The following is a 115,343-nucleotide window of genomic DNA, read 5'->3' on the forward strand; positions in this document are numbered from 1 at the left end:
AGGAGGCCAATCAGGGGCACGATATTGGCCCAGCCTTCGGCCCAGACGGCCTTGAGCTGCGGCAGCTGCTCTTTGGCCAGGCCTTTCAGGTTCAGCTTGCGGGCCATCAGGTGCACCACGGCAAAGACGCCGACATAGTGCAGGATGGCCGGGAAGATCGCGGCAATCACGATGGTGGTGTAGGGAACCTCGAGGAACTCGGCCATGATGAAGGCAGCGGCCCCCATGATCGGCGGCGTGATTTGTCCACCCGCCGAAGACGCGGCCTCGACGCCGCCTGCAAAATGGCCGGGGTATCCAAGGCGCTTCATGTTGGGAATTGTCAGCGCGCCGGTCGAAACGGTGTTGGCCACCGAAGATCCCGAAATCGTGCCGAAGAAGGCCGAGGATACCACCGACACTTTTGCCGGACCGCCGGTATAGCGACCCGCCAAAATCGTAGCGTTATCAATGAAAAGCTGCCCCAATCCCGTGCGCTGCGCGATCACGCCGAACAACACGAAATGGAACACGATGGTGGAAACAACCCAAAGAGTGACGCCGTAAATGCCCTCCTGCGGGAAATACATCGACGATACGAAGGTTTTGAAGTTCACGCCGGGATGCCGCAGCAGTCCGGGGAAGTACGGCCCCAGCAGCGCGTATGAGATAAAGACACAGATGATCAGCGGCAGCACCCAGCCCAACGTACGGCGCGCGATATCCAGCACTAGCAGGATGATGATCACGCCCAAAATCACGTCGTACAAGTTGGGGTTACCCATGCGGAACGTCTGTTCCTCGATCCCCAGCAACGGAATGCCGCGCCAGGCGACGCCCACATACAGCGCCGCGACGATCCCCAGCGCCATGAAGACCAGATCGTAAAGAGGGATGTTGCCGATGCGGAATCGGCTGACCTTGAGTGCATAGAGGCTTTTGGCCCCGATAATCGGGATTGTCGCGTAGACCAGAATGAACAGCAGGGCCAGATAGATGCCCATGTGCCAGTGATCGGCCGGCAGACCAAAGCCGGCCGTGAAGAATTCATAGAATGCAAAGATCAGGGCAACGACACGCAGAACTTTACCGGTTGTCGGCGTAACGTGCCGGACGGCGGCTCCTTCGTCGAATTGTTCTTCGATGGCTGCCAGTTCTTCGGCTGTCAGCTCGTGGTCATCAAGTTTCTGTGTCTCGGACATGATGGCCCCCCTGATTACGCGTATTTCGAGAACCCGGTGCCCCATAGGGGACACCGGACGTTTAAGTTTCTTGATGCTGAATTACTGAAGAAGCCCGGCTTCTTTGTAGAACTTCTCAGCACCCGGATGCAGCGGAACACCCAGCGCCTCGACACCGTCCAGCGCCGTTTCGGCTGTGATCTGCCTGCCCTTGGCATGGCCGTTGTCCAGCAGCTTGCGGGTGTTGTCGTTCCACAAGGCTTTGGTCAGCTCATAGACCAGATCGTCCGACAGATCCGAGGACACAACCAGCATTGCGCTGACAGCAGGAGTCTTGGTCTCGGCATCGATACCTTCATAGACACCGCCCGGAATGGCCGAGGGGATATAGGCCGGGATGATCTCGTTGATCTTCGCCAGATCCTCGTCCGAGAAGGAATGCAGGTTCATGCCCTTAGTCGAGGACAGCTGAACCATCGCGGCAACCGGCCAGCCTGCAGCATAGAAGTAAGCGTCCAACTGACCGTCGGCCAGACGCTCGGCGCTCTGGCTGTTGTTCAGTTCGGCTTCGTCCATGTTGTCACGGTTGACGCCCCAGGCATCCAGCATCTGCAGAACGGCAACCTGCGTGCCCGAACCGGCCTGAGCAATGCCGACGCGCTTGCCTTCCAGATCACTCAGGTCGTTGATGGTCTGACCAGCGGGCAGAACCAGATGCAGGTCTTCGGGGAACAGATTGGCCACGATGCGCAGCTTGGGGTGGGGTTTGCCATCGAACTTGCCCTCACCCAGATACATCGAGCGGGTGACGTCTGCCGCGGCCAGACCGGCCTCCAACTCGCCATTTTGCACGGCAGCGTTGTTGAACACCGACGCAGTAGTGGACTGCGCAATCGCGATCAGACCCGGAACGCCGCACTGTCCGCCCTCTTCACATGGACGCGACCCCGGAGGGGCGGAGATACCGTTTGCGATAGTGCCGCCAATGGGGAAATAGGTTCCGCCAGCACCGCCGGTGCCGATGCGGAAAAACGTCGGGTCCTGGGCCAGCGCAGGCGCGGCCAGCGCGCCTGCCAAAGCCAATCCGGTCAAGCATTTCATAAATTTCATTCTCATCTCCCTTTTTAGATCGTCGGATTCGGTTTTCCCAAACTTCGATCCCGCAAGCGTAGAGGCAAATTTCATAAATACAAATTTGTTATATTTCACTAAACTAAAGTTTGGTTTATGTGCGGGGGATGAATCTCACACAGCTCACCGTGTTTCGCGAGGTGATGGAAACCGGATCCATCTCTCAAACTGCGAAAAAACTGAACCGTACGCAGCCGGCGATCAGCCTGGCGCTGAAGAACCTTGAAAAGTCCTTGGGTCTGACGTTGTTCGAACGCAAGGGCCGTCGTCTGGTTCCGGTGCCGGAAGCGCACTACCTTCTTGCGGAAACAACAGGTATCCTGGACCGTCTTTCAACGATTTCGGGCACGATGGAAGGTTTGATCAAAGGTCGATCCGGCAGTTTGAATATCGCCACCATGCCCGGTCCATCAGCTTTCTTGTTCCCCCGGTTCATCAGCCAGTCAGTGGGCGAGAACCCCGATATCCGAATTACGCTCTCTACACGCAGTTCGCCCCAGATCATGGAGCTTGCAGGGACACAGAATATCGATTTTGGCTTTGCAGATTTTGAACACTCGGTCGGAAGGGAGCGACAATATTCGACCGAGATCATTCGGGCGGACTGTTTTTGCGCAGTTGATCGCGCGCATCCTCTCGCATCTCGAGAGAGCATAACGATTTCAGATCTGGACGGGATTCCAATGGGGGGATTGCACGCCACTCATCCATTCCAGCGCAAGGTCCGATTAGAGTTTCAGGAAGAGTCTGCAAACTACAACCCGACCGTGACCTGCCAGTATTTTCTGCCGCTGGTACCCTTTGTAAGTTCAGGTCAGTGCTGCACGATTGTTGATCCATTGACGGTCGCGACCGAACGGGAACTCAATCTGTCTCAAGGGCAGGTTACCTTCGTGCCTTTCCAAAGCCCGCTCAGATACGAATATGCGATCCTGCAGCCCGACCACCGTCCGCCGTCTCAACTGGCTCTGAAGATCAAAGCAGGTTGGAAATCCGAAGTCTTGCAGATGCTAAAGGAAGTGAAGGCCAACCCACACGCAGTGCAGATTGATGAGGCGGACGACAAGCAGAGTTGAAGATTTTGATACTGTGATCCGAACAAAGGCTGCAATGGGGCGGTCGCGGCCTGTGTATGAAGGTTGAAATGCGTGTCAGGTCTGTTCATCGATTTGAGTGAGGTTGCTAAGAAGTGCCTGAACCAATGCAGCTTTGCGGCGGTTTTCGTGAGGGGGCGCGGCGTGTTTGGGTAAAATAGCGACAAAAGCATAAGGCAGGGGCAAGCCGGGCCATTCCGACTGAGGATAGGGCTCCGACCCGGATTGCGCAGAGATCACCATCTTGGGAACCAGAGCGACACCAGCACCCTGAGACGCAAGCGCAAAAGCGACAGCCGCACCGCCGACCCGCAAGCCTTTGCGAACATCCGGTGTTCTTGCAGTCCCCGCAGCCCGAAACCACGCTGACCAGGTCGGATACGAGGCATATTGCTCGCCCCAATCCGTGTGGATCAGCAGATTATCGGGTGCCTTGGTCAGATCTTCTTTGACAAGGTTCTGTTTTTGGAACTGCTCGGTGAAGTAGGGAAAAACGGAGTCGGTGAAGAGAGGCACTGATATGTGCTGCGGGTATAGGTGGCCTTCAGAAGTCACCCTGATATCGGTCTGAGTGCGCAAAAGATCCACCGGATCACTTTCGATGCGCAATTCCAGTCCAATGTCCGGATGGATTGATCGAAACCTCGATACCGCCGGCGCGACCCATTTTTCTGCCAAAGACTGGATTGTGCTGATTACGATTCGGGATCGCGCTTCGTTTTCAAGTAACTGGTCGGTGGCGACTGAAATACTCATTAAAGCATCAGAAATTGTCGGGTAGTAGTACCGCCCGGCATCGGTCAAATGTAGGCTGTTATTAGTGCGGCGAAACAGCGTTTTTCCCAAAAAATCCTCGGCCTTTTTAACTTGCATGCTGACTGCAGCGGGCGAAACGCCCAGTTCGGACGCGGCTGCGGTGAAGCCGCCCAGGCGAACGCTGGCTTCGAATGCCTTAAGTGAATTCAGCGGTGGAAGTCGCATTGCAGGGCATCCTTGCTGCATCAGATTTTCTTGGTCAAGATTCACATTTTTCGATCTGGAACGCCAGCACGCCTCCCCTAAGGATTGGAGAAAAGCAAAGGAAGCGTTCATGCCAAAGATCGAGATTGAATACCTGGGCCAGCCCGAAATCGATCAGGTGGCGCTTGGCAATGACGATATTCTGGATGCGATCGAGCAGGGGCTGATTGCTGCGGGCCAGGGTAAAACGGTTATTGAACCGCGTATGCACCTGACACCGGATCCTGCATTCAACGGTCATTTCAACGTGCTGCGCGGGTATGTTGAGCCGCTGGGTTATGCAGGGGTGAAAATCGTGGGCGATTATGTCGATAACTACAAGAGTGGTCTGCCGTCGGAGCTGGCGCTGCTGAATCTCTTCTGCCCCAGAACTGGTGCCCCGCGTGCTGTGATTGATGCGGCGGGAATTACCGATATGCGGACCGGTGCACTCACTGCGCTTGGCGCCAAATGGCTGGGGCCGCGAAATCCGCGAATTTTGGGGCATGTGGGCGCGCGCGGCACGTCCTACTGGAATGTCAGACTGTTGGATCACCTGTTCGATTTCGAAGAAATCCGGGTGCATTCGCGGCGTCCCGAAAGCCGGGATGCGTTTGGTGAAAGACTGAGCCGTGATCTGGGCAAAAAGGTGATCGTTACCGATGACTGGGAAAGTTGCCTGAAAGACGCGGACATCCTGGTCGAGGCAACGCGCCTGAAACGGCCAACGCCGATTTTTGACCGATCCTGGGTCAAGAAGGGCGCGTTTGTCGTGCCCTATGGCACCATGAGTGCCCTACCGCTGAATTTCACCGAAGGGTTCGATAAATTTGTCATGGATGATCTGGGGCAGATGCGAGCGGGCCATCTTGGTGCTCTGCGGCCGCATATAGATGCGGGCCTGGTCAGTGAAGACACGTTTTATGCGGAAATCGGCGAAATAGCGGCCGGATTGAAGCCGGGCCGCGAGGCGGATGACGAAACCATCCTGTTCTGGCACCGCGGAATGTCGACCGGAGATATCGCGTTGGGTGCGCGGATTTTGGAGCGGGCCCGCGAGCTTGGTATCGCCCAAAACCTGCTGTACCGGAACGTCTGATATGGAGACGCTCCGGCTTGACGGCAAATCGCTGACAGTTGCAGCGCTCAGTAGGGCCGCCAAGCAATCTCGGCAGATTGGGCTCGATCCTGCCGGGCTGGTGGCCATGGATCGATCACATGCGCTGGTTACACGGGCAATTCAGGATCAAATCCCGGTTTATGGCGTTACCACAGGTTTGGGTGCCCGGGCGACCGAGGTGCTGTCCGCAGAAGACTTGTCTGAGTTTTCAGTGCATACCCTGCGCGGACGCGCGCAAGCGATTGGTCCAGAGACCGCGCCAGAAGTGGTGCGGGCAGGGCTGGTCGTACGTTTGAACTCTATGCTCAAAGGGCACAGCGCCGCCCGACCCGAGGTGGCGCAGCACATAGCGTCCTGCCTGAACGCTGGCCTGACACCTGTCGTCGGCGATATCGGCTCGATCGGCGCGGCGGATCTTGTTTTGAATGCAACCGTCGGTCTGGCGTTGATCGGCGAAGGTCAAATGCGCGACGCGAGAGGGGCGATTGGGCCAAGCGACGAGGTCATGCGCGCCCATGGGATCGCACCGCTTTCGCTTGCGCCGCGTGACGGGCTAGCACTGATCAATCACGCTGGTGCCGTCAGCGGGGCAGCCGCGCTTGCAGTGACTGAAGCAGTCTGCGCATTCGAGGCGGCGCAATCTGCCGTGGCGCTGTCGATGGAAGGGTTTCGTGCGAACACCGGACCGTTGGAGTCGAGGGTGTTGCAGATCAAGCCCTATCCCGGTCAATTGAAGGCAGCCGAAGGACTGCGCAAGCGTTTGGCCGGAGGGCTGCTGTTTGATCCGGGGCAGGCCCGGCGCCTGCAGGACCCGCTGTCGTTCCGAAACGTGGCTCAGATCCACGGCACGGCGAGCGCGGCCCTGGATCGCGCGATTGAGTGTCTGAACCTCGAAATCAATAGTTCCAGCGACAATCCGATAGCATTGGTTGAACGTGATGAGATGATATCGTGCGGCGCCTACTTTACGTCCGAGATTACCAGCGCCGTCGAAACGCTCACGCGATCCATCGTGCCGCTGGCTATGGCACAGGTAGCGCGTATCGCGAAATTGCTGAACCCTGAATTCAGCGGGTTGCCGTGTTTTCTGGCTCAGCAGGACAGCGCCTCCAACGGGTTTGCGCCGGTGATGAAAGTGGCCGAGGCATTGGTGGCGGAAATTGCGCACGCAGCCCAACCAGTGTCGATCTGGCCCAGCTTGAACGCCAACGGAGTCGAGGATTGCTTTACCGGATCACCAACTGCCGTCAAAGCTCTGAGTGCGGTTGTCGGGCATTTGCGGCAGTTAACGGCAATTGAGCTTTTGGTAGCGTGCCAAGCGGTAGAGCTGCGTGGATTCCGTCGCTCCTTAGGTGAAGTTTTGAACAGACTCTGTGAAGATATTCGCGCGATTTCATCAACGCTTATCGAAGATCGCCCATTGGGTAGAGATATTGAAGCATTGGCTGCGGGTATCGCTCAAAACCGATTTGTCGGGATCGCCGACTAGCGTGGGATGCCTCGATGTCAATTCGGTTTCTTCGTTTTCCTCCCGTGTATCGGGCGGTAATTTCTGCAACTTCGGGACGTTGCCGCCCTATTTGGTTGAACCGTCCTTTTTGAGAGAGCGCGCCATGTCACTTAAAGCTCGGTATACGTTGCCTGCTTGGGGATGCCAGCGCGCAACATCGCGGCCCTGCGAGGCAACAACCTCTTCGTCTCCCCGCGCCGCCGGACCCGTAAGGGCGTCTTGCGGTCCCAGAGAAGTTATGTTCTCGACGGTGCTTTCCAAGAGTTTTGCGTTAAGTTGTGGAATGACATCATCGGCGACGCCTGCGTCTGCCCATGCTTCACATGCTATTGCCTGCAATACGACGGCAAAGTTATTCGAAATCACCGCCGCCGCGTGATAGAGGCTCTTTCCTTCGGAGCGGATCGAAAAACATTCCGCCCCCAAATTTACCATCAACGGTTGCAGAAATTCTAGAGCTTCAGGATCTCCTTCAAGGCCGCACAACGCGCCCCGGAACTGGTCTTTTGCCTTTTCGGGATCTGCGAAGGACAAAACTGGATGGACACTTGCCAAACGCCAATTCAAATCGCGCAGAGGTGCCATCTCGTCTGCTGGGAAAAACCCGCTGCAGTGAAAGGCAATTGGCGGCTGCGCAGTTGTGTCTGTTCTCGGAAGTGCGCTCGCAAGATCAGCAGCAACAGCTGATATCTGCGTGTCCGGAACCGCGATGATCCAAAGATCAGCGGGTCTCAGATCAGAGATGTTGTCCACGGCGCGACCTGCTCCGGTTCGCCGGACCGCTTTCTGCGCAGAGATGAGGCTTGCGCTGAGTACGTCCTGTATCTGGCAATTCGACAGTTCATTAAACAGTGTCAGGAGTGTTTGCCCGACCCGACCTGCACCGATCAGGTTTAGTTTGATCTGGTTCATTTTCGCATGGCCCCAAACGTGAACGCTTGACGGGTAGTGTGCCAGCCGACCGAGCCTCTTGCAAAGGTCGTGTCGCAAAACTGTTTTAAAGAACTGAACGCCAGCGAATAGGCCAAAGATTCACAACTTCTGCCAGAGGCCGTTAGTCATCAATCCTTGTCAGTTTCCCCGGTTTCGGGCTTCCAGCCGTTCCAGATTTACAACCGTTGAAAGCATCAAGCGATCGTGGCTCCAGTCTTGCGTTTGGCGGACGGATGCTGAGCCAATGGCAAGAACCGTGGCCAATGAGAGTGTCAGACCGAGAAACGCGACAGGTAGAGGTGAAGTCGACGCCGGTGCCTCGGTCAGCGCAATCACACGTTGACGCAATGCGTGCTTTGCTTTGGTCCCATTCACGAGAGACACGTGAAGTACACGCGGGTTGCTCAGAGCAACAGAACGCGTGCAGTAGTCCAACAGGCAAGTGGTATATTCTTTTGCGTTTATGCCTTTGCGGGAAACAACCGATTGATCACATGCCATTTCGCGGAGCCGGTCAAACTGATGCTTCATAGCCAGATAGGCCGGGTTCCAGAACAGCACCGGGCGCAGGAGTTCAAAGCCCAGCTCCCATTCTACATCCAGCGAACGAATGTGCTGGAACTCATGCGCCAAGGCAAACCGTAACTCTCGTGGCGTGTTCAGCAAGTGGCTGGGCAGCACGACATGGCGGCGGCGCAAACCGCGCACTGCGAAAGGGACGGTTACGCGGTCCGACAGGCGAATGTCGACTTTCGATGACTGGCGCCATAGGAAACTGGAATTCACAGCTTTTCGGATTGCCCAGGCGTCGCGCGCCACTCGAATGGCCAGTATTGCCGACACAAGGGTAAGTAAAACAAAAACGCTGGTCACAAAGAAACTGTTGCCTGACAGGATGTTATCGAGCCATCTCTGTCGTGTGTTCAGCAAAGATTCGAATTGTGCGGCAGGCATGGCGATGTCGCCGCGTAGGTAGGCCGCTACGGCAATGTCACCCAATGCCATTGCACGTCCTGGCCAAACCAGACTGGCAATTGCCGAGACACCCAGTGCAAGAACCGGGCTCAGCAAAACACAGAGACACAGAGTCTTGAGCGACCGAAGTTGGGCTACAAAGCTATATCGCATCGATGTGCGATCCAGCACGGCGCGAGCCGCCAGCCAGATCAACGCTGATAATCCAAGAACCACATTGAACTCGAGAAATGCGTCGAGAACCGGTTTAACCGCCGTCATTTTGCAGTCTCCTCTCTACCAGTGCCCGAATTTCCTCAAGATCGGATTCACTCAGCCCTGCATCATCGACAAGACGCGCGACCAGCGTCGCGGGGGTGTCGTCAAACAGGGTGCGAGACAGGTTTTGGAGCGACCGCGCCTGATACCTGTCCTTTTCCAGCAGCGGCCTGTAGATCAGTGTCTTGCCGTCCTTACGACTTTCGACGAAACCTTTCTCGTCAAGAATTCGCAGGATCGTCGCGCCTGATGTGTAAGCCAGATTGCGTTCCGATGGCAGGCGATCAAGTACATCCCGCACCGACCCTTGTCCGATCGCCCAGAGCTCGTTCATGAACTCCAGTTCAACTTCGGTCATCAAATTTGTCGTTTTTTTCTTACGCATCGGGTACTGTGTCGCCATTTTTAGTATGCCCGCCAGACAAGCATCCTTTTGTCGTTTCGCAAAGCCTAAACTTTCCAGAAAACAAAAACGCCCCACCCGATTGACAGGAACAGAGGTGTCCAGACCGGTTGGCCGACTAAACCAAGCCAGGCCAGGAAGATATAGGCCGAGCCCAACAGCGTGATGAACAAGCGATCACCCAACGTGGTGGTCAAGCCCAGCACGCCGCGCCGTTCGATACCGTCGCGATACTTGAACCCTTCCAGCACACCGATCAGGGCAATCGCCGAAAAGATGCCCACGAACAGAGCCAGCGTGGCCGGGGTCCAGGCCATCCAGAAATCGGGCCACAGCGGATCGGTCCAGGAAAAGCCCTTTTCTTCTTGCTGGCCAACATTACCCCACCCGGCCTGTTGGGCCACGGCCATGGAGGGAAGTAAAAAGAGGGAGAGAAGAAGTTTACGCATATCGAACCTCAAACACGACCCATCGCGAAACCGCGCGCGATGTAGTTGCGGACAAACCAGATGACGATGGCTCCGGGGATGATGGTCAGGGTGCCTGCAGCGGCCAGCAGGCCCAGCTCATAACCTGCGCTTGAGGCGGTTCGGGTCATCACGGCCGCGATGGGCTTGGCTTCGACCGCAGTCAGCGTCTTCGCCAGCAGCATTTCCACCCATGAGAACATGAAGCAGAAGAAGGCCGCAACGCCCACGCCCGCTTTGATGTTCGGCAGGAAGATGGTCACGAAAAACCGTGGGAACGAGTAGCCATCCACATAAGCGGTCTCATCCAGTTCCTTTGGGATTCCCCGCATGAAACCCTCCAAGATCCACACGGCCAGTGGCACATTGAACAGCGTGTGCGCCAGTGCAACGGCCAGATACGTATCGAACAGGCCGATTGAGGAATATAGCTGGAAGAAAGGCAATGCGAACACCGCAGCCGGGGCCATACGGTTGGTCAGCAGCCAGAAGAACAACTGCTTGTCGCCAAGGAACCGATAACGCGAGAACGCATACGCGGCGGGTAAGGCGACGCAGACGGACAGCACCGTGTTGATCGTCACGTAAGCGATCGAGTTGATATAACCCCAGTACCACGTCGGATCGGTGAATATGGTGACATAGTTCTCGAGCGTGAAGGTCTGCGGGAACAGGGAAAAGCCCGACAGGATCTCGTTCGTTGTCTTGAAGGACATCGCCACCAGCCAATAGATTGGCAGCATCAGGAACGCGATATAAAGGATCGGGATAAGGGACCGCTTCTTCATTGCGCGTCATCCTTTGTCATCAGAGTGTAGAAGACCCAACTGACCAGCAGCGTGATGGCGAAATAGATCAGGCTCATCGCCGCAGCCGGACCAAGGTCGAATTGTCCCAGCGCGATCTTCACAAGGTCGATCGACAGCAGGGTGGTTGAGTTGCCGGGGCCACCGCCGGTCAGAACGAAGGGCTCGGTATAGATGTTGAAACTGTCCATGAAGCGCAGAAGCACGGCGATTGTCAGGACCGTCTTCATCTTGGGCAACTGGATATAGCGGAACACCGACCATGGGCTGGCACCGTCGATCTTGGCTGCCTGATAATAGGCGTCAGGGATCGAAACGAGGCCCGCATAGCACAGCAGCACGACCAGCGATGTCCAATGCCAGACATCCATGACGATGACGGTGATCCACGCCGACAGGGGCTGTTGCGTCATGTCATAGTTGATGCCCAGCACGTCATTCAGGAAGTAACCCAAGAGGCCGATCTTGGGCAGGGTGAAGATGTTCCACATCGAACCAACCACGTTCCACGGGATCAGCATCGGCAGGGCCATCAGCACCAGACAAACGGGCACCCAAAAGCCTTTCCGGGGCATGGACAAAGCCACGATAATGCCCAGTGGAACCTCGATGATCAGGATCAGGAAGGTAAACAGGAATTGCCGCCCCAGCGCTGCTTGGAACCGGTCGGAACGCAAGATCTGTTCAAACCAGCCCAGACCCTCCCAGAAGAACTGGTTGTTGCCGAAAGTTTCCTGCACCGAGTAGTTGACTACCGTCATCATCGGCACCAGCGCGTTGAACGCGACCAGCGCCAGCACGGGCAAGACAAAGAACCATGCTTTTTGGTTTTCCGTTCTCATTGCGCCCGCTCCTCGGTAGCGATCCAGCCGTCGCGGTAGACGCGGGATTGTTCAGGTTTGAATTGCAGGAAGACCTGTGATCCGGGCTCGGGCACGCTGTGTTCGGTCACAGCCTTTAGCGCCGTGTTGCCGACCATCGCGCTGACCACGAAGTGGCGGCCAATGTCGGACACTTTGGTCACATGCGCCGGAATGCCGGTGTCGCCAAAGCCTACATATTCAGGGCGGATGCCCAGATCGGTGCGACCTCCGTCACCATGGGTCGGGCCTTCGAGCATCACTTCGTGACCTTCAAAGACGGCGCGGTCACCTTTCGCCTCACAGGGCAGGACGTTCATGCCGGGCGAACCGATAAAGTGACCGACAAACGTGTGCTGAGGGCGCTCGAACAATTCAACCGGCGTACCGATTTGGACCACCTCACCTTCTTGCATCACCACGACCTCGTCCGCAAAGGTCAGTGCCTCGGTCTGGTCGTGGGTCACGTAGATCATCGTGGCCTGCACACGCTGGTGCAGTTCTTTTAGCTTGGAGCGCAGCTTCCATTTCAAGTGCGGGTCGATCACGGTCAGCGGCTCGTCAAACATCACCGCGTTGACGTCGTCGCGGACCAGACCGCGACCCATCGAGATCTTCTGCTTGTTGTCCGGACTAAGACCCGAGGCGCGTGTGCCCAGCATATCCGTAACGTCCAGCATCTCGGCGATCTCATCCACGCGACGCTTGATCGCCGCTGGGTCAACACCCCGGTTTTTCAGCGGGAATGCAAGGTTTTCGCCCACGGTCATCGTGTCGTAGATCACCGGGAACTGGAAGACCTGCGCGATGTTGCGCTGGTCGGGGGGCAGGGCGGTCACGTCGCGGTCATCGAAAAGGATCTGTCCTTCGGACGGTGTCAAAAGGCCCGAGATAATGTTCAGCAAGGTGGACTTTCCGCAACCGGACGGGCCCAGCAGCGCATAGGCTCCACCATCGCGCCAGGTCACGTCGATTTCCTTCAGCGCATAGTCTTCCGGGCCTTTCGGCGTGGGCATATAGCTGTGCTTAAGGTTTGAAAGCTTGATCTGTGCCATGTCAGGCTACCCTTTTGCCGTCTTGGCCGAAATACCGGCAGTGGGCCGGGTTCATGTAGAAGCTGTGATCTTCGCCAACCTGATAGGGGTGCACACCTGTGGCGAGCGACACCCACGCGTCATCTCCATGTTGGAAATGCGCGCTGGAATCCGAACCCGACAGCTCGGTTACGATCACACGACCCGTGAGTTCCACATCATCATCGGAAGAGCGGAACGGAGTTACCCGATGGGGTCGTACGGCGACCATGTAGTCTCCGTCGGCAATGTCGGTGACAGCCCAGCCGCCTCCACCAGCCAATTGCGCCTGAGCGCCAGAAACGGTGATGCGGGCCACGTTGATTGGCGGGTCCGAGAAGACGCGCGCGGCCGCGATGTTCTCTGGGTTTCGGTAAATGTCAGCGGTTGGTCCGAACTGTGTGACGTTGCCGTCTTCCATCAAAGCCGTGTTACCACCCAGCAGCAGGGCTTCTTCCGGCTCCGAGGTGGCATAAACCACGACCGCGCCACGGCCTGCGAAGAGATCCGGCAACTGCTCACGCAGTTCCTCGCGCAATTTGTAATCAAGATTGGCCAGCGGTTCATCGAGGAAAACGGCGCGGCTTTCCTTCGCTATGGCGCGGGCCAGTGCCGTACGTTGTTGTTGTCCACCCGACAGTTCGTGCGGTCGGCGGAGAAGCATCGGGCGTAGTTGCAGTAGGTCGGCAGCCTCTTCGACGCGTCCTTCGATCTCAGACTTCTTCATACCAGCGACGCGCAGCGGCGAAGCAATGTTGTCGAAAACAGTCATGTGGGGGTAGTTCACGAAGAACTGGTGCACGAGGCTGATTTTTCGTTTTTGCGTATTCAGCCGTGTCACATCCTGTCCATCCATCAGAACCTTGCCCGAGGCGATCGGGTCCAACCCGGCCATCATCTTGATCAGAGAGGTCTTACCCGAGCCTGTCGCGCCCAGAAGCACGTTGAAGTGGCCGGTTTGAAGCGTCAGGTTCGTGGGTTTGATATGGATGACGTTTCCGACCCTTTTGGTCGCGTCTTGTAGTTCGATCATGTCCGTGGGTTCCGATCCCGCAGCGCATGGCACTGCCTTGGTCTTGAGGTGGGGATGCCTGGCACGGCATCCCCGGGTTCAATGGCTTACTGGGCCTGCCAGCGCTGAACCAGTTCGTCATAGTTGACGGTCTGGCCTTGCGGCTTTTCGTTCTCCAGCTTGGCTTTGGGCGAGCCCGCTTTTTCCAGCCAGAAGGCAGGGTCCTGCGGTTCGTTCAGGCGCGGGCCACAGCCACCGTAGACATTGGCAGCCTCATCCGCGGCCTGCATCCGGGCCATGGTGATGTCCATCTCTTCGGCCAGGCGGTCCATCGCCTCTTGCGGAGTAAACGCGCCCGAGTTCACGTCACCGATCTGCTGCCACCAGATCTGGGCCAGCTTCGGATAATCCGGAACGTTGATGCCGGTTGGCGACCATGCCACACGGTCAGGCGAGCGGTAGAACTCGACCAGACCACCCAGCTTGGGTGCGCGTTCGGTGAACGACTCGTGGTTGACTGAGCTGTCACGGGCAAAGGTCAGACCCACGTGGGACTTCTTCACGTCGACCGTTTTGGACGTCACGAACTGGGCATAGAGCCATGCCGCCTGAGCCCGATCAGAGGGGGTCGATTTCAGGAAGGTCCAGGAACCCACGTCCTGATAGCCAACCTTCTGGCCTTCTTCCCAGTAGGGGCCGTGCGGGCTGGGCGCCATCCGCCACAGCGGCGTGCCTTCGTCATCCACGGTGTTGTTGCCTTCGGACTTCGGCTTCACCATGTCGGCGGTGAAGGCGGTGTACCAGAAGATCTGTTGCGCCACGTTGCCCTGGCTGAGCGCCGGCAGCGACTGATAGAAGTCATAGGACGCAGCACCCGGAGGCGCATAGGCCCGCAGCCACTCATCCCATTTGCGGATCGCATAGACCGCAGCCGGACCGTTCGCCGCACCACCGCGCGACACCGAAGCGCCAACCGGATTACAGGTGCCCGCTTCCATGCGGATGCCCCATTCGTCGACCGGAACACCGTTCGGCTCGCCCTTGTCGCCTGCACCAGCCATTGATAGCCAGGCGTCGGTCATGCGCCAGCCAAGGTCAGGCGCGCGCTTGCCATAGTCCATGTGGCCGTAGATCGCCACGCCGTCGACTTCTTTCACATCATTGGTGAAGAATTCGGCGATGTCCTCATAGGCCGACCAGTTGACCGGAACGCCCAGATCATAACCGTATTTCTCTTTGAATGCGGCTTTGTTGGCCTCGTCATCAAACCAGTCCTTGCGGAACCAATAAAGGTTCGCGAACTGCTGATCGGGCAACTGATAGAGATTGCCATCAGGTCCGGTGGTGAACTGAATGCCCATAAAGTCATCCAGATCCAGCGTCGGCGAAGTCGTTGCCGACCAGTCACCGCCCATTTGCTCGGTCAGGTTATAGGCCAGCTGAAGACGCGAATGGGTGCCGATCAGGTCACTGTCGTTGACATAGCCATCATACAGGTTCCGGCCGGTCTGCATCTGGGTCTGCACAGCCTGTACAACCTCGCCTTCGCCAAGGATTTGGTGGTTGACCTTGATGCCGGTGATTTCCTCGAACGCCTTGGCCAGAACCTCGGATTCATAGGAATGCGTGGGGATGCTTTCCGACAGAACGTTCAGTTCCATTCCGGCATAGGGTTCAGCAGCTTTGATGAACCACTGCATTTCCGCCATCTGTTCGTCTTTTGACAAGCTGGATGGTTGGAACTCGTCATCGATCCAACGTTGTGCTGCGGCTTCGTCGGCCCAAACGGGACCGTGCCCCGCAATGACGGCAGCCGCCGCCACTGCGGAAAGTAGATGTCTCCGCATCTGTCTCCTCCCAAAATTTTTGCATAACCGGGTGTAACCGGATGGCGCTCAGCATCAGCGATTTCTTGCGCAGCTGTCAAACTAAATTTTTAGTAAATGGGTGAATCCTGTGCAATCGATTGAAAATAATTGTTTTCTGCATGCAGTACGGGAGAGGATTTCGCGTTGTTGTAGCGCGGCGGCAGCTTTTCGACAATTTAGCACGATTTCCCGGATAACTTGACGAGCCTCTTGGTGAACTTGCCACCAAGCACACCCTCGCGGCTCTTGCAACACCGGTTCGGTTCAGCATTTTCGCCAGCACCAAAAGACACGCCACAAGGATGACGACACTGTTGCCAAACCCCGACAGGCTTTCGCCGATTGTCGACGTGCCGCTAAGTGCAAGCGCAAGAACAACCATCAAGGCGACAAAGTCATGGCGAGCCCGATTGCTTTCCATCAAAACACTGGCGGCAACAACCAGAGCAAAGACAAAATCGGTCTAATTCGTTGTTTCAAAACACTCTTGAAACAAACGACTAGCCTCACATCCGCGCAAAACTCAGGCGACCGCGTCATGCATGTCGACACCTGCTTCACGCAGAAGATCAAATTTCACGGCCGTCGCGCTGACCTGTCGATAGAACGCAATCAACTGCCTCGTCGGTCCCTGAAGACGGGTCAAGCCAACTGTCGCAGCAACGACGGTGCCGACATCGGTATTGCCCTCAAGAACCTGCCATCCGCCTACGACAAGGACCCCCACAGTTCCGATCCCGTTAATCGCACTCAGAACGAACTTCGACGATAATTTCCAAACGAATATTCGAGACCGGGTTACGTAGATTTGGTCAAAGCCGGGCGTGATTTCCGCAGCCGACCGATCCGCATCAACGAGCATGTTTGTGGCATTGCGCAATGTATGAACCCGATCCGAGACCAGGGCGTTCACGCGGGTCTGAACGATTAGGACAATAAAGATCTGAGGCACGATCATGCCGATTGCGATCAACCCCAGAGATGGTTGATTGGCAGCAATGTACCCCACGACCACGACAAGAGTTCCGGCCTGAACAAGTGGTTCGGACAGGGCGCTTCCTGTGAATTTCCCGACTTGTTCGGCTTCAGCCGACACCATTGTCGCCTTGGTCCCATAGGCAATTCTCTCAGAGTCTTCAGGGCTTTCGCGCGACAGAACGCAGATGCGTTTGCGTAGCTTGCGGGTCATGTCCTCGCCCAGAACGCTTGCAAGATACCCTAGTACCCATTTCAGTGCGAGGCTCAGAAGTATGACACCACACATTGCCGCACCAAGCGCCAAAAGCTGGCCGGGGTCTATGTCTTTTTCGGTCAGCCCGTTCACAATATTCTTTTGATAATTCAGGGGAAAAGCGGCCAGCGCGGCAATTGAAAGCGACAGCAATATGTTCACCATTTGGTGGCGTCCGGTTGTTTTCCAGATCGCGTTGTAGAATTCAATCACGTCACTTTCCCCCAAAATACTTGCGCCACAATTGCTGAACGATGCGGGCCCCGTTGCCTTGGCACTGTAACACTCAATCCAATTCAGATAGAAAAATGTCTCTCCTCAGGCCCCGCATTGTTGGGTTTGGGGTTGGATACGTTAACTTGGTTTCGCGATCATGGCGGCAAGACTCCGGGACCATCGGTCGCCACAGGAGAACGTCGCGGAAAGCGCGGTATGATCACGCGCTTCGCTGGTTGCTTTGCCCGGAATTTGCGGTGGCTAGGCAGCTGGCTTCGTAAACTGCGTGAACAGGCGGAATTCAACACTGGACAGGTCCATTTGAATGGTAATTTCACTGATTTTGACAGGGTTGGCAGTAAAACTTGCGGCTGAGAACCCGAAGAGGCCTAGGTTACGTTAAAGTCTTGATATATACTTGGAATTGAGTTGCCACACCTATTTTTCAAGGGAATAAAGTATGTCCAAAGATGCCGTCCTGCCAGCCATGGAAGTCATGCAGCGCCACGTTGAGGCTTTGAACGCGCGAGACCCGAAAGCCATCGCCGAAACACTTCATTTCCCCCATTATCGTCTGGCTGGAGAGACGGTAAAAATCTGGGAGACGCCGGACAGCTATCTCAGCGATTTTCACGCTCGGGCAGGGGAGGATTGGGGGCACACAGAATGGGGTCATCTGAATGTGCTGCAGTCTGACGAAAACAAAGTTCATCTGGATGTTATGGTGGATCGGTTCGACAAGGCAGGCCAGCCGCTGGTCTCGTTCCGGTCGCTTTGGGTGGTCACCCGGATCAACGGCGTCTGGGCGGCACAGATGCGGTCGTCCTTTGCGCAGGATCCGCGCTGACCTGCAATCACATTTTCTTCTGCCGTTTGCCGGACTATAGTAGATTTGTCTTCTCTGCTTGCCCGGGTGTGTGATGAATATTCGTCAACTTCGCTACTTCATTTCGATTGTCGATCAGGGCAGCGTGTCCAGCGCAGCGCGGGTTTTGCATATCGCCCAACCTGCGCTGAGCCAGCACATCGCCAATCTGGAAGAGGAACTGACGACCGAATTGCTGGTGCGCTCATCGCGCGGGGTCAAACCGACCAAGGCGGGAGAGGTTTTGTATCACCATGCGCGCAAGATCGTAGCGCAGTTGAAACAGGCAACTGACGACGTACGGAAAGAGGCTGACACGCCTCGCGGTGAAGTCTCGATCGTCCTGCCACCGATGTTGGGCATCCACGTCGCGCCGCTTTTGCTGGAAAGAGTCGCCGAAAAGTACCCCGAGGTCGAACTTCGGATCATGGAAGAGTTGGCGCTTACTGTGAAAGAGATGATTGAAAACGGTCGCGTTGACCTTGGTATCCTGGCCACCCGTGAGAAAGCCACCAGGGCCGAATATCTGCATCTATATACCGAACCATTGTACTTGGTTTCGCGCCACCGCGCAGGTGAAAAACCGTGTTCGGGAACTGAAACGGTGGATGTTGAGGCCCTGTTCACAGTGCCGCTGGTGCTAAGCCAGCAGACACATGCCGTGCGAGAAATTGTTGAAGATGTCGCGGAAAAGAAGGGGCGTGCACTGAATCTGCGTGTGACCACCGAGTCCGCACGACTGAGGCTCAGTTACATTCGCAGTGGCGTGACGTCCGGAGTACTGCCGTGGCCATCCCTTGACGCACTTTGGCGTCGCGGAGAGATATCGGCAAAACGGCTGGTCAATCCCGATCTGATCCGAGACATCTATCTCGCCTGGCCGCGCAATCAGCCGCTGAACGCAGCTTCTCGAGCCGTTCGACAGGAGATGCTGGACATCTGCCATGAGCTGTTTGATCACGGCGTGATCCGTGGCACCTTCAGACATGTCCGGACCGACGATCAAAACCCATAAAGTCGGGCGGGATTGTCTGTCAGGATCGCCTTGAGAGCGGCCGCATCAAGGACCCAATCGGCCAAATGATCCACCAGATCACCGTCATTGGGCATTGCCACCGGAATGTGCGGGTGCGGCCAGTCGGTGCCATAGACCACTTGATCCGGGTTGGCCGCAATCAAGGCCTTTGCGATGGGTGTGACATCTTCATATGGCGGCACGGCCTGACCGGTGATCCGGTACGCACCGGACAGTTTGGTCCATGCCTTGCCCTCATGCATCAGGCCCAGCAGAGCCTGAAACCCCTCAGTTGCAATCCCTTTTGCCACAGGGAAATGGCCCATGTGATCAAAAACGGTCTGCACCGGAAGGGTCGAAAAATAGGCATATGGGTCGGGGAACGTGCTGATATCCAGCAGCACCTGCAGGTGCCATCCCAACGGAGCGATCCTGTCGGCAATGGTGCGAACTTCGGTCATGGCCTTTTCACCGCTGAACAGCAGGTTGGCCCGCACGCCGCGCGCGCCCTGATCGTGCATCCGCTGCAACTGGGCTTCGGAAGTTGAGCTGTCTATGACCACCACCGCGCGGTATCTGCTCAAATCCGTCTCTGCCGCCTGCAGAGTGGCCCGGTTGTCGGTGCCATAAATACTGGGTTGCACAATGACCGCGCGCTGAAATCCCAGTGTGGCCAGCAGATGTTTGTACGCGCCCAATGGTGCTTCGGGCGGCGTATAAAGCCGATCCGGCACCATTGGAAACTGCGCGTTCGGCCCGAACACATGCGCGTGACAGTCGCAGGCGAGTGGAGGCATGGTAAATCGCGGTGCTTTCGGCACCGGATCAGGCCCCGCACAGATCGGGATCTGCGCGTCGGTCCTGCTCATGTCGAAGCATCGTTCGAAGCGACGAAGTCTGCCTTCGCACCAGGCGCTGGCGTGGCGCCGAAACCGCCCCGTTCCAGGACCGCATTGACCCCGCCGTGTTTCGCGATGATCACTGCCTGATCGGCCTTTGCTTGACGGTCCACCGCATCAGGGTCGCAGACCTTGCGAAGCTCGGCATGCAAATCAGCGCGGATGGCCTCATAGTCGGGCGCGGTGCCCAGATCGTTGACCTCTTCGGGGTCGCTGTCGAGGTTGAACAGCTGTGGCGCAAGTCCGGTGTAGTAGATGTACTTCCACGGCCCCTTGCGGATCATGAATGCCCCCGACATCGCGCCTGCGGCGTGGTATTCTGAAAAAACAGCCCGGTTGGGACAATCATCTTCTGCAGCGATCTGGAACAGCGAGCGGCCGGGCAACTCGGGGTCATTGGCGCTCAGACCGGCGCATTCCAGAACCGTGGGGAAGACATCGGCCAGCGACACTGGCGTCTTGCTGACTTTTCCGCCCGGCACGTCAGGTCCGGCCATAATCATAGGAATGGCGGCGGCCTCTTCATACATGTTGGATTTGCCCCACATACCGCGCTCGCCCATATTGTCGCCGTGGTCGCTTACGTAGATGATGTTGGTCGTGCCGTTCAGACCTGCCGCCTCGATCGCGTCCAGAATGCGGCCCACATTGTGATCCATGAAACTGACCAGACCGAAGTAACCGGTTAGTGCGGCCTGCGTGCGTTCCTCATTGAAGTTGTCGTAGACAAAGCAGTGGCGCAATGCCTTGAGCCACGGGTGGTCATCGTCACGCGCGGATTTCGAGGGCTTGAGGTCCATATCCTTGTACAGGTCATAGAATTCCTGCGGCGCGGTCAGCGGGAAATGCGGCGCGACCATCGAGATGAACACGGTCCAAGGCTTATCGCCTGCCGGTTCGCGCCCGCGTTCCGCGATCCAGTCGCAGGCCGCATCGGTGATGTTGCGGTCATAAGTGGTGTACGACGTCTCGCCCGGGCCGGCGCTGTCGGCCAGATCGCGCGCTTTCCAGCGGCGCGGCATCGGTTCGCGCACGCAACCCAGAACGTCGCCAACGCCGTTGACCAAATGCATTGGGATCTGCTGGAAATCCAACCCGACCGGATCTGATGCGTTGCGATAATGCAGTTTACCGATTGACCCCACCGGGTTGCCGTTTTGCTGCAGGTAATGACCCCAGGATTTCGGCTCACCGGTATAAGGGGTGGCGTTGTCCCAATGGCCGGTCTGATGGCCATATTTTCCGGTGGCGAAGCTGGCTCGTGCGGGCACGCAGATGGGTGCATTGGTATAGGCGCTGTCGAACAGTGTGCCCCGCGCTGCCAGCCGATCCAGATTGGGGGTCTTGATGAACGGATGTCCGGCGCAACCCATGATGTTGGAAGCGTGTTCATCGGACATCAGGACGATCATGTTGTTGGCGGTCATGAGAGCCTCGTTTCTTCTTGAGGTTACGGTTCAAGCCGCGCCAGAAGCGCAGCGCAGGGATGTGCGGGTTTGGCCGAGCCAAATCGTCCGGCCTGAGATCGGCAGGAAAACCCGGTGGCCAGCGCGCCAGCGCCGGCCGTTTTCAAGGGTGCGCGCCATGACAAGTCAAATAGATCACTGGACATGTCGCGATGTTCGGCTTCGTGGCCGAACAGTCCCGCCATGCCGCAGCATCCAGTGTTGGCAATTTCCAGCGTCAGCCCGAAATGCCGGAACACCGCTTGCCACCGCCGGAGTGTTGCCGGGTCGGCTGTTTTTTCGGTGCAATGAGAGAACAGGGTAAAGCGCAAATCGCTGTCGGCGGGCAGTTGGGGCAACAAATTCAGATTATCTGACAGGAACCGGTCCAGCGACAGGATGGTGCGTGTGCCCAGATCATAGTCCTTGTTCAGCAAGTCGGTCACGGCAGGTTCAAGACTGATTAACGGTAGTGCATCCACCTTGATCCGCGACAACAGCGCGCCAGTCCGGTCGCGCTGTGCCTCAAACGCATCCAGCATGCCGCGTACTTGTCGTGCTTTGCCGCTGGCCATGGGTCGTGTGGCCCAGACGGTGAAGCCAAGGCGATCCAGCAAGGTCGCCGACTGAGAGATCACATTAGTGTCGAATGCGCCGGTGAAGCTGTCCAGAACCAGCACGACCGGGCGGTGACCCCAGTCCGATGGCGGATTGGCGGTGTCGATCAGGCGACCTCCGCCTTGATGTACGGCCTGCTCGGCGGTTAGCGGCGCGTAAGTCGGGATGTCGACCAGACCAAAGCCACGGCTCAGAACCGCGCGGGTTAACGGATTGCCAAGCGCCAGATTGGCCAGACGCGGCAGCTTACGCAGGGCCAGCGACAGGCCCTCCATATGTCGCAGCAGATGGTCACGGGCAGGGCGCGCCCGGGACTTGAAATACGCGTGCAGAAAGGCGGATTTCATCGCCGGTATATCCACCCGCACCGGGCATTGCCCCGTGCAGGACTTGCAGGACAGGCAGGTGTCCAAACTGGCTTTCAGCGCCTCTTCGACTGGCCCGACATCCTGATCGGTCGAACGCAGCCGCGCCCATTCGCGAAACAAGCTGGCGCGCCCTTTAGGGGCCTGAATCTTGTCGCGTGTCGCCTTGTAGGATGGACACATCGGATCGTTGAATGCCCAGTTGTGGCAGGCACCGTTTCCGTTGCATGCAATTGCGCGGTCAAAATCGGCATAGGCGGTTTCGTCAATCTGGGCATCGCGCGCGCCGCGCATCGGCGCGGCGTCCAGCTTCATCACAGCCAGATCGCTGCCATCCGCCGTCACCAGTTTGCCGGGGTTCAACCGATTATCTGGGTCGAAAGCGGCTTTGATCCGACGCATCACCGCATAGAGGTCGGGGCCCACATATGTTTCAACGTACTCGCCGCGCATTCCCTTGCCATGTTCGCCCCAGATAAGGCCACCGTGCTTTTGGCACAGCGCCGACACCGCGTCCGAGATCGGGCGGATCTGGTCCCGGTCCGCAGGGTCGCGCATGTTCAGCATCGGGCGCACGTGGACACAGCCCACATCTGCATGGCCGAACATGCCGTAGGTCAGGCCCCGAGAACCCAGCAACTGACCGAACTCGGAAACGAAGGCCGACAGGTTTTCCGGCGGCACAGCGGCATCTTCGACAAAGGGCAGGCCGATGCGGCTGGTTTCCACCGCAGCCAACAGACCCACAGAACGTTTGCGCATTTCCCACAGCGCCGACATTTCGGTTGGCTCGGCTGTGGTCACCTGAGCGGTGAGGGGGATGTGGCTCTGATCGAGAATATGCGCCAGACGGTCCTGACCCGCGCGCACTTCGTCATCGCTGTCGCCCGTAAATTCCACGAACAGAAAACCGCCAGCATCACCAATCTGACCCAGTACACTTTCCACCTCGCTCCACATCGGCGAGGCAGCAGCAAGGGCGAGGATTTTGTCGTCCAGAAACTCGATTGCCGCTGGTTCGGATTTAATCAGAAACGGAACATGATCCAGTGCCGCGACACAATTGTCATAGGCCAGTACCGTCAGGGCGCGGGTTTTTGGGATCGGCGTGATGCGCAGCGTCAGACCGGTGGTCACGGCCAGCGTGCCCTCGGACCCGGCCAACAGCTTGATAAAGTTGAGATCGCCCGCGTCTCCGCGCGCCTCGTCCAGGTTATAGCCGGTCAGGCCCCTGTTCATGACGGGAAACCGGCGGGCGATCTCTTGAGCGTGGGAGTCCAGGTCGTCGTGGATTGCAGTCGCAATGCGACCCAATTCTTCATCCAAACTTCCGTGAGTGGCGACTGAAACACCTCGCCCATTGGCCAGAATGATATCGGCGGTCAGGACATGGTCCGACATGCGGCCATAGATTCGACTGCCCTTGCCGCTGGCATCGGTGGCGAACATACCGCCCACCGTCGCCCGCGAAGATGTGGAAACCGCAGGCGCGAAGAAATAGCCGTGCGGCCTGAGATTTGCGTTGAGCTGATCCAGCACCACGCCGGGTTCGACCGTGACGGTGCCCGCATCCGTATCCAAAGATAGGATGTCAGTCATGTACCGCGACATGTCGATCACCACGCCGTCGTTCAGCGACTGGCCATTGGTGCCGGTCCCGCCGCCGCGGGCGGTTAACGCGATGCTGAACCGATCCGCAAGCGTGGCGGCGCACGCAACATCGGCTGTACCCCGGGGGAACAGGATTGCCTGTGGTGCGATGTGATAGATGCTGTTGTCGGTCGCCCCGACCAGCCGCGCGGCTTGGTCATCGGCGATATCGCCGCCAAAGCCATCAGCGCGCAGGGCGTTCAGATATTGCTGTAGATTAGAGGTGGTGTCGTCCAGCATATCCTCAGAATTCCTGTTGTTTTGCCCGAGCACTCTGTTGAGGCGCTCGGGCAGGGGTTTGTCAGGTCTGCAACTCGGCCGGAGCGGTCTTGCGGGCGCGCATCCTTCCGATGATGCGGATACCGATTGCGATCACGGGGATGGCAAAGAAGACCAACGCAACAGGACGGTGCAGGAATATACCGAACCCGTCGTCGGTCAGCAGCACCGACTGGCGCAGCGCCTGCTCGGCACCCGGTGCCAGCACAAATGCAATGATCGCGGCTGCGGGGCTGAAATTCAGCGTCCGCATGAAATACCCGATCAGACCGAAGATGCAGGCCACCAGCACGTCGAACATTGACGACCGCGCGGTATAGGCAGAAATCAGAGCCACCGCCAGAATGGTCGGGTAGATCAGCCGCTGCGGTACCTTGTCGATGACCCGGCCGATCAGCGGCCCCAGGAACCATCCGATCAGACCATAAAGCGCGATACCGATCAGACCGGCGGCAAATAGGCCATAGACGATGTCGCCCGAAGTCTCGAAGATCTTGGGGCCGACCTGAATACCGTGGATTAGGAAAACGCCCATCAGCATTGCCGCGATAGTCGAGCCGGGCACGCCAAGCGCCAGCAGTGGGATCATGGATGGTCCCGACACAGCGTTGTTGGCAGCCTCGGGCGCAGCCACGCCTTCGATGGCGCCTTTGCCCCATTCGTCCTTGTTCTTGGCTTTGGCCTTGGACGAGCCGTAAGCCACGAAGCAGGCCACAGCCGAGCCGACACCGGGGATCAAACCCACCAGCGCGCCGATTGCAGACCCACGGCCTATGAAGGGCAGGCAGCGAATAAATTCGACCCAGCTGAACTGATCATCTTCAGGCTTGCGGGCAGCGATCTCATCATGATGCGATTGTCCGGACCGGGCAGCCTGTACCTGCGCGAACACTTCAGAAATCACGAACATACCAATCAGCAAAGGTACCAGCGAGAACCCGTTATACAGTTCAACCATGCCAAAGCTGTAGCGCGGCTCGGATGTGATCGGGTCCAGCCCGATCATCGCCAGCGTTGCGCCGAACAGGGTTGAAGCGATGCCCTTGAGGACCGAGTCCGAGATTACCGAGCCGATGATCAGGAAGGCACAGACATAGATGGCAAAGTAATCCGGCGGCCCCAGTTCACGGGTCAGCTGCGCGATGGTCAGCGCGCCGAAAATCAGCATGAACTCACCAATATAGTCGCCGATGACCGAAGCAGTCGTGGCGGTCTTCAGGGCCTTGCCCGCCTGACCTTTCTTGGTCAGCGCGTGCCCATCGATGACCGTCGCAGCAGCGGCTGTCGTGCCGGGCGTATTGAAGAGAATAGCCGAGATGGACCCGCCAAACCGCCCGGCCTTGCCGATGACATAAAGGAACGCCAGCGCCGACAGAGGGTCAATGTAATAGGTGATGGGCACCAGCATCGCGATGGCGGCCGAGGCTGTCAGGCCGGGTACCGCACCCACGATCACACCCAGGATCGAGCCCAGAACCACGAACATCAGGGTCTCGGGGGTGGTGAAAATGGTGTAGAAACCGTTTAGGAGTTCCATGTGGCTTACCTCACTTCAGCCCAAGCAGGGACAGAGGGTTGAAGATTGTCGCGGCTGGTTCGAACACCGTCATCAGCTTGAAGAACAGCAGGTACAAAGTGATCGTACCGATCACCGGCAGTAGGATCAGCGCCGGCGGACGTACGGCGAACAGCAGTGATGCGACTAGCAGCAGTATGAAACAAGCAACGATGTAGCCGAAGGCACCGAACATCCAGACAAAGGCCAGACCCAGCAGGAACAGCGGCACGGCGTCTGAAAAGAAGCGTTTCGCGTCAAAACTGCTTTTGTCGGCCGGAGCGATTTGGCCCCTGATGCCGAACACTGCCAGGGTCACTCCGATCAGTCCAAGCGCCACGCAAATGGCCTGCGGGAAGAACCGCGGTCCTACACCTTCCTCGTCAACAAAATCCAGTGAGATGTTGAAGGATTTCCAGAAAAAGAAGGCGGCCAGCGCGGTCAGCGCCGCGCCTGCTGCGATGTTGTGGCGCGCTGTTTTGCGCGCCACGTCAATGTCTACGTTCTGGGTCATTCCAGACCTTCCAGCAGCTTGCCCCAATCCGCCTTCGATGCCTCGATATTGGCGGCGGTATCCGGGCCGTTGATGCTTGCGGTTGGCAAACCTGCAGTGGTCAGCGTTTCAAGGAAGGCTTCATCCTGAGTGATTGCCACGACAGCGTCCGACAGCTGTGCTACAACCTCATCAGACGTTCTTGCCGGAGCCATAACGATCATGGGCGAGGATACCGGAATGAATGCGACTCCCAGGTCCTTGGCCGTCGGTGCGTCGGGTGCTGCCGGATGGCGGGTGTTGGACAGAACCGCCAACAGGCGGACCTCATCCTCAAAACCACGGCCCAGATGCGCACCCATCACGCCAAAGTCGACCTCAGAGCTGGCCAGCGCGGCGCGGACGCCGGATCCACCCTTGAACGGTACGTCCTTGGCTTTGACGTCATTTGGCTTCAGCACGCCCAGGCCGGCCATGTGCCAGACATTGCCGCGACCGGTATGGCCCCAGCGCAATGCTGTGTCTGATGATTTACCGGTTTCGATCAGTTCGTCCAGCGATTGAATGGGCGAGCTGGCAGGTACGAAGATACCCGCGGTCAGTTCGCCGATGGTGCCGACCATTTTGAAGTCATCGGTCGAAACAACCTGCGGTTTGATCAGGTTCTTAAGGACCATCGAGCCCGCCGAGGCCAGGTACAGGGTGTAACCTGTGGGCGGCTGATCCGCTACAAAACGTCCACCAACCAGACCGCCGCCGCCGGGCTTGTTGACCACCACAACCGGCTGACCGCTGGTATGTGCCTCGGCTGCGCTGGCCAGCGCGCGTGCATAAGTGTCGGTTCCGCCGCCGGCCTTAAAGCCGACAATCATGTCGATCGGGCGCTCCGGGAAATCGGCGGCCTGCGCCAGTGTTCCGCTCAGAACCAGCGCCGCACCTGCGGCCAGGCTCTTCATCCATCCTAGATTTGTCATGGTTCTCCTCCCATCGAGTTCGTGGCAATGCGCCATTGCCTGAAAATCCATTTTCAAAGGCTATCGCCGCTTTAGGCCATTAGGGTAATATTATCTTTCGATTTTCGTTATAGGAAAATCATATGACGAAACCCATTTGTTCGCGCGTCATTGGCGGAACCTGTGCTCGTTGGCTTAAACCCGCTCCAACAAAAGCGAAATTCCCTGACCGACGCCGATGCACATTGTGCAGATCGCGCGGGTCGCCCCTGTTCGCTGCAGTTGATGTGTCGCAGTCAGTGCCAGTCTCGCGCCGGACATGCCTAAGGGATGGCCTAGTGCGATCGCGCCGCCGTTTGGATTCACCTGTGGCGAATCGTCGGGCAGGCCCAGGGCGCGGGTTACGGCCAAAGCTTGCGCGGCGAAGGCTTCATTCAATTCGATCACATCAATTTGGTCGATCTGCAGCCCTGTACGTGCCAGCAACTTCTGCGTGGCCGGTGCCGGGCCGAACCCCATGATCCGCGGGGCGACCCCAGCCGCCGCAGCACTGACGATGCGCGCGCGGGGTGTCAGGCCATAGCGTTTGGCGGCCCCTTCGCTGGCAATGATCAGCGCCGCCGAGCCGTCATTTACGCCCGAGGCATTGCCCGCCGTCACCGACCCGCCTTCGCGGAAAGGTGTGCGCAGCTTGGCCAGACCCGCCAGCGTGGTATCGGGACGGGGATGTTCGTCCGTGTCTATGACAAGCGGGTCGCCCTTTCGCTGGGGAATGGTCACAGGAGTGATTTCTTCAGCGAAAAACCCAGCAGCCTGCGCGTCAGCTGCGCGCTGTTGCGAGCGCAGGGCAAAGGCGTCCTGATCTTCACGGCTGATAGCGAAGTCCTCCGCCACGTTTTCGGCGGTCTCCGGCATCGAGTCGACACCGCATTGCGCTTTCATCAACGGGTTCACGAAGCGCCAGCCTATGGTAGTGTCATGTATCTCGGCCGCACGCGAAAAAGCAGACATTGCTTTGGGCATTACAAAGGGCGACCGGCTCATGCTTTCGACACCGCCTGCGATGATCAAGTCGGCATCCCCGGCCCGGATCGCGCGCGCGCCGTAACTGACCGCATCTAGTCCGGACCCGCACAGCCGGTTCAGCGTGGTCCCGGACACAGTGTCCGGCAGCCCGGCCAGCAAAGACGACATGCGTGCCACATTGCGGTTGTCCTCGCCCGCCTGATTGGCGCAGCCGAACAGAACGTCATCGACCGCTGCCCAGTCTATTTGTGGATTGCGTTCCATCAGTGCGCGCAGCGGGATTGCCCCGAGATCGTCAGCACGAACCGAAGACAGCCCTCCACCATAACGCCCGATAGGCGTGCGGATTGCATCGCAGATAAAAGCCTCGGTCATCAGATCACTCCTGCGTCGCGCATCGCCTGAATGGCGGCATCGTCATGGCCCAGCCCGCGAAGAATCTCGTCGGTATCCTGTCCTTTGCTGGGCGGGGCGCGGTTGAATTCGTTCAGACCGCCCGAGAACTTGGTCGGATAGCCAGCCTGAAAGCTCTTGTTTTCGCCTTCGCCCAGCTCTCCGAACATGCCGCGATCCTGCAGGTGTGGGTCGTCGAACAGGCGCATGTCCTGATAGACTACCGCCCAGGGCAGATCGGTGGGGCGGAACAACGATTCCCACTCGACCAGCGATTTCGAGGCGAACATCTCGGTCATCATCGTATGCACTTCGCGCTTGCGCTGGTTGCGCAGTTGGTTGGTAGCATATTCAGGTTGGCCAAGTTGCGGGAATTCGCTGTCCATCATTGTGGCCAGCTGCACCCAGAACTTGTTTTCGAACAAACCGATTGCAATATACCCGCCGTCACTGGTTTCAAAGATGTCATTGTCGGGCATGACAAAGGACATTTTGTCCGGGTCCCCTTCGCACAACTCATGTGCGATGCGCACCAGAGGCGCGGACCAGTTGACCATGGCGTCCGTAATCGCGACGTCCAGGTACTGGCCTTTACCACTCATTTTGGCCGATCCCATGGCCACCGCCAGTGAAAGCGCGCCATACATTGCACCGGCGTAGTCCGACAGACGAACCTTCGGGCGGGCCAGCTTGTCATTGACCTGACTGGGCACGGCGAAATAACCCGACAGCGCCAGAAAATCGATGTCATGCCCGGCGCGTTGGCGATAGGGGCCGGTCTGGCCGAAACCAGACAGCGAGCAATAGACGATTGCCGGGTTGAGCGCGCACACGTCCTCGTACCCGAAGCCCAGCCTTTCCATCACGCCGGGCCGGAAGCTTTCGATCACCGCATCCGCGCCTTTAAGCAGGTCGGTCAGAACCGCCTTGCCCTCATCGGATTTCAGATCCAGCGTCAGGGATTTCTTGTTGCGATTCAGACGCGCGAACATGTCTTTGCCCAGCCGACGCCCCGGATCTCCGTGCTTGGGTTCTTCGATCTTGATGACCTCGGCACCCAGATCGGCCAGGGTTTGTGTGGCAAAGGGCCCCGGCAAAAGACGCGACAGATCGACGATGCGCATCCCGTTCAGAAACGACCAGTCATTCGTCATTGTACAGCCTCCGGATTTGCCTTCTGCCACTCTTTCTGAATACCTTTGCCGATGGTATTGCGCTGAATTTCCGAGCTTCCGGTCAGAACGCGGAACATACGCAGGCGCCGGAATACCCATTCGACGGGGTGGTTCTTGGTCATGCCGGTCGCGCCGTGAATCTGGATCGCCTTGTCGGCCACCTGAAAGGCATTTTCGGCGACAAAAACCTTGCACATGGCGGCTTCGGTGCGGATGTTTTCGCCCCGGTCCGCTTTGGCGGCGGCCGCGTGGATCATGGAATGCGCCGCGAAATTGGCGGTTTTCATGTCGGCCAGCATGTGCTGGATCGCCTGAAAGTTGGCGATAGGTTGTTTGAACTGGACCCGACGGTTGGCATAATCGACCGCCTGTTCCAGCGCGAACTGCGCATGGCCCAACATGGTCGGGCATTGCAGCAAGCGGTTGATGTTGATCCGCTCCATGCCCAGTTTGAACCCGTTGCCCAAGCCCCCAAGGATATTTCGCGCGGGAACCCGGACGTTTTCCAGAATAATGTCGTTGTCGATATGCTGTCCGGACATCGGCAGGTAATGCCCCTCGACCCGATATCCGGGCGAAGCCGCATCAATGAGAAAGGCAGTCACCCCATTTGCGCCCGCCTCTGGGTCGGTGACACACATGACAATGGCAAAATCCGCCGTGCGAGATGCGGTGATATAGCGCTTGTGCCCGTTGATGATATAATCGTCACCGTCTTTCACGGCCGATGTTTCGATGCGCATGGCATCCGACCCCGCGTTGGGTTCGCTCAGCGCGAAACACCCGGCCCGTACGCCGCGCGCGGCGGGATAGAAAAACTCTTCATTCTGCTCATCCGTGGCGCGCGTGATGATATATCCAATCCGCATCGGGCCGCCGTTTTCGCCCAGAACACAACCGTAAAGCGCCGCGTTTGAACGTGTGCAATCGGCCTTGAGCGTACAAAGCTGATCGATCGAAAGACCAAGCCCGCCGAACTCTTCGGGCAGGTTGCAGCCATAAATTCCCAACTCGCGCGAGCGTTTCCACCATTCTTCCAGTTGCGCACGTTCGAACCGGGTTTCGTGGCTCAACCCGTTTTCGCGTTCGAACGGGATCATCTCATCATACAGAAGATCATGCACCTTCGTGCGCAAGGTGGCAAAAGCCCCGGTCTCAAGCCCGGATGTGGCGCGGTTCAATCCTTGAGTCATGGTCACACCTTCCGATCTGAGTTGGCCCAATATCCGTCGCGCACCTGCCTCCGCAGGATTTTGCCCGCGTCGTTTTTGGGCAGTTCATCGACAAAATCCACCGAATGAGGTTTTTTGAATTTCCCAAGCTTTTCAATGCAATGCTCAATCAGGGCGTTAGCGTCGACCGAAGCACCCTTTCGCGGAACGATCACGGCCTTCACGGCCTCGCCCAGGTCCGGGTCGGGCACCCCAACGACGCAGGCCTCATAAACTTCGGGGCGCTCAAACAGGGCGTGTTCGACCTCGTTGGGGTAAACATTGAACCCGCCGGTAACGATCATGTCCTTCTTTCGGTCGATAATGAAGATGTAACCGGTCTCGTCCACATAGGCGATGTCACCGGTGTGGTAATACCCGTTCTTCAGCACCGGCGCGGTCAGTTCGGGGGCGTTGTAATAGCCCTGCATGACGTCTTCGCCACGCACGACCAGTTCGCCTGCTTCTCCGACGGGCATTTCCGTGCCATTGTCGTCAACCACCTTGACCTCGGTATCGAACAATGCGCGACCGCAGGATTGGAACAGTTCGGGTCGGCTGTCGAGTGCCAGCTTATGGTCCGCCTCAGTCAGCAGCGTGACCGAGGAGCAAACCTCGCCGGCGCCATAACCCTGATTCAGGATCGGACCAAAGAACTCGACCGCCTCGCGCAAGCGAGTGGGAGAGATGGGTGCCGCACCGTACCGCAGCAGTTTGAGGGAGGAGAGGTCGTAAGCGCTCCGGTTCGGTGCGGCGAGGATGCGGTTGATCATGGTCGGGACCAGATAGGTCTGTGTCACCTTTTCACGCTCTAGCGTCGAAAGGTAATTGTCCACGTCAAACCGCGACAGGATGATATTGGTGTGCCCCTGCGAAAGCATGGGTAGCAATGCCATCCCCGACACATGGGTTATGGGCCCCACGTGAAGAAAGGTTTCAGGTTGATCGGGATACAGGCGCGACCGGAACGTGATTTTGCGCAGGATTGCGCGACGGTTGCGCACAGAATGCATCGCAGCCTTCAGAACCCCCGAGGACCCCGAGGTATAGTGGTGCACGACAATGTCGTCGGGGTTGGTTTCGACGCTGACCGGGCCGTTATCGGCCTGTGCAAGCGCGTCTTCGTAGCTGCCGCCTTCACCCATGACCAGCAGCGTCTGCAATTCGGGGTTTTCCGTCAGCGCGCGCTGGGCGGCGGGCAGATGCGCCTCATCCGTGATCAGTACGCGCACCTGGCTGTCGGCACAGACATGCACCACTTCATCCGCCGAAAGCCGCGCGTTGATCGGCACACGGGTAAAGCCACCTTTCAACAGCGCCACCTCGGCCTCAGCAATCTCGACCCGGTTCCAGGCCAGTACCGCAACCCGGTCACCTTTGACGACGCCCAGCCCTGCCAGCGCGGTGGCCAAGCGGTTCGTGCGGTCGTCCACCTGTGCGTAGCTCAGCGTGACGCGTTCGTCCTTGAGAGCAACCCGGTCTGCCCAGAAACGGGCGGCACGGGTCACGAGATATCCCAGATTTGTCATAATAACCTCGCAATTCCTGTTCCGGCCCAACCTGGTGCGGGGCCTTCTCTGATTGCCGGTCAGGGTAGAGAGCGTCTTGCGATAATAAAAATATCATTTTTAACTGCTGGGCATACGAAAAACATATAGATTGGATTTGCATACCCATAGGGTTTGCCTCTGGCAGGGATCGAAACTCTCTATACCCCGATCCATCGAAATTTCTGTACAGATACCCGCAACCCATCACACAAGCCGGAGGACAAGGCATGAGCGCCGTAAAAGTGACGCGAACGGAACAGGTTGGGCTGATCCGGGTGGATGCTCCGCCGGTCAACGCCATTTCGCAGGCCGTGCGGCAGGGCTTGTGGGATGCGTTTCAGGCCGTCTCGGCCGATCCCGAGGTCGCCGTGGTGGTGCTGATTTGTGCGGGTCGGACATTTATGGCGGGGGCAGATGCCTCGGAATTGGGCAAGCCGCCCGTGCCGCCGCACCTGAACGATCTGGTGCTGTTCATTGAATCCTGTCCCAAGCCGGTTGTCGCGGCGATCCACGGTCAGGCGCTTGGCGGTGGCTTGGAAATCGCGCTGGCCTGTTCGCATCGGATCGCGACGGCGGACGCGCGATTGGGCCTGCCCGAGGTCAACCTGGGCTTTGTCCCCGGCGCGGGTGGTACACAGCGGCTGCCGCGCCTGATCGGGGTCGAGCCCGCGTTGGAGATGGCGGTTGAGGGCAAACCAGTCAGCGCGCAAAAGGCTCTGGAAAGCGGGCTGATCAATGCAATTGCCGACGATCTCGAACCCGACGCGCTTTCTTTTGCGACAACGCTGGCGGGCGTGGACCCGACTCTTTTCAAGCTGAACCGGCCCATTGGTCCTGACAGCTTTGATCCCGATGTATTCGATCAATGGCGTGCAATGTGTGCCAAGCGCAAACGCGGGCTGGATGCGCCACTGGCGGTCATCAATGCGGTTCAGGCGGCCACGGGCTCTGACTTTCAGGCCGGGCTTGATGCCGAACGTGCGCTGTCGCTGGAGTTGCGCAAAAGCCCGCAATCCACCGCGCTGCGCCATATTTTCTTTGCCGAGCGTGCGACGCACAAAGTCGAAGGTCTGGACCTGTCGCAGGCCGCTGAAATCAATAGTGTGGCCGTCATTGGCGCGGGCACCATGGGGGCAGGGATCGCACAAGTCTTCGCATCGCAAAACATCCCGGTCACGTTGGTTGAAATATCGGACGAAGCCGCGCAGGCCGGGATCGAGCGTGTTCGCTCCAACCTTGAACAGGCCGTCAAACGTGGCAAGCTGGATTGCGCGCATGCCGAGGTCATTCTGGCAAAAGTCACCCCCACCACAGACTACCAAGACTTGGCACAAAGCGATCTGGTGATCGAAGCCGCAGTCGAAGACATGGCGATAAAAAAGAAGATCTTCGAAAAGCTGGATCAGGTCTGCCACCCGACTGCCATTCTGGCCACAAACACTTCGTATCTGGACATTGACGAGATCGCATCGGCCACGGCGCGCCCGGACCGGGTGGCGGGTCTGCATTTCTTCAGCCCGGCTCAGATCATGAAACTGGTCGAGGTCATTCGTACCGACCGCACAGCCCCCGAAGTCACGGCAACTTTAGCAGCAGTCATGAAAAAGCTGGGCAAAATTGGCGTCATCGCTGGGGTTTGCCACGGGTTCATCGGCAACCGCATGTATCAGGCCTATCAGCGCGAGGCGGGGCTTCTCATGCTGGAATGCGGCTCGCCCGAGACGGTGGACGCCGCACTGCGACGGTTTGGTATGGCCATGGGGCCTTTTCAGGTGCTGGACCTGTCGGGCATCGATATCGGCTATCTGATGCGCAAGTCGCTGCCGGATGGGACAGTGCATCCGAATGCGTTTCAGGTACATGACCAACTGGTCGAAATGGGGCGCAAAGGCCGTAAGACACAGGCCGGATTCTACCGCTACGACGGCGGCAACGCCACACTGGACGAGGACGTTAGATCGCTGATTCAAAGCGTCGCCGAAAAGGCCGGGATAGCGCGTCGGATGCTATCGGACCACGAAATTGCCGAGCGTTGTATACATGCCCTGCATCAGGAAGGCGCTAACATTTTGCGCGAAGGCATCGCCGAAAAACCCGGAGATATCGACGTGGTATTTGTCAATGGCTACGGCTTTCCGCGCTACAAAGGCGGTCCAATGCATCACTCTAGCGGCTAGTCATCGGGACCTGTGCTAAGTCTAAATGCATGACCCTGGTACCAAAACGGGAGAGGTCAGAAAATGAATGATGACATTGAAGCGGCTCTGGCGCGTGGATTGGACCTCGCGACTCATGGCAGGCAGCAAGACGAAGGCGTGCTGGTTATCCGCACTATTGCCATGCCGGCGGATACCAATCCTTCTGGCGACATCTTCGGCGGATGGCTTATGTCTCAAATGGATATGGCGGCGGGAAACATAGCTGGGCGTGTTTCGCAAGGGCGTGGTGCTACGGTGGCCGTCGAAGCCATGAAGTTTCTCAGGCCGGTCAAGGTCGGAGACGAAGTCACCCTTTACGCGACACTACGAGCGGTTGGGCGAACATCGATGCGGATTCACGTAGATGCTTGGGCAAGGCCAAGATACTCGGGAAAGGCCGAGAAGGTGACGGATGCGGACTTTGTATTTGTTGCACTGGACAAAAAAGGTTCGCCGCGACCGGTTTTTGACGATGAATAGACTTGGGTGCTCAACATGACCGGTCGGGATTGGGTTTAAGAGGTTCCCGCGCAAGATATCACCAGACATGACAGCCTCAGATGATAGAAACTCGCAGGGAAATTCTGGCGATTGACGATTTTTCGGTCGATCAACGAAGGGATCGCAATTTGCGATATCAAAGGTGCTGATTTTCGAACCCTTCTGATTCAGGAAGGCGTGCGCTTCTGGGGTGGGTAGCTTGCTCGGATGCCGCCCGCTCGAACCAGCGCAGCATCCGTCCGAGGACACCGTTATCGCTGCGAACTGGACGATGCTGCAGAAAGTAAGACACCTCCCGATCCGATACGGATGGCCCAAGGCGCAGCACTTCACCCTTGGCCAGCGACTGATCGACAAGACCGTTCCAACCAAGGGCGATGCCTTCTCCGCGACGGACGGATTGCAGCAGGAATGGATAAGCGTCAAAGGACGAGAACTGCCCAAAGGTCGGAGGCTCAAGGCCTGTTTGGGCAAACCACTTGTCCCAGGTCAGGAAACCCGACTCTCCGATATCGAAATGCAGAAACAGACTCGCGGCGAGGTTGGAAATACATTCTTTTGCTTCGGGGTGTGTCTCAAGAAATTCCGGGCTGCAGATCGGAAAAGTTTCAGATCGGATAAGCGGAAAACAGGGGCGTTCTGGCTGGCGCGTCGGATCCCACACCACAGCCGCATCCAATCGGCTGAGATCGATGTCCCCTAACTGGTCCGTCGTAACAACGCGGACCCGGCCGTCGCCCAGATGGTGGCGCAGGTCGGAAAATCGCGGCATCAGCCACTGGTCGGCAAAGCCGAAAGTGCAGGCCAGAGTCACCTCTTTCCGGTCTGGTGGGGCCAAGATATCGGTCCAGGCCTGATCTACATGGCCAAATCCCAGCGCTATGGCGTCGGCCAGCCTGACCGCGTTTTCAGTAGGCGTGATTTGATTGTTATTGCGCTTAAAAAGCGGCTGCCCGAGCCGGTCTTCCAGAGTCGTGATATGGCGCGATACTGCGGGTTGGCTCAACCCCAGTTCCCCGGCCGCGCGAGACAGGCTCGAATGGCGCACCGCCACTTCGAGAACCAACAGAGCATTCAGCGATCCGGCGGTGGGTCGTATCAGCTTTTCCATAACATAATATTAGGGTGAGCATCAGGTTTAGGCCAGTGTTCAATTTCTAAGGTTGTGCGTAGGTTTCACGAGAACGAAGCGCCCATTCAGAAAAATTAGTGCAGGTGTGACATGTCTGATCGTCCTCTTTCCCACATTCGAGTCCTTGATTTCGGGCAATACCTTGCCGCTCCGCTCGTTGGTATGATGCTGGCCGATATGGGGGCTGAGGTCATCCGTATCGACCGGCCCGGAGGCCCGGCCTTTGATGATCCGGCCTTCGACATGATCTCACGCGGGAAAAAAGTACTGACGTTGGACCTTAAGACGGATCTGGGGCGCGAGACAGCTATCGAACTGGCAAAACGCGCCGATGTAGTTCTTGAAAATTTCCGGCCCGGCGTCATGGATCGGTTGGGACTGGGGGCTAATGTTCTGCGCGCCGCAAATGATCAGCTAATTTACCTGTCGATGCCCGGCTTTGCCTCGACCGACCCCGAGCTTGCAGGCTTGCCAGCGTGGGAGGCAGTGATCGCTGCTTACACCGGTCAATTTACCGATATGGGACTAAACCGCCGACTGATGGGAATAAACCCGTCGTTTACACCGCTGACATTGGCCTCGGCCTACGGAGCCAGTTTCGGAGCCATGTCTGTGCTGTTTGCTCTGAACGCGCGTGACCGCAATGGGGGTGACCATATCGAAGTCCCATTGGCCTCGTCTTTGCTGGAGGGTTTGATCTACAATTGCGAACAGATCGAAGATTACCCAGAACGCTACAAATCCCCGCGCGAGGTGGAACTAGATCGTCGGGCCGCTGAGGGCTTGCCGATGAACTTGAAATTCGACGAGCTGTCGGAATACCTCGACCCGTTTTATCGCACCTACACTTGCGCGGATGGGCGCGGTTTTTATGTTGTGTCGGGATCGGTCGCCACGCACCCGCGTCGTGTTCTCGAGACGCTGGGACTTGGTGAGCTGGCGGACGAGTTACCGGACTTCTCGGCTTATCTGGACACCAAGGACTGGCCCGCCGAATGGTCGATGCGCAACTACCCGGTCGGACCTTCCGATAGGGCTCGCGTGTCGTCGGCTATGAAAGAGGCGTTTCTCACCCGTCCCGCCCATGAATGGGAAGAGCTGTTCGGCACTGCCAAGGCTCCGGCCACGGCGCAGCGGTTCAGCAAGGAATGGCTGGCCGATCCTCATGCGCTGGCCTCTGGACTGGTATTTCGGGTTGAGGACGCGCGCCATGGCGAGATGCGCCAGATGGGCAATGTTGCCTGGCTGTCGGGGGATGACGGTGCGTCCAAGAAAACCGGCCCGATTGCGGCTGATCTGAACGAGTTGCTGGCCGACAGGCCGCGTAGCGGAGGTGTCACCGGCAGCAGCGGCTGGCTTGACGGGCTGAAGGTTCTGGATCTGACAAATGTCATCGCGGGCCCGACCATCGGTTCTACTTTGGCACGGTTTGGCGCCGAAGTGACGCTGGTTCAACCGGTCGAGCCGTCTGTCGACCCGTGGAATACAGTCGTGTTCGGCATCCACGCACAGCGCGGCAAGAAGAGCATCCTTCTTAATCTTCGTAGCGATGAAGGGCAGGAGGCGCTGGGCAAACTCATCGCCGACGCGGATGTCATCACCATGAACGGGACCGATCAGCAGCGCGACAAGCTGGGCTTGTCGCCGGAACTTCTGGCTTCGATCAATCCGCGGCTAATCCTTGTGCAACTGGATGCCTTTGGCGGGCCGATGCGCGGACCCAAGTCCGATCATCTGGGATATGACGATCTGGCGCAGGCAGCCACCGGTGTCATGGTGCGGTTCGGCGGTGGTATGGAGACGCCCGAAGAACACGCGCATTTCGGAACCATTGACGTGCTGACCGGGTTCTGTGCCTGCGTTGCCCTTGGCGGCGCTTTGCTGAGGTTGCGCGAAACGGGGCAGGGGGGCGTTGCGCGGGCCTCGCTGGCAGGTGCGGGCAACCTCATTCAGGCGCAGTTCATGTACGACTATGACGGACGTGCGCCCTTTGATGAACCCTCGGGTCGCGGAGCTTTGGGTTGGGGGCCTTTCTATCATTGCTACGAGGCGGCGGATCAATGGATGTTTTTCGCAGCGCCCACTGAACGGCAAGCCGTTCTGGCAAAAGTACCGGACTTGGCCGATCTTGCCGACAAAGCCACGGATGATCTGCACGGTGATCTGGCAGAGCGCTTCCGGCTCAAACCACTATCCTACTGGCGGCAGGCTTTCGGGGGCGCAAGCACTGTTGTTCCACTGGCCTCGCTGCTCGAGACACGCGACAAGGCACTACAACTGGAAAGCGCGGGTGACGTCGACATTACTCAGGATACTTTCCGCGTCATCCGCCATGATGAGCACCCGATGGGACGCTGGTGTGATCTGGTCGCGCCGAACGCGGTGCGCCCCACCACGGGTCGGATTACCATTCCGGGTCCGAAGCCCAAATACGGAGCGCAGACGGCCGAGATTCTGGCGAAGCTTGGATACGACACGGCGCAAATCCAACGGATGATCGAGAGGGGTGCGGCCGGCACCGAATGGTCGGAGAAATATCTGCCCGAATAGTTCGGTTGCAATGGACTGGCACAGGAAGACCTGCCTTAATTTCGTCGTAACGGAGGACCTGAATGTCAGAGGAAAAACCCAGTGCCCATCTGGCGGCCTAGCCCGGTTTCTCTATCGTTCTGGGCTTGGCTTCGAAGGCGATGATCGCCATCTTGATTCTCACGCCCCTGAACGTGGAATTCACTGGTGGCATCTACCGCTCGATCTGATCCTGGCGAGTAAGCGGCCTGAGCTGGTGCTATATCTCGGTTGTTGCCGGAGTCATGCTGTTCTGCTTCTTCCTGATGTTTTCGAAATCCGGTTCTCCGCGATTGGCGGATGACGATTCCCGACCCGAGTTCAGCATTTCAGTTGGTTCGCGATGTGTTCTCGGCCGGGCTCGGTCTCGCGACCCTGTTTGCGTTGTGTCTGACGCCGACACCTACAGGATTGTTGCCCTTTGGGCGTACTTGCGAGCCCGTCAAAGTAGCATGCCCTGCCGGTTCGCCGCGTTCAGCCTTGATCCTCTCTAAACTATGATTTGATCGCCAACTGCGGGCTGTAGTTTCCTGGGAACGAAACGCATCATTGGGGATTGACGGGTTTTCAATGCGATCATGCTGGAGCTCGGAAGTAAGCTATTAATTGAAAACAAAGCTTTGGACCTTAATTTTCATCAACTAAAAGTCCAAGAAAACGCAACGCAACCCTTTCCCAATGCTACGAAATGGGTCAGTACACTGTCAGGTGTGACAAGCGTGCGTGTTCTGGCAATGGCGCGAATTTCAGGAATGATCGGGAACTAAATGGCAGACTTCAGCATCGCAGACGGTGATCCCGTTGAGTTCATCGATACGAGCCCCGGGGGTGGTCTCGTTATCAATTTTGATAAGTTGGACAATAGCTTCAACCTTCAAATCAACGGAGTTCAATTGTTTGTTGGCGGTCCCGCGGGGGCTGCGAATGAACTTCAGTTCCAGGTACCCGGAACAAGTGGTCAAACGGTCCGGTTCGCGGATGGTGACAGGTATGAGTTTGATACACCCGAAGTCTGGCGGCTAGGGAATACGAATATGCAACCCGTTGTCCGCCTGGAGATAAATCCAGACGGAACTATCGCGTTGTATGGTGTGAAGACGAATAATGGACCGCTGGAACCGCTGGAGCTTTTCAACGGGTTAACGGTAAATACCGCAGCGATAGCAGCCGCCTGGAACGACAACGGTTCAAACACCATCTTATTGGACCAGTCAGAAACCGGTCCGACAAATGCCATGGGCAAGTTTGTGGATGTGCTGTGCTTCGCATCGGGAACATTGATCGAAACACTGCAGGGGCTGGTGCGGGTCGAGGATCTGCAGGTTTCAGATCAAGTGCTAACCTATGACAACGGCTACAAACCAATTCGTTGGATCGGCTCGCGGGGCCTGAGCAGCGCTGAGCTTGACGCTCAACCAAGGTTAAAGCCGATCCTGATCCGTGCGAACACGTTAGGGGAGGGTTACCCCAACCAGGACCTGATTGTTTCGCCTCAGCACCGCATCCTCGTGTCTTCGGCGATCGCCATGCGTATGTTTGACTGTAAAGATGTCTTGATCCCAGCGAACAAACTTCTTTCGTTGGAGGGCGTTGATGTCATGCAGGACGCGCCCGAGGGTGTCGTGTATTTCCATCTCTTGTTCGACACACACGAAATCATTTGGTCCAATGGCACACCGACAGAAAGCCTTTTTACCGGTCCCGAAGCGCTTAAGTCGGTTTCAACCGAGGCTCAGCAAGAGATCAAAGATTTGTTTCCGGAATGCTGCGATCCCCAGTTTCAAGCGCATTCCGCGCGGTATATTCCGGAAAAGGGCAAGCTTATGCGAAAGCTCATTCAGCGCCATCAGGCCAACCGAAAACCTCTGCTCGACGGGTTCGAAGGGTCGAACCTCTCTGTTTGATTTCAATCCACTCGGCACGACATCAGGCGCTGGGACAGCAATTCTTGTCCAAAGATTGCGGGAAGGCGCACCCGGCGATTCAGCGAAGCCACCCCATGATTTGGCGGCGGCACCCGACGTTTGTGGCGCGCGCAGGTCTGAACACTTGGGTCGAGAACGGTCGCCCTCCGTGTTTGAACGGGCTTTCAGGTGATTTCGGTAACTATGGCACCGGGGTGTTGAATAACCTGCGCCGCCAGTTCGTGTCCCGCGCGCACGGCCTCAAGACTGCTCTCGCCCCTCGCAAGCGCGGCAAGGTATCCTGCGTTGAAACTGTCTCCGGCGGCGGTACTGTCCACAACTTTTGCAACTGGCTCAGTCTGAAACAGAGTGTCGCCGGAAAACAGGTCCATCGGTCCATCGGCGCCCTGTTTCAAAGCGCCGCGCGTGACACCGGCGGTTCGGAGCCGATTTACCACCTCCTCAGCGCTGGCCTCGCCATATAATGACATTTCATCATCTGCAGATGGCAGCGCGATATCCGCACGCGCCCACATTGCATCATTGATCTGACGCGCAGCGTGGACCGACTCCCATAAGCGCGGGCGATAGTTGCTGTCGTAGGCAATCGTGCCCCCGTTTTCGCGGAATACGTCCACCCATCCGATGATCTGATCCCGAACGGTTTGAGGCAAAATTGCCATCGAGATCCCAGACAAATTAACAAGATCGAATCGGTGCAGGCTCTCCAGTGTCACCTTGCACGGGCTTTGGAAAAGACTACGAGCAGCCGCAGCAGACCGCCAGTAGTGAAAGCTGCGCTCGCCCTCAGCATCGGTTTCTATCGCATAAAGGCCTGGCATCTGATTTTCACGCCGTTCGACAAAACTCGCGTCGATACCATGAGATCGCATTTCTGAAACGATGCGGTCTGAATAGGGGTCGCTTCCCAATGCGGTGACATACGAGATTTCATGTGCACTGTCTCGCAGGCATCGCGACAGATAAACGGCAGTATTGTATGTATCTCCGGCAACACCCAAGGACGCTGTATTATCCGGCCCGGCAATCAGTTCGATCATCACTTCGCCCAGGCAGGCAATGCGGTGAAGCGGACGCTTTGGCAGGGGCATAGAAGTTTCCTCGAAAGTGGAAGTGGTCTGGACAAACGCGTGTTGTGCGATCCGTTCCCCATTGATGTCAGCAGTCAAGTTCCGGTGGTATCGAGCCCCTTCAAAGCGGCGGCGGCACCCCGCAATTCCGCGAGGCCGCGCAGACGCCCGATCGCCGGATAGCCGGGTGTGGACTGGTGTTCCTGATCGTGCAGAATTTGGTGCCCATGGTCGGGGCGCATGGGAATTTGCCTGCCCGTCCGCCGCTCGAGCGCCAACAGAGCCCGGATGATCGCAACAAGGTCGGTGTCACCCGCCAGATGGCAATCCTCGTGAAAGCTGCGGGGGTCGGCCTCGCGCTTCACGGTACGGAGATGGGCAAAGTGAATCCTTTCCCCAAAGCTCTCGATTATTTCCAACATGTCATTGTCGGCGCGGACACCCAGCGAACCGGCGCACAGGGTTACTCCGTTCGCAGGTGACGGGTTATGCGCTATGATCCAATCCAAGTCGTCCTTGGTGGAAACGATGCGTGGCAGGCCAAAAAGATCGCGGGGCGGATCATCTGGATGGATCGAAAGCCGGACGCCTTCTTCTTCGGCTATGGGCAGGACGATGTCCAGGAATGCCCCAAGCCGGGCGCGCGAACCCGCGTGATCCATGTCGCCATAGGCTGCGATGCGGGCGCGCAATGTGTCGAGCGTATAGCTCTCTTCTGATCCGGGTAGTCCGGCGATTATGGTTCTGGTCAGCCGTTCCTGCTGCGCTGAGTCCGACTGCGCAAACCAGTGCTCGGCCAGTTCCAGATCATCCGGCGCGTAATCCCGATCTGCGTTTTCGCGCTGCAGAATGAACAAGTCAAAGGCGGCATATGCCGTAAAGTCAAAGCGCAGGGCCAGCGCACCGTCGGGCATGGGATAGTTCAGTTCGGTTCGGGTCCAGTCCAGCACCGGCATGAAGTTATAGCAGACATTGCGTATGCCCTGCCGAGCCAGCCGCCGAAGGTTTTCGGCCCAGATATGCGCGTAACGTTCCCAGCCGGGTGCTCCGCATTTGATGTCCTCGTGAACCGGAATGCTCTCGACCACAATCCAGTCAAGACCGGCTTCTCGGATCATGTCGCGACGGCGGGCAATGGCATCCTCGGGCCATTCGGCACCGTTGGGGATTTCGTGCAGCGCAGTCACCACACCCGTCGCACCAGCCTGCCTGACATAGCTTAAGGGAACAGGGTCCGTCGGCCCGAACCAGCGCCAGCTTTCCAGCATGCGTGCCCCCCTTAACCTGACTTTACGGTTGAATAGAGATAGCCGTCGAAATCCGGATCGTCGACATCGGAGAGTTCCAGCAGTGTCAGCCGGACGTTTTCAAGATGCTGCCACATAGCGTGACGAGCACCATCTGCATTACGATGGCGCAACGCATCGAGGATGGCCGCGTGATCATCCAGCCATTTGCTGCGATAACCCAGATCAAAAATCCGGTCGTGCAACTGGGCCCACATTGGGCTGGCCTGGCGCTTGCGCCACAGATCGTCAATCTGATCGACCAGCACAGAATTCTGTGTAGCCTCGGCGATCTGCAGATGAAACTGCCAGTCGGCGCTATAGTCGACTTCACCGCCTTCGATCGACCGGCGTTCCAGCTCCAGGGTTTCGCGCAAACGAAGGATATCCGCCTTGGTCACGGTGGTCGCGGCAAAGGAGGCTACGCTGCTTTCGAGCAGCTGCCGCGCTTGTAACAGCTCGAATGGTCCGAAATCAGCCTGTGTGCTTTCGATTTCGCGCGGCGTGCGTTCCATTACATAGCTGCCTGACCCCTTGCGGACGTCCAAATAGCCTTCGATTTCCAGCATGATGAAGGCTTCGCGCACAAGTGATCGGCTTATGCCCATCTCGGTCGATATCTGGCGTTCGGTCGGGAATTTGTCGCCGGGCTTATAGCCTTCGCGCGCAATTCGTTCGACGAGTGATGCGGCGACCTGCTGATAGGGGCGTTTGGGGGCATCAGTCATAGCGTCGCCTCCGTCTGCGCAAGCTGAGAGTAAAAGTCTGCCAGAATGTGAAAAGCCTCTTTCTTGGTGGCCTTGTCAGCGGCGATCAGGCCTTTGTGGTTATAGCCGTTCTGGAACTTGTTCTGTCGCCGTTCGACCCGGAAATCATAAAGAATCCACGGAGACATGCCTTTGATATAGTCTAGTTCACGCAGCGTTTTGATTTGGCGGCGATAAACCTCTGCCATGTAGTCCTCGCTGAAAAGGCCGGTTTTGGGGCCTTTCGGGCCAATCACCCCATCTGCGCCGGTTTCCGAGATCACCACTGGCTTGCCAGGGGCCGAATTGGCACCGATACGGGCGAGGTCGTCAAAGTCTTCTTCATACCAACCGTAATACTCGTTCAGGCCGATCACGTCGATGTGGTCGGCCAATCTGTCCTCGATCCGGTTCAGGCTGTGATTGACGAGACACGCGGCCGATGTCAGGCGGGTCGGGTCGAGATCTTTGGCAGTGTGTGCCAGTCGGCGCATAAAGTCGAGCCGGGCATCGGTGTCGGGGTTTTCGTTCCCGACGGACCAGATGATCACCGAGGCGCGGTTGCGATCCCGCAGGATCAGCTCGCGCAGCTGGTTTTCTGCGTCGCGGTACGTAGAGGGATTGGTGAAGTCAATGGCCCAATAGACCGGGATTTCTTCCCAAAGCAAAAACCCCAACTCATCGGCCAGTTCGGCCGCGCGTTCATGGTGGGGATAGTGGGCAAGGCGCAGAAAGTTGCAGCCCAACTCCTGTGCGTGTGCGAACCGGCGGCGCAGGTCAGCGTCATTGGTAACCTTGCCGAGTGCCGCGTCATCCTCGTGCACTGAAATACCGCGCAGGAAAATCGGTGCGCCATTCAGCAGGATGTCGGTTCCACGCCGCTCGATCTGGCGAAAGCCTACGCGGTCAGTGACAGTGTCGGCGCCCAGCGTGACGCGCACATCATAGAGTTTCGGCACCTCCGGCGACCACAGATCCGGTCGCGCATCGATAAGAGAACTGCCCTTGCAATCGGTTATTGGGACCTGCTGAGAAACACCAAGCTCGGGTATGTCGATTTGGGCAGGACCTGCATCCGGGCCGGTGCTTTCGATCTCGACCCTCAGTTTTGAATAGGTGCCATCCGGCACAAGATGCAGAGCGAACCGTTGGATTGCGGTGCGTGGCGTCTCAAACAATGCGACTTCGCGATAAATCCCGCCGTAGTTGAACCAATCCGTGTTGCGCATGGGCACTCGGTCGCGGGTGCGGGTGTTGTTCACGCAGGCCATCAGCCAATTGCGGCCTGCACGCAGTTGGTTGGTCAGTTCGACACAAAACGGTGTCGATGCACCGTAATGGTTGCCGAGGAATTCACCGTTCAGAAACAATTTGCAATCATAAGCCGCCGCCCCGATCCGCAGGAAATAGCGCTTGTCCGGTTCCACTCGGGACATATCCAGCGGACGCGTGTACCAGGCGCTGCCTTCGAAAAAATACCACTTTTCTTTCAGCATCGCCCAATTCGAGGGCACAGGCGCTGTGTCACCGTCATAGGGGTCATAGTCCCAGGGTTCGGTGCGGTCTTCCGGGGATGCCGGCTGCATCGCGAACCACTTCTGGCGCAGTCCGGTGTCCAGCAGATCGACGCAGAAATGCCAGTCGCCGTCCAGCGACCGCGATGCCCGCCCGCCTGTAAACAGCAGCGTGTCGGCGTTCAGGTTCTGCTTATTGAACGGGAGGTCATACTCCTCGTCATGCAGGGCCTGCAGCGCGTTATCCGCCATGTCTGAGCGTTCGAGCATCGGGTCTTGTCCAGCTTAGTTCGCTTTGGCCTTGATGCGCTCGATCAGATCGGCAACGACGGGCGACTTCGATGCGGCCTCTTCATGCATAGGCAAAACCGCTTCGATGAACGGACCTTTTTCGACCTCGATGAATGTCACACCCAGTTCACTTTTTGCCTGTTCGACAGCAGCGTTGCTCATCTCGTTCCACTGATCGCGATGGAAGACCATCGACTCTTTGGCGGCCGTACGCAGGGCGTCCTGCTGTTCCGGCGTCAGGTCATCCCAGCTTTGGGTCGAGATCATCACCACCGAGGGGATCATCGTGTGGCCGTCATTGGAATAGACCTTCGAGACCTCGCCATGCCGTGCGCTGGTCAGGGCCATCGGGTTGTTTTCGGCCCCGTCCACCACGCCCTGCTGCAAGGCGCTGTAGAGCTCGCCCCAGGCGATCGGGGTCGGGTTGCCGCCCAAAAGCTCGACCATGCGGATGGCCGAGGGGCTGGGTTGCACGCGGATCTTCATGCCTTCCAGATCGGCGGGTGAGTTGATTTCCTTGTTCGCGTAGAACGACCGCGCGCCTTCGACATAGTATGTCAGACCGATAAAGCCATTTTCTGCGGAAGCGGCCAGAATATCGTCGCCAATATCGCTGCTAAGCACGTCGAAATAGTGGTCATCGCTGGTGAAGATATAGGGCAGGTTCAGAGCGCCATAGGATTCTTCGAACGCTTCCAATTCGCTGGCGTTGGAACGCGCCATATCCAGCGAACCATTCTGCATCAGCTCCATCGATTCGCGCTGAGTGCCAAGCTGCGCGTTGGCAAAAATCCGGATCTTCAGGTCACCATCGGTCAGCTCGTCCACACGGTCCGCCATGAATTCCATGGATTTGTGCAGCGGGTGATCTTCCGGGTTGTTGTGGTTCAGGCGAAGGGTTTTTGCGTCCACAGTGGACGAAAGCGCCAGGACACTTATCGCCGCCGTCGCGGCCAGTGCAGTGAATTTCGACATTGATACCTCCCATATGCGCGGACGCATGGCCGGGGCCAACATGTGTGATTGCGAACCCGCCCGCAGATCCGCATCTGGCTATTTGATGGACCAATTCGGATAATAAATCAACCAATTTTCCCATATTGGTTGACCAATTTGTAAAATTCGGGCATGAGCAAAGGCGGAAACCGGGTATGGTCGGCACCACAACCGGTACAGAGGAGGGCTGAGATGAAGCAAATGACGGCATTGGTGGACACCGTCTTGCGCGCCATTATTATCGTTGCGTTTGCGGTATTGGTCGCCTGTGTGATCTGGCAAGTGTTCTCGCGCTACGTGCTGGGCACGCCCAGCACGGTGACGGACGAAATGGCCCGGTTTCTGTTCATCTGGGTGGCACTGTTGGGTGGAGCCTATACGCTGGGGCAGCGGCGGCACTTGGCCATCGATCTTCTGCCCAACATAACCCACGGCCGACTGCGTTTTCTGGTGAATGCAGCAATTATCCTGGCCGTGGCGCTGTTTGCTGCGGTGGTGATGATCTATGGCGGGGCCAGCCTGGTCTCGCGCACGCTGGAAACCGGGCAGGTGTCGCCGGCGCTGAGATTGCCGATGGGTGCTGTCTATGTAGCAATCCCGGTCGCAGGGGCGGGCATTCTGTTCTATACGGGCGGATTTCTGCTGGACCTGATCCGAACCGGGCAGGGGCCGAATGAACGATCCTGTCCGGCCACCCCCGGCGGACCGTTGAGCTGAGGCGATCATGGATATTCAGTCAGTCGCCACGCTTTTCGGAACATTCGCGATACTTATGGTGCTGGGCGTCCCGATCGCCTTTTCGATTGGCCTGTCCGCGCTTGCCACGTTTCTTCTGTTCATGTCCTTCGATCAGTCGGTTTATATCGTGGCGCAGCAAGTCGCCTCGGGGTTGGACAGTTTTACGCTGCTGGCAATCCCGTTTTTCATTCTGGCAGGCAATATCATGAACCGGGGTGGTATTGCCCTGCGACTGATCGAGTTTGCTAAGGTTCTGGGCGGGCGGCTGCCTGGTTCGCTGGCCCATTGCAATGTGATCGCCAACATGATGTTCGGCTCGATCTCGGGCTCGGCGGTGGCCTCGGCGGCGGCTGTGGGTGGGGTTATGTCGCCGCTGCAGCGGAAAGAAGGATATGATCCTGCTTACTCGGCAGCGGTCAATGTCGCCTCCTGCCCGACGGGTCTGTTGATCCCGCCCAGTTCCACCTTCATCGTCTATTCGCTGATCACCAACGGTACGTCGGTCGCCGCCCTGTTCGTTGCGGGTTACATTCCCGGCATTCTCATGGGCGTTTGCCTGATGCTTGTGGCTGGTGTCATTGCCAAACGGCGGGGGTATCCGGTTGCAGAACGTCCGCCCCTGCGGGAAATGGCTGAAAAAGCACTGAATGCAATGTTGCCGCTGGGCCTAATCTTTATCGTCATGGGCGGGATTGTGGGGGGTGTCTTTACTGCCACCGAAGCCTCAGCGGTTGCCGTGGTCTACACGTTGTTTCTGGCACTGATCTGGTATCGCGAGATATCTTTGCGCGACTTGCCGGGGATCATTCTGGAAAGTGCGGTGACAACTTCGATCGTGTTGCTGATGATCGGCTGTTCGATTGCCATGTCCAAGGCGATGGCCTTTGCCGATATTCCCTATTCGATCTCGGATGCGTTGCTTGGCTTGTCGGAAAACCCTCTGGTGCTGCTGTTGATCATCAACGTTGCCTTGCTGGTGGTTGGGACGTTCATGGATATGACGCCGGCGCTGTTGATTTTCACTCCGATCTTTTTGCCGGTGGTCAGTGATCTGGGGATGGACCCGGTGCATTTTGGTGTCGTCATGACCTTCAACCTCTGCATCGGTATCTGTACGCCGCCGGTGGGGTCGGCGCTGTTTGTCGGCTGTTCTGTGGGCGATGTGAAGATCGGGCAGGTGATCAAGCCGATGCTGCCATTCTATGCAGTGCTTGTGGGCTTGCTTCTGGTCGTCACATACGTCCCGTCGCTCAGCCTGTTCCTGCCAAAGCTTTTGCTGGGATATTGAGGGGTTGCTATGAAAACCCTGCGCGACTGGCAGTTTGAAGGGCAAGGCCCCAACGGGTTTTCGCTCAGGGTCGAGGGCAACCACCTTCTGCGCATTGAGGCGCTGGACCACGATCTGGTGAGGGTCCGACTGCTGCGGGATGGCACTTGGCGGCTGGATCGCAGCTGGTCCGTTGCACCCAAAGGCGACGTTCCGTGGCAAGGGCGCGCGCGCGATGATCTGAGCGGGTTTGCATGCCCAGAGGTTCTGGTCGATGGCGTGCTGTTGGAAACGGACCATCTGCGGGTGACGGTTATGTCGCCCTTGGCATTGCGGTGGGAATGCCGGGCAGATCGGGATACGCCGTGGCAGCCTTTGGCCGAAGATCGCACCACCGGGGCCTATATGCTGGGGCGGCGGGACAACCGTATCGCCCATTTCATGCACCGTGTCCCGGGTGAACGCTATTTCGGGTTGGGGGAAAAGGCTGGGCCGCTTGAACGTGGCGGACGGCGCTATGAAATGCGTAATCTGGACGCGATGGGGTATGACGCTCGCACCACCGATCCGCTTTACAAGCATATCCCGTTCACGATCACCGAACGGCCCTGCGCAGGCGCGATGGGATTGTTTTATGACAACCTGTCGACGAGTTGGTTTGATCTGGGCATGGAGCTGGACAACTATCACGCCGCCTACCGTAGCTGGCGGGCCGCAGATGGGGATCTGGACGTTTACCTGAGCTGGGCGCCAGATCTACGTGATGTCGTCAGGCGGCAGGCTTGGTTGACCGGCGGCGCCGCCTTTATGCCACGTTGGGGGCTGGGGTATTCGGCGTCCTCGATGGCCTATACAGATGCGCCGGACGCGCAGCACCAGATGCGCGGGTTTCTTGAACGTCTGCGTATTGAGGATATCCCCTGCGACAGTTTTCAGATGTCGTCCGGCTATACTTCGATCGAAGGAAAGCGCTATGTCTTCAACTGGAACACTGACAAGTTCCCCGACATGGCGGGCCTCGCGGATGAGTTCCGTGCCGAGGGTGTCGAACTGATCGCCAATATCAAACCGGTCATGCTGGATGATCACCCCAAATACGCGGAAGCTGTAGAACAGGGCCTGTTTGTGAATGACAGCGAGACCGGGCGGCCCGAGATCTCGGCCTTTTGGGATGGGCAGGGCAGCCATCTGGATTTCACCAATACTGACACTGTTCGCTGGTGGCAGGATAAGGTCACGACGACGTTGCTGGAGCAGGGCATCGGAAACACCTGGAACGACAACAACGAATACGAGGTTTGGGATGACGCCGCGCCCGCCGCAGGGTTCGGGAAGCCTGTCGAGATTGGCCAAATCCGGCCTCTGATGAGCCTGCTGATGACGCGCGCATCGCATGAGGCGCAACTGGCCCATGCCCCCGACAAGCGCCCCTATCTGATCTCGCGCTGTGCCGCACCCGGCACGCAACGCTATGCCCAGACCTGGACCGGCGACAACCGCACCGACTGGAATACGCTGCGCTGGAACATCCCGATGGGGTTGGGGCTGAGCTTGTCGGGATTTTACAATATTGGCCACGATGTCGGCGGATTTGCCGGACCGAAACCCGAGCCGGAACTGTTCCTGCGCTGGGTCCAGAACGGTATTTTTCACCCGCGCTTCACCATCCATTCCTGGAACGATGACGGCAGCGTCAACGAGCCATGGATGTACCCCGAGATGACCGATCTGGTGCGCGACGCCATTCGGCTGCGCTATCGGTTATTGCCTTACTTATATACCCAGCTGTATCGTGCCGTGACCGAGTACGAGCCTATCCTGCGGCCCCTGTTTTTGGATTTTCCCTATGATCCCGGCTGCCGCGAGGCGCAGTTTGAATTTCTGCTGGGGCCAGACCTTCTTATCGCATCGGTGATCGAAAGGGGCGCTGCGACCCGACGGGTCTATCTGCCCGACTGGCCCGGAGGGTGGTGGCAGTTTGACAGTGGGGCGTGGCATGCTGGCGGTCAGACGCTGGACCTGCCGGTGACGCCGGGCAGCATCCCGGTATTTGTTCGCGGCGGTGCGGTTGTGCCTCTGTCCGAGAATACCGTGCGCGCCACGCCCGACCGGGAAGGATCGCGAGTGCTGCTGGTCTGCCCGGCGCGGGGTGCCGGGGGCACGATGACCTCGAGGATTTATGATGATGATGGCGTGGCGCAGGATGCGCTGTCCGGCAATCACTGCCTGGCCACCGTCTCGCTGGCGAGTGGCGGCGATCTGCCAGCGCTGGACTGGGCCCTGACTGGTGACTACGTGCCCGGCTTTGACGAGGTCGAGGTAAGAAGTATCGATGCAGAGCCGCTGCTGGTCCGTGGCCAGCCCTGTGCCTCGGGCCAGACGCATCCCTACAATGGCGCTGAGGAGGGTATCCGGTGACGGCACGGAGTAGTCAAATTTTGGTGCAACCCGCATACGACCGCCAGGCGTTGAAAACGCGTATATTGCATTTAGGGTTCGGAGCGTTCGCACGAGCACATCCGATCCTCCATACAGATCTAGCCAATGAGGTAACGGGCGGAGATTGGGGCGTCGCCGTGGCGCGGCTGAATTCCGGCGAGGCACTTCTGTCCGAACTGGATACCGCAGGGCGTTTCTACACAGTGGCGGAAACCGACGACGCGGGGCTGATGGCCCGCCGCGTTGCGTGCGTTACCCAGACGCTGCATCCGCGACGCGACGGCCCTGATGCAATCCCCGACCTGATTGCTGCTGCTGACCTGCGTATCATTTCGCTGACGGTTACGGAAAAGGGTTATTGCCTGGCCGGAGACACGCTTGATCTGAAACACCCCCAGATCCAGTGTGATCTGGCGGCGCAGACGACACCTAAAACCGCAATCGGAACAATTGTAGAAGGACTGCGCCGACGCCGTGTCGCAAGGCAGGGCGGTTTGACGGTGCTGAGCTGTGACAACCTGCCGGCAAATGGCAACATGTGCAGAAATGCAGTGCTCGGCCTGGCCCACGCACGTGATCGGGAGTTGGCGGAGTGGATTGCCGCAAACTGCCGTTTCCCATCAACCATGGTCGACCGGATCGTGCCTGCGCTGGATGATGATGCCCGCGCGACGTTGCACGAGGTTTTGGGTCGTGACGATCCCAATGGCATTCTTTGCGAGCCGTTTCGGCAATGGGTGATCGAAGATGACATTGCCAACGGCTGTCCGGATTGGGCGGCGGCGGGGGCCGAGCTGGTGCGGGATGTGGCACCCTACGAGGAAATGAAACTGCGTATGCTGAATGGCGCACATTCTGCGCTGGCCTATCTGGGGGCCTTGCACGGACATGCAACCATCGCCGACTGCATGGCGGATGACGTATTTCGAGATGCCGCATATCGTTTGATGCTGACCGAACAGGCGCCGACCCTGTCGATGCCTGATACAGTCGATCTTGCCGGGTATGCCAGCCAGTTGATCAACCGGTTCAGCAACTCCAGACTGCACCACAAGACCACTCAGATCGCCATGGACGGCAGCCAAAAACTACCGCAGCGGTTGCTTTCGTCCTGTGCGGACAATCTCGAACAAGGCCGAGACTGGCCACTGACGGCTTTGGCAGTTGCGGCCTGGATGCGCTACATCCGGGGTGTGGATGAGAATGGTGTCGCAGTACCGGTTCAGGACCCGATGGCCGGAGATTTTGCGAGGCTTGCAAGTGCTGGGGATGGGGTACAGTACGTCGAGTCTCTGTTGGACCTTGATCAAGTGTTCCCGCCGACGCTTGCGGAGCAATCGGGTTTTCGCGCGGCGATCTTGCGCGCTTACAGTCGGGTTGAGGCCATGGGTGCGCGCGGTGCGATATTGGAAAGCCTTACACAAGGGGAAGGCGGGACATGACGGGATTTCTTGGCGAAAACTTCCTGCTCGATACGCCTCAGGCTGAACGTCTATACCACGACACGGCCGCGAGACTGCCCATCATCGATTATCATAATCACCTTGATCCGCGGGCTATTCTGGAAGATCGCTCATGGTCTTCCATTGGAGAAATCTGGCTAGAGGGCGATCACTATAAATGGCGCGCCATGCGCTGGAACGGAATCGACGAAGACCGCATCACCGGCGCGGCGGGGTTTCGAGACAAATTCCTGGCTTTCGCTGAAACCATGCCGCATTGCATCGGCAATCCGCTGTATCACTGGAGCCATCTGGAACTGCGCCGCTATTTTGACTGGGGCGGCGTGTTCGGGCCCAAGACTGCCGATGAAGTCTGGGAGGCCGCCAACGAAAAGCTGGCCCAACCGAGTCATTCGGCCCGAGGCCTTCTGAGGCAATTGAACGTGCGCTTTGTGGGTACCACCGATGATCCCTGTGACGACCTTGCTGCGCATCGGGCCTTGTCACAGGACGCCGATATGGGCTTTGCCGTCGCTCCCAGTTTCCGCCCGGATGCAGCCTTCAAAATCGCCAACAACGGTTTCGGGGCCTATATCGAGCGACTTTCGGACATCTCCGGCGTCGAGGTGACCGGTTTCGACACGTTGATCGAAGCGCTGTTACAAAGACTGGACCACTTTGTGGCCAACGGCTGCAAAGCGAGTGATCACGGGCTTGATACGCTTGCCTCGTTTGTGGTCCGACCGGCTGGCGAACTTGATCAATTGCTTGACCGTGCGCGCAATGGTGCGATTGTAACCCTGCAAGATGCCGCCGACTTTCAGGGCGCAGTCCTCATCCAGTTGGGTCGCGCTTATGCGGCACGTGATCTGGTCATGCAATTCCACATCGGTGCGCTGCGCAACAGCAATTCCCGGCTTTATGGCGAACTTGGCCCGGATATCGGATGCGACTCGATTTCGGACGCGCCAATAGCGACGCCACTCAACGCCCTGCTGGACGCGATCCAGCAAAGCGGTGGGTTGCCGAGAACGATCCTGTACGGGCTCGACCCTTCCCGCAACGAAGTCATTGTGACCACGGCAGGGAACTTTCAGGATGGCAGCGTACCTGGAAAGGTGCAGGCGGGCACCGCTTGGTGGTTCAATGACCAGCTTGACGGGATGGAACGGCAAATGACACAGCTCGCTCAGATGGGGCTGCTTTCCTGCTTTTTGGGTATGCTGACGGATTCCCGGTCCTTTCTGTCCTTCCCGCGGCACGAATACTTCAGACGGCTGCTTTGTCGCATGATTGGTCGATGGATGTCAGAGGGGCATATTCCGGATGACCTTCAACTGACAACGAGTTTGGTCCGGCGGGTCTGCCACGATAATGCACACTCGTGGTTTATGGACGCATCCCGGTAGCAAAGGTTTCCACCCCAATTGAATCGAAGGCAGTTAGGTGTCGTCGGGCACGCTCTGCTGATCAGGCTTCCATGGAAGGCCGCAGACTGGTAGGATAAAAGCCGTCATCCGCTCTACCTCGAACACTGTCCTCAAACTTCTGTCAGGAGGCGGATCGCAGAGCAACCCTTGCCAATTTTTCTACAAGAAAGTCAGCCACGAGAGCCATATGCGCCTCGCATGAAACTGACTGATGAACGGAAATTACGACCTCAGGCAATGGCGGAAACCCTGCTTGTCCGTCTATGATCCTGAGGCCGGAGGGTATGACCGACGCCTCCATCACGGACACCGCAGCACCGTCCTGAAGGGCGTTTTCCATCAATCCTATACTGCGGGTGGAGTACGCAATACGCCACGGGCGGTCGATGCGTTTCAATGCGTCCAAAGCGATTTCTCTGCAAACACAACCTGCCGGGAACAACACAAGTGAGAGCGGTTCATCAGGATCGTCCACAAAATCGGATGAGGCGACCCAATGAAGCGGTTCATGTCGTGCAACCTGCCCGCCAACTGAATCTGGACGGTGTGTGGCGACAACCACATCAAGGTGTCCCTGTTTCATCAATGGTAGCAGGTCGCTGGCATTGTCGCATGTCACTTCGAACTGCAACCGAGGGTGTTCTTTTCTTAAGGCGGACAGAAGAGGAGGCAGCAGGAAAGTTGCATAGTCATCAGGAGCCCCGATCCTGACCAGTCCTTCGGCTTCCGGGCGCTTGAGATGCGACAATGCCTCATCATTTGCCGCAAGAATTCGGTTTGCGTAAACCAGCAATGCTTCGCCGGTTTGGGTGATGGTAACGGACTGGCGGTTACGTTCAAAAAGGCGTTTCTCAACGATGTTTTCGAGTCTTTTGATCTGAAGGCTAACCGCCGATTGTGTGCGCCCAATAGCCTGTGCCGCGTGGGTAAAATTACGGTGTTTAGCGACAGAGACGAAGGATCGCAGCAGGTCAATTTCGAGATCGCGCTTCATGATCCATGATTTTCATAACTCATCACGGTTAGCAATATAATTCGTTTCCGAAATTACGATCCTGAAACTACGGTCACTGTAGGAGGGTCACGAAATGCTTAGTTTATTCGCTCAATCGATCTTCGTGGCAACACGTGTAGCGCCATTGTCCAACTCAGCCGCAGGGCGCGATTGGCGCTCACCATCAGGTCCAACGCGAGGTCAAAACACGGAAGAAATCAGAGGATCGACATGGAAAGCACCGACATCAGCAACCTCAAAACACGAACAGGCACAGTCGAACGTGTCTGGCAGATCGAAATTCAGGCGGCGCCGGAAGATGTAGACAAGATTATCGACAAGGTGATGGAGGTCGACCCGCTGATCTACGGCCGGTACAAGCGCAACGCCTTTGTGAGTGCCATCGGCAGTGAAACCTACCTGCCTGAAGAAAACTCGACCAGTGCCGTGCATCTGGGGGCCGCAAACAAAGTGCAGACTTTCCCATGCGCCCTGATCATCATTTCAATTCGACAAAACCCTGAAACGCTAGAATGTGTCCTGGATGTGATACGTGACGTTCACCATTACGAAGAGCCGCTTATCTTCATCAAAGACTGTTGGGCCAGTCGCGCCAGTTATGACCCGCACAGCTCTAATCCCAATCGTTGGTGGAACCGCAAAAAGACTGGTGTGGGCAACTGATGCTCAAGTGAGTTTACCGGACCGCATCAAGTATCTTAAAAGCGCTGTGCTCCAATCCAATTCTGCCTATCCTCGACGGTATCGCGTCGGTTTGGCTAGGGCACTTTAGGTATTTTCTGAGGCCTGCACGGGCTGGCTTGTTCAACCCAAATTGGTCCATTTTGGTCTTTGAAGGTTTCGCGCATGCGGCTGGTGGTGAATGGAGCGAAGGCGGATTTTGCTGCCATACTCTCTCCTTGCCCTTAAGCCTTACCTGTTGCAAACTTGTAAGCGGAGGAGGGATGTCAGTTTCACTGCTGGGTCTGTTAACAAGCGGACCAGCTCGGTGTCATGCTTTTGGAGGAGTATGTTATGACATCCAAGACCACAGGATCCACACCACCGGAAAATCTAACATCGCAGCAGGGGGCTGTACCCAAGGTCAACAAGGTGACTGCAGATGATATTACCGCGTCGCTGAAGGCCGGGTTTTCTGACTTTCTGGCTCGCCCCTTCATGAGCGGCTTTTTCGGCCTGTTCTATGCGGTTTTCGGACTCCTGTTTGTTTGGAGCCTGATCTGGCTCGGCAAGATCTGGATGATCGTTCCCGCCGTTGTCGGCTTTCCTTTGGTCGCACCTTTCGCCGCCGCAGGGCTTTATGAAATGTCCCGCAGATTGCAGAAGGGAGAGAGTTTCGGCTGGTCTGAAATCTTAACCGTCATGGCCAATCAGCGAAAACGCGAAATGGGGTGGATGGCCTTTGTCACGCTGTTCATTTTCTGGGTGTGGATTTACCAGATTCGGCTGTGGCTGGCGATCATCCTGCAGAATGCATCTTTCTCGGACTTTGACGGTTTCCTGAACACCGTGTTGTTCACACCGCAGGGTTGGACATTCCTTGCTGTTGGCACCTGCGTCGGCGCATTTCTGTCGGCCGTCCTGTTCTCGGTGACCGTTGTCGCCATGCCCATGCTGCTCGACCGGGAAACCAACTTCGTATCCGCCATGTTAACGTCCATTCGCGTCGTCACGGAAAACCCGGTGGTCATGCTCGGCTGGGCGGCGATCATTTCGGTCACCATGCTGTTGTCGATGGTTCCAGCGTTTCTGGGCTTGATCTTCACCCTACCGATACTTGGCCATACCACATGGCATCTCTATCAGAGAGCCGTGCCACCAGCCGAGGCGTAATCCGTCCAACCATCACCCGCAGCAGCTACGTATAGCGCTTTTATGTTGCGTCGTGATCCGCTAACGAATTACGTGCGGATCATTGCGAGCGTTTGATCTGCGACTTCTTTGCAGCTCACTTCGTTCGTCATCGAATGGTTCTTACTGGCCGCATGCCTGATCTGCATTACTCTGTTTGCATGGCAATCGAACCCAGACTGGACATCATCGGGGCGGCGCTCGCCGATCCCAGCCGATCCCGCATCCTGTGCGAACTGATGGACGGGCGCGCATTCACCAACAAAGAGCTGGCCTGCGCGGCAAACGTCAGCCCACAAACGGCGAGTGTGCATCTCAAGCAACTCGAACTGGCCGGTCTGACATCCTCGCTGCGCAGCGGGCGGCACGTTTATCATCGTGTTGCGAGTGCCGATGTTGCCGAGGTATTGGAACGGCTGGCAACGCTATCGCCCACCGACCACCTGTCCCGACCAGGGCAGATCGCAACAGACACGCAACGGGCGCGCAGTTGCTACAATCATATTGCAGGCCGGCTTGGTGTGTTGATGTCAGAGCGTCTTGTTGCCCTTGACGTGCTGACCCTTCGCGAAAATGCCATGACGTTCGGCTCACGCTATCAAGCCTTTGTTGACGATATCGGGATCGAAGTCCCGCCTGTTTCTTCTGGAAAACCTCCTGCAAAGCTCTGCCTGGATTGGACAGAGCGGCGGCACCACATTTCCGGGCCGTTGGCCACGGCGTTCATGCAAAAGGCATTGGCCGTGAAGTGGTTGCAGCGCAGGACTGGAAGCCGAGCCCTGACCGTCACTGTCGACGGGTATGATGCGCTTGAACGCTGGTTTGGACTGACCAAAAAAACAGTGGACGGCACCGATTGCACCTGACCGTTCGACCGACAACGAACCGTCCTTTTCCCCAGCATCACCGATACGAGCTATCCTTGCAGGCAAAATGTTGGAGATAACCATGACAATGCCCAAGCTCGATAACGACAGGTTCGTTCCAGAAAATGGTCTGCGGATTACCGTACAGGTGCCTGTCACACACGTGCAAAGGATCGTGGACGCGGTTCTGGTCGATGACGCATTGAAGTATGGCGACTATGACAGCGTCACCTATCGGACCGCGCCGGGTATCCAGCAATTCAGATCATTGGGGAGTGGACGCAACGCAGCAACCCCAAAGGCGGTCGAGGTGTCCTGTAGTGAGTTGTCGTTCTTTCTGGCCTGCGACGACGGCCAAGCCATCCAGATCCTCAGAAACATCTATTCATCGCACCCCTATGAAGAGCCAGTGATCTTTGTGGAGCCATGCGTGCGAACCCTTGATACCCGGGGTGTGGACGAAGACAATCCCAACAGGTTCTGGAACAACGATGCCGAGGATTGGGTGCCTGTAGAGCATCGATAGCAAGTGTAGAACGGGCATTCGCTGCACCGTTGTGAGTAGCGAGGGTCTATGCCCCGGTTTCTCTACTGGTGGTCTGAAAGCTGACTGGTCCACCGGCATCAGGAGGGACTTTAATAGCTGTGCATGCGTTCAATGGGGCGAAGTTGACATTGCCTCTGATGTCGAAAGCTATGCGAGTTGCAATGAGTACACGTTGTTCAGGTATCCCTGGCCATCGATAAAGAATTGGGTTTCTCCAAAGTACTCAAATCCCTGCGCAAGGTAGAAGGCAATAGCTGGATGGTTCTCTGCGTTGGTGGCAAGCCAAACCGACTTGGCGTCTTCCTGACGACAATATTGGAGCGCGGCGGCTAACAAGCGTCTGCCGATACCTTTCCCATGATGACGCGGTTGGACGTAGAAGGTTGAGATTTCCAGCTCTGAACAACCGGGCACTGGTGCGTTGCTCGCGGAAGACACCCGAATGAAGCCGTCAATCCCTTCGTCGTTTTCGGAAACAAGGATGAGTTGGTCAGGATCGCGGATGAGATTTTCTATTTTGGACCGGGTAAATTCCTTTAACGCGTAGTCGGCAAATGTGGCATTCACACCGCGTTTGATATAGGTGCCGATCCACACCTCAATCGAGATCGCGGCAATGCTGGATGCATCTGAAACCGTCGGCTTGCGTATGGTCATGGCCGATAGATGTCAGCGTGCTGGCAAAGGTCAATGCAAAAGTACTCAGTCGGTTATTTGATCGTCTCGCATCAACCTGGGTATTAAGTTTGTGAAGGCTCAGCGTTTTTTGCTTCCGGAACGCCCAGACGCGTTCCGAAACTGAACTGATTGACCCGACTTGATTGAATGCCTAGCCGAGTTGAACAAAAACCTGACCGCCTTCAATCTTGACCGGATAGGTCCGCAGATCTTCGGTGCACGGCGCCGATAGGGCCTTGCCTGTGCAAATGTCAAACCGGCCCCCGTGCAGAGGGCATTCGATGACACAGTCAATGACCAGTCCGTCTTCCAAGTGCTGCTCCTCATGGGTGCAGTGGCCGTCAGTGGCAAAAAACCCCTTCTCCGTGTTGTAGATTGCGTAGGTCTGATCGCCGTGGTTCCAGCGGATCAGGTCTTCTTCGTCGATGTCATCCGTGCTGCACGCCTGTATCCAGTTGCTCATGTGCCTAGACCTCTTTTGTCATCAGTTCTTCTTCAAAGGGATATCGCGACAGGGTGATCGGGCCGCTTTCCGTGACCAGCACCATGTCTTCCAGTTTGACACCCTCGACGCCACCGATCTCGCCGATGTAGCTTTCGACGCAAATCACCATTCCGGGCTCTAGCTGGCCATCATAGAATTCCGGGTGATCCGGAGAATGCAGGATTACGGGCCATTCGTCCGCCATACCCAATCCGTGCATCATGCAAGGGTAGGGCTGGTCGCCAAAGCCCCTTGGTGGCAAATGGCGGCTGAGGGCAATTTCGGAAAACGCGGCCCCGTTTTTAACCAGCTTTGTGTTCTCCATTACCTCGGTATGGGCCATGGTATACAGGCTTTTCTGATAGTCAGATGGCCGTCCAGGCCCGCAGCGGAACGCGCGCGAGATGTCGGCGCCATAGCTGAACGGCCCGACCATGCCGCAGTCGAAAACGACCAGATCACCAGCGCGGATCATGCGGGATGAGGCCTCTTGCTGCCACGGGTTCGTCCGTTCGCCTGAGGCCAGCAGGCGATAGTCCAGCCATTCGCCGCCGCCCTCGATCAGGGCCGACCACATATGTGCCCATAGCTCTTGCTCCATCACGCCGTTGCGCAGGTTGTCGCGCATGCGGGTCATGCCATCCTCGGCCACTGCGATCGTCAGGTTCATGGCAAGGACTTCTTCGGGGGATTTTATCTTGCGGGCATGGGCCAGCACCGGCGCGACATCCGATACCAAATGTCCCTTTTCCACCAAGGCTTGCTCGGCATGGAACCCGGCGCGTTCAATTGCGATCTTCCTGGCACCTTGCCCGCAATACTGTTGGATCAGGTCGTCCATCTGATCGGCCCACTTCCGCGTCCATTCATCATGACGCGGACCGGCGAACATATAGGACAGCGGCAGCAGGTCGTCCCGGGTTTCGTCGATGGTTTCCAGCGTGCTGCCGGTATTTCGCCCGGGTTCCGAGTCGAAATAAACCACCGGGCCTTCAGCAGGCATGAACAAGTATCCTGCCTGAATATGCATCTGGAACAAGGTGCAGTTGCGCACGCCTGTCGCATAACGGATCGACAGCGGCTCGACCAGAATGATCGCGTCGAGGCCCTGCGCCCGGATTTGTTCACGCAGCCGGTTTTGGCGATACCGGCGCATTCGCGGTACGTCGATCATCCCTTCGGTATCAACAGCCTGCATCGGTGGGGTGATCCATGCTGCCTGTTCAAGCGTCAACGGCTGGGGCTTGGCGGCAAAGGCCCGGCTATAGTCGGTTGCGTCGTTCATTGGTGCGTCGGCGTCCATTTGTCGAGGGCTTCGAGGAACTTTTCCCGCTCGCCTGCATTCATTGAGATATTGGTCTGCGGGTAGGGGAAGTTGCCCGCAGCGACTTCGCGGTGGAACTCACCCAGGGCGGCGACACGTTCGTCGTGAATTTGTTTGTGCAACCGGCCAACCTGTCCAAAGGCATGAGCGTGTTTCGGCGGCTTTTCCTCTTCGCTGGCCTCGCCGCAGATATCGGCCAGAAACGAGAATATGGCATCCCCTGCCATCCCCGACCCCAACGAGAATGTGACGACCGAGGTCTTGTGGTTTACGGCTTCCAGAACTTCTTCGGCGATGCACTCAGCTTCAACCGCAAAAACGCCGACATCTTCCATTTGCTTCAGCGTGGTCCATATCGCCATCGCTTCGTCGGCCTTGCGGCCAAAAGCGCGCAACCCACCGCAATGGTGGCTGAACGTGGGGATCAGCCCGATATGGCTTTGCACTGGAATACCTTCACGGGCCATACGCTCCATCACGTCAAAGGATCGCAACGTATAGTACATGTCGGCGCCGCGTCGCATCGCGTCAAAGGCATCCGCGACAATCTCGTCATCCGAACCAAATTGCGCCCAGGTCGAGCCCACTCCGGTGAAATGCGCCGGTGCCAGCCTGCGGATGTCTTCGATCTGGTTGGAGCCGACAACGAACAGGTCGATCCCGGCCTCGACACAGGCGCGGATTTGGTCGTTGTCGGCAGGGTTGGCCATCGACAGCTTTTTGCCTGATCCCTTGAGCGCCTTCAGGTCGGCCACCGTATAGTTACGGACCGCCGGATTGCGGCTAAAATCATAGATGCGCTTCATATCACATCGTCCTTTCTGCAATTCGTTCCACCGGCCCGCCGCTGGTGACCATGTGGGGAGCTTGCCGGATCGAATGGGCCTTGGTCGACAGACCCAGCGTGCGCCGCAACGTGATGACAAAAACTTCCCAATTGGTGCGCAGGAACCCAGGGTCAGGCTTTGGCACCTGATCATGAACGGCCTTTGCCAGATCGGGCAGGGCGTGGAACGGCACCTGCGGATACAGGTGGTGTTCGACATGGTTGTTCATGTTCATGTACAGGAAGTTCGCCAGCCAATGCCCGCGGAACGAGCGGGTGCTGTCCAGGATTGAAGGCGAGTTCTCCTGCAGCTCGACATGCTGGATCAAGGTAAACAACAGCATGACCGGCGCGCCCATGATGCGCGGGATCACGATGAGCCAGACAGGCCACCAGATGCCGGCAAAGGGCGCAAGGGCAATCAGCGCATAGATCGCCAGCATGATCCGCGCGTTACGGGTCATCTTCGCGAACTCGTTTTCGGGTGTCACCATTTTCATGGTGTCGGTGTAGTGACCGATCGCCAGATGCCAGAATACTTGCATGTGAAAGCGCAACAGACCAAAGCCTGTGATCTCGGTCAGCCAACCGCCGAAACCCATGGGCGTGTCAAAGGGCATCTGGCTGTCCTTGCCCACGTGCCAAGTATGCGTGTGGTGGTTGGTGTGGGTGTAACGTCGATGCAGCGGCTCTTCCATGTACAGAAGTGACGTGATCCACAGCGCAGCTTCGTTCAGCCAGCGTGTGCGAAAGGCCGTGCCATGGGCGGTTTCATGGCTGAAAGAATAGGCGGGCACCGTCAGCACGACGCCATGCACAAACATCGCTGGCCACAACCACAAAGTATTAAGGCTTAGCCAAACCAGTGTGCTGGTCAGGCACAGGGCACAGACCCATTTGGCCAAATAGACCAAACCCGGGCGATCGGATCGGGCCGCGATGGATTTCAGTGTCTTCTTATCCAGTTTCACACCGGAAGAAGCAGCATTCGTCGGGACATAGTCTGGCATGGTCTCAGCTCGCATAGTCGTCGGTTTTGTGATCGGGAACGGCCTTCAGCTCAGCCAATTGGACGTCAGTTCGATCCGGTTGGCATTGAATTCTCGCGCGGTTTTCTCGTCGGCCTCATCCCATTCAACCGCTCTGTTCGTTCCAAAACGGGGACCAAATCATTTCCTTCCGACCGAATTGTTTGGCTTTTGGAACGCGCAGTTTGTGGCAATTTGCATCTCCTCCCGAGCTGAAAAAGAGATGCCTTACGATCTGCTTCGATGACAAATGATGAATCTTGGGTTATCCCATTAAGAAAATTAATGGAGGTATCGTGCATGATCAATCCGACATCGGGCTTGCCCCCTCTGACCTGGCTGCGTGCATTCGACGAAAGCGCGCGCCATCTGAGTTTCACGCGTGCTGCGACCGAGCTGAACCTGACGCAATCGGCAGTCAGCCAACATGTGCGCAGCCTTGAGGCGTTTCTTGGTCGGGATCTGTTCGTCCGCAAAACCCGGATGTTGGAGTTGACCGAGGATGGGGCGAACTATCTGCCCGGCATACGTGAGGCCTTTGCACTGATAGCCAACAGCACGCGCGCGTTTACCGGATCGCGTGAGGGTGAAATCGTCCGCGTACAATGCAACATGGCTTTCTCGGTATTTTGGCTTACTCCGCGCCTGCATCGGCTGTACGCCCGGCACCCCTGGCTGGTACTCGATATCATAACGCCGATTTGGGACCCGGAACGACATGCTTCGCAAGCCGCGTTGGAAATTAGGTTTGGTCGCCCCGATGAGATGTCCGAGCCGGCTGAAAGGTTGACGGCAGATCGCTTTTTTCCGGTTTGTGCACCCGAATATCAAGGCGGAGAAATCGATCTGGAAACAGCGGTTTTGTTTGACTGTGCCGGTACCACAGGTACTTGGGAGTCTTGGTGTCAGGCCAGTGGGATTGCCTTCGAAAGATCAGGACAGGTTAATCTGACTTCGACATACGTCATTGCCATCAATGCGGCACTGAACAATGCCGGAATTACTATGGCCCATGACACTCTGGTGTCTGACCTGTTGGCAAAAGGACAGCTTACCCGCCCGTTTGCGGATTCAGCGGACCTTGTCGAAGGGTACTATCTTCTGCCTCCTTCGCCCCATTCACTGACACCTGCACGCGAAGCCTTTCTCACTTGGCTGCGAGAGGAAGCTGAACTGACGGCGCTTTAGCCGCGAATCTGGGTTTCAGTTACGCGGTTTCCGGTTCGGAACTACAAATGTCCTGCACAAACAGCTCTACCGCCCGGCGATGCGCCCGCGTCGCTCGGGTTGCGAGATAGAATGTCGACGTCCAGTTCAACATGTTGGGTGCAAGCTCTCGCAGCTTGTCGCGGCGCGCCCAGTTTTCGACGAAGTGAACCGGCAACATGCCCAGATAGTGCCCGGTTTCGATCATTGTCGCCATTGCTTCCATGTTGGCCACAACGGCCTTTGGATGCCTGGCCTGAAGTTCAGGCGAAACCAGCATGTCGTAGTTTCTTTGGCACATTTCATAGCCCGAGATAACGTCGAGATCGATCTGATCGTTGGGTAATTTGAAAAGCGGGTGATCGCGGCCACAGTACAAGTGGTGCACTTCGTGACACAGTTCGGTGTAGACCAGATCAGCTACCTTGTTTCGGAACGGCGCAATAGCGACGTGCAGGTCGCCGGTGATCAGGCGTTGGGTAAGTTCGGTTGGTGAGGCTACCACGATTTCCAGTCGAACTTCGTTGGGCCGGTCCAGAAATCGCTTAAGCGACTTTGCAAGCTTGAGATCCGCCAGCGTGTTGACTGCATCGACGAGTCCGATACGCAGATCACCGGTTATGGTGTCGCGCAGTTCCAGCAGTTCTGCATCAAAGTCACGGGCGCTGCGCAGGATGTCACCGGCTTTGCGATAGGCGATCTCACCCCGCTCAGTCAGGCGGAATCCGCCGCGACCACGTTCACAGATCCGGTAGCCCAGCGCGGCTTCAAGGTCGCGGATTCGGATGCTGATTGCCGATTGGGTTATGCCCAACGCGTATTGCGCGTCGGTAAATCCGCCGCATTCGACCACGGTCACGAATGTCTCTAACAGAGTATTTCTGAGCAGTTTCAACGGGTATCCGCCCCATAGGAGTTATTACGCAAATTACATGAAAAATTCTTATGTGAACATAATCAATATAATATTTTTTCGTGTAAATTTCTGTGTTGTCCTGCCTCTCGATCTCCAAACCGCAAAAGATCAATGGGAGGAAACCTGCATGACATTTACCCTACGGCACGTCAGAAACACCGCTGCAGTAGCACTGCTTAGCCTGACGCCACTCACCGCTTTGGCCGAGGACTGGAAATTCGCCATCGAAGAGATTCCAGGCTCGATCATGGACGCCTATGCGCAAGAGTTTAAATCGCGCATTGAAGCCGCCACCAACGGCGAAGTCACCGTTACAGTTTACCCGATGGGCACTTTGGGTACGCCGACCGAAACCGTTGAGCAAGCTGCTGATGGCATCATCCAGTTTACCAACGTTTCGATCGGTAATCTTGGAACCATCGTTCCCGAAAGCCAGGTGTTTCTGCTGCCTTACCTGCTACCTTCTGATCCAGCCGCGATTTCGGACATCCTCAGCAGCTCGGAAACCATCTACGGTCCGCTGAACGACGATTTCCGCCAGCGTGGTCTGGAAGTGATGACAATGTATTCCGAAGGCCCTCAGGTCTGGACCACCAATCGTGAAATCCGCACGCCTGATGACTTTGAGAACTTCAAGATGCGGGTGATGGTGTCGCCGATCCTGCTGGAGACCTACAAGAACATGGGTGCCAGCCCCACGCCGCTTCCGTTTGGCGAAGTGTTCGGCGCGCTGCAGCTTGGTGCGGTTGACGGTCAGGTGAACCCGATCCCGACCATCGAAGAGATGAAGTTCTACGAAGTCACCAGCCACCTGATCTGGGCCGGTGAACAGGAACTTGTCACCACCGTTGTCGCTGGGTCGGACTGGTTCGAAACCCTCAGCCCGGACCGCCAGCAGTTGGTACGCGATACCATGGCCGACATGACCGGGTTCATTGACGGCGTTGTAACCGACTTCAACCAAAAACGTCTGGACATCATCAAAGAAGCCAAGCCTGACATCGGTCTGGTCGTCCTGACCGAAGAAGAGCGTGATGCCTTTCGTGAGCGCAGCACCGGCACCTCGGCGGCCTATGTCGACACCGTTGGCGGTCGCGGTCAGGAATTGCTGGACGCGCTGCAAGCGGAACTGGCGGGCAACTGATCTCCACCCAAACCACTCACTCAACACTACCTCACGCGCCGCGCGCGTGAGGGCTTTCAAAGGGAGGACACCATGCAAAGCCGCACTGCCACTCCCTTCGGCTTTTTGGGAAAGATCGACGCCGTCATTGGACGGATCGAAGTCTGGATCCTGGGCTGGGGGATCATCCTGATGGCCACGAATACAATCGCCAACGTCTTTGGCCGGTATGTGTTCAACCAGTCCATCTATTTTTCCGAGGAACTGAACGAGTTCCTCATCGTCATCGTCACCTTCATGGGGCTGGGCTATGCCACCCGCAAAGGTATCCACATCCGCATGTCGGCCATCTATGACGCGCTGCCGATCAAGATGCGTAAAGGTCTGATGGTCGTTATCACAGCCACCACGGCGGTCGTTATGGCAGTTCTGGCGTGGTACGCGCTGGAGTATGTGCAGAAGGTCGCCTCTCGCGGGCGGATCACCCCGGCGCTGCAATTGCCACTGTACCTGACATACGTCTGGGTGGTGGTTGGGCTGACACTTGCCGCGTTCCAGTATCTTTTGACCGCGATCCGTAATCTGAATTTCGCCGAGGAAGACGTCTACGTCTCGTACCTCGAAGTCGACAGCTACGAAGATCCCGAAACCGCAGCTGCAATCCAACGCTACGAAGAATCCACGGAGGCAGACAAATGACCGAGTTGATGCTGGTCGTGATGATCGTCCTGTTGCTTGCAGGCTTCCCAATGAAAATGCCGCTGATCTCGGCGGCGGTACTGGGCTTCCTTGTCTATTTCCCTGACATGAGCATGCAGATCCTGATCCAGCAGATGATCGGGGGTGTGAAGCCTGCCGCACTGATCGCGGTGCCCATGTTCATTCTGGCCGCGGATATCATCACGCGGGGACATTCCGCCAACCGCCTGATCGATTTGGTGATGAGTTTCATGGGCCACATCAAAGGTGGGCTGGCCATCTCGGTCACGTCTGCCTGCGCGCTGTTTGGAGCGGTCTGTGGCTCGACACAGGCGACCGTCGTCGCCATTGGCGGAGCGATGCGGCCCCGGATGCTGAAATCGGGCTATAGCGACAGTTTCTCGATTGGGCTGATCGTGAACGCTGCTGACCTTGCCTATCTGATCCCGCCGTCGATTGGTATGATCATCTATGGCGTGGTGTCAGGTACATCGATCTCGCAACTGTTCATTGCTGGTATCCTGCCGGGCCTGCTGATCGTGATGCTGTTTTCGGCATACTGCATGTACTACGCCTATCGCCACGACATCCCCGTCTTGCCGCGCGAAGGCTGGGGGCAGCGCTTTACCGCCCTGCGCAAAGCGCTGTGGCCGATGGGATTCCCCGCCATCATCGTGGGCGGCATTTATGGTGGCATCTTTTCTCCGACCGAGGCGGCCGCGATCTGTGTGCTCTATGCGGTCGTGCTCGAGGTGGTGATCTTCCGCTCAATCAAGATTGGAGATCTGTTTGATATCGCACTGTCCACGGGCGCCATTACGTCGGTGGTATTCATCCTGATTGCCGCAGGTGCCGCGTTCAGCTGGACGCTTAGCTTTGCGCAGGTGCCACAGACCATCATTGCCGCGCTGGGGCTTGAACAAGCCGGACCGCTGATGGTGTTGCTTGCGATCAACGTCGCCTTCTTTGTCGGCTGTATGTTCGTGGACTCGATCGTTGTGATCCTGATCCTGGTCCCGATCTTTGCACCCATGATCAAAGCCAGCGGTCTTGACCCGGTGCTGGTCGGTGTCCTGATCACGTTGCAAGTCGCCATTGGCGCCGCCACGCCCCCATTCGGCTGTAACCTGTTCACAGCTATCGCCGTGTTCCGTCGACCCTTCGTCGAGGTCGTGCGCGGAGTGCCCCCCTTCCTGATCATTCTGTTGATTGTGACCGGCTTACTGATAGCCTTCCCTCAAATTGCCCTGTTCCTGCCGGAACTGGCCTATCGCTAAACCATAAGAAACGGAGAAAATCATGTCGGGACATGGGTATGAATCTGGTCGTCTGAACCTGCCTTTTGTCGGCATCGCGACCTTTGGCAAGAAACCCTATGTCGAGAACTGGGACGCCATCGACGCTGATGTGGCGATCCTGGGTGCGCCGTTTGACTTTGGCTGTCAGTTCCGCTCGGGTGCTCGTTTCGGCCCCCGTTCGGTGCGCGAGGCATCCACGCTGTTCAGCTTTGGTCATGCCGGTGCATATGACCACGAGGATGACGCCACCTATCTGGGCAGCGATGTACGCATCGTCGATCTGGGGGATGCAGATATCATCCACACCAAGACCGAAGAAAGCCACGCTAACATCGAATACGGGGTGAAAAAGATCCTCGATGCCGCGGCGCTGCCGGTCACAATAGGTGGTGATCATTCGATCAATATTCCCTGCATTCGCGCCTTCGAGGAAGACTGCGCCAAGAACGGACCCATCCATGTGATCCAGATCGATGCGCATCTGGATTTCGTCGATGAACGCCGGGGCGTGACTGAGGGCCACGGGAATCCGATGCGCCGCGCAATCGAGAAAGACTATGTTTCAGGCATGACTCAGCTTGGTATCCGCAACGTGTCTTCGACCGCGAAAGAGGGCTATGAAGACGCCCGCGCTCGCGGCTCGGACATTCTGTCTGTGCGACAGGTGCGGAAGCTGGGAACCGAAGCAGTTCTGGATCGCATTCCCGACGGCGCGCGCTATTACGTCACCATCGACATCGATGCGTTTTGTCCCTCGATCGCACCCGGCACGGGTACGCCCAGCCACGGTGGATTTCAGTATTACGACGTGCTTGAAATTCTTCAGGGGCTGAGCAAACGCGGCGACGTCGTGGGCATCGATCTGGTCGAAGTGGCCCCGGCCTACGACCCGTCGGAAAGCACTCAAATCCTGGCGGCGCAATTGTTGTTGAACTTCGTTGGGTTCATCTTCCACAACAAGAAATAAGCTCCCTCCCCATGGCATTCTTCATGAGAGATTGCCAATCCCTGCCAGCTTGCGGTCAATCTGCGAGCTGGCCCTTTTGCATAGTTTTCAAACAATTGCAGTGTCCGGTTTTTGCGACACAACTCTGGTGGTGCGGCGCATTCCAACCAAGTCACCAACTTTCGTGGCTTTGAACGCGAATACCGGTTTCAGAGGTTCCGGGATACCAAAGCCGCACGGTTCAACCAGCCCAAACTGTCGCAGCAGATTTGGACCGAGCCGGGTTGAGATTTGATCTTCGGATGCGTTTAGTACCGAAATGACGAAATCTCAGGCTTCCTCGCCCAGCTATACCAAACGCGCGTACTCTGTCGCTTTTGGCATTGGTGTCGCCCTCGTCGTTATTTTGTCGGTGTTTCTGTACATTTCGCGGGAGACGGGAAATCGCATCGGCGACATGCACGAGGCGTGGCGGGACTACTCGGCTGAAACCACGCCGCGGGGCTACTTGATTTCGGACATTCGCGCGTACTTTGGCTATGGTGGCCTGATCCATAACTTCAAAAACTACGTACTGCGCCACAGCCCAGAATATGGACCCAGACTCAGGCAGCAATCGCGCAATCTACTGGCCACGATAGACGCCTACCGTGGCACCACGCCTTCAACAGCCGAACTGCAAGCGCTGCGACAGATCGAAGAGGTCGCGCTCGAATACACTAACAACATCCCCCGCATTGAGGTCGGCATCGCCGCTGGATTGAGCGCGGAAGAAATCGACGCCCTTGTGCGCGTCGATGACAGGGACGCGTTGACCGCGCTGGCCGAGCTTGAAGCACTGTGGATAGCGGAGCGGGACCAAAGCCTGGTGGGCATGGTTCAAGCGTTCTCAGAAGGCGAACGTTTTGTCCGCCACTTCTCGGTTCTGCTGGTCGGCCTGATCATCGTGATCGGTGTAATTGCCATTCTGACGACGCTATTGATTTCCAACATCCTGCGCACAAACCAACGTTTGAAATCCGAGCTTGCCCTGCGTGAACAGGTCGAATTGGCCGAACGCAAACTGGCCCGCGCGGTCGAGCAAAGCCCGGCGTCAATCATCATCACCGATACAGACCTCAAGATCGAATACGCAAACCGCAAGTTCTTTGAACTCAGCGGTTATGAGCCGGATGAAGTCTACGGACATACGCCAAAAATATTGCAGTCCGGGCATTCGGGGCAGCGTGTTTACAACGAGCTGCAAAATAGCCTTGAAAAAGGTCAAAGCTGGTATGGTGTGTTTCGGAATTTGCGCAAGGATGGTAGCCACTACTGGGTGTCCAATGCGATTTTTCCGCTGGTTGATCAGAACGGGGCGATTACGCACTACATCGGAATTGGCGAAGACCTGACCGAAAGCCGCCGCACCAATGAACAATTCGCGCAGGTCCAGAAGATGGAGGCCGTCGGCATTCTGGCCGGCTCAGTTGCGCATGACTTCAACAATGTTTTGATGAGCGTGACCGGCAATGCCGATCTGATCGAACTGGATGCCGACGGAAATGAAGACATACAAACGTCGGTCGACCATATCCGCATCGCGGCTCGCCGTGCGCAGGCGCTGGTGCGTAAAATGCTGACCTTCGCCCGACAGCGCCCGCGGAACCCCCAGCGCGGGGACATGGTGAAGGCGGCCAAAGAGGCGTTGGAACTCATCCGGGTCTCTGCGCCGCCCAACGTGGAAACCCGTTTTGAAATCAATGTCGATACCGCCTTCTCGGACTTTGACGGCACACTTTTCTTTCAGACATTGCTGAATCTCTGCCACAACGCGTTTGAAGCGATGAGCGATAAACCGGGTGAGGTTGTTTTGCGCATCGGCCTTGCGAACAAGAACGTTTTGGATGATCTGCCGGATGACGCAATCGGCGTTATCCGACTGGACATCCGCGACACCGGGCCGGGCATGTCCAAAGAGCTGCAGGACAAGGTGTTTCAGCCCTTCTTTTCTACCAAACCAGTAGGGAAAGGCACGGGGCTGGGCCTGACCATCGTTCACAACAGCGTTGAAGAGTGCAGGGGGCGTGTAGACCTGCATTCTGAACCCGGAAAAGGCACCCGTTTCAGCCTGTACTATCCATTGATGCCCGCGCTAAGCCCGGAGGAGCAGGCAGACGTCGAGGCTGTCGCGGGCGACGAACATATCCTGTTGGTCGACGATGATGAGAACGTGCTGTACGTCACGCGCCGCCTCCTGACGCGCTTTGGCTATCGTGTCGAGGCTTATTCTGACCCTGTGCGTGCCATCGAGGCCTTCGGGGCCAATCCGGATGCCTTTGATGTGATCGTGACGGACCTCATGATGCCCGGGCTAATCGGCACGGAACTGATCGAGTCCGCCCGTGCGGTCAGAACCGATATTCCGGCCTTGTTGATCAGCAGCTATTTTGAAAACGCGCAGGTTTTGAATGCTGATGACGCTCCGGTCATGGTGCAAAAGCCGGTTGAGGTACGAAACCTTGCACGGATCATCCGATCACTGCTTGGCTGAGTCTTCGTTACAAAATTTAACATCACTTCACAGACCTTAATCTGGATCATATCACCACGAAACAACTGCCCTCTACAGTTCGAACAGCCGGTCCCCGGCCACCCGGAGAGACCGGTCCAGCGACAAAGGGGCATTTAGATGATGACCAAAGCCAGAACATGGTTCTCGGCGCTATCGACAGTTTCGCTGCTGACGATCTGTGCTGCATTACCGGTTCACCAGGTCCAGGCGGAAGAACCGGGCCCGGTAGAAGCAATTGAATTTGACCCAGCCAAGGCAGCCCTTGGGAAAAGATTATTCTTTGATCCACGCCTGTCCGGCGATACCGAGCTGTCCTGTGCCAGCTGCCACCAGCCGGAATACGGTTTCACCGACGGGCAGGCTCTGTCGGACGCCTATGCAGGAAACCTGCACTTCCGCAACGTGCCGACGTTGATTAACAGTGCCAAGCGCGCGGCGTGGTTCCATGACGGACGCATCGGCACCAATCTCAACGACGTGACCCGCGAAAGCATCACCGAGACATACTCGATGAACATGGACATGCGTCTGATGCAGGAACGCATCAAACAGGACCCGGTCTATGTCGAAATGTTCGAAGCTGCCGGATTTGGCGAGCCGTCAAACGGAGGTGTCCGCAACGCAATCCCGGAGTATCTGAAAATTCTGATATCGCGTGGCGCCCCGTTTGACACCGGCGAGATGTCGGAAGAGGCCAAGGCGGGCTATGAACTGTTCAACGCCAGCGGCTGTAACTCGTGCCACTCGGGCGAGCGGTTCACTGATGACCTGCCGCATAACATTGGCGTTCCGGATAATCCGGACATTTGGGCAACGCCGGAGCGTCACATCACCTTCGTGACCATGATGAAATTCCTCGGTGTCGCGAATTACATGAACCTGCGCGCCGACCCGGGCGCTTACATCCGCACCCATACCGCCGACATGTTCGGTACTTTCATGACCGCCACGCTGCGCGAACTGACCTATACCGCGCCGTATATGCATAACGGCACGCTGGCGACGCTCGAAGATGTGGTGGCCTTCTACAACGCCGGTGGCGGTGACGATGAAAACAAGGACCCGCGCATCAAGCCGCTGAACCTGAATGAGACCGAGCAAGCACAGCTGGTAGCCTTCCTTCGGGCGCTGTCCGGCGAGCCGTTGACCGGTCCCGAATTCGTCGCCGAGGACATCGATACGGACTATGCGCCGATCGAGAACTGGCAAAACGCGACAAACTGAGGAGTGGACCCATGAAAGACCTTTCGTCTTACTTCAAAGGCACAATTGCCACCGCTGCCCTGTTTGCCGTTCTTGGTTCGCAGGCCTTTGCGGAAACCGGTATGAAGATTGAGGCTGGTATCGGTGGGGCGGACCCTGATCCGGACGCGCCACTGATGGCGTTGGGCCAACCGCCCGTCCCGCTGGACAACCCGCAAACCGAGGCCAAGATCGAACTGGGCAAAATGCTGTTCTTCGATCCGCGTCTGGGTGGCAACCCGTCGACACCGTGCTCGGCCTGTCACATGCCGGATATCGGTTGGGATGTCGAAGCTCCGATTTCATTCGGGTATCCCGGTACGACCCACTGGAGGAACAGCCAGACCATCGTGAACTCGGCTTATTACGGTAAGCTGTTCTGGGCGGGTTCAAGCAAAAGCCTTGAAAGCCAGGCCAAATCCGCTGCAGGTGGCGCGGTCGCTGGTAACGGCGAGGCCGACATGATGGAGGCTCGTCTGGCATTTGTCCCCGAATATGTCGAGCGGTTCAACGATGTTTTCGGCGATCAGTGGCCGCGGATATCCAATGCATGGCGGGCCATCGCCGCGTTCGAACGGACCATCGTTCAGACCGACACTCCCTTCGACAACTATCTGCGCGGGGATGATGCGGCGCTGACCGAGGAACAGAAGCGTGGGCTGGAACTGTTCACCGGCAAGGCGCAATGTTCCGAATGCCACAACGGCGCGCTGCTGTCGGATGAAAAGTACTACAACACCGGCGTGCCGCCCTATGACGGTTGGCAGGATGACGGTCTGGCACAAGTCACCTTCCGGTACGAGCTTTATGCAAAGGGCACGACCGAAGAGATGTATCGCCACACCAAGGACGACCCCGGCTTCTATTTCCGCACCAAGGAAAAGACCGACAAGGGCAAGTTCCGCACACCGTCCCTGCGCTACACCCTCTATACCGAACCCTACATGCACAACGGCATGTTGGAGACGCTTGAGGATGTGGTCGAATTCTACAACCAGGGCGGTGGCGAGAATGAGTTCGCAGCCAATAAGTCCCAGCTGATCCAACCCCTTGGCCTGAATGATCAGGAAAAGGCGGATCTGGTGGCCTTCCTGAAATCCCTGTCCGGCGAGGAAATCCTGATCGAGGAACCCGACCTGCCGGATTACCAGCCGCTTCCCGCGGTTGCAGCAGAGGAGTAAGCGCTATGACAGATCATAACGCAACCGGATGCAGCTGTTCGGGTGAGGCCAAGAAGGCCTGCACCGTGAACCGCCGACAGTTCCTGTTCGCCTCGGGTGCCACGACCTTTGCCGTGATGGTGGCGATGCCCACCCGCCACGGTCAGGCCGAACAGGTCCCCGCCCTTGTGTCCACCTATCCGCGCAAGCTGATCGGTACACTGTCCGAGCTGGAACAGGATGTCCCGGTCGAGTTCTACTACCCGGATGAGGGCGACTATTCGGACTCGATCCTGGTCAAGACCGGCGTGGAAAGCGGTGGTGGCATCGGCCCGCAACGGGACGTTGTGGCATTTAACCTCACCTGCACCCATCAGGGCGGGTCGATGCATGACAGCTACAAGCCCGAACATAAGGTGCTGGGCCCATGCCCGCTGCACCTGTCCACCTATGACGTGACACGGCATGGCATCCTCGTCTCGGGGCAGGCCTACCAGTCGCTGCCGCAGGTCCTTTTGGAACTGGATGGCGATGACATCTACGCCGTTGGTATGTTCGGCCTGATCTACGGCCGTTACGACAATCTCATTGCATAAGGGGAGGGGAGACACAGATGGCAACCCCGTATTACGTACCCGAAACCAACGTCCCGCTGCCGCCCAAAGGCGCTGAGGTCATCTCGACCGCCTGCGACTATTGCATCGTGGCCTGTGGTTACAAAGTCTATCGCTGGCCCGTGACAGCCAAATCGGGCGGTCCCGGAGCGGATGAAAACGCATTTGGCGAGGACTTTCCCGTGGCACCCCTAGGTGCATGGGTGGCCCCAAACCAGCACAATATCGTGCTGCACAAAGGCCAGCCGCACCATGTGGTGATTATCCCCGACAAGGATAACCAGACCGTCAATACCGACGGCGACAGCTCCTTGCGGGGCGGATGTATCGCGCAGAAATGCTATAACCCACAGACGCCTACACGCGACCGGCTGAAAACGCCGCTGATGCGGATCTATGGCACGCTAATGCCGGTTCCTTGGGATCTGGCGCTGGATGTGGCGGCAGAGGTGGGCAATCACGTGATCGCCAAACACGGCACCAACGCCTATGGCGTGAAGACTTTCAGCTATCAGTATATCGAGAACACTTATGCGATCTCGAAATACGCGCTGCGCCATATCAACACCGCGAACTTCACCTTCCACGACACGCCATCCGATGTGACCTCGACCCCCGGTTTCCGGGATGCGGGCTTTGACAACTTTGGCCCCTCCTACGAGGACTGGCGGGATGCGGAAACCCTTCTGGTCTGCGGCACTGATCCGTATGAGACCAAAACCATTCTCTATACGCAATGGATGATGAAGGGGATGCAGAACGGTCAGAAAGAGATCTACCTGATCCCGCGTCGCTCCGCCGGTGTGGCCCATGCCGAGAAGATGGGCGGTCTGCATATCGACGTTCTGCCCGGAACCGACCTGCTGGTCGTCAACGCCATTGCCCGCGTCATCGTGGAAAATGGCTGGGAAGACAGCGACTGGATCCAGAAATGGGTCAACAACAAGTGGGAAAGTTCGTCCGGCTTCGGTCAGGGCACCCGCAACACGCCATGGCAGTGGCGGACGACCTGGGGCAAGTTCCAGACCAAGGGTTTCGAGGACTGGAAAGAGTGGCTGCTGTCGCAGGACGATTTCGCGCCTGAGACTGCCGCGGCCATGGCCGAGATTGACGTCCAGAAAATTTACACGGCTGCCGAATGGCTCGCTAAACCCAAGGAGGATGGCTCGCGCCCGAAAACCTCGATCATGATCGAGAAAGGGTTCTATTGGTCGAACAATACCGGCAACACGCAGGCAATCTCTGCGCTGGGCATCATCTGTGGATGCGGTGGACGTCCGGGTCAGGTCATTGGCCGGGCCGGTGGTCACCAGCGGGGCGGTGTGAAAGGCGGGAAATATCCGCGCAACAAATCGCCTGAGAAACTGCCGGGTCGCCGCCGCCGCGCCATGGATACCGACCGGTATCTGATCGCAGGTCATACCCGTATGGCCCATGTGATCGGCACCACCTGGATCCAGTCCATGTGCGGTTCGCAACAATTGGCAGACAAGTTCGAGGAACTGACCGTCCGCAACCCGCACCAGATCGCCACCTTTGACAAGCAGGAGATGATCGACACGCTGAAGGCCCGCGCCGACAGCGGTGGTATGGTGGTGATCAATCAGGACATCTATCTGCAGGACCCGATCGGCAACCGCTACGCCGACATCGTGTTTCCCGCGGCGACCTGGGGTGAAGAGGACTTCCTACGGGCAAACGGCGAACGCCGCCTGCGTCTCTATCAGAAGTTCTATGACGCCCCCGGTGCGGCCAAGCCAGATTGGTGGATCATCGCGCAACTGGCACAGCGGATGGGCTTTGACGGTTTCGACTGGCAGAACTCAAACGAGGTCGCCGAAGAGGCCGTGCGCTTTACCCGCGGGTCGCGCAAGGACTTCCACGCGGTCTATCGTCTGGCTAAGAAGGAAGGCAAAGGCCTGCATCAGAAGGTCCGTGAATTCGGCACCGATGGTGTCCAATGCCCGGTGATTCTGGATACCGATGGGGTCACGCTGATTGAAACCAAGCGTCTGCACGACACAACCCGCACGCTGCCCGACACCGGTGCAGCCGGGAAGGACGTGTTCAACAAGAAGCTGACGCATTTCAACAGCCAGACCGGCAAGTGCAATATCCAGAAATCGCCCTGGGGCCTGTTCTCGGACTATTGGGAATGGCTGAAGCCTAACAAGGACGAAGGCGAGCTGTGGGCGACCTCCGGTCGGATCAACGAACGCTGGCAGTCTGGTTTCGACGACCGCCGCCGCCCGTATATCGTGCAGCGCTGGCCGGAAAACTGGGTCGAAATCCACCCCGACGATGCGGCCGAACGTGGCATCGAAAGCGGCGACTATGTGATGGTCTATTCGGATCGCGTTCCGGGCAACAAGACCACGCTGTTGGGCGTGGAAGGCGATGACTTTCAGTTCTCGAAACTGATGGAGAACGGGCATATCGAGCTGACCAAAGCGGCGATCACCGCGGTGGCCATGGTGACGCCCGCCATCAAGAAGAGCGTTGTCTACATGGACTTCCTGCACATGCAGCAGCCCGCCAACGCGCTTGAGGGCCGGATCGTCGACTGGATCAGCGGCAATTACAACTACAAGATGGGCGTTGCCAAGGTCCGCAAACTGGGCCCGAGCCCCTACAAGACCTCGTTCCGGACGATGTCCTTTGCACCGCGCGACATCGCCTGATGACAGCTTTCCGGGGGGCGGATGCCATGCCGCCCTTCGGGTCTGGTCCCACTGCAGAAGGGACCTTGGGCCGGGCGTCCCCGGTTCACTGGAAGGCAGGTATCGGTTGGGAAACCTGCCTTTCACCCAACCCGCCCAACCGCAACATGGCAGCTTGATATGAACATGCATTCCGATACCGCCCTGCGCGATGAGGCCACGGGCCTGTTTTCCGACTACGCAAAATCCGAATTTGACGTGATCCGCCTGCGCGCCATTCAGGCGTTGACCGCGATTGGTGCCAAGAACAGCCCGGCTTTGGTCGAAGCGCTGCTGGATGATGATGAAGACGTCCGTCAGGACGCCGCTCAGGCGCTGGGCGCACTGGGTGTACAGGAAGCCGCTCCACAATTGCTTGAGAACCTGATCCATGACCCCTGTGGTGAGGTGAAACTGGCCTGCGTGACGGCGTTGGCGGAACTGCAATCCGAGGACGCCTCGCCTTTCCTTCGCACCCTTGTGACCGGACGCGGGGATGAGATCACGTGGGACGAAGACGAGTTGCACCAGGATGAATGGGACGATTGGCTCGACACCCAGATTGCTGCGATCAAGGCATTGGGTCGGATGGGAGATCCAGCCGCGATAGAACCCATCGTTGTAGCTCTGATGGATGAAGACGGGCAGGAATTGGGCGACGTCGCCTGCGAAGCGTTGGGCCGGATCGGCCAACCTGCGGTGCCGACGCTCGGCGTGTTCGCACAATCCTCGAACCGCCGCCTGCGCCACCGTGCCCTGAAAGCGTTGGCTGCTGTTGGCGGTGCCGAAGCCGGAGGCATTCTGCGCAAGGTTCTGGGCGACAAAGACGGCGCAGTTCGGCTGATCGCCTATGAGGCGCTGATGCCCAACGATACGGCGTTGGTCGAGCAAGCCCTGACCGACGCGGTCGAAGACATCCGCATCGCCGCGCTGAACCTGTCGGGTTTTTCCGAAGCGGAACTGCTGGATCGCATGATGCGCGACCCCGGCGCAAAAGTTCAGTTGGCGCTGATCGAACGGCTGGACCGCAGTGCTCCGATCGCTGACAGGGACGACCTGCGCTGGCAGGTTCTGGATTTCCTGGCGACTGGACAGCAGCCCGAAGTGTCAGCACAGGCGCTGGGCTTGTTGGCGTCGCTGGCCCCTGGATTCGTGGCGGATCGCCTGAACGCGCTGTTCTCGGTAGACGCAAGTGACCTCAAGGCCGAGCGTATGCAATGGGCCATCGTTGATGCGCTGGCGACCTCTCCCTTGCGCGAGGCGGCAGAGTGGTTGCAGCGCGCCTGTCGTTCGCCGTTCCGATCCGTACGGCTAAAGGCTTTGGCGTCGCTGGCGACAATCGTTACCGACGACACCCGCCCGCATGTGAACCAGCAGCAGGGGCGCGAGATGCTATTGTCTTTTGCTCTGGCCCCAATGCCGCATGTTGTGGAACAAGACCCCGAAGAGGAAGCACCTCAGACCGACATTGCCGCGCTGGAAGAGGCCGGGTTGGACGTGTCGGAAGGCGGTGACAATGGCACGACTTCTAGCCTCGGCGCGATCCTCGGCCACGATGCAATTGCTGCCGAGATGCAGCAAGAGGCGGAAGTGGACGACGTGCAGCCGCTGACCCCGCGCGAGCAGGCCTTACTGTCCAAGGCCACACGCCATCCGAAACGCCGCCGCGTTGCACTGGACGACGATGCCGAGGCTTTGGCGCGTGAAACCCGCATGTCTGCCATTCGGCTGCTGGGCGAGGTAAAAGGCATGCAGGTCATGCTGGCGCAGATTGCGCAGGAATCCGACACTGAAATTGCACAGCAGGCTTTTTCGGCACTGGGTGTGTCTGTTGCTCGTCATGGGGCGGAGCTGAGCGATGAGCAGGTAGTCGAGCTGATTTCACAGGGCCTCTCGCACACGGATTCGAACCTGTCGTTGCAGGCGCTCAAACTCCTGCAATTGGCTGACCTGCCGCCGCAAGACGCGTTGCGTGGTAAGTTGCGGGCAATGCTGAAAACGGGTGACACTCCGTTTCGCATCGACGCCATGCAGATCCTGACCAAATGGAATGGCACAGCAGACGTCGCATGCAGTCTCCTCAACGATCCGTCTGCTCCGGTTCGGCAGGCCGCAATGCGCCTGATTTCCGAGGTCGCTCCGGATCGGGCGAGCGCCGAGATCGTGCCCTTCCTCCTTGCCAACCCCGAGCAGCGCATTCTGACCTATGTCAATGACAACTCTGCGGCAGTGGTATCCATTGGCCGCAAATTATTGGCCGAGCTGCGCGACCAGAATCGTCGCGGTCAATGGCCGGTAATGATCACTGCATTGGCCGATTTGCTGGGAGAGCCCCCGCGCACGGTCTGAACCCGGAGGAATGGATGCTCTCGTCGTGCAAGACAATCGCGATCATGCTGGTCGCGGCAACGGTCGGACTGGCTTCGATGGCGCAGGCTGACGATGTGCCTGAAGTGGCCGTCGTCCATCAGATCATTGACCTGAATGCGGACACACCGGCGCATGCCTTTCGGTTCGAACCCAAACTTCTGCACGTTCCTGCCGGGTCGACCGTCCGGTTCAAAGGCTCGACGGGACGCCACACCGTATCGGCAATCCTTCGTATGATCCCCGTTGGTGCGCGCAGTTTCGAAATCCGGGGCAAGCCCAGTATGGACCTGACTTTTGAGAAAGAGGGCGTCTACGGCATTCGTTGCCGCGTTCACGGCCGCCACGGAATGGTCATGCTGTTGGTGGTCGGTGATCCTGGCGTGAATCTGGAAGGGGCAAAGGCTTATTTGCCGAAACTCGGCGAAGCGGAACGCCAGGGCTTTGAAGAGCTATTTGCAGAACTGGAGGGACGAAATGGCTGATGGATGTGCCTGCGACAGGCATGCTCACATGTATGTCTCGGTAGAACAGGCCTTGCAGCGTGGGTTGGAAGTGGCCCCCTGCATTGCGGAGACTGAAACCCTGCCTTTGATCGATGCCATTGGTCGGGTTCTGGCGGAAGATTGCTTCAGCAAAGTCGACTTGCCTGCCTTTGATAACTCGGCAATGGACGGATACGCGGTTCGATCGGGTGAATTGATCGACGGCGATGTGCATCATCTGACCATCGCTGGTCGCGTTGCAGCTGGCGATAGCGGCGCGCATGAGGCACCAGCGGGCAGTGCCCTGCGTATTCTGACAGGCGCACCGGTGCCTAAAGGATTTGATGCCGTTGTGATGCAAGAAGACTGCCAGATCACTGATGGCGCAATCCGTTTTTCTCGCACACCGAAACCCGGGCAGCATATTCGCCGCGCGGGCGAAGACCTTAGCGCTGATGCGCCTCTGCTGGCCAAGGGCTGTGAAATCGGCCCTCGCGAGGTCGCTGCTTTGGCGGCGGCGGGGTACGGCACGGTCACTGTCCGCCGCAAGTTAAAGGTCACAATGTTCTCGACCGGCAGCGAACTTCGTGAAGCCGGCGAGGAGCTTGGCCCGGGCCAGATCTACAACTCCAACCGCTATATGCTGCGCGCGATGCTGGACAAGCCCTGGATCGAACTTACGGATGCCGGACCTGTTAAGGATGATCCCGAGATTCTTGAGCAAGTTCTACGCAATGCCTGCGACACATCCGACCTGATAATCACGACCGGTGGCGTTTCGGTCGGCGACGAAGATCACATGCCGCGCCTGTTTGAAGAAATCGGTGGCGAGATCGATGTGATGAAAGTGGCGATGAAACCCGGCAAGCCGATCTTGTTCGGCCGTCGCGGCAACGCGCTTTATGTCGGCCTGCCAGGAAATCCGGTGTCCGCTTACGTCACCTGGCAGGTTATCGGATCGCAGATCATGGCATCCCGCGCGGGCCTGGAACGAAAAAGGCCGGCTCCGGAACAGGCCGTTTTGGCGGAACCTTTACAGCGGCATAAGGGACGTCAGGAGTATCGCCCCGTTCGGGTTGATGGGGTGTCGCCGGACGGTCGACCAAAATTGAGGCTGATGGCCGAGTCCTACAGCGGACGGGTCGCGATGCTGGCGCAGGCTGATGGATTGGCGGTTCTACCGGCGGAGTTGGAAAGCATGCCAGCGGGTCAAGCCCTGGAGTTCCTGCGCCTTTGACCACACGCACTAACCCCACGTAACGCAAAGCGTCATCCTTGCGTGCGCCAGGGCGCTGCGGATAGAAGTATTACGAGCCAGCTTAAACGCCTGCCAGGAACGCTTTATGGCCAATGATCACATCCTTATTGTTGACGACGATCCGCAAATCACATCGTTTCTAAAACGCTACCTCGAAAAGCAGGGGTGCGATGTCAGCTGCGCAGGCGATGGAACAGCCATGGACTCGATCCTTGCGCAAACTGCTGTGGATTTGATTCTGCTGGATATCGGTTTGCCGGGGCGAAACGGATTCGACATTACCAGAGAGCTGCGGGTCAACTCGAACATCCCGATCATCGTACTGTCCGGCCGGGACGAGATTTTCGACCGGGTCGTGGGGCTGGAATTCGGGGCCGATGACTATATTACCAAGCCTTTTGAGGCGCGCGAAGTACTTGCGCGTATTCGTACCGTTCTGCGACGAACAAGATCTGATCACAATCCACCGGACCAGGAAGGCTCGGGTATGCCGCTGATCAAATTTGGGGACTGGGTTCTGAATCTGAACGAGCGCACTCTGACCACAAAGGGCGCGCACCATTCAACACCATTGACGACGACAGAATTTGAGGTGTTGCAAGCCTTTGTGAGTAACCCGCACATGGTGTTTTCACGCGATCAGCTTCTGGATAAGGCCCGGGGGCGGGAAACGATTGTCGGGGACCGAACGATCGACGTTCACGTCATGCGGTTGCGCAAGAAAATTGAACCCGACCCCTCCGCGCCAACTTACATCAAGACAATACATGGTATCGGATATTGTTTTGCGTCCAATGTCAGCAAAACCGGCTCTAGACCGGCTTAGGGTGCCTTAGCCCATTCCTGATGAAGATGATCCTATTGGGCTGATACATCCACCTGTTCAGGAACAATGGCAGGTGTGCCTTTGGCTCTAAAATTGAGCGCGAAGTGTCGACTCAACTCATTGTTTCAAAACGGAATTCGTACTTGTCCTGTCAACCGATGCCGCTAAACACAGCTAGGATCATCACCAACGCAAAATCGATGCCCAAGAGCACAAACAGAAACTTTGCGGCCACGAGAAGCTTGTGCCAGACCGTCGTTGCCCCGAGATAACCCGCCTGCGGCTTCCAAATGTGGTAGAACGCAAAAACCGCCAGCGGGACGCCGATATATGGTAGCACCTGCAGGAAGAATGCAAAGAACGACATAATCCACTTGGCCCAGGAGGATTGGCCGCTTGGGCTGGTTCCGGACGCCTGCCCTCCCCACGCTCGGTTCGAGCGGGACAAAGCAGCCCGCGACCGCGCGTCCGCTCCGGGCCTTTCGATCTGAGCACGGCGCAGTTGGCGTTCGCCCGCCTTGGGGATCGAGGTTTGGACATCCCGCGTTTCCTGGTCCTTTCTGTCATAGGCAGGCAGCGGGATTGGTTCGAACGGCGGTGGTTCGGCGGGTTGCCACCAATCCGGCGTAGGCAGGCGCCCTTCGGCGCTGGCTGTGCGGAATGCCTGTGCCTGTTCTATGTTTTCGCTACTGGCTCCGGTTTGTCGGCCAAGCAGCAACCAGGCGCGTTCAGCCAATGCCAGACCTTCGGTGCCACCAACCATATACAGAAAAGACGCGTACCCTTGCCCAGTTGTCACCGGATTGCCGGTGCGGAAGGGGCGCTGTGGCGTGCCGCTTTGTTCGGCCTGATGCAACCACGCCCGGAATTTACGTCGCTCTGCCCGAGGGACTGAAACTTTGTCATTCACAGTCAGGCCCGTCACCTCTTGCCGCCCGCCGCGTCGCATAAAGCGTGTCTTGTCGCGGTGGAGCGTGAACCCTTCTTCGGTCGTGATCGCCCGCACCGCAGCATGGAAGATCTTGAGGCCCTGATCGCCGGGGAAAGGGCCAGAGAACGTCATGTCATCCGCGTAGCGCGTATAAGAAAAGCCGAACCGGCGTGCGAGGCCCAAAAGCCGTCGGTCCAATTTCCTAGCTACCAGATTTGCGATGGCCGGACTGGTGGGAGCACCTTGCGGAGTTGCACGCGGTCCGGTTGCTACATGCCAGACGGTGCCATCCACGTTGATCGTGTCGCGTGGTGCTTCGGTCGCGATCAGCGCGAGCACGGCGGCATCCGCCTCGGCATAGCCCATGGCCGCAAACAACCCCTTCACGCGCCCGTAGGTGATCGTCGGAAAGAAGTCCTGAAGGTCCATGTTGATGACCAGCTCTTGCCCCACATGCGGCGCTGCATTGGTCAGGATCGAGCGGCCCGTACGAAAGCCATGGGCGGCGTCATGGGGTTCAATGCATGCCAGAATGTTGTCCAGCACCCAGTATTGCGCCCGTTTCATCCGTGGCTTAGGGGCGGAAATGACACGCACGCCGCCCGTTTTCTTGGGGATCTCGAAGCTTTGGTAATGCGTGACGCGGGCGACCTTCCGGTCATGGGCGAGAAACTTGAGCTCAGGAAGCCCGATGCCCATGGCTTCGGACAGCGCAATCGCGCCTTCGATCACTGGCAGCCCTTGTGCCGTGAGCCTGTCGTTGTTTGCTTCGCGCGATTGCAGAGGGGCCGAAGACACATCGCCGAGCGAAATCACCTCTGCACGCTTACGCGCATCAAATGCAGCGGCACGGGCATTTCGGGCTTCGATGGCCTTGCGCTTGGTTTCCACCCGCTTGAGACGCGCCCGACGCATCCGCTCTTTCATCACCGCCTGTAACGCCTTGTCAGGATCGGAAAGCCGACGGTCCCGCGCAAGTATATCGGCTATTTCAGCCTGCAGTGCAGCACGGCGTTCAAAGAATTCGGCAGGCATCTCGCCCACTTCGGCATCCCGACCCCAAAAGCCATGGCGGATCATTTCCTCCAGCACCACCTGGTCCAGAGAGCTGTCGGAAATACGAGAGCGGAGGTTGGAAACGCTGCTCATTGTGCAGCACCCGATGAGGGGCAGAAGGAAAGCAAGAGGACTGGTGCCTTCGAACAGCTCTCAGGGCTGGATCGATCAACTCCCAGCGACCCCGCCACCCCTATGCGCCTTGAGTTCTGCGAACTCAAACGGCAAGCGCATAGGGGTGGCTGGGGTCGCGTTGTGAAGATTGAGCCAGCGACGCATGTACAGTCGGTTGGCGCGGACGGCGAAACACCGCCCAAGATGCAAGGCTCCCAGCCTCTTGCTTTGGAGGGCAGGCTAGGCGGGTTGAATTCCGCGCGCAAGCCTGAATTGGGTTTGGAGAGGCCGAGGTTCATGTCAGACCTCTTGGAAATTGGACAAGCTTGGCGCTGTATTTTCGCGCTTCTGCCGCCCGTCTTAGTGCAATCATGTGCGCGCAGGGTCCTTTGCGCAGCGCGTTTTGACGGATATGCCAACACGTACAGGTTCCGCCGGTTATCCGCTCATCCGCGTTTAATGTCAGAGACACGTCATGCGACCGCCCGTCTTCGGTAACGCGGCCGGTGATGTGGTCAGGGGTAAGCGTGTCCAACTCGACCAGATCGGCGGCAAAAAGCCTGTCCGCCAGCCTTTCCGTGTCATCAGTAAAACGTAAATCCGAGATCGACAGCGGGTCTTGTGTCAGTTCACGCAGGCGCCAGAATCCCTTGTCCAGATCGAACATAACCCGGCCCGCTTGCGCCAGCGCAGTCAGTGACGAGGCGGTGTCGCTCCGGTCCGCACCAATGGCGCGCGCGATTTCATCGCCTGTCCCGATCCAGTTGCCGCGCAGGTGGTCCAGGATGTTGCGCCCGAGGTCGGACGGCACCCGTCGGCGCGGAGCGAGCAGATCGAAATGTCCTGCCTGCGCCCAATCGTTCGAAGTCCAACCCGAAAGGCCAAGCGTAAACCGCATGGGCCCCAGATCGGCGATGACAAAGCTCGGCATACCTGAGCCGAACAGATACAGATCGAAATGACGCGCAACCGGAACCATACGCTCCAAGATGCGCAGGCGACGGCGGCCCCAAAGACGGATCTCGTCTTCCTGCTCTATGTGGCAGATGGAGCGTGGGCAGGCCAACACCTCGTTCCAGGGCTCAAACACCACTTCAACAGGGGCGCCGGGGCGCAGGCGAAACCGCAATGAGCGGGGTCCGTGAGTTTCCTTCCGTGCCCGAAGGCGAACACAGATGTTGTGCATGTCCATCGGGTGCAATCGCACCTTGGACATCGGCAATGTCATCGCGGCGCTGACCTGCAGAAAACCCCGCATCCAGCTGTCCGGCAGGTCGATCTTGGCTTCGAAAATCTCTTGCCCGGCTTCGACATCCGCAGTGAACCCTTCGGGGTTCACGCGCAGTTCGGCCCGATTGTGGCTGCGCATTTGCTGGAAGGCGTCATAAAGGCGCTGGCTGTAATCGATATTGGTCACGCCGACCTGGAATTCCGAGATATCCTGGAACATCTCTAGATCCACGCCCAGGCGTCCATAAACGCTCTCATCCGCCGAGAAGCACTCAAAGGACAGCTCGTCAGGATGAACGGCGATTACCGGGTCGAGTATATACCACGCAGCGCGGTCGACTTTGTAAAGCCAGTCAAAGTACTTCTGCTCGGCCTTCCGATACGTGCCGAGAACCTCTTTTTCCTGCTTGCGCAGTTCGGACAGTTCCGAGCGAAGCTCGGTCAGGCGTGCGCTGTCCCTTTCCCGCTGCGTATTGGCCTCGGCCAAAAGTTCAGCGCGTTGCCCTTCTAGCCAGCGGAAATAGCTTTCCTTGTTGGTCGGTTTCGGTCGCAAGTCATGGGTGACCACGTGATGCAGAACCGAGATTGCCTCGCGGAAGGCGACGGTATTGCCCAACGTGCCGACGAAATAGGTCGGGTCACGGCTGAGGTCGGGCGCGAAGCTGAGTGTGCCGTCGGCAGCCGAGGACTGGCCGGCATAGCGGTGTGTGACTTTCATGATGTCGTCTCCGCAAGGCCATGGCTGCGCAATCGCAGCAGGGCGGCAATTGCCCGATCGCGATCGGCACGAACCACCGAGGCCGCCATGTCAGAGACAAGCGGCGTCAGGGCGGTGCGGGTGGCGTCGGTTCCGTGGTCGATCCGTTCTTCGATAAATCGCCAAATCTGTTCCTTGGCGGCCCGGCTGGCATGCACTCGTTGCAGCATTCGCCGCATCGCGGGGATCAAAGTCCGTAAGCGGTTTGGGTCGTCGCCTGCGTATTCTCGAATGAGTCGAGCGATGGTCAGCCGAAACACCGGTGCGGGATGTTCCGCAAGGCGCATTAGAAAGCCTGGCGCGGCCACTGCCGTCATACGCTGGGCCAAGAGTTCCCGCCCGAAACCCTGCGCAGCGATTGTCGTACAATCGCATAGGGCCAGAACTGCCTCGTCGGGCCATCTTTCGGCACCGGTCTCGCGGATCAGGGCGTAAGTTGCGTCGCGGCTATCGGACCAATCTCCGTCAAGCAGCGCGAAGGTCTCCTGTGGGGCACGCGCGACCTCGTCGACGCGTGTACGTAGGGCGTTGACGGCCCAGTCCCGCGCAATCTTCTGGTCCGAGCATCCGATGCGGGCGATCTTGCGTAGCGAAAAGGCCATCGGCGAGAACTCTGACACCACCTCGGCTCCGAGGCGCCGTGCCAGACCCGCGCGGGCACGGATGAGGCTCCAGATAACAGTCGGGCCCATATCGCTGACCCCTTGGCGCAGCGCCTTGGCTGACGGCGTGTCGGCCTCACCGGCGGTCAGACCCCAGAGTTCTGCCAGAACATCATACACCCCTTCGTGCGGCTCATCGTGATAGGTGGCATCGAGCAGCACTGCGAGAAGCGCGGGGCGCCCTTCGTTGTCTGCCGCCAAACGCTGGACGGCGGAAATCGCTTCGCGACGCGCGGCGGGGTTTGGCCCCAGAAGCAAAGCGCAAATCAAATCGACGGTGTCGATCAGAACCTCTCGACTGGCCCCAACTATGAGTGCCGCTGCGCTGGCTTGCAGGTCGCTGTCGTCCGACCCGGCCATGGTTTGGGCGTCAAACAGTGTGGCGCCGTCAGGACGCAAGGCCGCCAACCGGATGGCCATAAGCCGGTGCAAAGGGTCCGCGTGATCGGCCAGAGCGGCAAAAGTATGCGGCGGCACTTGCGCGATGCCGTCTTGCAAAGTGGTGCGCAGCGTTGCAGGCAATTCCATCGCCTGCTCTCGCGTCAGGCGAACCGGTGGGGCAGTTTGCTGCAATCTGTCCAAAAGCGCCTTAGCAGTGCCTTCAGCATCAAGAGGTGCGCCCGGCAGGAATGTCTCAAGCCAGCGGTAGTGGTCGGGATGCAAGGCCAACAAAAGCCGGGCGGCGTCGTTTGGATCACGCAGCCATGTTTCGGGTGCGAGGTTCAGCGTTGTGCGCACCATGGTTTGTGCAGCCTCCAGCGGTTGTGCCGCCAGAACACACAGCAGATCAATGTCCATCAGACCGGCTGCGGCGCGGTGCTCGGCCACCCAAAGCGCGAGTTCTTTCGCCTGGGCCACCGGATGCGCGAAGAGTTCCGCCAGAACAGGCAGGCGGATGCGCGCAGCATATTCGGCGTTTTCCCGCAGCTTCCGCGCTGCAAACCGGACCGTATGCTGGTGATGGCTAAACCGGATGATTTCAAGCAGATGGCCTGGTGCGACGGCCCAGAGTTCCGCGAACCGCGTCTCTCCATTGGACAACAGCATGTCGCGGGCCGGAAAGGATGCGTTGTGCAAAGGCAGGCCATACCGCTGATCCATTAGGCAAGCGGACGCCATATCCACAAAGTTCGTGCGATCAAAGCCGCCAAGACTGCGCAGATGCCGCGCCACGCGCCGGTTTAGGTAACTTTTGGTCGCGCCTGTGAAGACCAGACTTCTACCATAGTATGAGGGGGGCGTAGGCTCGGCCGCAAACCGCTGGGCGAGAAGGCCAAATACGGATGAGTCATCAAACGCTTCTGCCGCCTTGAAAATCCGCCGTATCGTACGAAAACTGTCCCTCTCGAACGGAAGCACTCTCAGTACGTCCAGACAGAGCGCGGCGGCCTCGGGGTCGTGACGACCGGTGGCATATAGGGCCAGCGTTTGCTCGTGAAAAAGGTCTTTGTCCTGAGTTCGCAGCGCGATCCATTCGTCAGCCGACGGCGCGCCCGGATTGACGCGCGCGGCCGGTTCAAGAGTGAGGGATGGCGTGCCGAGAAATTCCCCCAAAACCAGTTGCGCAGCCTCCGACGTGGTCTTGTCCGGCGAACTGGCGAGGAGTATCAGCGTGTCCGTGCTGTCGCTGTCCCACTGCGGATCGCGCAACCGCCAGATCACGTAGGGCAACAGACGGCAAGTCGCCGGGTGATGACGGGCCTGATAACTGCCAGCGGCGTCAAGCACGCGCGGTAGCGCTTCTTGCAGACGACGCAACGCCAAAGACCACAACAGCTTTGCCGCGTGCGCATCGTCCAGACCCGGCAAACGCTGCAGGCGGGACAATAAGGCTAGGTCGTAGGGGTTTCGTGCGTCAGTCTCTACCGGGACTGGCGCGGCCGGAGGCGCCTTCGATCCGGTGCTGCCCTGTTCGAAATACCCGCGTTCCGTGCAAGATAGGACAAGGCTTTTGAGGATCCGGTCCGCCTCCTCCCGTGACACGGGATCCGGAGTGCGTGTGCCATCCTCCAGCGCCAAACCTTCCCAGCCATAGCGGTAATTGACCAGATAGAGCCCTCCTGTTTCGACGAGTTCGATTTCGTAAATCCGGTTTCGCCCAGCAGGTTTGATCAGGTTTTTTTTGAGAACAAGGTTCATAAATGTGGAGGTCTTAAGGGGATGGATTGCTCAACTAATGCGGACTGTCTCGATCTTATCGCTCAACGTCAAGTGTGTATTGGTCGCGCGTGAGTGGAAACTTAATTATTTGCTCTTGCTTGACAAATCCGGGTCAACAACTTCGCGCAAAGATGATGTAAGCAAAATGAAAGCGCGCATGCGAAATTGGCTAAATAACCGCGATGGCAGCTATCAATAATGTCGTGCGCATGCGTCAAAGGGACGGCACGTGGTCTTTATCGCCGTGAAGCGCCCTTTCGAAAGACAGGAACTCAAAATACCCGCACCTTTCGCCATGGGGGTAGGCGCGGCAGGCTTTGGGCCTCGCGTCATAAACAGTACAGTTTCGCTGCTCGCCGTCAAAGAACGTACAGATTTTGCTGAAATGGCGATCCGATTTATGCTTCAACATTAACGGATAACGGCTGCGGCCCTGAAACATGCCGAGTTTTGTGTATTTTGTGATCAGCTTCTCTTCGGAAATGCCAAGGTGAGAACACAGCCGGTCCACGTCTTGGGGTGTCAAATCAATCTGGTCGTATGTGCAGCAGAACCCAGGACACTTTGCGCAATCGAATTGGTTGTCAGCCACCATTTTGTCCCTTTTCGGAAAACTGTTTGCTTGTGTGCAAATTCATATCGGCCAGTTGCATCTTGTTCACTGTAATTCCCTGCTGATGCCCGGACCGATTTCTTGCAGAGTATTCGAAAGGCTTGACCGATGGGAAGTTCAGGGTCATTCTCCCAAAAAACGAGGGAAATATTATGAGCGATCTGACAGTATTTGTACAAGAAGCCAATTTGAATGATTTGTCCATTCAGCAACTAAACAAGATTGAGGAAATTCTTTTGCGCTCGCAGGACAGCGCTGTGCAGGAACTTGAAAGCATAACGACTGCAGTGAAAATGCTGAACGAAGTACGCCAAAGACGCGACGGCGACGGTCGCGTAAAGAAAAGCCCGAAAAAGGATTGAGTTTTTCACTGGCTTTTCAGCCAGTGGGATCACGTTTTCTTTCCAGCTTTGCGCAGGGCTTCTGCCGCGCGCGCAAAGCTGGTTCGGGCTTTGACTATTCCCATAACGTCAGGATCAGACCAGTTGATATGATCCAGTGCGACGGAAATGGCATCGGTTCCAAAATCGCGCTGTTTTTCTTGGTCAGCCTGTAGCACTTTCATCAATTCAGCCGATCCAAATTCAAGCAACTTGTCTGCATGCTGCCCTTTTGGGCCGTCGGCCACGGGGTCCCAAAGCGATCCGTGTGTCATCCAGCGCCGCGCGGTATGCAGCAGATTGCTGAACCCGACATAAAAACTGCCAACGCCAATGTAGTTTTCCAGCGTATAGACCCGGTGCGTGAACTTGCCGGGGAGAAAAATGGTTTCGCCCGGTTGAACGATAAACCAACATGCGCTTTTCAACGAAAGGAAGGCTTCGGGATCGAAACGGGCTTTTGCATTCAAATCAACGCGTTCGACATCTTCCAGCCCTGCATCAAGCCCTTCATAGGTCTCCCACGCCAGCCAGAGTTTGCTGCCCACGCAGCAATGATTGCAGACCGCCATGTCATCGGAATGAGAGTCGGTCAACTTGCCTGCGGTGCTGAAAACGGCTGTCAGCATTTCCAGCTCGCGGATTTCGTCGGATGCGTTGGGCATCAGGTTCCAGGGCTTAAGGAAATCAACATCAAAATACTCGGCCAACGGGCCATTTCGAACTGGAAGGTCGGTGACCCCCATAACCACACCGGACTGCCGCCAGCGTTGCAGTATTTCAGCAATGGTAAGGTGTCGTTTTTCGTCGCCGGTTCCCAGCCGCACCCGATACGTGTCGGGTGCGGTGCACCGTGCCAACTGAGCCGCCAATTGGTCGGGCGCGCAGACATGGCCCCCATCGGAACCGCGAGCCAATGGTCGCGGAAAGTCGCTGTAAAGAACGGGCTGTTGTCTGGCGATGCATTCAAAAAGATGGCTTTTGTTGAAAGGAAACGGTTTCAGCTCCAGATCCTGAAGCCTTTGTCCCGAGCCTTCGGGGAATTGCAAGTTACGGTCAATCCGGCGGAGGCTATGAAAAAATGACAAGACCGCCTCGTCAGAGTCGGGCTTGTTTGCCTCGAATTTTCTATGCAACATCTGGTGAATTCCCATTAAACTGCTCAAGGTATTTGCCGGCTTTTGTTAGATCGAAAGAACTGCTGGAAAGATCAACGCCTGCAATGGCCTTTTTCAGATACTCAACGGCCGGACCGTTCGGACCGAGTGCCGGTGCGTTTTCCGCAATGCTGAGCGCAATTTTTAGCATAAAGCTTGCCGCGCCCTGTTGCTCGGCCAGAGAAAAAGCATCCAGAAAGCAGCGGTGGGCGGCGTCGCTGTCGCTATCTGACCCAAGCAACAAAAGTTCACCCTTGACCCGCTGTGCTTCTGGGGCAAGCCATGGTTGCTTGGAAATGACCTCGTCAATCAAGCCGAGTCCCAGGTCTTTGTCACCGGTTTCCAAATAGACCTTCGCGTGCAGCATGGTTGTGAAACCCTGTCGCCACGTATTCGCCAACAGGTCTGCTCCTTCGTCGTGCTCACCTTTTTTGGTAAGAGCCCAGCCTTTCAGGTTGCGACCCCACTCCACAAAGAAGGGATAGTTATGGACTTTTGACTGGCTGATAATTTCCTCTGACACTTCAATGAGTTCGTCATACTCTGAGCTAAAATGCAGCAGCACGCCGCGCATTGCCAATGAATAAACCAAGGACTGCTTATAGGCGATTTCCTTTGCCAGTCTTAGTGAATTGTCAGCAAACTCAAGCGCGGCCTTCGGTTGTCCCATGAACCATTTGTTAAGCGAACTATAAGACAGGCTTTCGACACCGGGATCTTCGCCGGTTCTGATCGCAAGCGACTGGAAGCGGGAAGGGTCATAGATTTCCACCGATTTCGAAAGGTGCAATTCAGCCCGCTTGTGATGGCCCCTTAGCGTGGATGTCACTCCGCCAAGGTTATGAGCAACAAGCTTGGTTACTTCGTCGTCTTGCTCTTCGGCAAAGTCGAGACAGACATCCGCGAGTTCCTGCGCGCGAACATAATCCGAGCCGACCTGCGCAGAGTTCCACATCCCGTAGAGAATCTCGTGAAAGCAGGTCTTGTCGGCTCCGGAATTGGACAACCGCCACGCGTCTTCATAGGCGCGCACGGTCTCTGGTGCAGTATAGCCTTTTACGCTTGTCAACGCGGCACCATAAGTCGTCTGGAGCGTGATTTTCCGTCGTACCGTCTCTTGTTCGACGGGCTTTTCGTCAATGACGGATAGCGCTTTCTCAATATGGGTAAGCGCTTCCATTGTCGCCGAATGTTCCATTGCCAGGCGGCCTGCGGCCTCCCAGTATTGGAGGGCCTTTGCTTTGTTATTCGCCAAATCGAAGTGTTGTGCCAGAATCTCTGGTGACTTCTTGACAGTGTCCGAACTGGAGTTTTCAAGAACGAAAGCAATACGTGAATGCAGCTCGCGCCGGGCTTTGCGTGTCAATCCGTCATAGATGGTATCTTGCACCAAAGCGTGTTTGAACTGGAAAACGCCGTCTTTTTTGCCCGGATCATCAATCAACAGGCCCGCATCGATGAGTACGGACAGTATTCGCCGCGTCTCGTCCCGCTTGACCCTTGAAATCCGGGACAGAAGGATCTCGGAAAACTCCCGACCGATCACTGCAGCACAACCCACCAGCTTGCGAGCTTCGGGGGATCTGTCCAAACGTGACAGCAGCGAGTCATAGAGGGTCGCCGGGATGGTCACATATGTTTCCGGCGGCACATTATCCCGTTTTGCGCGGGTGTCGGAGGCCATGTTGGCGCGTACGGTTTTTGTCAGCTCTTCCAGAAAAAACGGGATGCCGTCCGCTTTGCTCAGGATCTGTGTCTCAAGGCCTTCTGACAAAACGACGCCAGGCGACCAGTTGCGGATCACCTGCGCCGCTTGAGGCCGAGACAATCTGCTCAGTCGAAGGCTGGAAACGTTAGGTTGGCTTTTCACCAGCCTGGTCTCATCTTCTCTGGTTGTGATGATCAAAAGAACGTTCCGAGTTCGAATCTCACTGACCAGAGCTTGCAGTAGCTCTAGCGACGTCGGGTCAGCCCAATGCGTGTCTTCGAAGAGAATGATCTTTGGCCGCGAGTCCGCCGAGTTCAGAAGCAGTTTGACGATGCATTTTATTGTCTCTGCCTTCTGTCTCTCTGACGACATCGAGAGATATTCGTCAGAGCCGGTTTCGAAAAACAGCATGTTTGCGATCGTGGCGTGATCGTTGGTGTTGTGAATGCCTTTGAGATTCAGGAAAGCATGCAGCTTTTCGAGCTTTTGCTCGGGTGTGTCACCATCGGCTATCTGCGCTTTGGTGCTCACATAATCAATTACGGGATGCAGATAGCTGTTGGAATAGTAGGATCGACATTCAAGCTTCAGGGTCTCGGCTTCCATAGGTTTGACCTGTTTCAGCAACTCGTCCGAAATAGCAGATTTTCCGATCCCGGCTTCGCCCGATAATACAATTACCTGCCCGTCACCCTGTGTTGCGGCTGTCCACCGGTCATTCAGTATTCCAATTTCATGATCGCGGCCGATTATTTCGCTGCGCACCTGGCCAATCTGGTGCTTTGGGCTTTCGCTGCTTCCAACTTTACGCAGCACTTCGTATATGCACAGAGGGCCTTCTATCCCCCTCAGATTTACGCCGTCATGTGCCAGAAAGTGGAACCTTTGCCATGCCATTGATGCAGTGGTCGAACTGACGACGACAGAATTGGGGCTTGCTGCACCCTGCAGCCGAGCGGCAAAGTTCGGCGTGAAGCCGAGAACATCGATTTCTTCCGACTCCGCCGTCGATTTCTTGTTCAGAAGAACCTTTCCGGTTGCGATACCTACCCGAACCGCAAGCCTGCGCGCAATCTCGGACGCGGATTCATCGCGAACTTCCCTGACCGATTTCACAATGTCGAGGCCCGCAAGAATTGCGCGTTCAGCATTGTCTTCGTAGGCCTGCGGGTGGCCGAAAAAGGCCATCATCCCATCCCCAAGCCGGAATGCGACGAACCCGTCATAACGTTCGATGGCTTTTGTCCACCGCGCGCGGCAGTCGGAAATAACTTCACTAAGGTCTTCCGAGTCGAATTCGGTTGAAAGAGCCGTCCAGCCGACAATATCGCTGAAAAGAACTGTTATCTGCCGGTGCTCAGTCGTCGTTTCCGAAATTGAAGACGTTCTGGAGCCGAAGGTGTCTCTTGGTTGCGCAGCCAGCGATGCCTGAAAATGGCGGCGCAGGCGTAGGCGATCACCAATCGGGATTCCCAGCTCGATAAAATCGGCCTCGGTAAGTTCGCCGATCATATCAATATCAATCGCAGCCCTCCGCAGAACGTCAGCGTATTTCCCCAATCCGGCTTCTTCCAGCCAACTAGAGAGAGAAGAAACACTCTGTGCCATGTAAGGATCGATCCTGGAATTCTTATTCGGTCAGTGTATTTATCGCTGCGTTGCTTGCGCCGTGCATTAGAAATTCCACGCTGGTATAGCACTTTCCTTTCATGGATGCACTCCTGGCCGTTGAAGTGTTTCCAGTGCCAGATCATGGCTTACACATTGGTAAGTAACTATGATGAAGTTTTAAATACACAAGCGTCGATCTTTGAGTTTGCCCTACAAACAGTCCGCCGTGCCGCCTCATCGTGTCCGCTTGGCATCGGTTCCCGCGAGTTCTGTCGCGATGTTTGGGCTTAACGGGCAGTTTGATTAATGTACTGATAGCCGCTTGTGGTCACGATCCGAAAAACCCACTTCTTGTCCAATTCAAGGATTCGTGACTGCGGCGCTCGGCGGCGGCGACTATGCCCAGAACGCGGCGAACCATTGCGACATTGGAATGCACATCGAGCTTGCCGAATTTTCTGCGCATGTGAGTCGGGATGGTCCACTCGCTGATGTACAATACGGCTGCGATCTCTTTGTTGGTTAGCCCGGACGCCACCAGGCGCAGCGCTTCACATCCGCGGGGCGGCAGCGGCAGGTCAGCCGACCAATGGGCACTTGAGGTCATAAGCGAGGCGCGATCCGGGATAAGGGTCATCTGCATCAGACGGCCCTCCGGCGCATTGGGACCACGTTACCAACGGGTATCGCGCGGAACGCAGAGGGCGCATTCAATTCCCCCAGTGACGCGGCGACTGTCAGCCATTCTTCGGCGTCATCGGAGATGTCGTCGAGGCTGGCCTGAAAGACAGTACGATCGCGCATGGTAACATGGGGTGCGGCAAGCCAGAGCAGCATGTTCCCGCCTGCTTCCGCAAGCCGTAGCCGTTCCGATACGCGAGCTTCCGTTTTCAGGTACTGGCGCAGCACCTACTCCATGGTTTCCCAGACGTCTTCGGTGCTGAACGGGTTCTGCATATCCGGCGCGCTAAGAATGTCGACGCAAACGGCCTGCAACTGTAAGACATTCTGCCGCAAGCCATTCACATAGCCGTATGATGCCGATTTGAGGTTGTTGCGAAGCTCGATTCCGGCCCGGCGAACAGTGGCTACACTGCCAAAATTGCCGCGCTGGTTGCCGGGCCGGATGACATCCGAAACGCGCCGATCGCGGTTGAACTTTACTACCGAGCGGATGAAGGTCAAAAAACTGATGAAAGGCAGGGTTGGGTCTGGCTCCGGCAGGGGGTGTCACCCGCGTGTTGCTGATGACCCGGGAATAGGCGTGCATTCGATCACGCGCTGAATACCGAGTTAGACGCGTGCGGTCTATCTGATACAAGAGCTGCGCGCTGCGACCGCCGGAAGCCGAACCTCGCCCGAGTTGAACAGCTCAACGAACTTTGCGACCGAGCGGAACAGACCCGCCTTTTCGATATGGGCCAGGAAATACAATTGCGGAACTGCGATCAGGCGCTGATAGCTGACATGGTCGTCGTATCCGGGCGGTCGGTTCCCCGAGTGCATTTGCTCCAGCCTATCCGCGTCCGATTCCGCAGCAATGCCAAGTGTCCCGATCCTGACGGGGCTCAGCGACGTGCGGTCAGATCCAAAAACGGCTTCGTCCAGCGCGTTCAGCCGTGACATCAAAAGGGCTTGTGCCTACGGATCGTTGGGATGTTCCTCAGCCAGTTTTCGCCAGGCTTCGGTCTTGAGTTCCTCAAGGTTCCTGCGGCGTTTGTCGAATTCTTCGAAGGTGGACATGGGAATCTCCAAATGCCTGGGTTCTCAAAAATGCTCAGCCGTCTAGCAGACGGCCGATCTGTGTTGATGCCTGCTCCAGTTCGCCGACGAAAAGCGCAACCAAGCGCGCGATCAGGGGCTCGTCCTTGTCTTTGTCGGGGGTTTTCGGCCGAAAATTTTGGGCCTTGGCGGCAATTCGGTCGATTTCACTACGGATCAGGCGCGCACCTTGTTTGCCGTTGCGGTCAAGGTTTTCCAGCCAGTCTCCGGATTCAGGCCGGACCCGGCGCAGAACCTTGAAAAACTCACGTGTGCAAGGCGCATCGGATTCCGCGCGCGGTTCGGAATAGACGTCGTCCTTTTTTCCATCATCGGCTTTGGTCGGCTTTTCCGGCTCACCTCTGCCGCTAAACTCGACGCCCAGATCTTTGCAATTCGCAGGGTGCAACGGTTGCCAGGGCACGTCGTGCGGTTTCACACGGAAAGGCTTGCCAGAGACCGAGGTCGGCTCGCCAGTTATGTCCGATTTCATGTGCAACCGCGCCAAGCGTCCAGGGGTTTAGCAGCCGGTGGTGCGGCAATTGCACAAGGGGGAAAGGGTCGGGCAGTCGACCCAGATGAGCAACCCGAACGCCCCCGCGCCAGGTTGCGGAACCTAAACCCGAAGCCATGAATGAGAACGGCGGCGGGGTTAGGATCGAACGCGCAGTTCCCAACCCTGTATAAACCGTTCTGTAGCAATCAAGGACGATCTGGTCCGCGGTTTGAAGCCTGAGGCCGGCGCGGGACTAACGTTGGCTGAACAAGCGGCGGTAAAAGTCCCAGACCAGCTCGGCCGCTTCCACAATCTGCTGGCCGGGATCTTTAACAGCGTCAGCCGGCCGCTCGCGGTTCCTCCGCCGCTTGAACCCAGCGCATCGATGCTGGCGAGGTTCGTGCGGATTTCTGATCCGAACCGGCTGAGCAGTGCGTTGACGGTCGAAAGATAGGCACCCATCGGCTGCTCAAATTTCACGGGAGCAGACAGTGAATATCTCATTCAAGGGTGCGCATTTTCCGAAAGAGGTGATTCTGTACGCGGTTTTCCTCTATCTCCGATACGGCGATTCATACCGGGATCTGGAAGAAATCATGGCGGAACGTGGCGTTGATCTGGATCACGCGACGCTGAACCGCTGGGTCAGCTGATATGCCGGTCTTGTAGCCGATGCTTCACGGTATAGAAAGCGCCCTGCCGACCGTTCATGGCGTTTGGATGCATCATATGTGAAGGGTGAATGGGTTTACCTGTATCGCGCCATCGACAAGTTCGGAAAAACGCTTGATTCATGCTGTCCAAGCGCTGGAACAAAGCTGCAGCAACGAAGCTTTTTTGCCCGCGCGCTCGAAGGTAACGAGCTACCACGCAAGATTGTTATCGACAAAAGCGGAGCGAATAAAGCCGGGATCAAGGCGATCAACAAGATGCCCAAGTGCTTTGGTTACACGATACCAATCGAGATGGTCAGGCAGGAGTAACTCAATAATATCATCCAACAGGATCGTCTATTTATCAAACGACGGATCAGGCCCATGCTGTGGTTTAAGTCGTTCTATTCAGCAGCATCTGCCTTGGCTGGTATCGAACTGGTGAACATGATCCGCAAGGGTCAATTCACTCCCGGACTCTCGCCGCTTCAGCAGTTGGTCCAAATGCCAGGATAATCTGCTCGCCAGCTCCATCTATGCTGCTTTCAAAGGTATTTGCGACGGAACCCCCGAACGTGCCGAAGGGCTGGCGCACCAGTACTTTGCCGATCAGGTCGGGAAGTTTTCGAGCGGCAAGGTGAAGTTCACGATTTTCCCCTTCCGAGCAGCTGGGCAAAGGCAGTGCCGCGATTGAACAGCTTCAGCTTGGCGCCTTCAGCTCTTCGCCAAGGGATGGTATCCGAAGCCCGGGACGGGGCTAGGATCAGGGTGCTGAGTAGTCCGACCATGATCGCAAGCGGGCCGTGCCGGGTGATGATGTCGACCGCTTTTGTCGCCTCGTTGGACGATGTGCCGAAACGCACCCTGAGCCCGACCTACACTAAGTTGTCGATGCCACACCGAACTTAGGGTCCAGCCGAACGCGGCCTTGATCTGTCAATTCCCAGCAGGTCCGCCCTTCGAACACAGCGGCGGTTATCGCACGCCCTACGCCAGCGCCTGAGTCCAGATTCACGCGGTTGCCCCAATGTTCCGCCTTTTGCACTGGTGTATGCCCATGCACCACCAACCATGGATGCTCTCTTGTCTCGTTAAGGAATTCACCACGGATCCAGATCAGGTCATCTTTGCTTTGATCCTGCAATTGCACCCCGGGCTTGATGCCAGCGTGAACAAACAGCAACTCGTCCTGCCGGTGGAAATAGGGGCAGTTGCGCAGAAATTCGATGTGGTTTGACGGGACCGCGGCGCGCGCGCGCTGATGCACCTGATAAAGCCGATCCCCATCGGACACTTCCACCCCGTAGGACCGAAGCGTTTCCACCCCGCCGATCCGTTGGTGCAGCCAATGATATCCAACCAGAAACTGAGAGTCATGGCGGGGGTAATCCTCCATGAACATCGCAAACATACGGTCGTGATTGCCCAGCAGAGGAACCCAATTGCGGCCCTTGGCAAGGCCGTCGATCAGCAGATCGATCACCTCGCGGCTATGTGCACCGCGATCTATGTAATCGCCCAGGAACACGATTTGGGCATCTGGACCGCCATCTCGCTCTATTCGGGACAGCGCGGTTTCAAGCTGTCCCAGCTGTCCGTGTATATCGCCAATGGCATAGATCGGAGCGGTCATATTAGCTTCCTTCTGTCTCAATCCTGATCTGTTACAAGCAAGTCGGTTCGGTCGACGATAAAGCGGCACTCGCGGTCAAGCGAGCAAACGCTCCCGCACGACCCAAAAGGCCCTCCTTACAGTGTCGCCAGACCGGTATCGAGCGCAGACAGGATCTTGGCGACGTCGTCAGATGTAATGATCAGCGGTGGCGACAAGATGATGTTGTTGCCCGATACCCGGACCATCACACCATCCTCATAGGCCGCCTTTTGCACCTGCAACGGCAGATTCTTTGCGACGGGCGCTTTGGTTGACCGGTCCGAGACCAGTTCCAGCGCGCACATCAGGCCTTCGCCGCCGCGCACATCGCCAATCACATCATACTTATCGGCCAACTTTTTCAATCCGACATACAGCTCATCCCCGCGCGGGCCTGCATTATCCCAAACCCGCAGTCGATTGATTTCCGAAAGCGCGGCCAGAGCTGCTGCCGCACCAACAGGGTGACCTGAGTAAGTGTACCCCTGATCCACCGAGGCTTTGCCGGTGGTGTCGCTTTCGAACACTTCGGCGACCGTACCGGAAATCATCACTGCGCCAAACGGGAAATAGCCGTTAGTGATAGCCTTGGCGGTGGTCATGATATCGGGCTGCACCCCCCAATGCCGCGCACCGCTTTCGCTGCCGGTGCGGCCAAACGCGGTTATGATCTCATCCGAGATCAGCAACACCCCGTGTTTCGAGCACACCTCGCGCACCATCGGCATGAAGCTTTTGTGCGGCGGGATCACACCGCCTGCGCCCAGAACCGGTTCCATGATAAAGGCTGCGACGGTGTTTGCGCCCTGAAAGGCGATCTCGGCCTCCAGCGCTTTGACGCAGAGTTGCGCCAGGCGTTCGGGGTCGGTCTCGTCGAATGGATTGCGATAAGTCCAGGGGGCAGGGATGTGGAAGCAACCCGGCAGCATCGGTTCGTAGGCGGCGCGGAACTTCTGATTGCCGTTGACCGAGGCGGCGGCGAAATGGGTGCCGTGGTAGCCCTGTTTCAGACTGATGAACTTGGTACGCCCGGCCTCGCCGCGCACTTTGTGATACTGCCGCGCCAGTTTCAGCGCGATTTCGACCGAATCTGAACCACCTGATGTAAAAAACGCGCGGGTCAGCCCATCGGGGGCGAAGAACTGAGCCAGCTCGTACGAGAGTTCGATTGCCTTGTCGTTGCTGGTGCCCCGGAACGTTGAATAGTAGGGCAGGGCATTCAATTGATCGGAGATCGCCTGCTTTACCGGGTCACAGGAATAACCCAGATTGACGTTCCAAAGACCGCCAACGGCGTCGATGGCCTTGTGTCCGTCAATATCGACGATGCTGACCCCTTCACCGCCGGTCAGGATGGTGGGCGGGTTCTTCTGGCTGTCGGCGGGATGCGCCATCGGGTGCCAGAAATGCCGTGCGTTGTTTTCTTTCAAGAAGTTGGAGTCTTTCATTTCATGTTTCTCCGTAGATTGCCTGTCGGCATCAAATTTTCGGGTCGTCGGTAGCTCAAACAGAGCCGAGTTATCAAAATGCCAGCGTTGGGATGTCGACTATGGTTGCCCCGCCGTCCACGGTCAGGGTTGCGCCGGTAATCATGGAGGCATCGCACGAGCACAGAAATGCCACCGCGGCAGCGACCTCATCGCCAGTGGCGGGACGGCCCATCGGCACGTCGCGCGTCACAAGGGCATAAGCCTCTTCGATCGAAGTCAGGTTTTTTTGCTCGACTAACTCTGCCATTTCAGCGTCGGCCATCTCTGTACGCACCCACCCCGGGCAAATGGCGTTACAGCGAACGCCCTTTTTGCCGAAGTCTCGCGCAATCGACCGGGTCAAGCCCAGTAGCCCGTGCTTCATGGTGACGTATCCGCACGCCTCGGGGCCTGCAGCCAATGCGGCAATCGACGCCATCATCAGCAGGTTGCCACGCCGTTCGATCAGGGCAGGCATCGCGGACCGTGCGGCCACCATGGCTGTGTTCAGGTTCGCCTGTACGGCCTTGGCCCAATCGTCATCCGTGATGTCCGACAATGTCCCAAACCCAAAGCCACCGGCATTACAGACCATCACGTCAAGCCCGCCGAACTTGTCCCGTGCAGTGGCGACGAGGTGATCCATGTGGTCCGCCGATGACGCATCCCCTGCAATCGCAACGCCACCACAGCGGGTGGCCACGGCCTCGATCGGCTCGACCCGCCGTCCGGTCAGGATGACACTGCCGCCTTCTTCGGCAATGCGACAGGCGGTTGCGGCACCGATACCCGTTCCGGCTCCGGTGATGATTGCGGTTTTGCCGTGAAAGCGGTTCATGATGACTCCTCCCGACCCGCCAGATAGGTCTCCGCCAGTTTGCGGGTGTTGTGCGTGAACCTTTCGTTGCGGATTTCTGATCCGTCTTCTTCCATCCGGGTGATGATCCAGCCCACATAGGTTGCGGATCTGAGCAGTACGAACAGGTCCAGCGCCGTGGTGTCGATGTCGCGCACAGATCTGTACCCCTCGATCAAGGCAGCGCGCAGCTCGGGATAGTCGGGCTCATCGTGGTTCTTGAGCAGGGTCGTGGCGAGGTCGAACAGCCGGAATCCAAAGCCACTGTCGTCGAAGTCGATCAGTTGCAAATTGTCACCGTCAACCAACACGTTTTCACGGACCAGATCGGCGTGGATCAGTCCATAGTCCAAATCCGGCTCAAGCCGTTGCAATTCCTGATCCGCAACCTTCCGGACCTTCAGGAACAAGGTTCGGTCTTCGTCAGAGAGGGTTGGATTGTCCCAGAAACGGTCCCATACAGGGTTCTCACCGACAAGTCCGGCGCGGCCCCAGGCACAGCGGGTAAAGCTTTCGGGCGGGGTCCATGCGTCGGTCAGAACATGCATCCGTGCCATTTCACGCCCGATACCGCGGAACAGGCCAGCGCGGTCGCCAATGTCCAGTGTGGTCCCTGTCTTTCCGACTGGAGCACCGGACAACCAGGCCAGAACGTCGATCTGAATCCCGTCCACCACATGCAAGAATTTTCCCGAAGCCGAAGCGATCGGGGCAGGGACATATAGCCCGCCTTTCGCCAGTGCGGCCACCAATTCCAGTTCCGACCATAGCTCGGCATCGGTTCGATACCCCGGGCGATGCAGACGGAGGGCATAAGCGTTACCCTGATGATTGACCCTGAACACCCGGTTTTCACGCTCTGCGATCAAGCGACAATCTGCACCTTCGAAACCCCAAAGCGTCAGTGTCTTTTCGATCGTCTCTGCAACGGTCATAGCGATGTTTCCGCCAATACGTCATCCAGCGTGTCGAACAACAGATCGGCATTCTCTTTGGAGAATGGCATCGGCGGGCGGATCTTTAGCGTGTTCTTGTGCCGTCCCAGTTTGGAGTGAATGATGCCCCGCTGGCGCATTTCATTGATCACGCGGTCGGTAAACTCGCTGGCAGGTTCCTTGGAATCGCCATCCAACACCATTTCGGCCCCGAAGATCAGGCCCGACCCACGTATATCGCCGATGAAGTCGTACTTATGCTGCAATGACTCCAACCGCGCGCGGGCATGGTCGCCGACGGTTTTGGCGTTTGCCAGAAGCTGCTTGTCTTCTATCTCTTCCAGCACCGCCATGGCGGCAGCGCACGAGACCGGATTGCCGCCGAAGGTGTTGAAATAGCGGTACCCCTTGCGGAAGGTCGCCAGAATTTCGGACCGTGTCACCACGGCCCCCACCGGATGGCCATTGGCCATAGGCTTGCCCAGCGTCATCACGTCTGGCACGATGCCCATCTTCTGATGTGCCCACATATGAGTGCCAGTGCGGCCAAAGCCCGACTGAACCTCATCACAGATCAGCAGACCTCCGGCCTTGCGCACCACTTCCGCCGTCGGATTCAGCCAGCCGTCAGGATTGTCTGGGAAGCCTTCGTTCAGGAAATAGGGGCAGACCACCAGCGCGGCAAAGCCGATGCCGGATTTCTCATGCTCGGCGATCTGTTCGGCCACCGTGTCGGCGAATTTGGTGCCGTCGGGGTCAGGGTGGCGATAGCTGTCTGGCGCTTCGACAAAGCGGAAATACTGACCCAAGCCAAAGCCAACTGTTGGCACGTTCGACTTGCTCAGTTGACTGACCAGTGACGTGTTGCCGTGATAGGTCGCATCGGTGGCGATGATGCCTCGCTTACCGGTCATGCCTTCGGCCATGCGCAGGGCAATGTCGTTGGCTTCGGACCCGGTGCAAGTCATGATCGCCGTGTCCAGCGACGCGTCCATGGTGCCGGTCAGTTTCTCGACATAGTCCAGAATACCATCATGCAGATAGCGGGTATGGGTGTTGAGGGTGGAAGCCTGACGGCAGATCGCATCAACCACACGCGGATTGCAGTGCCCGACATGCGGCACGTTGTTGTAGCAATCCAGATACTTGCGCCCATCCGCATCCCACAGCCAGACACCCTCGGCCTTCACGACATGAACGGGTTCGTCATAAAAGGTCGAGACGTTAGGCCCCAGCAGTTTGCTGCGCCGTTCAATCAGCTCTGCAGATTTGGGAGAGAGTGCCATCGCAGTCATTCCTGAAGTTAAAGTTGGATCCAGGCGGATTTCAGATCGAAGTATTTCTCCATCGCGTGCAGCGATTTGTCGTGGCCATTGCCGGATTGGCGCACACCTCCCAGCGGTACGGTCAGATCAGAACCGCCATAGGTGTTCACATGCACGATCCCGGCGCGGATACGGTCGACCATGCGGTGGGCGCGGCTGAGGTCGGCCGTCCACACACCCGAAGACAGGCCATAGACTGTGGAATTGGCCAGCGTGACCGCTTCGTCCTCGTCCCTGAATGTGGTGACTGCCAGAACCGGCCCGAACACTTCGTTCTGAAACAGATCGCTGTCCGGTTTGACCTCGGCCATGATCGTGGGCTGCATGTAGTACCCACCGGATTCTTCCAGGATACGCTGACCGCCCGATCGGCATTCGGCCCCTTCGGCTTCGGCGCGGTTTACAAAGGCTAGATTGGCCTCGAGTTCCGACAGTGAATGCACAGCGCCGATCTGACTGTTCAAATCCAATGGGTCGCCAATGCGATACCCCTGCGCGTGGCGGACCATTTCCGCGATGAAATCCTCGGCAATGTCTTCCTGCACCAGAAGGCGCGACCCGGCGATACAAACCTGACCGGAATTGCGGAAGATTCCCGCCGCTGAGACTTTGGCGGCTTCGGCCAGGTCTTTCGCATCATTGAACACGATGTTGGGGGATTTGCCGCCCAGTTCGAGGTAGCAGCGTTTCAGGTTCGACCGGGCCGAGTATTCCAGCAACCGGCGCCCAGTGGCACCGGAACCGGTGAAGACCATGATGTCCACATCCATGCTCAGCGCCAATGCCTCGCCCACGACGCTGCCTTTGCCGGTCACAACGTTGAAAACACCGTCGGGCAAGCCTGCCTCTGCCGCCAGTTCGGCGATTTTCAACAAAGACAGCGAGGCGCTTTCTGCCGGTTTGAGCACGATGGAATTGCCTGCAGCCAGAGCCGGAGCAATCTTCCAGCTGCCGATCATCAGCGGGAAATTCCACGGAACGATTGCGCCGACGACCCCGACCGGAGCATGATGAACGAGGCCCAGAATGTTATGCGCGGTCGGGGCGATCTGGCCATAGACCTTATCGATTGCCTCGCCGTAGTATCGAAAGGTCTGGGCTGCAGACAGGGCTTCGGCCTTCAGGGCCATGTTGATCTCGGTCCCATTGTCGCGAACCCCCAGAACCGTGATATCGAGCGCCCGTTCTTCGATCAGGTCGGCCAGACGCAATAGCACTTTCTTTCGCGTCGCAGGGGCCATACGAGACCAGCGACCGTCCTCGAACGCTGTCCGGGCAGCGGCGACGGCCCGATTCATGTCCTCGGCTTCGCCTTCGGCAATCCGGGTTATGACCTGACCGTTGATCGGGGACAGAACGTCCAGCGTTTTGCCCGAGGCTGAAGGAACGATTTGCCCATCAACAAAATGTCCTTGCAAGGGAATGTCGGCATATCGCAGCGCGTCGATTTTTTCCTGATTCAGCATGTCGTTATCCCTGCTGGCTTGAATGTTCAGTGTCCGGCCCGAGCGGTTCGGGTTTGGTCTTTGCCTTGTGCTCTTTGATCAGGGTGCGGACGTGCAGGATCAGGATGCCGACGATCATGACGAAGATGATCGCGGCAATCGGACGGCTGATGAAATCGATCGGAGTTTTGACCGCCGCCATGGCGCTGCGCAGCTTGACCTCCATGATGCCGCCCAGAACCATGCCCAGAATGATCGGAACGATCGGCAGGTTGAGCCGTTTAAGGATCAAACCAAACACCCCGAACCCCGCAGCAACGGCACAGTCGGTGATGGAGTTGCGCAGGGAATAGACGCCGATGAAGGACAGGGTCAGGATCATGATGCCCAGGAACCGGGTCGGGATCTGGATGATTTTCAACAACAGATTGGTCGAAAACAGCAGGAACACCAGAACGATCACGTTCAGCAAAATCAGCGCCACATAAAGCGCCATGACAAAGTCCAGCTGGTTTTCGAACAGTTGCGGGCCGGGGATCACGTTGTGGACATAGAACACCGACAACATCATCGCTGTCAGCGCCTCGCCCGGGATGCCAAGTGCCAGCAGCGGAATCATCGCCGCACCCGGGACTGCGTTGTTTGCGGCCTCGGATGCGACAAGACCTTCGGGAGAGCCGTCGCCGAAGGATTCCGGGTCTTTCGACGTTTTTTGCGCGTAGGTGTAAGAGAGGAATTGCGCGGTGAATTCACCGACGCCGGGGATCATACCCATCAAGACGCCCAGGGAGGAGGCGGCGCCTGCGATGCGTTTGATCCCCAGCAACTCTTTCAAACCAGAAAACATGTTGCCATCGACATGCGTGTCGCCAGGCGCGTGATCCTTGTCTATCAACAGCAAGAACGCCTGACTGATCGCGAACAATCCCAGCACCACCACGATCAGATCGAAACCCGACGTCAGCCAGCTTTGCTCGAATGTGAAGCGTCGGGTGTATTTGACGGGCTCAAGACCGACAGTATTCAGAAAAATACCGAAACAGGCGAGCATACCGGCCGCAAAGGTCTGCCCGCGATGCGCCACAACAACCAGAAGAATGCCCATGAACGCGGCCAGAAAAATCTCTCGGCTGCCGAAATGCGGTGCGATCAGCGCCAGAAGGGGCGACAGCACGATCAGGCAGACGACAGAGAAGATGCCGCCGAAGAAAGACGCGGAATAGGCCAGTGACAATGCCCGGTGCCCCTGACCGCGTTTGGTCATGGGATAACCATCATAGGTTGTCAGTGCATTCACCGGCGTGCCAGGCGTATTGATCAAAATTGCGGGGATGGCACCGCCGTACATGGACGAGCCGTAAATCCCCAACAAAAGGGTCAGGCCGACGATCGGCTCGAATGCGAAGGTTGCGGGCAACAGAATGGCAATTGCAACTGCGGGGCCGACACCGGGCAGCGCGCCGATGATGACGCCGCCGATGGAGCCGATGACCAGGGCGATCATTACGTCCCATTGTGCGAGAAGCGAAATACCGGAAAGAAGAGTGTCCATGTCAGCCTCAGAGATAGGTCAACGCGAAGGCTCGAAGCGCATCGGGAAGGTAGTTGTAAATTTGTCCGGCTGGGATTTTGACTTGTAGAAAGCCACGGAAAATGATCGCGACGCTGAACGCGAACAGCAAGACTAGCCCCAATGCCTGCTTGCTGCGGAACCCGGCCCGCAGCGCCAGAAAAAGAGCGAAAACCAGTGTTGTTGGAAGGTACCCGCACAGCGGCACCAGAACCACATAGACCAGGAAGTACAGCACATACTCCAGCGAGCGAAGCCAGAATACGACCTCGGTCCAACGGCCCGGGATGCGCGGAGAAACAAATGAGCCCAACGCATGAAAGGCGCTAAATATAACCATCCCACACACCGCAACGGTCGGCCAAAGAGATGGCTGTGCAAACCATTTCGTGCGCTTGACCCACTGGGTTTGTTCGCCCAGTTGGCTAAGCAGGAAGAGGGCGAACAGCAGGAACACAACAGCAAAAACTTTGTCTCCTGGGCGCCGGTATCTTTGAAACAGTTCCTGGAAAAACTTGATGCGTGTCACGACTGGTCCTCTTCCCTGATCTGAAGCGAGCTGATTTATCGCTCTGGAAGCGTGTGAGGGGTTACTACCCCTCACACATTCGCCTTACTCCAGCAGCTCTGTGATTACGCCGTTGACCTCAATGTCCGACTCGATCTGGGCATTTGATGCGGCGGCGTCCTTCCAATAGATCAGCACGCCGGTTTCTTGCGACAGTGTCTTAACAGCGCCACTTTCCAGTGCCGCAGTGGCGGCCGCTTCGATCTTGGCTTTCACATCATCCGGAGTGCCCTTGGGCACAAATAGACCATTCCAAAGCGACAGGGGCAGTTCGGGAACGATTTCACCCACGGTCCGTGCATCCGGTGTCAGCGGAGTACGTTCTTCGCCGATAGTTGCGAGGATCGTCAGATCGTCGATGCAGGGCAACAGGGTCTGGATCGTGGCATTGACGATATCCACATCGCCAGAGGCCAGAACGTTGCAGTCCAGCAGATCGAACGCAGCCTCGGAACCAAAGTCCCATCCGGTCTTTTGCGCCGCAGCGAACGTCACCTGTGTCGGCGCCAGGAACGAACCGTAGTGCCCAAGCGAAACATCGTTCTCTTTGCCGTAGTCAGCCAGTTCTTCCCAATTGCTATAGGGCTGGCTTTTCAGGGTGGCGATCACGAACGGGTAGGTCATGAAGATGCCGACCGGATCGAACGGGTTCGGGCTCAATTCGGGGATGCCAATCTCCGGCCCCACGACAGGCACATCGATTACGAATGAGCCGATCGTGTAGCCGTCCGCGGGTGCGCCTGCCACCTCGACGGCGCCCGGGAACGGGCCACCCCCGCCACCGGGTTTGTTTACCACGGCTGCCGGAACCCCGTACATTTCTTGAAACTTGTCGGCGATGATGCGTGTTAGCACGTCCTCCAGATCACCCGGTGGGAATGGCACGACAAAGGAAACCGGCTTTTCCGGGTATTCGGCGAGAGCCGCTGTTGCGCTAAGTATGGTGGCTGCACAAGCCATTTTGAAAACGTTCGTCATAATGTCCTCCCTAGTGACGAAAATTGTTGCGTAGTTTGGTCAGTTGGTGCCTGCGGGCACTGTTCCGTCGGCAACCCATTGGTCGAAAATCTCCAGCGCGGCGGCGCTGAATTCGGGGTCGTTGATGTGCGCGTCCAGCTCTGTGACCTGAACCGAGGATGTGACAGTGGCGCTGAGTTCCCCGATGAAAGCCGCCAGCCCTTCGGCGTCGTGACAATCGCCACCCGGGCGATCCCACTCCTCGATCCCCTCGCGCGGGATGATCAGATGCGTCGGGGCTTTGCTTTCCCCGAGCCGTTTGTTCATTTCGCGGGCAATTTCGCGTCGTTCGTCGGCGTTGTAGTAGGTGTTCTTGACCAGTTTGTTGTGAGTGTGGATTGGGCGGTCCTTGAACTGTTCCGGGATGTCCTGCCAGCCGGCAAAATCAATCAGGTCCATACAGCCCGGAGCCACGATCTGCGGGATACCGGCACGACCCGCTGCGCGATGCCGGTCCTTGCCCGCATTTACGACAGAGCCAGCCATCAGGTTGCCCAATTCACACCCGGCAAAATCCATAACGCAGACAAATCCATTTTGGCTTGATATCTGCTCGAAAGCCATGCCGCCCATGCCCATGGCGTGGAACACCGCCACTTCATACCCGCGCATTTCAAGTGCCGGTTTGAGCGTTTTGACGTATTTCAGGCAGGACGTCCCAAGCGATGTCATTCCGACCACGGGGCGGCCGCTGACCGCAGGTTCCGCGGCGCGGGCCGCACCCAAGACAGCGCCAGCTGCCTGCGCCAGCGAGGATTTGCAGATCGCGTTCAATCCATAGAGGCCTCCGGCCCACAAGATCATCTGAATGTCGGGCGAAAGCCGTTCCGCCGGGATCAGTGCCGAGAAGGAAACGGTCGATACCACATATTTAGGCACACCGATCGGAAGGGCCTGACAGACGTCCAAGGCCAAATCTGTACCCATCGTGCCGCCCAGAATGATCACACCGTCAATCCGGCCTTCGTTGTGCAACTGGCGGGCTAACGCACAGGCGCCCGCAGACATGATCTGCATCGCCACATGTTCACTGCCGCTGTCGATAGCTGCCTGAATGGAACTCCCGCCAGCTTCGGCCACGTCATGTTTCGAATAGTCGGTGGGCTTGGCGGGGTCTCCCAGCACACTGACATCCAGTGTTGTTACACTACCCCCCAATGCACGGATCTTGCTGGCCATAAATTCCAGCTCGTCATTTTTCGTGTCGTAGGTACCAATGACCAGAATGGTCTTGTCCACCATGAGTTCCTCCCTTTGTTTTGGCTTCCTTAACCGCGCATTATCTCGCCTTTGGGATCGTAGAACGGAGCCAGCTGTACCTTCAGCGGATACATTTTTCCGGCGATCTGCACGTCAAAGCCGCCATCGTCGATCCAGGCTTTTGACACACCTTCGTCGCGGTGCAGGCTGGCCAAACCAACCATCGCCTCAAGCCGGAATCCCCAATCGCCGGACGTCACGTGTCCCACGATGTGGCCGTCTTTCCAGACCGGTTCGTTGTGGATCAAGTAAGGCCCGGTTTTGGCATCCACACCCTGGACAATACACGACACGGTACGGAAACCGGTAGCTGCGCCGCCTGCCTTCTGCTCGGCCAGAACGGCTTGACCGAGGAAGTCGTCCTCTTTGTCCAGTGCCACGGCAAAGCCCAGTCCGGTTTCAAAAGGTGTATCATCTTCGGCGATGTCATGGCCAAAGTGACGAAAGCCCTTTTCCAAACGGCACGCGTTCATCGCAAACATGCCCATATGGCGCAGGCCGTGCGGTTCGCCTGCCTCCATTAGCGCCTCATAAACGCCAGCCACGAATTCGGTGGGCATCATCAACTCATAACCAAGCTCTCCAAGGAACGAGCGGCGGATGGCCCAACCGCGGGCATAGGCCATGTCGATCTCGCGCGCCGCGCCAAAGGGGAAAGCCTCATTTGACAGGTCGTCGCCTGAAATGGCCGCCAGAATCTCACGGGATTTGGGGCCGTGAATTGTGATCAGACCATACCCCGAGGTCGCGTCGAAAACTTCAAATCGCCAGTTCGGATCGGCATGGTCCTTGATCCAGCCCTGATCGCGCATCTGGCTGGGGTGGCCGGTGATGACCATAAAGCAATCATGTGCGGTGCGTGTCACGGTGACATCCGCTTCGATCCCGCCGCGTGCGTTCAGGAACTGAGTGTAGACCGAAGTGCCAACTTCAACATCCATCTGCGCACCGCAGACCTGGTTCAGCGCCTTGACCGCATCCGGGCCCTGAACTTGAATCTTTGAATACATCGACTGGTCGATCAGCACGGCGGCATCGCGGGCAGCCAGACATTCGGCCTGCACATGGCCGGACCAGTCTTTCCACCAAAGGTTTGGTTCTTCGTTCCAACCTTTCTGTTCCGGGTCGAAATACATCGGTATTTCCCAACCGATCCGCTCGGCAAAGGTCGCGCCCGCTTCCTTGAGGCGATCATGCAGAGGTACGCGGCGCACGCCGCGGGCTGAGTGAATTTGCCGGCCAACCCAGCTGACGCCATAGTGAAAACCCACGGACTCGGCGCTGCGGTCGTGGTTGTACTTGGTGTTGCGCTGGAACGGGTGTGCCCGGCGCGCCAACATCGGACCCATCCCGCGCGACGGAGCCCCTTCAGTCATCCATTCCGCCATGGTCAGGCCAACACCGCCCGAGTTCAGAATGCCGTTCGAGTTCATACCAGTGGCCACAAACAAGCCCTTGATCTCGCTGGTCGGGCCCAAATAGGGCCGTCCGTCCGGAGTAAAGCTCTCAGGCCCGTTAAAGAAGGTCTGAATACCCATCTCGCCCAGGGCGGGCATACGTTCGAACATTTTTTCGAGGTTCGGTTCGACATGTTCCATGTCAAAGGGCAGCTCGTCGAACTCGAAATCCTCGGGGATTCCGTCCTTGCCATAAGGCTTGCCGTGCTTTTCGAACGAACCGATCAGAAGCTTGCCGGTATCTTCTTTCCAATAGGTCCGTTCTTCGGCGATGTTGAGGATTGGCTGGGTCTTTGGAAGACCGTCGACTGGTTCGGTGACGATGTAGAAATGCTCGGTCGCGTGCAGCGGCACCGTGACACCATGCGCTTTGGCGAACAGGTGGCTCCACATGCCGCCAGCCAGCAGCACTTTGTCTGTGGCAATCACGCCTTTGTCCGTCTCGACTCCGGTAATCTTGCCATCACGGATGATCAACTGATTGACTTTGGTGTTCTCGAATACCTGCGCCCCCAAGGCGCGGGCCCCCTTGCTGAGCGCCACTGAAACGTCCAACGGGTTCACCTGACCGTTTGACGGCACGAAAAAGGCCGATTTTACGTCATCCGTTTCGATCCATGGCCACTTTTCTTTCAGTTCTTCCGGCGATAGCAGGAAGGTCTCAATCCCCATCCGAACCGCGTGATCATGGCTGCGCAGCAGTTGCTCGTGCCGCACATCGCCGATCGCAAGGTTAATCGTGCCATTCGGCTTGTACCCGGTGGCCTGCCCGGTTTCTTCTTCCAGATTGCGGAACAGGCGCGCGGTGTATTTGCCCAGTTCCGTCTGTGCTGTGCTGTCCCGAAGTTGCCCTACAATCCCCGCCGCATGCCAGGTCGTACCGCTTGCGATTTTCCGACGCTCGACCAGAACGGCTGGCACGCCACGCTTTGCCAGGTGATACAGTGTCGACACGCCAATAATACCGCCGCCGACAATCACCACAGGTGCCTGTCCGGGAAGAGAGTGGGCCATCACAACAACCTTTCAGCCCGCTTTGCAGGCAATCCCTAGGTTTCCAACTGGTTGCAAATCAGGCCTTTTGCGGTGCGGGCCTCATTCGCGCGAACCCGTATTTTGTGGCAGAGTAACAGGGTCGCGCAAAGAAAAAAGCACCAGTGGTGCGATTATAGCACCCACGATAAAAATGCGCTAAGAAATGCGTTATCCCACGCTTGTTCGCCGCGCAGAACCGGTCAGTGCGGTCTCAAGTTGTTCGACTGCTGTTTTCAACAGCTTAGCTAGCTCTTCGCAGCGCGCGTCGTCCATATTCAGGTCCGGAACGGCAATTGCTATGGTGCCTGCTGGATCTTTGTCATCTGTGAAAAAAGGCATCGCCACACTAGCCACACCCAATTCGACGGTGTTGCGAGTCGTGGAATATCCGCGGTCACGATTCTCTGCTATGAGTTTGAGGAGTTCATCCGCTTCGGTCACGGTAAACCGAGTCAGTTTTTCACGATTTTGCGCCAATAGCCGCTCTCGGGTTTCGTCGGAACAGAAAGACAAATAGGCGAGCCCAGAAGACGAAGAATGGTAGGGATATGAATCTGCGGGGCGGAGGTTTATGACGTTCCCTCGCGGCGGCAAGGTGAAGGACACGGTCGCCATACCTGTTGCTCCGGGGATGCCAACATGAACGGTTTCATTTGCTTGCGCCGACAACCACTGCGACACGACCTGTGTGGCCTTGATCATGGGAACCGTGGCTTCTCGTAATCGAGCCAATGACAGAAAAGCGTGGCCAAGACGATACTTTCGGTTCTCAGGATTTTGTTCGATGAACTCATGTTTGGCGAGTGAAACCAACAACCTGCGAACCACGGCCTTGTCCTCCCCGGTGGCGCGCGCAAATTCGTTCAATCCGATTTCCAGATTTTCCAGCGAGAACTGACGCAAGAGACTCATGGCTTTGTCGACTGTTTTCATGATGGCCTTGTTCTTTCGATTTACGTCCAACAATGGTCTGAAACGGTCTTTAACCCTTTCTAAATATCAACTTGGCACGAGTTTGACGCCACCGCCAACACACAAAGCACCAAAGGTGCGAAAAACGCACCTGCGCCCTGCCGCGAGCGAGCCTGACGGCCTGCTGCAGCTGTACATATGATTTTGGACTTACGTTGTTAAAAATTGAAACTGTGGTCGGTACCAGCAAGGTGTCGTTTCTTGTTCCCTCGACCACCTTTTTCGCCTCTGTTGTTCGTAAGGACGGGTAGCAAGGGCGATGTTTTACTGCCTTCAGCGATCAGTCTTTTGAAGCTTTAAGCGCCTGTTTCAGTATTGCCCGATCACCGATGTGATTGGCCATAACGGGAATAAGAAGAACGTTCAGGGCTTTGCTTGCCTCACTCGACAAGCCTCATGCGCGGTATCTCCGGCGAAGAGGATGTGCCCATGGCGAAACTTGTTCATGCAGCGGCACTGGAAGGTGTAGATCGACGATTTGACTATTTCATATTCTACGTCGTCGCCCAGCATCGCATCCGGCGTTTGCTCACATTTTTTCCTTCAGCTCTTACTTGCGGTCCACATCCCAGCCAGTCTGGAAGTCCACACGCCACATGTCGTCGGGTCTTTGTGCATCAGTTTCGACGCGTCGGAATGCCTTGCTGGCCCAGATCCAGCGCAGTGGCCAAACCGATGGGCTCCCGCCCACAATGACGACCGGGTGACGCACCGCATCGGGCGCTTCCTGATCGACGGACTTAAAACTTGAAGACGAGGGAATATCAGTTCTGGAGCACCGGATTACCTAACTTGCGAAGTTCGGCTGAGATGGGTGGGGATCAGCCTTGCAGCTGTTCCCACATTTCCAGATCCCGTTTGTCGGTCCAGATGCGCGGATGGGCGATCCCGCGCGCCTCGTCATAGGCGCGGCTGACGTTGAACGGCAGGCAGTGCTCGTAGATCGCGTAGTCCTTGAACTTGGGATCGCAGGAGTCGCGCACCGCGTCCCAGGCGTCCTTGAGCGATCCGCCCTTCATTGCAACGCGCTTGGCCGGGCCGTAGGTTGAGTTTACGAAGTCGCGAGTGCTTTCGATGGCGCGCTCGACTGCGTCCTTTCCAACCAGCGCAGCGCCGCGGCCCGGAGCAATGGCGTCGACGTCATAGGCCTTGATCGCGTCCAGCGTTCCTCCCCAGTCCTCGAAATGGCCGTCGCCGCAATAGCACGCCGAATGGTCCTCGACGATGTCGCCGGTGAACATCACGTTCTGATCGGGTACATGGATCACTGCATCGCCAGCCGTATGGGCGCGACCGATCTGTTTGATGTCTACGCGGCGGTTGCCCAGATAGACGGTCATGCTGTCGCTAAAAGTGGTGGTGGGCCAGGTCAGGCCGGGGATGCTTTCATGCCCTTCGAACAGGCGCGGGAAACGCTGGAATTCGCTGTCCCAATCCTCTTGCCCGCGCTCCACGACCATCGAACGGGCCACATCGGACATGATCACCTGCTGTGCGTTGAAGGCGCTGGCCCCCAGCACACGCACGGCGTGATAGTGAGTAAGGACTACATGAGTGATCGGCTTGTCGGTCACTGATCGGACGCATTCGATTACCTTATTGGCCAGGCGCGGGGTCGCCTGTGCTTCGACAATCATGACGCTGTCGTCGCCAATGATGATACCAGAGTTTGGATCGCCCTCGGCGGTAAAGGCGTAAAGCCCGTCGCCGATCTCATCAAACGTGATCTTCTTTTCTGTCAGGTCGCCTTGTGATGCGAATGCTTTAGCCATCGGTTTCCTCCGGTGCCCTTGTGGGCGTCTTCGTGTTTCAGTTACGTTTGTAAGGACTGTCGAGCGCCGCCAGAACTTGCCCTGTGCAATCTCCGAAGCCAATGGTGTAGCCCTCGCCTTTGGCCGCGCCGCGCAGTGTCAGCGTGTCGCCGTCCTCGATGAAGCTGCGGGACTCGCCGGTCTCCAAAGTCAACGGTTCCTTGCCGCCCCAGCTGAGTTCCAGCAGCGAGCCGCGCTCGGGTTTGGTTGGGCCGGAGATGGTGCCCGATCCCAGCAGATCACCGGTGTTCATCGGGCAGCCGGATGTGGAATGGTGCGCCAGTTGCTGTGCTGCCGAATAATACAGCTCTTTGTAGTTCGTCCGCGCGATGATCGTGGCGTCCTTGCCTTCCGGGGCCAGCGTGACCGACAGGTCAATGTCATAGAGCATCGGCCCGCAGTCTTTCAGGTGATCCAACAGCTCGAACTCCCGCTCAGGCGTATCGCAGCGGAACGGCTCCAGCGCCGCTTTGGTGATGATCCACGGGCTGATCGAAGTTGCGGTGGCCTTGGCTTG

98 protein-coding genes and 2 pseudogenes (2 of these 100 cut by a window edge) are annotated in these 115,343 nt (G+C 57.5%); 36 read left to right on the plus strand and 64 right to left on the minus strand.

What is annotated here, in order from left to right; genetic code table 11:
- On the minus strand, window positions 1-1,181 hold the 5' portion of the coding sequence (locus MHN28_RS17220; RefSeq protein ID WP_239343811.1) for a TRAP transporter fused permease subunit. It extends 1,033 nt beyond the left edge of the window; the window shows 1,181 of its 2,214 coding nt (coding positions 1-1,181); it begins with the start codon at window positions 1,179-1,181; its stop codon lies off the left edge, out of view.
- An 81-nt stretch (window positions 1,182-1,262) separates the two neighbouring features.
- Window positions 1,263-2,270 carry a TAXI family TRAP transporter solute-binding subunit gene (locus MHN28_RS17225; RefSeq protein WP_370645739.1) on the minus strand — a complete coding sequence of 336 codons (1,008 nt, stop codon included), beginning with the start codon at window positions 2,268-2,270 and terminating at the stop codon, window positions 1,263-1,265.
- A 128-nt stretch (window positions 2,271-2,398) separates the two neighbouring features.
- On the opposite strand from MHN28_RS17225, the gene MHN28_RS17230 reads away from it, so the two are divergent.
- Window positions 2,399-3,367: a LysR family transcriptional regulator gene (locus MHN28_RS17230; RefSeq protein ID WP_239343812.1), complete on the plus strand. Its 969-nt coding sequence runs from the start codon at window positions 2,399-2,401 to the stop codon at window positions 3,365-3,367.
- Between the two features lie 75 nt (window positions 3,368-3,442).
- Here MHN28_RS17230 and MHN28_RS17235 read toward each other — a convergent pair whose 3' ends face one another.
- Window positions 3,443-4,477, minus strand: a complete 1,035-nt coding sequence (locus tag MHN28_RS17235; protein ID WP_239343813.1) for a LysR family transcriptional regulator — start codon at window positions 4,475-4,477, stop codon at window positions 3,443-3,445.
- Between MHN28_RS17235 and MHN28_RS17240 the strand changes: the two genes are divergently transcribed.
- Entirely contained in the window at window positions 4,476-5,483 is a 1,008-nt protein-coding gene (locus MHN28_RS17240; RefSeq protein WP_239343814.1) for an ornithine cyclodeaminase family protein, read from the plus strand. The two genes, MHN28_RS17235 and MHN28_RS17240, sit on opposite strands and share 2 nt — an antisense overlap.
- 1 nt (window position 5,484) lies before the next feature.
- Window positions 5,485-6,993, plus strand: a complete 1,509-nt coding sequence (locus MHN28_RS17245; protein WP_239343815.1) for an aromatic amino acid ammonia-lyase — start codon at window positions 5,485-5,487, stop codon at window positions 6,991-6,993.
- A gap of 87 nt (window positions 6,994-7,080) precedes the next feature.
- Here MHN28_RS17245 and MHN28_RS24870 read toward each other — a convergent pair whose 3' ends face one another.
- The 11 genes from MHN28_RS24870 to MHN28_RS17295 form a co-directional block, all read right to left on the minus strand.
- Window positions 7,081-7,926: a Rossmann-like and DUF2520 domain-containing protein gene (locus tag MHN28_RS24870; protein ID WP_255733319.1), complete on the minus strand. Its 846-nt coding sequence runs from the start codon at window positions 7,924-7,926 to the stop codon at window positions 7,081-7,083.
- A gap of 159 nt (window positions 7,927-8,085) precedes the next feature.
- A complete protein-coding gene (locus MHN28_RS17255; RefSeq protein ID WP_239343817.1) occupies window positions 8,086-9,183 on the minus strand; it encodes a M56 family metallopeptidase in 1,098 nt (365 codons plus the stop codon).
- Complete coding sequence (locus MHN28_RS17260; RefSeq protein WP_239343818.1) at window positions 9,170-9,565, minus strand: BlaI/MecI/CopY family transcriptional regulator; 396 nt, start codon at window positions 9,563-9,565, stop codon at window positions 9,170-9,172. The genes MHN28_RS17255 and MHN28_RS17260 overlap by 14 nt, the downstream gene beginning before the upstream one ends.
- Window positions 9,566-9,630: 65 nt before the next feature.
- The gene (locus tag MHN28_RS17265) at window positions 9,631-10,032 is read right to left on the minus strand and encodes a DUF2160 domain-containing protein (RefSeq protein ID WP_239343819.1); all 402 of its coding nucleotides are present in this window, start codon (window positions 10,030-10,032) and stop codon (window positions 9,631-9,633) included.
- A gap of 8 nt (window positions 10,033-10,040) precedes the next feature.
- The gene (locus tag MHN28_RS17270) at window positions 10,041-10,838 is read right to left on the minus strand and encodes a carbohydrate ABC transporter permease (RefSeq protein WP_170415418.1); all 798 of its coding nucleotides are present in this window, start codon (window positions 10,836-10,838) and stop codon (window positions 10,041-10,043) included.
- On the minus strand, window positions 10,835-11,698 hold the full coding sequence (locus tag MHN28_RS17275) for a carbohydrate ABC transporter permease (protein WP_239343820.1): 864 nt from the start codon (window positions 11,696-11,698) through the stop codon (window positions 10,835-10,837). The genes MHN28_RS17270 and MHN28_RS17275 overlap by 4 nt, the downstream gene beginning before the upstream one ends.
- Window positions 11,695-12,771 carry an ABC transporter ATP-binding protein gene (locus MHN28_RS17280; protein WP_239343821.1) on the minus strand — a complete coding sequence of 359 codons (1,077 nt, stop codon included), beginning with the start codon at window positions 12,769-12,771 and terminating at the stop codon, window positions 11,695-11,697. The genes MHN28_RS17275 and MHN28_RS17280 overlap by 4 nt, the downstream gene beginning before the upstream one ends.
- 1 nt (window position 12,772) lies before the next feature.
- The gene (locus MHN28_RS17285) at window positions 12,773-13,822 is read right to left on the minus strand and encodes an ABC transporter ATP-binding protein (protein ID WP_239343822.1); all 1,050 of its coding nucleotides are present in this window, start codon (window positions 13,820-13,822) and stop codon (window positions 12,773-12,775) included.
- Between the two features lie 86 nt (window positions 13,823-13,908).
- Window positions 13,909-15,648, minus strand: coding sequence for an ABC transporter substrate-binding protein (locus MHN28_RS17290; protein WP_239343823.1), 1,740 nt, complete (start codon window positions 15,646-15,648; stop codon window positions 13,909-13,911).
- A 76-nt stretch (window positions 15,649-15,724) separates the two neighbouring features.
- The gene (locus MHN28_RS25080; protein ID WP_370645740.1) at window positions 15,725-16,090 is read right to left on the minus strand and encodes an SLC13 family permease; all 366 of its coding nucleotides are present in this window, start codon (window positions 16,088-16,090) and stop codon (window positions 15,725-15,727) included.
- 102 nt (window positions 16,091-16,192) lie between these two features.
- On the minus strand, window positions 16,193-17,113 hold the full coding sequence (locus MHN28_RS17295; RefSeq protein WP_239343824.1) for an ABC transporter transmembrane domain-containing protein: 921 nt from the start codon (window positions 17,111-17,113) through the stop codon (window positions 16,193-16,195).
- A gap of 463 nt (window positions 17,114-17,576) precedes the next feature.
- Here MHN28_RS17295 and MHN28_RS17300 point away from each other — a divergent pair, with 463 nt between their 5' ends.
- Both MHN28_RS17300 and MHN28_RS17305 read left to right on the plus strand, forming a co-directional pair.
- A complete protein-coding gene (locus MHN28_RS17300) occupies window positions 17,577-17,963 on the plus strand; it encodes a hypothetical protein (protein ID WP_239343825.1) in 387 nt (128 codons plus the stop codon).
- Between the two features lie 73 nt (window positions 17,964-18,036).
- On the plus strand, window positions 18,037-18,996 hold the full coding sequence (locus tag MHN28_RS17305) for a LysR substrate-binding domain-containing protein (RefSeq protein ID WP_239343826.1): 960 nt from the start codon (window positions 18,037-18,039) through the stop codon (window positions 18,994-18,996).
- Here the strand turns inward: MHN28_RS17305 and MHN28_RS17310 are convergent.
- From MHN28_RS17310 to MHN28_RS17355, 10 genes are all read right to left on the minus strand, one after another.
- Window positions 18,984-19,865, minus strand: coding sequence for an amidohydrolase family protein (locus MHN28_RS17310; RefSeq protein WP_239343827.1), 882 nt, complete (start codon window positions 19,863-19,865; stop codon window positions 18,984-18,986). The genes MHN28_RS17305 and MHN28_RS17310 overlap by 13 nt on opposite strands.
- A complete protein-coding gene (locus tag MHN28_RS17315) occupies window positions 19,862-21,322 on the minus strand; it encodes a sulfatase-like hydrolase/transferase (RefSeq protein ID WP_239343828.1) in 1,461 nt (486 codons plus the stop codon). The genes MHN28_RS17310 and MHN28_RS17315 overlap by 4 nt, the downstream gene beginning before the upstream one ends.
- Before the next feature lie 23 nt (window positions 21,323-21,345).
- Window positions 21,346-24,213 (minus strand): FAD-binding and (Fe-S)-binding domain-containing protein, encoded by a 2,868-nt coding sequence (locus MHN28_RS17320; RefSeq protein WP_239343829.1) that lies wholly within the window; start codon window positions 24,211-24,213, stop codon window positions 21,346-21,348.
- Between the two features lie 61 nt (window positions 24,214-24,274).
- Window positions 24,275-25,789: a tripartite tricarboxylate transporter permease gene (locus tag MHN28_RS17325; protein WP_239343830.1), complete on the minus strand. Its 1,515-nt coding sequence runs from the start codon at window positions 25,787-25,789 to the stop codon at window positions 24,275-24,277.
- 10 nt (window positions 25,790-25,799) lie between these two features.
- Window positions 25,800-26,321, minus strand: coding sequence for a tripartite tricarboxylate transporter TctB family protein (locus MHN28_RS17330; protein WP_239343831.1), 522 nt, complete (start codon window positions 26,319-26,321; stop codon window positions 25,800-25,802).
- Window positions 26,318-27,274 carry a tripartite tricarboxylate transporter substrate binding protein gene (locus MHN28_RS17335; RefSeq protein ID WP_239343832.1) on the minus strand — a complete coding sequence of 319 codons (957 nt, stop codon included), beginning with the start codon at window positions 27,272-27,274 and terminating at the stop codon, window positions 26,318-26,320. The genes MHN28_RS17330 and MHN28_RS17335 overlap by 4 nt, the downstream gene beginning before the upstream one ends.
- A 174-nt stretch (window positions 27,275-27,448) precedes the next feature.
- On the minus strand, window positions 27,449-28,654 hold the full coding sequence (pcaF, locus tag MHN28_RS17340) for a 3-oxoadipyl-CoA thiolase (protein WP_239343833.1): 1,206 nt from the start codon (window positions 28,652-28,654) through the stop codon (window positions 27,449-27,451).
- The gene (locus MHN28_RS17345) at window positions 28,654-29,826 is read right to left on the minus strand and encodes a CaiB/BaiF CoA-transferase family protein (protein ID WP_239343834.1); all 1,173 of its coding nucleotides are present in this window, start codon (window positions 29,824-29,826) and stop codon (window positions 28,654-28,656) included. Before MHN28_RS17345 ends, pcaF begins: the two co-directional genes overlap by 1 nt.
- Window positions 29,823-31,040: an acyl-CoA dehydrogenase family protein gene (locus MHN28_RS17350; protein ID WP_239343835.1), complete on the minus strand. Its 1,218-nt coding sequence runs from the start codon at window positions 31,038-31,040 to the stop codon at window positions 29,823-29,825. The genes MHN28_RS17345 and MHN28_RS17350 overlap by 4 nt, the downstream gene beginning before the upstream one ends.
- 2 nt (window positions 31,041-31,042) lie before the next feature.
- On the minus strand, window positions 31,043-32,587 hold the full coding sequence (locus MHN28_RS17355) for a class I adenylate-forming enzyme family protein (RefSeq protein ID WP_239343836.1): 1,545 nt from the start codon (window positions 32,585-32,587) through the stop codon (window positions 31,043-31,045).
- Window positions 32,588-32,835: 248 nt separating this feature from the next.
- Here MHN28_RS17355 and MHN28_RS17360 point away from each other — a divergent pair, with 248 nt between their 5' ends.
- Both MHN28_RS17360 and MHN28_RS17365 read left to right on the plus strand, forming a co-directional pair.
- A complete protein-coding gene (locus MHN28_RS17360; protein WP_239343837.1) occupies window positions 32,836-34,785 on the plus strand; it encodes a 3-hydroxyacyl-CoA dehydrogenase NAD-binding domain-containing protein in 1,950 nt (649 codons plus the stop codon).
- A 63-nt stretch (window positions 34,786-34,848) separates the two neighbouring features.
- Window positions 34,849-35,286, plus strand: coding sequence for an acyl-CoA thioesterase (locus MHN28_RS17365; RefSeq protein WP_370645741.1), 438 nt, complete (start codon window positions 34,849-34,851; stop codon window positions 35,284-35,286).
- Between the two features lie 157 nt (window positions 35,287-35,443).
- On the opposite strand, the gene MHN28_RS17370 is transcribed toward MHN28_RS17365, so the two are convergent.
- Window positions 35,444-36,418 (minus strand): LysR family transcriptional regulator, encoded by a 975-nt coding sequence (locus tag MHN28_RS17370; RefSeq protein ID WP_255733324.1) that lies wholly within the window; start codon window positions 36,416-36,418, stop codon window positions 35,444-35,446.
- Window positions 36,419-36,529: 111 nt separating this feature from the next.
- Here MHN28_RS17370 and MHN28_RS17380 point away from each other — a divergent pair, with 111 nt between their 5' ends.
- The 3 genes and pseudogenes from MHN28_RS17380 to MHN28_RS17385 all read left to right on the plus strand — a co-directional run bounded on the left by MHN28_RS17380 (window position 36,530) and on the right by MHN28_RS17385 (window position 40,911).
- On the plus strand, window positions 36,530-38,989 hold the full coding sequence (locus MHN28_RS17380) for a CoA transferase (RefSeq protein WP_239343838.1): 2,460 nt from the start codon (window positions 36,530-36,532) through the stop codon (window positions 38,987-38,989).
- Window positions 38,990-39,213: 224 nt separating this feature from the next.
- Window positions 39,214-39,501, plus strand: a pseudogene (locus tag MHN28_RS25085) (BCCT family transporter); the annotation flags it as partial.
- Window positions 39,502-39,774: 273 nt separating this feature from the next.
- Complete coding sequence (locus MHN28_RS17385; RefSeq protein ID WP_239343839.1) at window positions 39,775-40,911, plus strand: Hint domain-containing protein; 1,137 nt, start codon at window positions 39,775-39,777, stop codon at window positions 40,909-40,911.
- A gap of 185 nt (window positions 40,912-41,096) precedes the next feature.
- Here the strand turns inward: MHN28_RS17385 and MHN28_RS17390 are convergent, their stop codons facing one another.
- From MHN28_RS17390 to MHN28_RS17410, 5 genes are all read right to left on the minus strand, one after another.
- Complete coding sequence (locus tag MHN28_RS17390) at window positions 41,097-42,023, minus strand: sugar kinase (protein ID WP_239343840.1); 927 nt, start codon at window positions 42,021-42,023, stop codon at window positions 41,097-41,099.
- A 74-nt stretch (window positions 42,024-42,097) separates the two neighbouring features.
- Window positions 42,098-43,270: a mannonate dehydratase gene (gene uxuA / locus MHN28_RS17395; protein ID WP_239343841.1), complete on the minus strand. Its 1,173-nt coding sequence runs from the start codon at window positions 43,268-43,270 to the stop codon at window positions 42,098-42,100.
- An 11-nt stretch (window positions 43,271-43,281) separates the two neighbouring features.
- Window positions 43,282-44,016 (minus strand): FCD domain-containing protein, encoded by a 735-nt coding sequence (locus tag MHN28_RS17400; protein ID WP_239343842.1) that lies wholly within the window; start codon window positions 44,014-44,016, stop codon window positions 43,282-43,284.
- Window positions 44,013-45,818, minus strand: a complete 1,806-nt coding sequence (locus MHN28_RS17405; protein WP_239343843.1) for a glycoside hydrolase family 2 protein — start codon at window positions 45,816-45,818, stop codon at window positions 44,013-44,015. The genes MHN28_RS17400 and MHN28_RS17405 overlap by 4 nt, the downstream gene beginning before the upstream one ends.
- Before the next feature lie 15 nt (window positions 45,819-45,833).
- Window positions 45,834-46,814 (minus strand): TRAP transporter substrate-binding protein, encoded by a 981-nt coding sequence (locus MHN28_RS17410; protein ID WP_239343844.1) that lies wholly within the window; start codon window positions 46,812-46,814, stop codon window positions 45,834-45,836.
- Between the two features lie 213 nt (window positions 46,815-47,027).
- On the opposite strand from MHN28_RS17410, the gene MHN28_RS17415 reads away from it, so the two are divergent.
- From MHN28_RS17415 to uxaC, 5 genes are read left to right on the plus strand one after another with little or no spacing between them, the layout of a single operon-like run.
- Window positions 47,028-47,552 (plus strand): TRAP transporter small permease, encoded by a 525-nt coding sequence (locus MHN28_RS17415; RefSeq protein WP_239343845.1) that lies wholly within the window; start codon window positions 47,028-47,030, stop codon window positions 47,550-47,552.
- 7 nt (window positions 47,553-47,559) lie between these two features.
- On the plus strand, window positions 47,560-48,861 hold the full coding sequence (locus tag MHN28_RS17420) for a TRAP transporter large permease (RefSeq protein WP_239343846.1): 1,302 nt from the start codon (window positions 47,560-47,562) through the stop codon (window positions 48,859-48,861).
- A gap of 9 nt (window positions 48,862-48,870) precedes the next feature.
- Window positions 48,871-51,258, plus strand: coding sequence for a TIM-barrel domain-containing protein (locus MHN28_RS17425; RefSeq protein ID WP_239343847.1), 2,388 nt, complete (start codon window positions 48,871-48,873; stop codon window positions 51,256-51,258).
- Complete coding sequence (locus MHN28_RS17430) at window positions 51,255-52,721, plus strand: mannitol dehydrogenase family protein (RefSeq protein ID WP_239343848.1); 1,467 nt, start codon at window positions 51,255-51,257, stop codon at window positions 52,719-52,721. Before MHN28_RS17425 ends, MHN28_RS17430 begins: the two co-directional genes overlap by 4 nt.
- Window positions 52,718-54,130 carry a glucuronate isomerase gene (uxaC, locus tag MHN28_RS17435; RefSeq protein WP_239343849.1) on the plus strand — a complete coding sequence of 471 codons (1,413 nt, stop codon included), beginning with the start codon at window positions 52,718-52,720 and terminating at the stop codon, window positions 54,128-54,130. The genes MHN28_RS17430 and uxaC overlap by 4 nt, the downstream gene beginning before the upstream one ends.
- A 142-nt stretch (window positions 54,131-54,272) precedes the next feature.
- Here uxaC and MHN28_RS17440 read toward each other — a convergent pair whose 3' ends face one another.
- The gene (locus MHN28_RS17440; RefSeq protein WP_239343850.1) at window positions 54,273-55,145 is read right to left on the minus strand and encodes a LysR substrate-binding domain-containing protein; all 873 of its coding nucleotides are present in this window, start codon (window positions 55,143-55,145) and stop codon (window positions 54,273-54,275) included.
- Window positions 55,146-55,376: 231 nt separating this feature from the next.
- On the opposite strand from MHN28_RS17440, the gene MHN28_RS17445 reads away from it, so the two are divergent.
- The 4 genes from MHN28_RS17445 to MHN28_RS17460 all read left to right on the plus strand — a co-directional run bounded on the left by MHN28_RS17445 (window position 55,377) and on the right by MHN28_RS17460 (window position 58,409).
- Complete coding sequence (locus MHN28_RS17445; protein WP_239343851.1) at window positions 55,377-55,829, plus strand: hypothetical protein; 453 nt, start codon at window positions 55,377-55,379, stop codon at window positions 55,827-55,829.
- A 351-nt stretch (window positions 55,830-56,180) separates the two neighbouring features.
- Window positions 56,181-56,999, plus strand: coding sequence for a DUF2189 domain-containing protein (locus MHN28_RS17450; RefSeq protein ID WP_239343852.1), 819 nt, complete (start codon window positions 56,181-56,183; stop codon window positions 56,997-56,999).
- 152 nt (window positions 57,000-57,151) lie between these two features.
- On the plus strand, window positions 57,152-57,883 hold the full coding sequence (locus tag MHN28_RS17455; protein ID WP_239343853.1) for a helix-turn-helix transcriptional regulator: 732 nt from the start codon (window positions 57,152-57,154) through the stop codon (window positions 57,881-57,883).
- 82 nt (window positions 57,884-57,965) lie between these two features.
- Entirely contained in the window at window positions 57,966-58,409 is a 444-nt protein-coding gene (locus MHN28_RS17460; RefSeq protein WP_239343854.1) for a hypothetical protein, read from the plus strand.
- Window positions 58,410-58,577: 168 nt separating this feature from the next.
- On the opposite strand, the gene MHN28_RS17465 is transcribed toward MHN28_RS17460, so the two are convergent.
- From MHN28_RS17465 to MHN28_RS17485, 5 genes are all read right to left on the minus strand, one after another.
- A complete protein-coding gene (locus MHN28_RS17465) occupies window positions 58,578-59,087 on the minus strand; it encodes a GNAT family N-acetyltransferase (RefSeq protein WP_239343855.1) in 510 nt (169 codons plus the stop codon).
- A 172-nt stretch (window positions 59,088-59,259) separates the two neighbouring features.
- Window positions 59,260-59,571 (minus strand): non-heme iron oxygenase ferredoxin subunit, encoded by a 312-nt coding sequence (locus MHN28_RS17470; protein WP_239343856.1) that lies wholly within the window; start codon window positions 59,569-59,571, stop codon window positions 59,260-59,262.
- A 4-nt stretch (window positions 59,572-59,575) separates the two neighbouring features.
- Window positions 59,576-60,877: a Xaa-Pro peptidase family protein gene (locus MHN28_RS17475; RefSeq protein ID WP_239343857.1), complete on the minus strand. Its 1,302-nt coding sequence runs from the start codon at window positions 60,875-60,877 to the stop codon at window positions 59,576-59,578.
- Window positions 60,874-61,722 (minus strand): 3-methyl-2-oxobutanoate hydroxymethyltransferase, encoded by an 849-nt coding sequence (locus MHN28_RS17480; RefSeq protein ID WP_239343858.1) that lies wholly within the window; start codon window positions 61,720-61,722, stop codon window positions 60,874-60,876. Before MHN28_RS17480 ends, MHN28_RS17475 begins: the two co-directional genes overlap by 4 nt.
- A gap of 1 nt (window position 61,723) precedes the next feature.
- A complete protein-coding gene (locus tag MHN28_RS17485) occupies window positions 61,724-62,752 on the minus strand; it encodes a fatty acid desaturase (RefSeq protein WP_239343859.1) in 1,029 nt (342 codons plus the stop codon).
- A 318-nt stretch (window positions 62,753-63,070) separates the two neighbouring features.
- On the opposite strand from MHN28_RS17485, the gene MHN28_RS17490 reads away from it, so the two are divergent.
- The gene (locus MHN28_RS17490) at window positions 63,071-63,958 is read left to right on the plus strand and encodes a LysR family transcriptional regulator (protein ID WP_239343860.1); all 888 of its coding nucleotides are present in this window, start codon (window positions 63,071-63,073) and stop codon (window positions 63,956-63,958) included.
- A 19-nt stretch (window positions 63,959-63,977) separates the two neighbouring features.
- Here MHN28_RS17490 and MHN28_RS17495 read toward each other — a convergent pair whose 3' ends face one another.
- The gene (locus MHN28_RS17495) at window positions 63,978-64,871 is read right to left on the minus strand and encodes a LysR family transcriptional regulator (RefSeq protein WP_239343861.1); all 894 of its coding nucleotides are present in this window, start codon (window positions 64,869-64,871) and stop codon (window positions 63,978-63,980) included.
- Between the two features lie 148 nt (window positions 64,872-65,019).
- Between MHN28_RS17495 and dctP the strand changes: the two genes are divergently transcribed.
- The 13 genes from dctP (at window position 65,020) to MHN28_RS17560 (ending at window position 82,163) form a co-directional block, all read left to right on the plus strand.
- Window positions 65,020-66,036: a TRAP transporter substrate-binding protein DctP gene (gene dctP / locus MHN28_RS17500; protein ID WP_239343862.1), complete on the plus strand. Its 1,017-nt coding sequence runs from the start codon at window positions 65,020-65,022 to the stop codon at window positions 66,034-66,036.
- 72 nt (window positions 66,037-66,108) lie between these two features.
- Complete coding sequence (locus MHN28_RS17505; RefSeq protein WP_239343863.1) at window positions 66,109-66,714, plus strand: TRAP transporter small permease; 606 nt, start codon at window positions 66,109-66,111, stop codon at window positions 66,712-66,714.
- Window positions 66,711-67,991 carry a TRAP transporter large permease gene (locus tag MHN28_RS17510; RefSeq protein ID WP_239343864.1) on the plus strand — a complete coding sequence of 427 codons (1,281 nt, stop codon included), beginning with the start codon at window positions 66,711-66,713 and terminating at the stop codon, window positions 67,989-67,991. Before MHN28_RS17505 ends, MHN28_RS17510 begins: the two co-directional genes overlap by 4 nt.
- A 22-nt stretch (window positions 67,992-68,013) precedes the next feature.
- Entirely contained in the window at window positions 68,014-68,979 is a 966-nt protein-coding gene (gene speB / locus MHN28_RS17515; RefSeq protein ID WP_239343865.1) for an agmatinase, read from the plus strand.
- 298 nt (window positions 68,980-69,277) lie between these two features.
- A complete protein-coding gene (locus MHN28_RS17520) occupies window positions 69,278-71,491 on the plus strand; it encodes a PAS domain S-box protein (RefSeq protein WP_239343866.1) in 2,214 nt (737 codons plus the stop codon).
- 138 nt (window positions 71,492-71,629) lie between these two features.
- Window positions 71,630-72,736 (plus strand): cytochrome-c peroxidase, encoded by a 1,107-nt coding sequence (locus MHN28_RS17525; protein WP_239343867.1) that lies wholly within the window; start codon window positions 71,630-71,632, stop codon window positions 72,734-72,736.
- Window positions 72,737-72,747: 11 nt separating this feature from the next.
- Window positions 72,748-73,935, plus strand: coding sequence for a cytochrome-c peroxidase (locus MHN28_RS17530; protein ID WP_239343868.1), 1,188 nt, complete (start codon window positions 72,748-72,750; stop codon window positions 73,933-73,935).
- 5 nt (window positions 73,936-73,940) lie between these two features.
- Window positions 73,941-74,510, plus strand: a complete 570-nt coding sequence (locus tag MHN28_RS17535; protein ID WP_239343869.1) for an arsenate reductase (azurin) small subunit — start codon at window positions 73,941-73,943, stop codon at window positions 74,508-74,510.
- Between the two features lie 17 nt (window positions 74,511-74,527).
- The gene (locus MHN28_RS17540) at window positions 74,528-77,209 is read left to right on the plus strand and encodes an arsenate reductase (azurin) large subunit (RefSeq protein WP_239343870.1); all 2,682 of its coding nucleotides are present in this window, start codon (window positions 74,528-74,530) and stop codon (window positions 77,207-77,209) included.
- Window positions 77,210-77,368: 159 nt separating this feature from the next.
- On the plus strand, window positions 77,369-79,576 hold the full coding sequence (locus tag MHN28_RS17545; protein WP_239343871.1) for a HEAT repeat domain-containing protein: 2,208 nt from the start codon (window positions 77,369-77,371) through the stop codon (window positions 79,574-79,576).
- Between the two features lie 14 nt (window positions 79,577-79,590).
- The gene (locus MHN28_RS17550) at window positions 79,591-80,079 is read left to right on the plus strand and encodes a plastocyanin/azurin family copper-binding protein (RefSeq protein WP_239343872.1); all 489 of its coding nucleotides are present in this window, start codon (window positions 79,591-79,593) and stop codon (window positions 80,077-80,079) included.
- Window positions 80,072-81,316: a gephyrin-like molybdotransferase Glp gene (glp, locus tag MHN28_RS17555; RefSeq protein ID WP_239343873.1), complete on the plus strand. Its 1,245-nt coding sequence runs from the start codon at window positions 80,072-80,074 to the stop codon at window positions 81,314-81,316. Before MHN28_RS17550 ends, glp begins: the two co-directional genes overlap by 8 nt.
- 106 nt (window positions 81,317-81,422) lie before the next feature.
- Complete coding sequence (locus MHN28_RS17560; RefSeq protein ID WP_239343874.1) at window positions 81,423-82,163, plus strand: response regulator; 741 nt, start codon at window positions 81,423-81,425, stop codon at window positions 82,161-82,163.
- Window positions 82,164-82,314: 151 nt separating this feature from the next.
- Here the strand turns inward: MHN28_RS17560 and MHN28_RS17565 are convergent, their stop codons facing one another.
- The 4 genes from MHN28_RS17565 to MHN28_RS25090 all read right to left on the minus strand — a co-directional run bounded on the left by MHN28_RS17565 (window position 82,315) and on the right by MHN28_RS25090 (window position 89,668).
- Complete coding sequence (locus MHN28_RS17565; RefSeq protein ID WP_239343875.1) at window positions 82,315-84,243, minus strand: reverse transcriptase family protein; 1,929 nt, start codon at window positions 84,241-84,243, stop codon at window positions 82,315-82,317.
- Between the two features lie 316 nt (window positions 84,244-84,559).
- Complete coding sequence (locus MHN28_RS17570; protein ID WP_239343876.1) at window positions 84,560-86,212, minus strand: hypothetical protein; 1,653 nt, start codon at window positions 86,210-86,212, stop codon at window positions 84,560-84,562.
- Complete coding sequence (locus MHN28_RS17575) at window positions 86,209-89,052, minus strand: hypothetical protein (RefSeq protein WP_239343877.1); 2,844 nt, start codon at window positions 89,050-89,052, stop codon at window positions 86,209-86,211. Before MHN28_RS17575 ends, MHN28_RS17570 begins: the two co-directional genes overlap by 4 nt.
- A gap of 235 nt (window positions 89,053-89,287) precedes the next feature.
- Window positions 89,288-89,668, minus strand: coding sequence for a YkgJ family cysteine cluster protein (locus MHN28_RS25090; RefSeq protein ID WP_370645742.1), 381 nt, complete (start codon window positions 89,666-89,668; stop codon window positions 89,288-89,290).
- A 170-nt stretch (window positions 89,669-89,838) separates the two neighbouring features.
- Here MHN28_RS25090 and MHN28_RS17580 point away from each other — a divergent pair, with 170 nt between their 5' ends.
- Window positions 89,839-90,048 (plus strand): hypothetical protein, encoded by a 210-nt coding sequence (locus MHN28_RS17580; protein ID WP_239343878.1) that lies wholly within the window; start codon window positions 89,839-89,841, stop codon window positions 90,046-90,048.
- A gap of 29 nt (window positions 90,049-90,077) precedes the next feature.
- Here the strand turns inward: MHN28_RS17580 and MHN28_RS17585 are convergent, their stop codons facing one another.
- The 7 genes from MHN28_RS17585 to MHN28_RS17615 all read right to left on the minus strand — a co-directional run bounded on the left by MHN28_RS17585 (window position 90,078) and on the right by MHN28_RS17615 (window position 96,796).
- Window positions 90,078-91,154, minus strand: coding sequence for a hypothetical protein (locus MHN28_RS17585; RefSeq protein WP_239343879.1), 1,077 nt, complete (start codon window positions 91,152-91,154; stop codon window positions 90,078-90,080).
- A gap of 40 nt (window positions 91,155-91,194) precedes the next feature.
- The gene (locus MHN28_RS17590) at window positions 91,195-94,539 is read right to left on the minus strand and encodes an adenylate/guanylate cyclase domain-containing protein (protein ID WP_239343880.1); all 3,345 of its coding nucleotides are present in this window, start codon (window positions 94,537-94,539) and stop codon (window positions 91,195-91,197) included.
- Between the two features lie 331 nt (window positions 94,540-94,870).
- Window positions 94,871-95,185, minus strand: a complete 315-nt coding sequence (locus tag MHN28_RS17595) for a helix-turn-helix transcriptional regulator (RefSeq protein WP_239343881.1) — start codon at window positions 95,183-95,185, stop codon at window positions 94,871-94,873.
- A complete protein-coding gene (locus MHN28_RS17600) occupies window positions 95,185-95,379 on the minus strand; it encodes a hypothetical protein (protein ID WP_239343882.1) in 195 nt (64 codons plus the stop codon). Before MHN28_RS17600 ends, MHN28_RS17595 begins: the two co-directional genes overlap by 1 nt.
- 72 nt (window positions 95,380-95,451) lie before the next feature.
- A complete protein-coding gene (locus tag MHN28_RS17605; protein ID WP_239343883.1) occupies window positions 95,452-95,727 on the minus strand; it encodes a hypothetical protein in 276 nt (91 codons plus the stop codon).
- Window positions 95,728-95,850: 123 nt separating this feature from the next.
- Window positions 95,851-96,168 carry a hypothetical protein gene (locus MHN28_RS17610; protein WP_239343884.1) on the minus strand — a complete coding sequence of 106 codons (318 nt, stop codon included), beginning with the start codon at window positions 96,166-96,168 and terminating at the stop codon, window positions 95,851-95,853.
- A 151-nt stretch (window positions 96,169-96,319) separates the two neighbouring features.
- Complete coding sequence (locus MHN28_RS17615; protein WP_239343885.1) at window positions 96,320-96,796, minus strand: hypothetical protein; 477 nt, start codon at window positions 96,794-96,796, stop codon at window positions 96,320-96,322.
- 262 nt (window positions 96,797-97,058) lie between these two features.
- Between MHN28_RS17615 and MHN28_RS17620 the strand changes: the two genes are divergently transcribed.
- Window positions 97,059-97,253, plus strand: coding sequence for a hypothetical protein (locus tag MHN28_RS17620; protein WP_239343886.1), 195 nt, complete (start codon window positions 97,059-97,061; stop codon window positions 97,251-97,253).
- 37 nt (window positions 97,254-97,290) lie between these two features.
- Window positions 97,291-97,968: pseudogene (locus MHN28_RS17625) on the plus strand (IS6 family transposase).
- A 128-nt stretch (window positions 97,969-98,096) separates the two neighbouring features.
- Here MHN28_RS17625 and MHN28_RS17630 read toward each other — a convergent pair.
- The 16 genes from MHN28_RS17630 to MHN28_RS17705 form a co-directional block, all read right to left on the minus strand.
- On the minus strand, window positions 98,097-98,315 hold the full coding sequence (locus MHN28_RS17630; RefSeq protein WP_239343887.1) for a hypothetical protein: 219 nt from the start codon (window positions 98,313-98,315) through the stop codon (window positions 98,097-98,099).
- 17 nt (window positions 98,316-98,332) lie between these two features.
- Window positions 98,333-99,085: a metallophosphoesterase gene (locus MHN28_RS17635; protein WP_239343888.1), complete on the minus strand. Its 753-nt coding sequence runs from the start codon at window positions 99,083-99,085 to the stop codon at window positions 98,333-98,335.
- Window positions 99,086-99,201: 116 nt separating this feature from the next.
- Window positions 99,202-100,554: an aminotransferase class III-fold pyridoxal phosphate-dependent enzyme gene (locus MHN28_RS17640; RefSeq protein WP_239343889.1), complete on the minus strand. Its 1,353-nt coding sequence runs from the start codon at window positions 100,552-100,554 to the stop codon at window positions 99,202-99,204.
- Window positions 100,555-100,627: 73 nt separating this feature from the next.
- Entirely contained in the window at window positions 100,628-101,413 is a 786-nt protein-coding gene (locus MHN28_RS17645; protein WP_239343890.1) for an SDR family NAD(P)-dependent oxidoreductase, read from the minus strand.
- Window positions 101,410-102,366: a phosphotransferase enzyme family protein gene (locus tag MHN28_RS17650; protein ID WP_239343891.1), complete on the minus strand. Its 957-nt coding sequence runs from the start codon at window positions 102,364-102,366 to the stop codon at window positions 101,410-101,412. Before MHN28_RS17650 ends, MHN28_RS17645 begins: the two co-directional genes overlap by 4 nt.
- Window positions 102,363-103,652, minus strand: coding sequence for an aspartate aminotransferase family protein (locus MHN28_RS17655; RefSeq protein WP_239343892.1), 1,290 nt, complete (start codon window positions 103,650-103,652; stop codon window positions 102,363-102,365). The genes MHN28_RS17650 and MHN28_RS17655 overlap by 4 nt, the downstream gene beginning before the upstream one ends.
- A gap of 17 nt (window positions 103,653-103,669) precedes the next feature.
- Window positions 103,670-105,157: an aldehyde dehydrogenase gene (locus tag MHN28_RS17660; RefSeq protein ID WP_239343893.1), complete on the minus strand. Its 1,488-nt coding sequence runs from the start codon at window positions 105,155-105,157 to the stop codon at window positions 103,670-103,672.
- A gap of 4 nt (window positions 105,158-105,161) precedes the next feature.
- On the minus strand, window positions 105,162-106,688 hold the full coding sequence (locus MHN28_RS17665) for a tripartite tricarboxylate transporter permease (RefSeq protein ID WP_239343894.1): 1,527 nt from the start codon (window positions 106,686-106,688) through the stop codon (window positions 105,162-105,164).
- Window positions 106,689-106,695: 7 nt separating this feature from the next.
- Window positions 106,696-107,235, minus strand: a complete 540-nt coding sequence (locus MHN28_RS17670; protein WP_239343895.1) for a tripartite tricarboxylate transporter TctB family protein — start codon at window positions 107,233-107,235, stop codon at window positions 106,696-106,698.
- A gap of 84 nt (window positions 107,236-107,319) precedes the next feature.
- The gene (locus MHN28_RS17675; RefSeq protein ID WP_239343896.1) at window positions 107,320-108,252 is read right to left on the minus strand and encodes a tripartite tricarboxylate transporter substrate-binding protein; all 933 of its coding nucleotides are present in this window, start codon (window positions 108,250-108,252) and stop codon (window positions 107,320-107,322) included.
- Window positions 108,253-108,291: 39 nt separating this feature from the next.
- Window positions 108,292-109,533, minus strand: a complete 1,242-nt coding sequence (locus tag MHN28_RS17680) for a Tm-1-like ATP-binding domain-containing protein (RefSeq protein WP_239343897.1) — start codon at window positions 109,531-109,533, stop codon at window positions 108,292-108,294.
- A gap of 26 nt (window positions 109,534-109,559) precedes the next feature.
- On the minus strand, window positions 109,560-112,022 hold the full coding sequence (locus MHN28_RS17685; RefSeq protein ID WP_239343898.1) for an FAD-dependent oxidoreductase: 2,463 nt from the start codon (window positions 112,020-112,022) through the stop codon (window positions 109,560-109,562).
- Between the two features lie 189 nt (window positions 112,023-112,211).
- Window positions 112,212-112,976 carry an IclR family transcriptional regulator gene (locus MHN28_RS17690; RefSeq protein WP_239343899.1) on the minus strand — a complete coding sequence of 255 codons (765 nt, stop codon included), beginning with the start codon at window positions 112,974-112,976 and terminating at the stop codon, window positions 112,212-112,214.
- 319 nt (window positions 112,977-113,295) lie between these two features.
- Window positions 113,296-113,358, minus strand: a complete 63-nt coding sequence (locus MHN28_RS24920) for a DUF2783 domain-containing protein (RefSeq protein ID WP_304622133.1) — start codon at window positions 113,356-113,358, stop codon at window positions 113,296-113,298.
- A gap of 478 nt (window positions 113,359-113,836) precedes the next feature.
- Complete coding sequence (locus MHN28_RS17700) at window positions 113,837-114,787, minus strand: MBL fold metallo-hydrolase (RefSeq protein ID WP_239343900.1); 951 nt, start codon at window positions 114,785-114,787, stop codon at window positions 113,837-113,839.
- A gap of 37 nt (window positions 114,788-114,824) precedes the next feature.
- Window positions 114,825-115,343: part of a fumarylacetoacetate hydrolase family protein coding region (locus tag MHN28_RS17705; protein ID WP_239343901.1), annotated on the minus strand (this coding region is incomplete at its 5' end). The annotated region continues 140 nt past the right edge of the window; the window shows 519 of its 659 annotated nt.

The organism is Ruegeria sp. Ofav3-42 (assembly GCF_022347725.1).
In the GTDB taxonomy this organism is placed as follows: domain Bacteria; phylum Pseudomonadota; class Alphaproteobacteria; order Rhodobacterales; family Rhodobacteraceae; genus Ruegeria.

Coding starts and splice junctions, on each gene's coding strand:
- MHN28_RS17590 (WP_239343880.1), bottom strand. CDS start 94,539: ATGGCACAGAGTGTTTCTTCTCTCTCTAGTTGGCTGGAAGAAGCCGGA.
- MHN28_RS17450 (WP_239343852.1), top strand. CDS start 56,181: ATGACATCCAAGACCACAGGATCCACACCACCGGAAAATCTAACATCG.
- MHN28_RS17530 (WP_239343868.1), top strand. CDS start 72,748: ATGAAAGACCTTTCGTCTTACTTCAAAGGCACAATTGCCACCGCTGCC.
- MHN28_RS17365 (WP_370645741.1), top strand. CDS start 34,849: ATGAATGATGACATTGAAGCGGCTCTGGCGCGTGGATTGGACCTCGCG.
- MHN28_RS17390 (WP_239343840.1), bottom strand. CDS start 42,023: ATGCCCCTGCCAAAGCGTCCGCTTCACCGCATTGCCTGCCTGGGCGAA.
- MHN28_RS17290 (WP_239343823.1), bottom strand. CDS start 15,648: ATGCGGAGACATCTACTTTCCGCAGTGGCGGCGGCTGCCGTCATTGCG.
- MHN28_RS17350 (WP_239343835.1), bottom strand. CDS start 31,040: ATGACTCAAGGATTGAACCGCGCCACATCCGGGCTTGAGACCGGGGCT.
- MHN28_RS17280 (WP_239343821.1), bottom strand. CDS start 12,771: ATGGCACAGATCAAGCTTTCAAACCTTAAGCACAGCTATATGCCCACG.
- MHN28_RS17610 (WP_239343884.1), bottom strand. CDS start 96,168: ATGTCACGGCTGAACGCGCTGGACGAAGCCGTTTTTGGATCTGACCGC.
- MHN28_RS17300 (WP_239343825.1), top strand. CDS start 17,577: ATGTCCAAAGATGCCGTCCTGCCAGCCATGGAAGTCATGCAGCGCCAC.
- MHN28_RS17615 (WP_239343885.1), bottom strand. CDS start 96,796: ATGAAATCGGACATAACTGGCGAGCCGACCTCGGTCTCTGGCAAGCCT.
- MHN28_RS17325 (WP_239343830.1), bottom strand. CDS start 25,789: ATGGAACTCCTAAACGGTTTCTACACCATTTTCACCACCCCCGAGACC.
- MHN28_RS17665 (WP_239343894.1), bottom strand. CDS start 106,688: ATGGACACTCTTCTTTCCGGTATTTCGCTTCTCGCACAATGGGACGTA.
- MHN28_RS17700 (WP_239343900.1), bottom strand. CDS start 114,787: ATGGCTAAAGCATTCGCATCACAAGGCGACCTGACAGAAAAGAAGATC.
- MHN28_RS17410 (WP_239343844.1), bottom strand. CDS start 46,814: ATGTCGAAATTCACTGCACTGGCCGCGACGGCGGCGATAAGTGTCCTG.
- MHN28_RS17355 (WP_239343836.1), bottom strand. CDS start 32,587: ATGACAAATCTGGGATATCTCGTGACCCGTGCCGCCCGTTTCTGGGCA.
- MHN28_RS17420 (WP_239343846.1), top strand. CDS start 47,560: ATGGATATTCAGTCAGTCGCCACGCTTTTCGGAACATTCGCGATACTT.
- MHN28_RS17465 (WP_239343855.1), bottom strand. CDS start 59,087: ATGACCATACGCAAGCCGACGGTTTCAGATGCATCCAGCATTGCCGCG.
- MHN28_RS17645 (WP_239343890.1), bottom strand. CDS start 101,413: ATGAACCGCTTTCACGGCAAAACCGCAATCATCACCGGAGCCGGAACG.
- MHN28_RS17575 (WP_239343877.1), bottom strand. CDS start 89,052: ATGAACCTTGTTCTCAAAAAAAACCTGATCAAACCTGCTGGGCGAAAC.
- MHN28_RS17685 (WP_239343898.1), bottom strand. CDS start 112,022: ATGGCCCACTCTCTTCCCGGACAGGCACCTGTGGTGATTGTCGGCGGC.
- MHN28_RS17310 (WP_239343827.1), bottom strand. CDS start 19,865: ATGAGCAGGACCGACGCGCAGATCCCGATCTGTGCGGGGCCTGATCCG.
- MHN28_RS17245 (WP_239343815.1), top strand. CDS start 5,485: ATGGAGACGCTCCGGCTTGACGGCAAATCGCTGACAGTTGCAGCGCTC.
- MHN28_RS17525 (WP_239343867.1), top strand. CDS start 71,630: ATGATGACCAAAGCCAGAACATGGTTCTCGGCGCTATCGACAGTTTCG.
- MHN28_RS17570 (WP_239343876.1), bottom strand. CDS start 86,212: ATGAAAGTCACACACCGCTATGCCGGCCAGTCCTCGGCTGCCGACGGC.
- MHN28_RS17405 (WP_239343843.1), bottom strand. CDS start 45,818: ATGCTCGAACGCTCAGACATGGCGGATAACGCGCTGCAGGCCCTGCAT.
- MHN28_RS17305 (WP_239343826.1), top strand. CDS start 18,037: ATGAATATTCGTCAACTTCGCTACTTCATTTCGATTGTCGATCAGGGC.
- MHN28_RS17335 (WP_239343832.1), bottom strand. CDS start 27,274: ATGACAAATCTAGGATGGATGAAGAGCCTGGCCGCAGGTGCGGCGCTG.
- MHN28_RS17560 (WP_239343874.1), top strand. CDS start 81,423: ATGGCCAATGATCACATCCTTATTGTTGACGACGATCCGCAAATCACA.
- MHN28_RS17550 (WP_239343872.1), top strand. CDS start 79,591: ATGCTCTCGTCGTGCAAGACAATCGCGATCATGCTGGTCGCGGCAACG.
- MHN28_RS17315 (WP_239343828.1), bottom strand. CDS start 21,322: ATGACCGCCAACAACATGATCGTCCTGATGTCCGATGAACACGCTTCC.
- MHN28_RS17225 (WP_370645739.1), bottom strand. CDS start 2,270: ATGAAATTTATGAAATGCTTGACCGGATTGGCTTTGGCAGGCGCGCTG.
- MHN28_RS17635 (WP_239343888.1), bottom strand. CDS start 99,085: ATGACCGCTCCGATCTATGCCATTGGCGATATACACGGACAGCTGGGA.
- MHN28_RS17400 (WP_239343842.1), bottom strand. CDS start 44,016: ATGACTGATGCCCCCAAACGCCCCTATCAGCAGGTCGCCGCATCACTC.
- MHN28_RS17650 (WP_239343891.1), bottom strand. CDS start 102,366: ATGACCGTTGCAGAGACGATCGAAAAGACACTGACGCTTTGGGGTTTC.
- MHN28_RS17540 (WP_239343870.1), top strand. CDS start 74,528: ATGGCAACCCCGTATTACGTACCCGAAACCAACGTCCCGCTGCCGCCC.
- MHN28_RS17240 (WP_239343814.1), top strand. CDS start 4,476: ATGCCAAAGATCGAGATTGAATACCTGGGCCAGCCCGAAATCGATCAG.
- MHN28_RS17490 (WP_239343860.1), top strand. CDS start 63,071: ATGATCAATCCGACATCGGGCTTGCCCCCTCTGACCTGGCTGCGTGCA.
- uxuA (WP_239343841.1), bottom strand. CDS start 43,270: ATGCTGGAAAGCTGGCGCTGGTTCGGGCCGACGGACCCTGTTCCCTTA.
- MHN28_RS17380 (WP_239343838.1), top strand. CDS start 36,530: ATGTCTGATCGTCCTCTTTCCCACATTCGAGTCCTTGATTTCGGGCAA.
- pcaF (WP_239343833.1), bottom strand. CDS start 28,654: ATGACCGAGGCTTTTATCTGCGATGCAATCCGCACGCCTATCGGGCGT.
- MHN28_RS17475 (WP_239343857.1), bottom strand. CDS start 60,877: ATGAACGACGCAACCGACTATAGCCGGGCCTTTGCCGCCAAGCCCCAG.
- MHN28_RS25090 (WP_370645742.1), bottom strand. CDS start 89,668: ATGGTGGCTGACAACCAATTCGATTGCGCAAAGTGTCCTGGGTTCTGC.
- MHN28_RS17460 (WP_239343854.1), top strand. CDS start 57,966: ATGACAATGCCCAAGCTCGATAACGACAGGTTCGTTCCAGAAAATGGT.
- glp (WP_239343873.1), top strand. CDS start 80,072: ATGGCTGATGGATGTGCCTGCGACAGGCATGCTCACATGTATGTCTCG.
- uxaC (WP_239343849.1), top strand. CDS start 52,718: ATGACGGGATTTCTTGGCGAAAACTTCCTGCTCGATACGCCTCAGGCT.
- MHN28_RS17505 (WP_239343863.1), top strand. CDS start 66,109: ATGCAAAGCCGCACTGCCACTCCCTTCGGCTTTTTGGGAAAGATCGAC.
- MHN28_RS17675 (WP_239343896.1), bottom strand. CDS start 108,252: ATGACGAACGTTTTCAAAATGGCTTGTGCAGCCACCATACTTAGCGCA.
- MHN28_RS17440 (WP_239343850.1), bottom strand. CDS start 55,145: ATGAAGCGCGATCTCGAAATTGACCTGCTGCGATCCTTCGTCTCTGTC.
- MHN28_RS17455 (WP_239343853.1), top strand. CDS start 57,152: ATGCCTGATCTGCATTACTCTGTTTGCATGGCAATCGAACCCAGACTG.
- MHN28_RS25080 (WP_370645740.1), bottom strand. CDS start 16,090: ATGGAAAGCAATCGGGCTCGCCATGACTTTGTCGCCTTGATGGTTGTT.
- dctP (WP_239343862.1), top strand. CDS start 65,020: ATGACATTTACCCTACGGCACGTCAGAAACACCGCTGCAGTAGCACTG.
- MHN28_RS17230 (WP_239343812.1), top strand. CDS start 2,399: ATGAATCTCACACAGCTCACCGTGTTTCGCGAGGTGATGGAAACCGGA.
- speB (WP_239343865.1), top strand. CDS start 68,014: ATGTCGGGACATGGGTATGAATCTGGTCGTCTGAACCTGCCTTTTGTC.
- MHN28_RS17330 (WP_239343831.1), bottom strand. CDS start 26,321: ATGACCCAGAACGTAGACATTGACGTGGCGCGCAAAACAGCGCGCCAC.
- MHN28_RS17470 (WP_239343856.1), bottom strand. CDS start 59,571: ATGAGCAACTGGATACAGGCGTGCAGCACGGATGACATCGACGAAGAA.
- MHN28_RS17655 (WP_239343892.1), bottom strand. CDS start 103,652: ATGGCACTCTCTCCCAAATCTGCAGAGCTGATTGAACGGCGCAGCAAA.
- MHN28_RS17370 (WP_255733324.1), bottom strand. CDS start 36,418: ATGGAAAAGCTGATACGACCCACCGCCGGATCGCTGAATGCTCTGTTG.
- MHN28_RS17285 (WP_239343822.1), bottom strand. CDS start 13,822: ATGATCGAACTACAAGACGCGACCAAAAGGGTCGGAAACGTCATCCAT.
- MHN28_RS17265 (WP_239343819.1), bottom strand. CDS start 10,032: ATGCGTAAACTTCTTCTCTCCCTCTTTTTACTTCCCTCCATGGCCGTG.
- MHN28_RS17320 (WP_239343829.1), bottom strand. CDS start 24,213: ATGCTGGACGACACCACCTCTAATCTACAGCAATATCTGAACGCCCTG.
- MHN28_RS17565 (WP_239343875.1), bottom strand. CDS start 84,243: ATGAGCAGCGTTTCCAACCTCCGCTCTCGTATTTCCGACAGCTCTCTG.
- MHN28_RS17640 (WP_239343889.1), bottom strand. CDS start 100,554: ATGAAAGACTCCAACTTCTTGAAAGAAAACAACGCACGGCATTTCTGG.
- MHN28_RS17415 (WP_239343845.1), top strand. CDS start 47,028: ATGAAGCAAATGACGGCATTGGTGGACACCGTCTTGCGCGCCATTATT.
- MHN28_RS17660 (WP_239343893.1), bottom strand. CDS start 105,157: ATGCTGAATCAGGAAAAAATCGACGCGCTGCGATATGCCGACATTCCC.
- MHN28_RS17260 (WP_239343818.1), bottom strand. CDS start 9,565: ATGCGTAAGAAAAAAACGACAAATTTGATGACCGAAGTTGAACTGGAG.
- MHN28_RS17485 (WP_239343859.1), bottom strand. CDS start 62,752: ATGCCAGACTATGTCCCGACGAATGCTGCTTCTTCCGGTGTGAAACTG.
- MHN28_RS17535 (WP_239343869.1), top strand. CDS start 73,941: ATGACAGATCATAACGCAACCGGATGCAGCTGTTCGGGTGAGGCCAAG.
- MHN28_RS17270 (WP_170415418.1), bottom strand. CDS start 10,838: ATGAAGAAGCGGTCCCTTATCCCGATCCTTTATATCGCGTTCCTGATG.
- MHN28_RS17580 (WP_239343878.1), top strand. CDS start 89,839: ATGAGCGATCTGACAGTATTTGTACAAGAAGCCAATTTGAATGATTTG.
- MHN28_RS17425 (WP_239343847.1), top strand. CDS start 48,871: ATGAAAACCCTGCGCGACTGGCAGTTTGAAGGGCAAGGCCCCAACGGG.
- MHN28_RS17480 (WP_239343858.1), bottom strand. CDS start 61,722: ATGAAGCGCATCTATGATTTTAGCCGCAATCCGGCGGTCCGTAACTAT.
- MHN28_RS17595 (WP_239343881.1), bottom strand. CDS start 95,185: ATGCAGATGACCCTTATCCCGGATCGCGCCTCGCTTATGACCTCAAGT.
- MHN28_RS17255 (WP_239343817.1), bottom strand. CDS start 9,183: ATGACGGCGGTTAAACCGGTTCTCGACGCATTTCTCGAGTTCAATGTG.
- MHN28_RS17235 (WP_239343813.1), bottom strand. CDS start 4,477: ATGAACGCTTCCTTTGCTTTTCTCCAATCCTTAGGGGAGGCGTGCTGG.
- MHN28_RS17690 (WP_239343899.1), bottom strand. CDS start 112,976: ATGAAAACAGTCGACAAAGCCATGAGTCTCTTGCGTCAGTTCTCGCTG.
- MHN28_RS24870 (WP_255733319.1), bottom strand. CDS start 7,926: ATGAACCAGATCAAACTAAACCTGATCGGTGCAGGTCGGGTCGGGCAA.
- MHN28_RS17600 (WP_239343882.1), bottom strand. CDS start 95,379: ATGCTGCTCTGGCTTGCCGCACCCCATGTTACCATGCGCGATCGTACT.
- MHN28_RS17275 (WP_239343820.1), bottom strand. CDS start 11,698: ATGAGAACGGAAAACCAAAAAGCATGGTTCTTTGTCTTGCCCGTGCTG.
- MHN28_RS17445 (WP_239343851.1), top strand. CDS start 55,377: ATGGAAAGCACCGACATCAGCAACCTCAAAACACGAACAGGCACAGTC.
- MHN28_RS17360 (WP_239343837.1), top strand. CDS start 32,836: ATGAGCGCCGTAAAAGTGACGCGAACGGAACAGGTTGGGCTGATCCGG.
- MHN28_RS17680 (WP_239343897.1), bottom strand. CDS start 109,533: ATGGTGGACAAGACCATTCTGGTCATTGGTACCTACGACACGAAAAAT.
- MHN28_RS17520 (WP_239343866.1), top strand. CDS start 69,278: ATGACGAAATCTCAGGCTTCCTCGCCCAGCTATACCAAACGCGCGTAC.
- MHN28_RS17385 (WP_239343839.1), top strand. CDS start 39,775: ATGGCAGACTTCAGCATCGCAGACGGTGATCCCGTTGAGTTCATCGAT.
- MHN28_RS17345 (WP_239343834.1), bottom strand. CDS start 29,826: ATGACGAATGACTGGTCGTTTCTGAACGGGATGCGCATCGTCGATCTG.
- MHN28_RS17510 (WP_239343864.1), top strand. CDS start 66,711: ATGACCGAGTTGATGCTGGTCGTGATGATCGTCCTGTTGCTTGCAGGC.
- MHN28_RS17545 (WP_239343871.1), top strand. CDS start 77,369: ATGAACATGCATTCCGATACCGCCCTGCGCGATGAGGCCACGGGCCTG.